99 protein-coding genes and 2 pseudogenes (1 of these 101 cut by a window edge) are annotated in these 113,911 nt (G+C 67.4%); 38 read left to right on the top strand and 63 right to left on the bottom strand.

The window, feature by feature from the left end:
* On the bottom strand, positions 1-986 hold the 5' portion of the coding sequence (locus F0U60_RS19460; protein WP_395822147.1) for a tetratricopeptide repeat protein. 43 nt of this gene lie to the left of the window's left edge; 986 of the gene's 1,029 nt are visible here — the first part of the coding sequence; its start codon is at positions 984-986; its stop codon lies off the left edge, out of view.
* A gap of 145 nt (positions 987-1,131) precedes the next feature.
* On the opposite strand from F0U60_RS19460, the gene F0U60_RS19455 reads away from it, so the two are divergent.
* Positions 1,132-1,986: a hypothetical protein gene (locus F0U60_RS19455; protein ID WP_395822146.1), complete on the top strand. Its 855-nt coding sequence runs from the start codon at positions 1,132-1,134 to the stop codon at positions 1,984-1,986.
* On the opposite strand, the gene F0U60_RS19450 is transcribed toward F0U60_RS19455, so the two are convergent.
* Positions 1,959-2,648, bottom strand: coding sequence for a GNAT family N-acetyltransferase (locus tag F0U60_RS19450; RefSeq protein WP_395822144.1), 690 nt, complete (start codon positions 2,646-2,648; stop codon positions 1,959-1,961). The two genes, F0U60_RS19455 and F0U60_RS19450, sit on opposite strands and share 28 nt — an antisense overlap.
* A gap of 197 nt (positions 2,649-2,845) precedes the next feature.
* Here F0U60_RS19450 and F0U60_RS19445 point away from each other — a divergent pair, with 197 nt between their 5' ends.
* The 4 genes from F0U60_RS19445 to F0U60_RS19430 are packed head-to-tail and all read left to right on the top strand — an operon-like array spanning position 2,846 to position 7,111.
* Positions 2,846-3,703 carry a DUF350 domain-containing protein gene (locus tag F0U60_RS19445; RefSeq protein WP_395822142.1) on the top strand — a complete coding sequence of 286 codons (858 nt, stop codon included), beginning with the start codon at positions 2,846-2,848 and terminating at the stop codon, positions 3,701-3,703.
* Positions 3,700-4,959 (top strand): glutathionylspermidine synthase family protein, encoded by a 1,260-nt coding sequence (locus F0U60_RS19440; protein ID WP_395822140.1) that lies wholly within the window; start codon positions 3,700-3,702, stop codon positions 4,957-4,959. Before F0U60_RS19445 ends, F0U60_RS19440 begins: the two co-directional genes overlap by 4 nt.
* Before the next feature lie 19 nt (positions 4,960-4,978).
* Positions 4,979-6,535 (top strand): hypothetical protein, encoded by a 1,557-nt coding sequence (locus F0U60_RS19435; protein ID WP_395822138.1) that lies wholly within the window; start codon positions 4,979-4,981, stop codon positions 6,533-6,535.
* 12 nt (positions 6,536-6,547) lie between these two features.
* Positions 6,548-7,111, top strand: a complete 564-nt coding sequence (locus F0U60_RS19430; RefSeq protein WP_395822136.1) for a hypothetical protein — start codon at positions 6,548-6,550, stop codon at positions 7,109-7,111.
* 208 nt (positions 7,112-7,319) lie between these two features.
* Here F0U60_RS19430 and F0U60_RS19425 read toward each other — a convergent pair whose 3' ends face one another.
* The gene (locus F0U60_RS19425; protein ID WP_395822134.1) at positions 7,320-8,084 is read right to left on the bottom strand and encodes a hypothetical protein; all 765 of its coding nucleotides are present in this window, start codon (positions 8,082-8,084) and stop codon (positions 7,320-7,322) included.
* A 108-nt stretch (positions 8,085-8,192) separates the two neighbouring features.
* Between F0U60_RS19425 and F0U60_RS19420 the strand changes: the two genes are divergently transcribed.
* Together F0U60_RS19420 and F0U60_RS19415 are read left to right on the top strand one after the other, a co-directional pair.
* Positions 8,193-9,809, top strand: coding sequence for a hypothetical protein (locus F0U60_RS19420; protein ID WP_395822132.1), 1,617 nt, complete (start codon positions 8,193-8,195; stop codon positions 9,807-9,809).
* Between the two features lie 63 nt (positions 9,810-9,872).
* Entirely contained in the window at positions 9,873-10,646 is a 774-nt protein-coding gene (locus F0U60_RS19415; RefSeq protein ID WP_395822130.1) for an alpha/beta hydrolase, read from the top strand.
* A gap of 15 nt (positions 10,647-10,661) precedes the next feature.
* Here the strand turns inward: F0U60_RS19415 and F0U60_RS19410 are convergent, their stop codons facing one another.
* Positions 10,662-11,819 carry an acetyl-CoA carboxylase biotin carboxylase subunit family protein gene (locus F0U60_RS19410; RefSeq protein ID WP_395825311.1) on the bottom strand — a complete coding sequence of 386 codons (1,158 nt, stop codon included), beginning with the start codon at positions 11,817-11,819 and terminating at the stop codon, positions 10,662-10,664.
* 216 nt (positions 11,820-12,035) lie between these two features.
* Between F0U60_RS19410 and F0U60_RS19405 the strand changes: the two genes are divergently transcribed.
* From F0U60_RS19405 to F0U60_RS19395, 3 genes are all read left to right on the top strand, one after another.
* Positions 12,036-12,764 carry an SDR family NAD(P)-dependent oxidoreductase gene (locus F0U60_RS19405; RefSeq protein ID WP_395822128.1) on the top strand — a complete coding sequence of 243 codons (729 nt, stop codon included), beginning with the start codon at positions 12,036-12,038 and terminating at the stop codon, positions 12,762-12,764.
* 81 nt (positions 12,765-12,845) lie between these two features.
* On the top strand, positions 12,846-13,568 hold the full coding sequence (locus F0U60_RS19400) for a YcnI family protein (RefSeq protein ID WP_395822126.1): 723 nt from the start codon (positions 12,846-12,848) through the stop codon (positions 13,566-13,568).
* Positions 13,569-13,582: 14 nt separating this feature from the next.
* Positions 13,583-13,792, top strand: coding sequence for a hypothetical protein (locus tag F0U60_RS19395; protein ID WP_395822124.1), 210 nt, complete (start codon positions 13,583-13,585; stop codon positions 13,790-13,792).
* A gap of 37 nt (positions 13,793-13,829) precedes the next feature.
* On the opposite strand, the gene F0U60_RS19390 is transcribed toward F0U60_RS19395, so the two are convergent.
* Both F0U60_RS19390 and F0U60_RS19385 read right to left on the bottom strand, forming a co-directional pair.
* Positions 13,830-14,159, bottom strand: coding sequence for a DMT family transporter (locus tag F0U60_RS19390; RefSeq protein ID WP_395822122.1), 330 nt, complete (start codon positions 14,157-14,159; stop codon positions 13,830-13,832).
* The gene (locus tag F0U60_RS19385; RefSeq protein ID WP_395822120.1) at positions 14,156-15,205 is read right to left on the bottom strand and encodes a methyltransferase; all 1,050 of its coding nucleotides are present in this window, start codon (positions 15,203-15,205) and stop codon (positions 14,156-14,158) included. Before F0U60_RS19385 ends, F0U60_RS19390 begins: the two co-directional genes overlap by 4 nt.
* A 159-nt stretch (positions 15,206-15,364) precedes the next feature.
* Between F0U60_RS19385 and F0U60_RS19380 the strand changes: the two genes are divergently transcribed.
* Entirely contained in the window at positions 15,365-16,729 is a 1,365-nt protein-coding gene (locus F0U60_RS19380; RefSeq protein WP_395822118.1) for a M1 family metallopeptidase, read from the top strand.
* 14 nt (positions 16,730-16,743) lie between these two features.
* Here F0U60_RS19380 and F0U60_RS19375 read toward each other — a convergent pair whose 3' ends face one another.
* The 4 genes from F0U60_RS19375 to F0U60_RS19360 all read right to left on the bottom strand — a co-directional run bounded on the left by F0U60_RS19375 (position 16,744) and on the right by F0U60_RS19360 (position 20,927).
* Entirely contained in the window at positions 16,744-17,130 is a 387-nt protein-coding gene (locus F0U60_RS19375) for a hypothetical protein (protein ID WP_395822116.1), read from the bottom strand.
* A 375-nt stretch (positions 17,131-17,505) separates the two neighbouring features.
* Positions 17,506-19,803, bottom strand: coding sequence for a molybdopterin cofactor-binding domain-containing protein (locus F0U60_RS19370; RefSeq protein ID WP_395822114.1), 2,298 nt, complete (start codon positions 19,801-19,803; stop codon positions 17,506-17,508).
* A gap of 9 nt (positions 19,804-19,812) precedes the next feature.
* On the bottom strand, positions 19,813-20,274 hold the full coding sequence (locus tag F0U60_RS19365) for a (2Fe-2S)-binding protein (protein WP_395822112.1): 462 nt from the start codon (positions 20,272-20,274) through the stop codon (positions 19,813-19,815).
* Complete coding sequence (locus F0U60_RS19360) at positions 20,271-20,927, bottom strand: Isoquinoline 1-oxidoreductase subunit (protein ID WP_395822110.1); 657 nt, start codon at positions 20,925-20,927, stop codon at positions 20,271-20,273. The genes F0U60_RS19365 and F0U60_RS19360 overlap by 4 nt, the downstream gene beginning before the upstream one ends.
* Before the next feature lie 383 nt (positions 20,928-21,310).
* On the opposite strand from F0U60_RS19360, the gene F0U60_RS19355 reads away from it, so the two are divergent.
* Positions 21,311-21,877, top strand: coding sequence for a hypothetical protein (locus F0U60_RS19355; RefSeq protein ID WP_395822107.1), 567 nt, complete (start codon positions 21,311-21,313; stop codon positions 21,875-21,877).
* Positions 21,878-21,928: 51 nt separating this feature from the next.
* Positions 21,929-22,348 (top strand): GIY-YIG nuclease family protein, encoded by a 420-nt coding sequence (locus tag F0U60_RS19350; RefSeq protein WP_395822105.1) that lies wholly within the window; start codon positions 21,929-21,931, stop codon positions 22,346-22,348.
* Positions 22,349-22,496: 148 nt separating this feature from the next.
* On the opposite strand, the gene F0U60_RS19345 is transcribed toward F0U60_RS19350, so the two are convergent.
* From F0U60_RS19345 to F0U60_RS19330, 4 genes are all read right to left on the bottom strand, one after another.
* The gene (locus F0U60_RS19345; protein ID WP_395822103.1) at positions 22,497-23,045 is read right to left on the bottom strand and encodes a thiol-disulfide oxidoreductase DCC family protein; all 549 of its coding nucleotides are present in this window, start codon (positions 23,043-23,045) and stop codon (positions 22,497-22,499) included.
* Positions 23,046-23,053: 8 nt separating this feature from the next.
* Complete coding sequence (locus F0U60_RS19340; protein WP_395822101.1) at positions 23,054-23,497, bottom strand: hypothetical protein; 444 nt, start codon at positions 23,495-23,497, stop codon at positions 23,054-23,056.
* Positions 23,498-23,617: 120 nt separating this feature from the next.
* Positions 23,618-25,063, bottom strand: a complete 1,446-nt coding sequence (locus tag F0U60_RS19335; protein WP_395822099.1) for a serine/threonine-protein kinase — start codon at positions 25,061-25,063, stop codon at positions 23,618-23,620.
* Positions 25,060-25,782 (bottom strand): RNA polymerase sigma factor, encoded by a 723-nt coding sequence (locus tag F0U60_RS19330; protein ID WP_395822097.1) that lies wholly within the window; start codon positions 25,780-25,782, stop codon positions 25,060-25,062. Before F0U60_RS19330 ends, F0U60_RS19335 begins: the two co-directional genes overlap by 4 nt.
* Positions 25,783-26,011: 229 nt before the next feature.
* Between F0U60_RS19330 and F0U60_RS19325 the strand changes: the two genes are divergently transcribed.
* The gene (locus tag F0U60_RS19325; RefSeq protein ID WP_395822095.1) at positions 26,012-26,488 is read left to right on the top strand and encodes a hypothetical protein; all 477 of its coding nucleotides are present in this window, start codon (positions 26,012-26,014) and stop codon (positions 26,486-26,488) included.
* A gap of 93 nt (positions 26,489-26,581) precedes the next feature.
* Here F0U60_RS19325 and F0U60_RS19320 read toward each other — a convergent pair whose 3' ends face one another.
* Both F0U60_RS19320 and F0U60_RS19315 read right to left on the bottom strand, forming a co-directional pair.
* Positions 26,582-27,262 carry a helix-turn-helix domain-containing protein gene (locus F0U60_RS19320; protein ID WP_395822093.1) on the bottom strand — a complete coding sequence of 227 codons (681 nt, stop codon included), beginning with the start codon at positions 27,260-27,262 and terminating at the stop codon, positions 26,582-26,584.
* A gap of 326 nt (positions 27,263-27,588) precedes the next feature.
* A complete protein-coding gene (locus F0U60_RS19315) occupies positions 27,589-30,747 on the bottom strand; it encodes a tetratricopeptide repeat protein (RefSeq protein WP_395822091.1) in 3,159 nt (1,052 codons plus the stop codon).
* A gap of 158 nt (positions 30,748-30,905) precedes the next feature.
* On the opposite strand from F0U60_RS19315, the gene F0U60_RS19310 reads away from it, so the two are divergent.
* From F0U60_RS19310 to F0U60_RS19300, 3 genes are read left to right on the top strand one after another with little or no spacing between them, the layout of a single operon-like run.
* Complete coding sequence (locus F0U60_RS19310) at positions 30,906-31,118, top strand: hypothetical protein (RefSeq protein WP_395822089.1); 213 nt, start codon at positions 30,906-30,908, stop codon at positions 31,116-31,118.
* Between the two features lie 25 nt (positions 31,119-31,143).
* Positions 31,144-31,953, top strand: coding sequence for a GNAT family N-acetyltransferase (locus F0U60_RS19305; protein ID WP_395822087.1), 810 nt, complete (start codon positions 31,144-31,146; stop codon positions 31,951-31,953).
* A gap of 13 nt (positions 31,954-31,966) precedes the next feature.
* Positions 31,967-32,338 (top strand): translation initiation factor, encoded by a 372-nt coding sequence (locus tag F0U60_RS19300; RefSeq protein ID WP_395822085.1) that lies wholly within the window; start codon positions 31,967-31,969, stop codon positions 32,336-32,338.
* Between the two features lie 3 nt (positions 32,339-32,341).
* Here the strand turns inward: F0U60_RS19300 and F0U60_RS19295 are convergent, their stop codons facing one another.
* Genes F0U60_RS19295 through F0U60_RS19285 form a run of 3 tightly spaced genes read right to left on the bottom strand, consistent with a single transcriptional unit; the run spans position 32,342 to position 35,088 of the window.
* A complete protein-coding gene (locus F0U60_RS19295) occupies positions 32,342-33,055 on the bottom strand; it encodes a hypothetical protein (protein ID WP_395822083.1) in 714 nt (237 codons plus the stop codon).
* A gap of 49 nt (positions 33,056-33,104) precedes the next feature.
* Positions 33,105-33,899: a tRNA pseudouridine(38-40) synthase TruA gene (gene truA / locus F0U60_RS19290; RefSeq protein ID WP_395822081.1), complete on the bottom strand. Its 795-nt coding sequence runs from the start codon at positions 33,897-33,899 to the stop codon at positions 33,105-33,107.
* A gap of 1 nt (position 33,900) precedes the next feature.
* Positions 33,901-35,088 carry a serine/threonine protein kinase gene (locus tag F0U60_RS19285; protein ID WP_395825308.1) on the bottom strand — a complete coding sequence of 396 codons (1,188 nt, stop codon included), beginning with the start codon at positions 35,086-35,088 and terminating at the stop codon, positions 33,901-33,903.
* Between the two features lie 194 nt (positions 35,089-35,282).
* On the opposite strand from F0U60_RS19285, the gene F0U60_RS19280 reads away from it, so the two are divergent.
* Positions 35,283-35,651: a response regulator gene (locus F0U60_RS19280; protein WP_395822079.1), complete on the top strand. Its 369-nt coding sequence runs from the start codon at positions 35,283-35,285 to the stop codon at positions 35,649-35,651.
* A gap of 6 nt (positions 35,652-35,657) precedes the next feature.
* Here the strand turns inward: F0U60_RS19280 and F0U60_RS19275 are convergent, their stop codons facing one another.
* Together F0U60_RS19275 and F0U60_RS19270 are read right to left on the bottom strand one after the other, a co-directional pair.
* Entirely contained in the window at positions 35,658-36,644 is a 987-nt protein-coding gene (locus F0U60_RS19275; protein ID WP_395822077.1) for a class I SAM-dependent rRNA methyltransferase, read from the bottom strand.
* Entirely contained in the window at positions 36,641-38,005 is a 1,365-nt protein-coding gene (locus F0U60_RS19270; RefSeq protein WP_395822075.1) for an amidohydrolase family protein, read from the bottom strand. The genes F0U60_RS19275 and F0U60_RS19270 overlap by 4 nt, the downstream gene beginning before the upstream one ends.
* 92 nt (positions 38,006-38,097) lie before the next feature.
* On the opposite strand from F0U60_RS19270, the gene F0U60_RS19265 reads away from it, so the two are divergent.
* Positions 38,098-39,498: an MBOAT family O-acyltransferase gene (locus F0U60_RS19265; protein WP_395822073.1), complete on the top strand. Its 1,401-nt coding sequence runs from the start codon at positions 38,098-38,100 to the stop codon at positions 39,496-39,498.
* A gap of 4 nt (positions 39,499-39,502) precedes the next feature.
* Here F0U60_RS19265 and F0U60_RS19260 read toward each other — a convergent pair whose 3' ends face one another.
* From F0U60_RS19260 to F0U60_RS19210, 11 genes are all read right to left on the bottom strand, one after another.
* Positions 39,503-39,922: an MGMT family protein gene (locus tag F0U60_RS19260; protein ID WP_395822071.1), complete on the bottom strand. Its 420-nt coding sequence runs from the start codon at positions 39,920-39,922 to the stop codon at positions 39,503-39,505.
* 139 nt (positions 39,923-40,061) lie between these two features.
* Entirely contained in the window at positions 40,062-41,045 is a 984-nt protein-coding gene (locus F0U60_RS19255; protein ID WP_395822069.1) for a TIGR02996 domain-containing protein, read from the bottom strand.
* Positions 41,042-42,466 (bottom strand): reverse transcriptase family protein, encoded by a 1,425-nt coding sequence (locus tag F0U60_RS19250; RefSeq protein WP_395822067.1) that lies wholly within the window; start codon positions 42,464-42,466, stop codon positions 41,042-41,044. The genes F0U60_RS19255 and F0U60_RS19250 overlap by 4 nt, the downstream gene beginning before the upstream one ends.
* Positions 42,467-42,727: 261 nt before the next feature.
* A complete protein-coding gene (locus F0U60_RS19245) occupies positions 42,728-43,375 on the bottom strand; it encodes a TetR/AcrR family transcriptional regulator (RefSeq protein ID WP_395822065.1) in 648 nt (215 codons plus the stop codon).
* 106 nt (positions 43,376-43,481) lie between these two features.
* Positions 43,482-44,297, bottom strand: coding sequence for an alpha/beta hydrolase (locus F0U60_RS19240; protein ID WP_395822063.1), 816 nt, complete (start codon positions 44,295-44,297; stop codon positions 43,482-43,484).
* A gap of 223 nt (positions 44,298-44,520) precedes the next feature.
* A complete protein-coding gene (locus F0U60_RS19235; RefSeq protein ID WP_395822061.1) occupies positions 44,521-46,104 on the bottom strand; it encodes an amino acid adenylation domain-containing protein in 1,584 nt (527 codons plus the stop codon).
* 22 nt (positions 46,105-46,126) lie between these two features.
* Positions 46,127-47,257 (bottom strand): acyl-CoA dehydrogenase family protein, encoded by a 1,131-nt coding sequence (locus tag F0U60_RS19230; protein WP_395822059.1) that lies wholly within the window; start codon positions 47,255-47,257, stop codon positions 46,127-46,129.
* A gap of 16 nt (positions 47,258-47,273) precedes the next feature.
* Positions 47,274-48,668 carry a TrpB-like pyridoxal phosphate-dependent enzyme gene (locus F0U60_RS19225; RefSeq protein WP_395822057.1) on the bottom strand — a complete coding sequence of 465 codons (1,395 nt, stop codon included), beginning with the start codon at positions 48,666-48,668 and terminating at the stop codon, positions 47,274-47,276.
* Between the two features lie 5 nt (positions 48,669-48,673).
* The gene (locus F0U60_RS19220) at positions 48,674-50,449 is read right to left on the bottom strand and encodes a phosphopantetheine-binding protein (protein WP_395822055.1); all 1,776 of its coding nucleotides are present in this window, start codon (positions 50,447-50,449) and stop codon (positions 48,674-48,676) included.
* Positions 50,450-50,553: 104 nt separating this feature from the next.
* Positions 50,554-51,006 (bottom strand): hypothetical protein, encoded by a 453-nt coding sequence (locus F0U60_RS19215; protein WP_395822053.1) that lies wholly within the window; start codon positions 51,004-51,006, stop codon positions 50,554-50,556.
* A gap of 558 nt (positions 51,007-51,564) precedes the next feature.
* Positions 51,565-52,899 (bottom strand): hypothetical protein, encoded by a 1,335-nt coding sequence (locus F0U60_RS19210; protein WP_395822051.1) that lies wholly within the window; start codon positions 52,897-52,899, stop codon positions 51,565-51,567.
* A 332-nt stretch (positions 52,900-53,231) separates the two neighbouring features.
* On the opposite strand from F0U60_RS19210, the gene F0U60_RS19205 reads away from it, so the two are divergent.
* Genes F0U60_RS19205 through F0U60_RS19190 form a run of 4 tightly spaced genes read left to right on the top strand, consistent with a single transcriptional unit; the run spans position 53,232 to position 58,680 of the window.
* Positions 53,232-54,830 (top strand): NAD(P)-binding domain-containing protein, encoded by a 1,599-nt coding sequence (locus F0U60_RS19205; RefSeq protein WP_395822049.1) that lies wholly within the window; start codon positions 53,232-53,234, stop codon positions 54,828-54,830.
* A complete protein-coding gene (locus F0U60_RS19200) occupies positions 54,827-55,912 on the top strand; it encodes an alpha-hydroxy acid oxidase (RefSeq protein WP_395822047.1) in 1,086 nt (361 codons plus the stop codon). Before F0U60_RS19205 ends, F0U60_RS19200 begins: the two co-directional genes overlap by 4 nt.
* On the top strand, positions 55,897-57,297 hold the full coding sequence (locus F0U60_RS19195) for a cytochrome P450 (RefSeq protein WP_395822045.1): 1,401 nt from the start codon (positions 55,897-55,899) through the stop codon (positions 57,295-57,297). The genes F0U60_RS19200 and F0U60_RS19195 overlap by 16 nt, the downstream gene beginning before the upstream one ends.
* 27 nt (positions 57,298-57,324) lie before the next feature.
* The gene (locus F0U60_RS19190) at positions 57,325-58,680 is read left to right on the top strand and encodes a cation:proton antiporter (protein ID WP_395822043.1); all 1,356 of its coding nucleotides are present in this window, start codon (positions 57,325-57,327) and stop codon (positions 58,678-58,680) included.
* On the opposite strand, the gene F0U60_RS19185 is transcribed toward F0U60_RS19190, so the two are convergent.
* Positions 58,675-59,865 (bottom strand): cytochrome P450, encoded by a 1,191-nt coding sequence (locus F0U60_RS19185; protein WP_395822041.1) that lies wholly within the window; start codon positions 59,863-59,865, stop codon positions 58,675-58,677. The genes F0U60_RS19190 and F0U60_RS19185 overlap by 6 nt on opposite strands.
* A gap of 61 nt (positions 59,866-59,926) precedes the next feature.
* Here F0U60_RS19185 and F0U60_RS19180 point away from each other — a divergent pair, with 61 nt between their 5' ends.
* On the top strand, positions 59,927-60,676 hold the full coding sequence (locus F0U60_RS19180; protein ID WP_395822039.1) for a helix-turn-helix domain-containing protein: 750 nt from the start codon (positions 59,927-59,929) through the stop codon (positions 60,674-60,676).
* Between the two features lie 255 nt (positions 60,677-60,931).
* Here the strand turns inward: F0U60_RS19180 and F0U60_RS19175 are convergent, their stop codons facing one another.
* The gene (locus F0U60_RS19175; protein ID WP_395822037.1) at positions 60,932-61,399 is read right to left on the bottom strand and encodes an SRPBCC family protein; all 468 of its coding nucleotides are present in this window, start codon (positions 61,397-61,399) and stop codon (positions 60,932-60,934) included.
* The gene (locus F0U60_RS19170) at positions 61,396-61,782 is read right to left on the bottom strand and encodes an ArsR/SmtB family transcription factor (RefSeq protein ID WP_395822035.1); all 387 of its coding nucleotides are present in this window, start codon (positions 61,780-61,782) and stop codon (positions 61,396-61,398) included. Before F0U60_RS19170 ends, F0U60_RS19175 begins: the two co-directional genes overlap by 4 nt.
* 86 nt (positions 61,783-61,868) lie before the next feature.
* Between F0U60_RS19170 and F0U60_RS19165 the strand changes: the two genes are divergently transcribed.
* Positions 61,869-62,084 carry a bacteriophage T4 gp5 trimerisation domain-containing protein gene (locus F0U60_RS19165; protein WP_395822033.1) on the top strand — a complete coding sequence of 72 codons (216 nt, stop codon included), beginning with the start codon at positions 61,869-61,871 and terminating at the stop codon, positions 62,082-62,084.
* A 70-nt stretch (positions 62,085-62,154) separates the two neighbouring features.
* Here the strand turns inward: F0U60_RS19165 and F0U60_RS19160 are convergent, their stop codons facing one another.
* Both F0U60_RS19160 and F0U60_RS19155 read right to left on the bottom strand, forming a co-directional pair.
* Positions 62,155-62,418: a hypothetical protein gene (locus F0U60_RS19160; protein WP_395822030.1), complete on the bottom strand. Its 264-nt coding sequence runs from the start codon at positions 62,416-62,418 to the stop codon at positions 62,155-62,157.
* 209 nt (positions 62,419-62,627) lie between these two features.
* Positions 62,628-63,386 carry a DUF5953 family protein gene (locus F0U60_RS19155; protein WP_395822026.1) on the bottom strand — a complete coding sequence of 253 codons (759 nt, stop codon included), beginning with the start codon at positions 63,384-63,386 and terminating at the stop codon, positions 62,628-62,630.
* A 343-nt stretch (positions 63,387-63,729) separates the two neighbouring features.
* On the opposite strand from F0U60_RS19155, the gene F0U60_RS19150 reads away from it, so the two are divergent.
* The gene (locus F0U60_RS19150; RefSeq protein WP_395822023.1) at positions 63,730-64,074 is read left to right on the top strand and encodes a hypothetical protein; all 345 of its coding nucleotides are present in this window, start codon (positions 63,730-63,732) and stop codon (positions 64,072-64,074) included.
* Here F0U60_RS19150 and F0U60_RS19145 read toward each other — a convergent pair.
* From F0U60_RS19145 to F0U60_RS19130, 4 genes are all read right to left on the bottom strand, one after another.
* A complete protein-coding gene (locus F0U60_RS19145; protein WP_395822020.1) occupies positions 64,047-64,541 on the bottom strand; it encodes a GNAT family N-acetyltransferase in 495 nt (164 codons plus the stop codon). The two genes, F0U60_RS19150 and F0U60_RS19145, sit on opposite strands and share 28 nt — an antisense overlap.
* A 28-nt stretch (positions 64,542-64,569) precedes the next feature.
* A complete protein-coding gene (locus tag F0U60_RS19140) occupies positions 64,570-66,045 on the bottom strand; it encodes an endo alpha-1,4 polygalactosaminidase (RefSeq protein ID WP_395822017.1) in 1,476 nt (491 codons plus the stop codon).
* Between the two features lie 299 nt (positions 66,046-66,344).
* On the bottom strand, positions 66,345-67,598 hold the full coding sequence (locus F0U60_RS19135; protein ID WP_395822013.1) for an MFS transporter: 1,254 nt from the start codon (positions 67,596-67,598) through the stop codon (positions 66,345-66,347).
* A gap of 45 nt (positions 67,599-67,643) precedes the next feature.
* On the bottom strand, positions 67,644-68,744 hold the full coding sequence (locus F0U60_RS19130) for an NADH:flavin oxidoreductase (RefSeq protein ID WP_395822010.1): 1,101 nt from the start codon (positions 68,742-68,744) through the stop codon (positions 67,644-67,646).
* An 81-nt stretch (positions 68,745-68,825) separates the two neighbouring features.
* Between F0U60_RS19130 and F0U60_RS19125 the strand changes: the two genes are divergently transcribed.
* Positions 68,826-68,987 carry a hypothetical protein gene (locus F0U60_RS19125; protein ID WP_395822007.1) on the top strand — a complete coding sequence of 54 codons (162 nt, stop codon included), beginning with the start codon at positions 68,826-68,828 and terminating at the stop codon, positions 68,985-68,987.
* On the opposite strand, the gene F0U60_RS19120 is transcribed toward F0U60_RS19125, so the two are convergent.
* Entirely contained in the window at positions 68,984-70,408 is a 1,425-nt protein-coding gene (locus F0U60_RS19120; RefSeq protein WP_395822004.1) for an MATE family efflux transporter, read from the bottom strand. The two genes, F0U60_RS19125 and F0U60_RS19120, sit on opposite strands and share 4 nt — an antisense overlap.
* 91 nt (positions 70,409-70,499) lie before the next feature.
* Between F0U60_RS19120 and pheA the strand changes: the two genes are divergently transcribed.
* Positions 70,500-71,723 carry a chorismate mutase gene (pheA, locus tag F0U60_RS19115; protein ID WP_395822001.1) on the top strand — a complete coding sequence of 408 codons (1,224 nt, stop codon included), beginning with the start codon at positions 70,500-70,502 and terminating at the stop codon, positions 71,721-71,723.
* Here pheA and F0U60_RS19110 read toward each other — a convergent pair.
* Positions 71,696-74,611, bottom strand: a complete 2,916-nt coding sequence (locus tag F0U60_RS19110) for an aldo/keto reductase (RefSeq protein WP_395821999.1) — start codon at positions 74,609-74,611, stop codon at positions 71,696-71,698. The genes pheA and F0U60_RS19110 overlap by 28 nt on opposite strands.
* A 37-nt stretch (positions 74,612-74,648) precedes the next feature.
* Here F0U60_RS19110 and F0U60_RS19105 point away from each other — a divergent pair, with 37 nt between their 5' ends.
* Positions 74,649-75,296 (top strand): hypothetical protein, encoded by a 648-nt coding sequence (locus F0U60_RS19105; RefSeq protein WP_395821996.1) that lies wholly within the window; start codon positions 74,649-74,651, stop codon positions 75,294-75,296.
* A gap of 7 nt (positions 75,297-75,303) precedes the next feature.
* On the opposite strand, the gene F0U60_RS19100 is transcribed toward F0U60_RS19105, so the two are convergent.
* Both F0U60_RS19100 and F0U60_RS19095 read right to left on the bottom strand, forming a co-directional pair.
* Complete coding sequence (locus tag F0U60_RS19100) at positions 75,304-76,149, bottom strand: SDR family NAD(P)-dependent oxidoreductase (protein WP_395821993.1); 846 nt, start codon at positions 76,147-76,149, stop codon at positions 75,304-75,306.
* A gap of 26 nt (positions 76,150-76,175) precedes the next feature.
* The gene (locus F0U60_RS19095; RefSeq protein WP_395821991.1) at positions 76,176-76,862 is read right to left on the bottom strand and encodes an acetoacetate decarboxylase family protein; all 687 of its coding nucleotides are present in this window, start codon (positions 76,860-76,862) and stop codon (positions 76,176-76,178) included.
* Positions 76,863-77,416: 554 nt separating this feature from the next.
* Here F0U60_RS19095 and F0U60_RS19090 point away from each other — a divergent pair.
* From F0U60_RS19090 to F0U60_RS19075, 4 genes are read left to right on the top strand one after another with little or no spacing between them, the layout of a single operon-like run.
* Complete coding sequence (locus F0U60_RS19090) at positions 77,417-79,339, top strand: ATP-binding protein (protein WP_395821988.1); 1,923 nt, start codon at positions 77,417-77,419, stop codon at positions 79,337-79,339.
* 33 nt (positions 79,340-79,372) lie between these two features.
* Complete coding sequence (locus F0U60_RS19085; protein ID WP_395821985.1) at positions 79,373-80,572, top strand: hypothetical protein; 1,200 nt, start codon at positions 79,373-79,375, stop codon at positions 80,570-80,572.
* 48 nt (positions 80,573-80,620) lie between these two features.
* Positions 80,621-81,787 carry a hypothetical protein gene (locus F0U60_RS19080; RefSeq protein ID WP_395821982.1) on the top strand — a complete coding sequence of 389 codons (1,167 nt, stop codon included), beginning with the start codon at positions 80,621-80,623 and terminating at the stop codon, positions 81,785-81,787.
* The gene (locus tag F0U60_RS19075) at positions 81,787-84,051 is read left to right on the top strand and encodes a hypothetical protein (RefSeq protein WP_395821978.1); all 2,265 of its coding nucleotides are present in this window, start codon (positions 81,787-81,789) and stop codon (positions 84,049-84,051) included. Before F0U60_RS19080 ends, F0U60_RS19075 begins: the two co-directional genes overlap by 1 nt.
* 18 nt (positions 84,052-84,069) lie before the next feature.
* Here the strand turns inward: F0U60_RS19075 and F0U60_RS19070 are convergent, their stop codons facing one another.
* Positions 84,070-84,327 carry a hypothetical protein gene (locus tag F0U60_RS19070; RefSeq protein WP_395821975.1) on the bottom strand — a complete coding sequence of 86 codons (258 nt, stop codon included), beginning with the start codon at positions 84,325-84,327 and terminating at the stop codon, positions 84,070-84,072.
* Positions 84,328-84,724: 397 nt separating this feature from the next.
* Here F0U60_RS19070 and F0U60_RS19065 point away from each other — a divergent pair, with 397 nt between their 5' ends.
* From F0U60_RS19065 to F0U60_RS19050, 4 genes are all read left to right on the top strand, one after another.
* Entirely contained in the window at positions 84,725-85,615 is an 891-nt protein-coding gene (locus F0U60_RS19065) for a sensor histidine kinase (RefSeq protein ID WP_395821972.1), read from the top strand.
* A 5-nt stretch (positions 85,616-85,620) separates the two neighbouring features.
* Positions 85,621-87,072, top strand: coding sequence for a sigma-54-dependent transcriptional regulator (locus F0U60_RS19060; RefSeq protein ID WP_395821969.1), 1,452 nt, complete (start codon positions 85,621-85,623; stop codon positions 87,070-87,072).
* A gap of 274 nt (positions 87,073-87,346) precedes the next feature.
* Positions 87,347-88,093, top strand: coding sequence for a Crp/Fnr family transcriptional regulator MrpC (gene mrpC, locus F0U60_RS19055; protein WP_203403370.1), 747 nt, complete (start codon positions 87,347-87,349; stop codon positions 88,091-88,093).
* 186 nt (positions 88,094-88,279) lie between these two features.
* Positions 88,280-90,154, top strand: a complete 1,875-nt coding sequence (locus tag F0U60_RS19050) for a DNA mismatch repair protein MutS (RefSeq protein ID WP_395821966.1) — start codon at positions 88,280-88,282, stop codon at positions 90,152-90,154.
* A gap of 2 nt (positions 90,155-90,156) precedes the next feature.
* On the opposite strand, the gene F0U60_RS19045 is transcribed toward F0U60_RS19050, so the two are convergent.
* From F0U60_RS19045 to F0U60_RS19015, 7 genes are all read right to left on the bottom strand, one after another.
* Complete coding sequence (locus F0U60_RS19045; RefSeq protein ID WP_395821963.1) at positions 90,157-90,690, bottom strand: hypothetical protein; 534 nt, start codon at positions 90,688-90,690, stop codon at positions 90,157-90,159.
* 11 nt (positions 90,691-90,701) lie between these two features.
* Positions 90,702-91,925, bottom strand: coding sequence for a hypothetical protein (locus tag F0U60_RS19040; protein WP_395821960.1), 1,224 nt, complete (start codon positions 91,923-91,925; stop codon positions 90,702-90,704).
* 184 nt (positions 91,926-92,109) lie between these two features.
* Positions 92,110-94,467, bottom strand: a complete 2,358-nt coding sequence (locus F0U60_RS19035) for an ATP-binding protein (protein ID WP_395821957.1) — start codon at positions 94,465-94,467, stop codon at positions 92,110-92,112.
* Between the two features lie 91 nt (positions 94,468-94,558).
* Positions 94,559-96,244, bottom strand: coding sequence for an amidase (locus F0U60_RS19030; RefSeq protein ID WP_395821956.1), 1,686 nt, complete (start codon positions 96,242-96,244; stop codon positions 94,559-94,561).
* 74 nt (positions 96,245-96,318) lie between these two features.
* Positions 96,319-97,575, bottom strand: coding sequence for a P1 family peptidase (locus F0U60_RS19025; protein WP_395821953.1), 1,257 nt, complete (start codon positions 97,573-97,575; stop codon positions 96,319-96,321).
* 126 nt (positions 97,576-97,701) lie between these two features.
* The gene (locus tag F0U60_RS19020) at positions 97,702-98,874 is read right to left on the bottom strand and encodes a thiolase family protein (protein ID WP_395821950.1); all 1,173 of its coding nucleotides are present in this window, start codon (positions 98,872-98,874) and stop codon (positions 97,702-97,704) included.
* Positions 98,875-98,963: 89 nt separating this feature from the next.
* A complete protein-coding gene (locus F0U60_RS19015) occupies positions 98,964-101,354 on the bottom strand; it encodes a 3-hydroxyacyl-CoA dehydrogenase/enoyl-CoA hydratase family protein (RefSeq protein ID WP_395821947.1) in 2,391 nt (796 codons plus the stop codon).
* Positions 101,355-101,472: 118 nt separating this feature from the next.
* On the opposite strand from F0U60_RS19015, the gene F0U60_RS19010 reads away from it, so the two are divergent.
* Positions 101,473-103,227, top strand: a complete 1,755-nt coding sequence (locus F0U60_RS19010) for a M1 family metallopeptidase (protein WP_395821945.1) — start codon at positions 101,473-101,475, stop codon at positions 103,225-103,227.
* A gap of 173 nt (positions 103,228-103,400) precedes the next feature.
* On the opposite strand, the pseudogene istB reads toward F0U60_RS19010, so the two are convergent.
* From istB to F0U60_RS18960, 10 genes and pseudogenes are all read right to left on the bottom strand, one after another.
* A pseudogene (gene istB / locus F0U60_RS19005) lies at positions 103,401-104,123 on the bottom strand (IS21-like element helper ATPase IstB); the annotation flags it as partial.
* Between the two features lie 181 nt (positions 104,124-104,304).
* A pseudogene (istA, locus tag F0U60_RS19000) lies at positions 104,305-105,824 on the bottom strand (IS21 family transposase).
* A 245-nt stretch (positions 105,825-106,069) separates the two neighbouring features.
* Positions 106,070-106,525 carry an immunity 26/phosphotriesterase HocA family protein gene (locus F0U60_RS18995; RefSeq protein WP_395821943.1) on the bottom strand — a complete coding sequence of 152 codons (456 nt, stop codon included), beginning with the start codon at positions 106,523-106,525 and terminating at the stop codon, positions 106,070-106,072.
* A gap of 2 nt (positions 106,526-106,527) precedes the next feature.
* A complete protein-coding gene (locus F0U60_RS18990; protein WP_395821940.1) occupies positions 106,528-107,382 on the bottom strand; it encodes a hypothetical protein in 855 nt (284 codons plus the stop codon).
* A 331-nt stretch (positions 107,383-107,713) separates the two neighbouring features.
* Positions 107,714-108,436, bottom strand: coding sequence for a double-CXXCG motif protein (locus F0U60_RS18985; RefSeq protein WP_395821937.1), 723 nt, complete (start codon positions 108,434-108,436; stop codon positions 107,714-107,716).
* A 1-nt stretch (position 108,437) separates the two neighbouring features.
* Positions 108,438-109,589: an IS4 family transposase gene (locus tag F0U60_RS18980; RefSeq protein WP_395825148.1), complete on the bottom strand. Its 1,152-nt coding sequence runs from the start codon at positions 109,587-109,589 to the stop codon at positions 108,438-108,440.
* Between the two features lie 427 nt (positions 109,590-110,016).
* Entirely contained in the window at positions 110,017-110,409 is a 393-nt protein-coding gene (locus F0U60_RS18975) for a GFA family protein (RefSeq protein WP_395821934.1), read from the bottom strand.
* A 167-nt stretch (positions 110,410-110,576) separates the two neighbouring features.
* On the bottom strand, positions 110,577-111,728 hold the full coding sequence (locus F0U60_RS18970) for a PPC domain-containing protein (RefSeq protein ID WP_395821931.1): 1,152 nt from the start codon (positions 111,726-111,728) through the stop codon (positions 110,577-110,579).
* A gap of 438 nt (positions 111,729-112,166) precedes the next feature.
* On the bottom strand, positions 112,167-112,706 hold the full coding sequence (locus tag F0U60_RS18965; RefSeq protein WP_395821929.1) for a DUF2087 domain-containing protein: 540 nt from the start codon (positions 112,704-112,706) through the stop codon (positions 112,167-112,169).
* A 722-nt stretch (positions 112,707-113,428) separates the two neighbouring features.
* The gene (locus tag F0U60_RS18960; protein ID WP_395821926.1) at positions 113,429-113,896 is read right to left on the bottom strand and encodes an OsmC family protein; all 468 of its coding nucleotides are present in this window, start codon (positions 113,894-113,896) and stop codon (positions 113,429-113,431) included.
* Positions 113,897-113,911 lie beyond the last annotated feature (15 nt).

Below are 113,911 nucleotides of genomic sequence, written 5' to 3'. Positions count from 1 at the left end.
CGCAATACCGCCTCCCGGGCCGCGGCACTCTGCGGATCGCGCTCGAGCACGAGCCGCCAAACCTCCCGAGCCCGGGCCTCCTGGCCGAGCTTCTCCAGACACTCTCCCCACGCGAGCAGCGCGCCGCCGCCCTGCCCCTTGTACGGGTGTGCCGCCCCGGCCTCGAAGTGACGCGAGGCCTCCTCCAGCCGCCCCTGTGCCAGAGCGATCCGCCCGAGCATAAACAGCCCATTGCGCGTGCTCGCGACGCGGCGCGCGAGTGCCAGCCCCTCGCGTGCTTCCTTCTCCGCCTCCTCGTACCGCTGGAGCACCAGCAGCACCGCGGCGCGGGCGAAGGCCACCTCACTCCAGTACACGCGGGGCAGATCCTCACGATCCAACGCGTCGAGCGTCGCGAGTGCTTCAGCACCGTGCCCGGTATGCGCCAGAATCCACCCGCGTTGCAGGAGGAGCGCATGCCGCAGGAGGGGCTCGTCCGCCTCTGCCTCCTCGACAGCCCGGAGACGCGCGCTGGCGCCCTCCCAGTCGCCGAGGTTGTAGAGCGCCTCGGAGAGATTGAGCTGAACCAAGTCTCTCTGCTCGTCAGGCCCCAGCTCCTCCGAGGCACGTGAGTCCGGGCTCCCCCAGCCGCGCTCAACCTCCAGGGCCTCCTGATAGAGCCCCGCGTTGATGAAGGTGTTGACGGCCGTGTTGGCGAGCCCCCAATCACCCGCGGCTCGGGCCTCGTTCACGAGGCGTCGCGCGCCCTCGACGGCTCGCGCGGTGTCTCCGAGCGCCTCATGGGCATGCACCCGGAGCTGATGCAGCGATCGTCTCATCAGCCTGTCGGGACCCAGCAGCTCGATGACGCGGGTGATGCGGAGCGTGCCGCGGTAGGCACCCCAGTGAAAGCTGCACTCCTCCGCCAGCGCGAAGAGCGCGGAGATGGCCGGCTGCCGAAGCAGCACGAGGACCACAGGCAGGAGGACGAGCGCGAGCCAGGACATGAGGAGAGGTGCCTCAGCGTACCTCGCATGTGCTCGGGAGGAAGAAAGGGGGCCTGCCGCGGACGTTCACGGAGCACCCCCGACCACGTATCCTCCACCCCGGAACGGGGCCGCCCTTCGAGGCCCGGAGTCGAACGGACACACAATGGAAGGCGCACGCAACGGCCTCGTCGGCATCTGGGGCCGCCCCTTCATCAACCTCGAGCCCTACCTGGACCTGGGGCAGCTCGCCTCGTTGGATGACGAGATCTGCTACGCGCTCGCCCAGGTGGGCACCAGCTATACAGGCGGCAGCCACAAGGCCATGGGCATTGTCCCCCCGTCGCTCGCGAATGATCCGTACATCGACTACGGCCAGGTCATCCGCGGCTTCAGCGAGCAGGAGTTCGCCACCTTTGTCTCACTCGGCCATGAGCCCGGCGCCTTCGACCCGAAGCGCCGCCACGCATACGAGTTCGGAGAGGAGCGCGACCACCCGCTCACCCGCGAGCAGCTGCGCTTCCTCGAGTTCAAGTACGGCGTCTTCTTCCCCTGGAAGGTCTTCTACGAGCTCGTCCCCGGTGGCTACTGGAGCGAGAAGAGCACCAGCGCCGGCAAGGACTTCACCCGCGAGGCCCGCCTCTACTTCCCGCGCACCGTGGCCTTCGTGCGCGCCCTTCCCTTCCGGGAGATCGGCCGCTGCACACTGCTCGGCCTCAACGCGAACGATCACGGCACCGTCCACCGCGATGGCGAGCCCGAGGAGCAGACGGCCCCGGACCAGTTCATCACCGTCTGCCCGCGCGGCAACAAGCGCCTCTTCCTCTGGGACGAGGAGCGCCAGCAGAAGACGCACGTGGACGGCCGCGCCTACTGGTTCAACGACTTCGACTACCACGGTGTCGAGGCCGCGCCCTTCTTCCGCTACTCGCTGCGCGTGGATGGCGTCTTCCAGCCCGAGTTCCTCGAGCGGCTCCGCCAGGATCATGCCCCTCAGGGGGAACGGGCTTCCGCCTCGTAGCCCGCGGGCGGCGACGCGCGGGGCAGCCTCCGCCACCAGCACGTGGGCCCGATGAGCGTGAGAGCCCCCTGGGCCGCGAGCGCCAACAGCGAGCGCAACACCTCGTAGCCGCCCCGAGCGGGCGTGGGCAGCGGCACGCTGAAGCAGAGCGCGTCATCGTCCCGCACGGGCTCGCAGGGCGCGAGCGTCTGCACGAGCTTGTACATGGGCAGGTTGCCCGCCAGCACGCGGAACTCGAAGCGCTCCACACCCCGCTCGTGCGCGGCCTCCACCAGCCTGTCCATCAGGATCCGACCGAGCCCCTTGCCCTGGGCGTCATCCACCACGGTGATGGCCACCTCGGCGACCTCGGGGGACTCCGCCAGGCGGAAGAACCGGGCGACGCCCAGCCCCACCTCCTTGCCAGTCGGGCTCCACGTCACCGCGCCGATGGCCACATGCTGCTCCCCGTCCACGTTCGTGAGGTAGCGCAGCTCCTCCGCGGACAGCCGGGGCTTGGCGAACAGAAAACGCTGGAAGCGCGAGCGAGGAGAGAGCCGCTCAAAGCCCTCCCGTAGCAGCGCGGCGTCCTCGGGCCGTACCATCCGCAGCTCCGCCCACGTCCCATCCGCGAGCACCAATCGCTCACGGTAATGCGGATGGAAACGACGGTAGGGCTGCATCACGAACCTCCAGGTTGTCCGGGAAGGTTGGTTCGTTGCCGCAGTGCGGCAAGCCGTCTCGGACTCCGGGTCAGGTCGATGAGGGATGGCGGACAGCGCAGGCTTCGGCCGGAAGTTGGGAGGCTTGCCCCAGCACCAGGAGTGTCGTGATTCCGGGCATTTGCCCGAGGGGAATCCGATGTAGCATTTGGGTCCCCATGGAGCTCCGTCCCCTCTACCTGCCCGCCTTCGGTGCGATCACCACGGTCGCGCTCCTCCTGCTCCTGCGTGCCGGACAGCGGCTCTGGTCGCCCACGCACACCGTGCGCGCGGATCTCGAGCAGGGCCACATGGCCCATGCGCTGCTTCAGGTGGGACAGGTGCTCGGCGTCTTCCTCATCTCGGGCTCGGTGGTGGCAGGGAGCGTGGAGGGAGAGAGCCTGGCGAGGGATGCGCTCTGGGTCGCGGCCCATGGCCTCGCGGCGCTGGCCCTGCTCGTGCTCTTTGGCCACCTGGGTGTGCGGGTGCTGCTGCGCGCGCGGCTGGCCGCCGAGGTCGAGCGCGGCAACATCGCCGCCGGGTTGGCCGCCGGCTCGCACTACCTCGCCACCGGCATCCTCCTGTCGCGCTCGCTGTCTGGGACGGACCTGAGCGCGCTCGGCGTGGCGCTCGTCTTCTTCGTGCTCGCCCAGCTCACCCTGCACCTGTTCGTGATGCTCTTCCGCACCCTCACCGCCTATGACGACGCGGAGGAGATCCTCGGGGAGAACCTGGCCGCGGCGCTCAGCTACGCGGGCGTCACCGTGGCGCTCTCGCTCATCATCGGCCATGCGGTGGAGGGGAGCTTCGTGGACTGGGGCACTTCGCTGCGCGGCTACGCACTGGCGCTCCTGTTCGCCCTCGCCCTCTACCCGGTGCGCCAGCTCTTCGTGCAGACGCTGCTGCTGGGCGCGCGCTTCTCCCTGCGGGGTGGCCGGTTGGATCAGGGCATCGCCGCCGAGCGCAACCTGGGCATGGGCGTCCTGGAGGCTGTCTCCTATCTCGCCGCCGCCTTCCTGGTGACTCGCCTCGGATGAGCACCCCGCCCCTGACCTACGAGGCGCTCGCCGAGAGCCTGCTGCGGACCGGACTCATCACGGATCCCTGGCTGGAAGGCGCGCCCCGCTTCCGCGCCGAGCCTCTGCTCGTTCCGCGCGAGCGCCAGGCCGCGCTCTTCCGGGCCGCCGAGGACGTGGCGGCGGCCTACCACGAGGTGGTGCTGGCCTGTACCGCCTCGCCCGAGCTGCTGGACGACTTCTTCGGACTCACGCCCTGCCAGAAGCTCATGTGGCAGACGTCCCAGCCCTTCTGGCACGGGCTGGCCCGGGCGGACGTCTTCCTCACGAAGGACGGGCAGCTGGCGGTGTGCGAGCTCAACAGCGACACGCCCACGGGCGAGGTCGAGGCCGTGCTCCTCAACCCGCTGGTGCAGCCCGCGTGGCCGGGCACGGTGGACCCGAACACGGGGCTCGGCGAGCGGCTGTGCGCGATGGTGGAATCGCTGGCCTCGAGGCTGCTGCAGCCCGCGCCGGAGCAGCTCTCGGTGGGCATCCTCTACCCCACGGAGATGCCGGAGGACCTGGGCCTGGTGCGGCTCTACCGTCAGTGGTTCGAGGCGCGGGGGTGGAAGGTGAACCTGGGCTCGCCCTTCAACCTCACCGCGGGCCCGGATGGACGGGTGCACCTCTTTGGCGAGCCGTGCGACGTGCTGCTGCGCCACTACAAGACGGACTGGTGGGGCGAGCGCATGCCTGTCTGGGACGACGAGGAGCCCTTCGAGGACATGGTGCCGCTGGCGGGGCCGCTGTCGGCGGTGCTGCAGTCCTGCCTGGAGGGCCGGTGCGTGGTGGTGAATCCGTTCGGCGCGGTGCTCACGCAGAACAAGCGGTCCATGGCCTTCATGTGGGAGCACCACGAGCGCTTCTCCCCACGCGCACGGGCCACCATCCGCGCGCACATTCCGTACACAGTGCGGATGGAGACGCTGCCCATCGAGGAGTTGGCGAGGGACCGGGAGGCGTGGGTGCTCAAGTCGGACTACGGCGCGGAGGGGGACGAGGTGCTGGTGGGCCGCCTCACGCCCCAGCAGGAGTGGAACGCGGCGCTGGTGCATGCAGTACCTGGCCGCTGGGTAGCCCAGAGGTACTTCGCCGCCGAGGAGAGCGCGGGCGGAGAGACCATCAACCACGGCGTCTATGTCATCGCGGGAGAGGCGGCCGGCCTCTACATCCGCGTGCAGCGAGGCGCCACCGACACGAGCGCGTTGAGCGTCCCGGTGCTGGTCACTCCGTGAGAAGGAAGACGAGGCGACGATGAGCGAGGAGACCGACCAGAACCCCTTCCAGCGGAAGGTGATGACCCGGGAGCCGGGCATCGTCGGTGCGCAGTGGTGGAACGAGGGCCTCACGGCGATGAGCGACCCGGTCACCCGGCGCAAGGCGCTCCAGGCCCTGGCGGTGCTCGGGGGCACGGTGGCCGTGGGAGGCCTCGTGCTCTCCGCCGCGGGCGATGATGAGGACGACGAGGAGGACGAGTACCTGGAGCTCCAGGACTCGCTGAAGGTGCAGCGCGAGCGCGGGTGGAACTTCGGCGCCACGGGCAACGCCCTGGCCTTCGCGGGACAGACCCAGGACTCCCTCAAGCCGGAGGACCTCGCCGCGCTCTCCACGGAGCTGGCCCCGAAGCAGGACACGCTCAAGCCCTACTACCAGGCGACGCTCTTCCAATCGGTCTCGGGCAATCTGATGGGGGAGGCCCGGAACGCCTCCGCGACGCTGCGCAAGGCGCTGCGCCCCATCTTCACGCCTGACATGGACACGGCGTTCAAGCAGGGCTCGGCGCTGGCGAGCCTCTTCTCGAAGCAGCAGGAAGCGGCACTCGCCACGGCCGTGCTGGTGGACCTGCCGGGCCCCGAGTCAGTCGCCTTCGCCATCGCCCTGGCCGAACGCTTCGAGCCCGTCTTCACCTACGACAACTGGCCTCACCCACGCGGCGTGGTGCCCGCGCACCTCACGCTCGCCGCTGTGGCGTTCTATCAGCCCACCCTCAGGAAGCTGGCCCAGCAACGCCCTGTCCCCGCGCCTCCGATGTTCGTGCTCGATCGCCATCGGCTGGCGCCCTACTCCGACGAGCGCGTCCAGTTCGACAACCGCTACGTGGCGCGAATGCCGACCGCCGAGCAACTCCGCAAGCTGGGCGTCCAGCACGTGCTCTACGTCGTCCCCAACGGGAAGACCCAGGTGCAGGAGCTGGATGACCTCAACGAGGACTTCGTGGCCTGGCGCGCCGCTGGCCTGGACGTGAAGCTGGTGGCGGCGAACGACTTCCGGCCTGACCCCACGGAGCCTGTTACTTCGGTCGTATCCTCGACGCAGCCTGTTGCCACGGATGGGGGAACTCCGGTGGCGACCCCGAACGCGGGCACCGCCCGGGATGCAGGCATCTCCACGGACGCGGGCACCTTGGACGCGGGCACCCCGAGCACACGCTCGACACATGTTTCGCGCGCCTACTACTTCGGGGGCTCGCCAGCGGTACACCACACCTTCTGGTCGGTCTACCCGTGGAGTCGCTCCAGCGCGAGCACCACTGGAAGAATGCTCGGCCTGTCGTCTGCCGGAATCCTCTCGACGAGGGACCTGGCGCAGGTGCCTTCCGATCTCTCGCGCGGATACGCCTACGAGCCGATGCGGCGCTCGACGATGTTCTCCTCGGTACCACGCGGGGCCAGCGGTGCCCCCCGGCCGGTGCCCTCCGGCTTCGGCAAGGTGGCCATGCGAGTGTCGAGTAAGAGCCGCGCCATCCTCGGGCCGGCGTTCTCCTCTCGCAGCTCGTGGAACCGCTCTTCGAGCTCCTACTCGGGTGGGTAACAGGAGCGGCGCATGAAATACTCCATCTTCTCCATGCAGGTGGTGATGCCGCTGCGGGGCGCGGACGATCCGACGTACCGGGAGCTGCACAAGCTCATCCGCACCGCTCCGGAGCGCACCAACTATGCGCGGATGCACGACTACTACGGCCGCATCTGCAACGTGCTGCGGCGGGAGGCCAACCGCTTCGAGCTGGGTGTCTGGGACTACTGGGACGATCCGTCACGCGCGCCCAATGACTTCCAGGACTGGGTGGACGGGTTGGAAGGCAACGAGGCCCGGAGCCAACCGGCACAGGATGACGGCCGCCCACGCCACCTCGTGTGCACCCTGGCGATGCTCCTGCAGAACGGCAGCACGAGTGACCAGAGGATGAGCGCGCACTGCGACATCGCCGAGGAGCATCTGTGGAGCCGCAACACCTTCCGGCATCTGCTCAAGGGGCCGGCCCTGCTCAACTACCTGCACGTGAAGTCCGACCTCGTGTACCTGCTGCCGGGCGATGATGCTGAGTGCGCGCTCACGACGGAGGACCTCTCCGGAGAGGACTGGCACTACCTGCGCCCGCTCACGTGAGTTACGCATGCTCCCTCTCCCTCTGGGAGAGGGCGGGGGGTGAGGGTATGAGTTACCCGCGTGTCACCGCTCGGACCGGTACACATCGGAGCACGCAATTGGGGACAGCCCTTTCGAGGAGCGCCCCAGGTTCCCATTCCCACTGAGGCACAGCGAGTGGCAATACCCTCACCCTAGCCCTCTCCCAAAGGGAGAGGGGACATACACATTAGAACCAGACCTCCCACGTCGAGCCTGCTTCATCGAGCGCGGCGTGCGCCGTGGCCGAGATACGGTCTCGCGTGCCGGTGAAGGGCTGGATCTGATGCAGTCGGTAGCTGTCCAGCAAGAGCAGCTCCCCCACGCCGTAGTCCACATCGACGCGCGCGACCTGGAGAGCGCTGTCGGGAACCGCGTCACTGCCCGCATAGGTGACATCCCACAGGCGCAGCGCGCCCCCTGACTCCGGGGGCTGGAGCATCAGGACGAGCGTGAGGGCGCGCGAGCGGCGGGCGCAGTGTTCGTCGGAGAGGCCCTCGGTGTCGAAGTGGATGTCTCCCCCGTTCTGGGACAGCCACTCGCCGGCCGGGAAGATGTGGACGCCGGGGCCACACCAGCCCTCGCGCTTGACGGCGGGAGCCCCCACCAGCGCCGAGAGGGCCTCACACAAGCGCGCCTGGAGACCGGGGAGCATCCGCTCCACGACGGCGTCCGAGGTACGGGCATTGGCGAAGTACTCCTCCTCGCGATCCTGCTCCAGGTGGGTGTACCAGGCACGGCCGAGGGAGAACTGCACGCCGTCGAAATCGGAAATCCAGAAGGGGCGGCCCGCGTAGACGCGATGCGCGAGCACGGCACACTCGGAGGGTGCGAGGAAGCCGGGCACGCGCACGCCCAGGTGCGCATCGAGCAGCGAGAGCACGTCCGAGGAACTCGAGCGCAGCACATCCCACGAGCACTCGGCTACCGTGGCGCGAGGTGACACGGCCATCATGAGGAGCGACGATGCGGTGTCCTCCGCACGAGCGTCAAGCCGTTGAATAAGCAGCCCCCTCGCTCGTCCAGGGTCCTGCCGCCCTTCCTCTCCTATTCTCTACCCGTCATGCGCTCTCATCCCCTGGCCTCGCGCTTCTCCCCACTTCTCGCGCTCTTCGTGTTGAGCGGCTGCAACACCGCCTACCGGGAGGCCATGTCCCAGGCCAAGGAGGCCGCGGTTCGCGGTGACTTCATGACGGCGGCCCGCGCCTACCGGTCGGCCTGTGCCGCCGCGCCCGATGACGAGATGGCCTGCACCCGGGTCCCCATTTTCGCGCAGAAGGCCACGGCCCAGGCCCTCGAGTCCGCGCGCACGCCGTGCGAGGCGGGGGAGCTCGACCGGTGCATCCCTCCCCTGCTCGACTCCCTGGATCTCATCCCCAACCACCCCGAGGTCACCGCGATGCTCGAGAAGGCCAGCCAGCTCCACACGGAGCGCTGTGCCAGCAAGTGGAGCGCGGACGGCTCGCTGGACACGCAGGTGGCCGGACTCGCCTGCCTCCAGGCTCGTGGTCACCAGTTCCCCCTCCCGGGCTACCAGACTCTTCTTTCCGAACAGGCGAGCCGGATCGCCTCGCGCTTCGCGGAGCTCGCCGTCACCGCGGAGAAGCAGGGCACGGCGGGTGCCGCCACCGCGTTGTGGTCCGCGGCGCAGTGCCTCACGCCTGGCGCAGACACGGCCTCCCGGACCGAGCAGGCCCGCCAGGCGTTCCGTGGCCAGAGCGCCATCCCCGTGGTCACCCGGCTCGAGGGCGCGATGTCACCGCAGATCGCCCGGGAGCTGTCCGATCTCTGCCATCGCCTGTCGTCGGGACTGCCTTTCTGGGCGCGGTGCGCGGAGCTGGGAACGGTGCCTGGCCAGCCGGCGCCACTCGAGCTCCAGGTGGACGCGCTCATCCAGCGCGTCGTGGAGAACGTCAGCGAGGACGTGCGCACCGTGGACTACGTCAGCGGCACGCGGTGGGTCTCCAATCCGGATTACTCCGCTGCTGAGAAGCGCCTCGAGCGAGCCGAGCGTGAGTACCGGAGGGCCGAGAAGCATCGGGATGACATGGACGACGCGTGCGAGACCGAGAAGAACACGCACGAGGCGAGCTGTGTGGGGTGTCCTGAGCCCTCCAGCAAGAAGACGGCCTGCGACGAGGCCAAGGCGCTCCACGCCGCCTACGACTCCGCCTCCCAGGAGCTCAGCTCGGCCCGCTCGAACCTGTCCAACACGCCTGAGTCGGTGAAGGAGGACGTGTACGACACCTTCACCTACTCGGCGTGGATCCACCGCTGGTCGTCGGACTTCCGCTTCACGCTCCAGGCGAACACCCCGGGCGCCACCGCTCCCGCGCGTCAGCAGGGCGTCCTGCGCTTCCAGGACGAGGAGCACGTGGGCTTCAGGCCCGCCGGACTCTCCGCGAACGCCCTGGAGACCCCCTCTCCCCGGGACTTCTCGAACGCGTTCTTCAACCAACTCGCGCCCCACCTGCTCGAGGCGGTGCAGCGAGACGCCCAGGTCCGTGCCGCCCAGCGGCGGGCCCAGTGCAACGAGCTCCCGGCGAACTGGAGCGTCCCCTGGGTGCAGTGCTGGGCGGAGTCCACGCTCTGGGAGAAAGGCCAGGAGCCTCAGCCCACCGAGCTCCTGCAGCTCATCGCCACCCGGGTCGGCGCCGCTGAACAACCGCTGTGCCGCTGAGGATGACGCGGCGCTTCCAGCGGCCTATGGTGAAGGGGCGCCGTCACCCCCCGGATCCGCCCCATGGGACACGTCCACATCATCCGAGACTTCGCCTCTCCGCAGGAGGGGTTCAACCGAACGGTCCGCATCTACACCCCGGATGCGTACGACCGTGAGCCCCACCGGCGCTTCCCCGTGCTGTACATGCACGACGGGCAGAACGTCTTCGCCCACCCCGAGTCGGCCATCTACGACACCTGGTGTGCCAACAACACCCTTGAGCGGCTGGTGGCCGAGGGCGGCGTGGAGCCGTGGCTCATCGTCGCGGTGGACTCGACGTCCAACAGGCTCTCCGAGTACTCGCCCTGGGACGAGCCGCGCAGCCATGTCCAAGCGCGAGGCGGGCCCTACGTCCGCTTTCTCGTTGAGACGCTCAAGCCCTACATCGAGTCCACCTACCGCACCCGCCAGGGCGCCGAGTCGACGGCGGTGATGGGCTCGTCGCTGGGTGGCCTCATGTCGCTGTACATGGGGTGGAAGCACCCGGAGCTGTTCGGCCGCATCGGCGGCCTGTCGCCCTCGGTGATGTGGGGCTGGAACCAGCTCTTCGCGGAGTGGTCGGCCCACACCCGGCGCTGGTCGCGCATCTACCTGGATGCCGGCCTGCACGAGACCATCGATCCGGTGGGCTTCACCATGTCCTACGGTGACGCCACGCGCGACTTCTTCCACCACCTCCAGCGCCTGGGCTACGCCGGCCACGAGCTGTTCCTCGTGTTGGAGCCCGGAGGGCACCACCATGAGAAGGACTGGCAGCGCCGGCTGCCCCTCGCCATGCGCTGGCTGCTGAGCTGAGGCGCCCGCGCGCAGCTACCGGGCCTGGATGAAGCGCACGGCTTCCTGCATGGCCGACAGCTCCTGGTGCCGGATGAGGTACATCTCATCGCCCAGGGCGCTCCTGAAGACGGGGGGCAGCTCGCGGTGCTGCAGCAGTGCCCCACCGAGCCGCGCCACCACCTCCGCGTGGCGGTGGCGGTACGAGCGGCCCGTGCGCCGGCCGGCGTGACACACGTGGTACTTGGGGGTGTAGCGAAAGTCGCGCAGCGCCTCGCCCGTCAACAGGCGTGCCCACAGGCGGTACACGTCCATGTCGCACGCGTAGTTCATCATGTCCGTCAGGAAGGCTCCGGGTGGGCGCAGGTTGGCCTCGAGCACCACGTAGCTCCCATCCGCCAGCCGGAAGAACTCCAGGTGGAACCAGCGCTCGCGCAGACCGAGCGCCGCCACCGCCTTGTGGCCCATGGCATCCAGCGCGGGGGGAATCTCCTTGTGGCTCCAGATGGCGAGATCCTTCTGCTCGAGCACCGACTCCATGATGCCGTCGCTGTACTCGTGGCTGAGGCGGAAGATGATGTGGCCATCGCGGTCCACGAGCCCGTCATAGGTGACGATGGTGCCGCGCACGAAGGCCTGGGCGAGGTAGCCGGGCAGCGGCTCGGAGAAGGCCGCGTCCACCTCCGCATCACTGGACACCTTGAAGGTGCGGGCGGCGCCAACGCCCACGTCGGGCTTGAGGACGAGCGGATAGCCGACGCTCCGGGCAAAGGCCTTCACCCCGGCGGCATCCTTCAAGGGGATGGCATCCGGGTGCGGGATTCCAGCTTGCTTGAAGACATCGTGCATGCCGAGCTTGGAGCGCAGGCGGGCGATGTCCGCGGGCAGCAGGCCGGGGACGTGAAAGTCCTCACGCAGACGGGCCTCCACCTCGAGCCACGTCTCGTTGAGCGAGTCGATGCGATCCACGCGGCCGTGGCGCCAGGTGAAGTAGCCGGTGGCACGCAGGAGAGCGTCGTAGTCGTTGAGGTTGGGGGTGAAGAAGTACTCCGACAACGAATCGCGCAGCTCACGGCGGAGGGAGTCGTAGGGGGCGTCGCCGAGACCCAGGACGTTGACCCCGCGCTCGCGCAGGGCGGTGACGAAGTGAAAGAACTGGGGCGGAAAGTGGGGCGAGATGAAGACGACGTTCACGACTGCGCCTCCGACGGCAAGTGACATCTGTCTGACGCTCCACGATACCGGACTCCCCAGGTTCAGCGACAGGGGAGATGACGCAAAGCGCCATGAGTTCGTGGAATCCGTGACCCTCCCCCACCCGCGAGGGAGGTGCGACCCACCTGTTTCCTGGATCCACGCATCAACCAGGACAACCATCTGCTCTGCATCCAACATTTCAGGGAGGAGCACATGGGAGCACTGGACGGGAGAACGGCCATCATCACGGGGGGAGGTTCGGGAATCGGCTTCGCCATCGCCGAGCGCTTCGCGCGCGAGGGAGCGGAGGTCGTGATCGCCGGGCGGAGCCGGCAGCGGCTGGACGAGGCCGTGGCGAAGATAGGGCGCGGGGCCCGCGGCGTGCCCACGGATGTCGGCGACGAGGAGCAGGTCCAGCGGCTCATCAACTCGGTTGCGAGCGTGGACCTGCTGGTGACCTGCGCAGGCGGCGCGGTGTTCGGCCCAGTGGAAGAAGTACGCACGAAGGCGTGGCGCGAGCTGTTCAACGACCGCTTCTTCGGACAGCTCTCCGCCTGCCATTACGCCGTTCCGAGGATGAAGCCAGGCAGCTCCATCATTCTCTGCTCGGGCATCGCCGGCCACGCGGCCCTGGTGAACTACGCGGGCGGCGCGGGCTTGTGTGGCGCGGTCAATGCCATGGGGCGCTCACTCGCGGTCGAACTGGCCCCGAAAGGTATTCGAGTGAACGTTCTGTCGCCGGGGCTGACGCGCAATACAGCGATTGATTGGGGTGTCCCGCCCGAGCAGGTGGAAGCGTTCCTGGCCGGGCTCGCCAACAATGTTCCGATGAAGCGCGCGGGAACGACCCGCGACATGGCGGACGCGGCCTACTTCCTGGCGACGTGTGAGTACGCCACGGGGATGGTGCTCGACATCGACGGAGGCTGGACGGCCGTCTGAGCCCCTTACGGGGTTGCGACAACATGTCACATTCCTCGGGCTGTGCCTCCAACCTAGAAGACCTGCCAGGGAGGAGCACGAATGAAGGCTCGATCGCACCTGTTGTCCGCCGCCGTGGTGTCGCTGCTGTGCACTGCCGCCGAGGCCCACATCTCCGTGGGCGCCCCTGGCCCCGCTATCGCGGGGACGACCCAGGAGCTCACGTTCAACGTGGGCCACGGCTGTGATGGCGCAGATACCTACAGCATCGAGGTTCGCATTCCGGACGGGGTGACCGCGGTACGGCCGCTGAACTCCGAGTTCGGCAAGGCGGTCGTGAAGAGGGACGAGAGCACGAACAAGGTGACGTCGGTGACCTGGACCAAGCCCTCCAGTGCCGACGTGCTGCCGGGCGACACCCATTTCTACAAGCTCACCCTGCGCGCCATGCTGCCGAACCAGCCCTTCACCACGGTGTTCTTCCCGACGATCCAGCACTGCCGGGCCGCCGACGGCACCGAGTCGATCGTGGAATGGGTCGGCACCAGCGGGGGACACGACCATCTCCAGCGCGCTGACACGACGCCCGCGGCGAATCCCGCTCCGGCGCTCACGGTCCTTCCCGCTCGCACGCCCGGCTGGAACAAGTACACAGTGGACCAGCACGTGCACGACATGGCTGTCTTCAAGGATGCGCAGATCGTCTGGGCGGGAAACGCGGCCTACAGCCCCAGTGCTCACACCCTGAGCCTGATTGAGAAGGAGCCGAACACCCAGGTGCTCCAGGCCATCCATCCCGGAACCGACATCTGGGTCAAGTACTGAGCAAGGAACTCGCCATGCGTCCCCTGCTCCTCTTGGCCACCCTGGCGCTGTTCTGCGCCTGCCCCTCGGATCCCGCCCCGCCCTCGAACGATGCGGGAACGCCGCCCGGGCAGACGCCCGCCAGCCACCTGCCTCCAGAGCTGAAGCCTCCCAGCAACCTGGAGCTGGAGCGCCCACCCGATGGGTCCGGGCTGCCAAACAACCTGAAGGCCACACAACAGTGAGACGGCCCTCAGCGGGGACCTGCGCGGCACAGGAAGCTCAGTGCCGCGCACCTCCGCTGAGGTTCAGGACCACGACGCCCGCGATGATGAGGGAGATGCCGCCGAGCGCTCCCCAGTTGAACGCGTCTCGGAAGTACAGCCACCCGATCATCGCGGTCAGAGCCGTACCCACGCCGCTCCACACGGCGTAGGTGAAACCGAGCGACAGCGACTTCAGCGCCTGGCTCATGAGGTAGAAGGCCGTGCCGTAACAGACGATCACGAGGACACTCGGGAGGAGCCGGGTGAAACCATTGCTGGCGCGCAGCGCACTGGTTCCCAGGACCTCCGAGAGAATCGAGATGCTCAGCAGCAGGTACGGGTTCATGCCTTGCTCCCCACCACCTGCACCATTCCCGGAGACGTGCGGAGCTTGATGGACCTGCGCAGGGAGAAGCCCCCCTGACGGAGCCAACCCCGCATCTCCTCGAGGGACCAGGTCCCGGACTGGCTGGTGAGGGCGAAGTAGAGGTCCGTCAGCGCGCCCACCTGATTCTTCGGAGACGGCCGCTTCCCTCGCTCGAAGTCCTGGAGGACGAACACCCCACCCGGAGCAAGCGCGCGGAAGACCTTACGGGCCACCGCGAGGTTCTGCTCGTGCGAGAAGTGGTGCGCCACCATGGACATGAACACGAAGTCGTAGGTGCCCTCTCCCAGGTCGTCGCCAAGGACATCCCCCGCCACGAGGGAGAGGCGCTCGCCGAGCTGGTGCGCCTCCACGAAGGGGCGCGCGTGAGCCACCGCCGCCTCAAGGTCCAGGATCGTCGAGCGCAGCCCGGGATACTTGCGCAGGAAGGCCGCGGAGTAGGTTCCTCCCGAACCACCGATGTCGAGCATCCGGCGGGCCCCCTTCGGGATGGGCGTTCGGAGCACCACTTCATCCAAGCTGAGCCGACCGACATCCGCCATGCCGGCCTGATACGCGTGCCACTCCTCCGCGTTGGTCGAGCTGTGCATCGCGAGGGGCTTGCCGCTGCGGACAAATGACTCGAGCTGCGCGAGATACTCCCACTCGAGTATCTGGAAGTGCATCTTGTTGGCGAGGGAGTGGGGACTGTCGCGCAGGAGCCACTTGCGGCTCACCGGTCGCAGCGAATACCGGCGCGTCGAGTCCTCATAGGCCAGGTAGTCACACCCCACCAGACAGTTGAGGAGCGCCTCGGTGGCTCGCGGGTGCGTGCTGCGTTCCCGAGCGAGCTCCTCCACCGTCTTGGCCTGGCTCTTGAGCGCGTCGAAGAATCCCAGCTCAACGCCCGCCATCACCGCTCGCGCGAACGTGAAGGCGAGTTGGGTCTCGGCGACAGGCCTGGGGACGAGCCCCGCAGCGAGCACGAGCCGCTCCAAGGGATTCTCTGGAATGACGCCCAGACGCATGGTTTTTCCCTCCGCGAAGCTTCGACAGGAAGCGCATCGCGCGCCCGGTCGTAACCGACAGGCCTGTGCGTCGTCCATGCCAATAAGCGCCGGTTTCCTGTGATAGAGGAAACCCTCATGAAAATGAGTCATCCACGGACAGCAGTCTTTCTGCTTCTGATGAGCATTTGGGGATGTCGCTCCTCGACGCCCGAGCCCGAGGTGCCCAAGGTCTCCGAGGAATCACTCCCGTGTCCGGGGCCTGGGGAAGGCACGGAGCTGCCCGCGTGCCCGCGCCTGTGCAGCGCGCTGGAGCTGGCCCCAACGCCTCCGCCTCCGTCCGCGCTGGATCTGTCGCGCGACATCCGCTTCACGGCGCTGGACGTGAAGCTCGACTCGCTGAACGCCACGGCCCTCATCCAGATGGGGGACGCCACGAGCCGCGCCCTGTCCTTGAAGGTCGGCAACCTGCAAATCACTGGAGTGCGCAGCCGCTGCGGCAAGCTGAACTACACCGTGAAGGAGGGGCAGCTGGACATCGGGGTTCCCGAATGGGCGAGCTTCATCCTCGTCGACTACACGCTCACCCCGTCCGCGAACTTCGACGGCTACCTGCCCAGCGGCACCACCTTCAGCTGGCCGTCGTTCTGCGCCAACCTCTTCCCCTGCCACCCGGCCCTGGCGGACAGCACGAAGTTCTCGCTCAAGCTCAGCAACGTGCCCGCGGGAAAGACGGCGGTCTACCCCACCCACATCCCGGGCGAGGCCCCGCCCTATATGCTGGCCTGGGCGGTGGGCGAGTACACGGAGAAGGCGTTGGGGACGACCGCGGCGGGGACGCAAGTGTCCGTCTGGTACCTGCCCGGTGAGGAGGCGGCGGCCCTCGAGGGCACCCCGCGCCTCAAGGACGCGGTGGACTTCTTCGAGAAGCGCTACGGCGCCTACACCTTCGGCAACAAGGTGGGCTCGGTCTCCGCCAACTGGGGAGAGGGAGCCTACGGCGGAATGGAGCACCACCCCTACTGGCACGTGGCCGCCGATGCCATGAAAGACAAACTGGTCCACCACCACGAGGCGGCACATGGCTGGTTCGGCAATGGCGTGCGCATCCAGTGCTGGGAGGATTTCGTCCTCTCCGAGGGCACCGCCGAGTACCTGACGGCCCGCTCGGTGCGCGAGACCGAGGGCGTGGAAGTCGAAGAGCAGGTGTGGGCCGACTGGAAGGGAGTGCTGGAGCGGGCCGTGGCTCGAGGCGACACGCAGGCCCTGCCGGATGCCACCTGCAACCAGATTGACATCCTCACCCACCCGCTCTGGTCCAACATCCCCTACAAGAAGGGCGCCTTCTTCTACCGTGCGCTGGAGAAGAAGATTGGCACCGAGGCGATGGACCGCGTGCTGGCCCGTTTCTACCAGAGCCACGTGGGCGGCACGGCGCGCATGCAGCAGATGCTGGAGCTCGTGAAGGCCGAGACGGGCTATGACCCCAAGCCGCTCGCCGATACCTGGCTGCGCGGCTTGGGTGTGCCTGCCGACGTCCCGTAGCCGACAGGCGTTCGCTACTTCTTTCGCCCCGGCACTTCGGCGGACAGATCCGGAAACAGCTTGCGCCATGCCGGAATCTCTTCCTCTTCTTCCGCCGGCTTCGCGGGTGCGTTGCTCGGCGGAGGAGGAGGCGGCGGCGCCGTCCTGGTGGCGGGCGGAGGGGTCCGGCTCTTCGCCTCCTTCACCGCGGGAGCAGCCTGAGCGGCCGGAGCGGTGGGCGCAGCGGCGGCAGCGGCACTGGCGCGGCGCCTCTCCAGCTCCACCCCGAACAGGCGCTGGAGTGAGCCCGCACTCCGGCCCAGCTGCTCCAGGGATTCCCGCACATCCCGCAGATGATCAATGCGTTGCTTCAGCCGGCGATCCAGCTCAAAGGGCAACGAGACCCCTTCAGCGTTCTTCATGAGATGGTCTTCCTCTTGAGAATGCTGCCCACCACGCCCTCTGATCGCGGGTCCGTCTTCGACAATGGCTTCGCATTCACGTTCAACGTGATGAACATCAACGAGTCTGCAAAGCCATACGGGAGCAACATGTCCCTGCATCGAATCAGTGCCCGATGAAAGGGGCGGGGGGGCAATTCGTGAGACCATCATGCCACGACCGGGGGCCCCCCGCTCGAAATTCATGAGCCATGCGGCAGCCGAGGAGGCGCCAGAGGGCGCGCTCCTGGACGGGTTGCGTCAGCCCGGACGCCAGGTGGGCTGACCGGGCTCCGCAGGCCCTCCGGGCGGCCGGCCTGGGGCCTGGACCGCTTCGGAGGTGCCTGGACGCTGGCTTCAGACCTGGAGCGCTCGTGAGAGCGGGAGCTCGCGCACACGCGTCCCCGTGAGCGCGAAGAGGGCATTGGCGATGGCGGGGGCGACAGGCGGGACACCCGGCTCGCCGATGCCTCCCGGAGGCCCGTCGCTGGAGATGATCTCCACGTGAATCTTGCGAGGCGCCTCGCCGATGCGCACCAGCCGGAGGTCGCGGAAGTTCGACTGCTCGACCGCTCCTCCCTTCATCGTCACGCCACCGTACATGGCCAGGCTCATCCCGAAGATGACCGAGCCCTCCATCTGGGCTCGAGCGCGATCCGGGTTGATGACCGTGCCCGCATCAACCACGACCCAGGCTTCATCGACGGAGAGCTTGCCGCTTGGGTTGCGCACGACGGACGCGACCACCGCCACATAGGAGAGGAAGCTCCGGTGTGCGGCGAGGCCCAGGGCCCTGTTCTCCTTCTTCCGGTCACCCCACGGTGCGAGCTGCGTCACACGCTCGATGACGCGCCGCAGGCGGCCGACGTCCACAGGGTGCACGTCCATCGACATGCCGTAGTTCTCGAGCTTCTCGACACCGAGCTCCGCCAGGCTCATGGTCCGAGGCGGCCCGAGCATCTCCAAGTACACGTCGCGAGGATCCTCACCCCGGGCATGGGCGATCTCGTCGATGAAGGAGTTGACCGAGAAGGCGTGGAAGATGTTGTAGACGGACCGGAGCCAGCCAATGCGCACGTGGGCATTCGCCTGGCACGCCTCCGCGCGGAGGTTGGGAACCCCGAGCCCGAGGTCCAACACGCCTTGCTGGAGATCCCTCAGCGAGGCCAGGTTGGTGGGCGCGAAGGTGGACCCGATCGGCGGGAACGCGGTGCGGTGTCTCCAGGCGACGACCTTGCCGCGCTCGTCGAGGCCCGCGCTGAGGCGCTGCGTGCTGACGGTGTTGTAGTAGTCGTGGTGGACGTCGTCCTCGCGCGTCCACTGCACGCGCACGGGAACACCCACCTGCTTCGCGAGCCAGGCGGCCTCGGAGACGAAGTCCGCCTTCGACTTCCGGCCGAAGCCACCGCCCAGGAACGTCACGTGGACCGTGACCTTCTCCACGGGCATCCCGAGCACACGCGCGGCCTCCGCTCGCGCGGCCTGCGGGTGCTGGCTAGGAGCCCACACCTCGCAGGTGTCCCCCTCGACGCGGGCAACCGCAACCGGCGGCTCCATCGAGACATGGGGGAGGTGGGGGACGTGGTACTCGGCCTCGAGCACACGCGCGGCCTTGGCGAGGGCGCCTTCGGCATCTCCCACGTTGCGGTAGACCTTGCCAGGTGCCCGCACGGAAGCGGTCAGCTCCTCGCGGAACTTCTCCGAGTCATACGTCGCGTTCGCGCCCAGCTCCCAGGAGATCTCCAGCGCCTCGCGGCCCCGAATGGCCGCCCAGGTGTTGTCCGCCAGAACGGCGACACCACCCCAGGGCTGGAACATGTACGGCGCCTGGGGCACCGGCATCTCGATGACGCGCTTCACCCCGGGAATGGCGAGCGCGCGGGTGGCGTCGAACCGCGCCACGCGTCCACCCACCACCGGAGGCCGGGCGATCACCGCCGTGAGCATGCCAGGGAGCTGGACGTCGGCCCCGAAGACCGCGCTTCCGTTGACGTAGGCGGGCCCGTCGATGAGCGGCAGTGGCCGGCCCACGCGGCGAAGCTCGTTCTTCGGGCGGAGCCGAACATCCGCCGGCTTGGGCACGGGAAGCTTGCCTGCCTCGAGCGCCAGCTCACCGAAGCCGAGCTTGCGCCCGCTCGGACGGTGCAGCACGACGTGGTCGCTCGCCTCGCAGGTGTCCGGTGCCACCTTCCACCGCTTCGCCGCGGCGGCGATCAGCATCGTGCGTGCCGTGGCGCCCACGCGGCGCATGTCCTCGTAGATGCCGCGGACGCTGTTGGAGCCGTCGGTGTTCTGGTCACCGTAGGCCGGGTCACCATCGGCCTGGGTGATCTTCACCCGGGCCATGTCCGCGCCGAGTTCGTCCGCGATCAGCACGGGAAGGGAGCTTCGGATGCCCTGCCCCATCTCGGAGCGGTGGCAGACGATCGTCACCTGCCCATCCGGGGCCACGTGCACGAAGACGTTCGGGTTCAGGCCGGGGACCGCCGACTCCTGCGCCTGGGAGCTCGTCTTCGGCCGAGGCCCGGAGCGCCGCCCCGACGGCTCTTCCGCGAGGCTGTCAGTGGTCAAGAAGCCAACGGCGAGGCCTCCCACGGCGAGGTTCAGCCCCGCGAGGAAGGAGCGCCGGGCAATCAACATGGGTCGCTTGCTCATCGCGTCCTCCTATTCCTCGGACAACCCGGCGGCCTTCTTCACGGCCGCGCGAATGCGCGTGTACGTGCCGCAGCGGCACAGATTGCCCGCGAGCGACTGGTCGATCTCCTCGTCGGTGGGCTTCGGCTTCTTCGCGAGCAGGGCCGCCGCGGTCATGATCTGCCCCGCCTGGCAGAACCCGCACTGCGGAACGCCCATGTCCACCCAAGCGCGTTGCAAGGGGTGGCTCCCGTCCGGCGAGAGCCCCTCGATGGTCGTCACCGAGCCCCCCGCCGCACGGCGGACCGGCGTCACGCACGCGCGGACCACCTGACCATTGACGTGGACGGTGCACGCGCCGCACAGCGCCTGACCGCAGCCATACTTCGTGCCGGTGAGGCCGAGCACATCGCGCAGAGCCCAGAGCAGCGGCATTTCAGGGTCGACGTCGAGCTCCTTGTCGACACCGTTGATGCGAACTCGAATGCTCATGGCCGTGCCTCCTCGCTCGGGCACTCCGCGCCCGTTTCTACCCATGCCGCCACAATCGCCCCAAAGCTCTTCTGCGTGCCCGGCGCCGGCTCCCGGCCCGAGCCAGGTGCCCAGCCCCAACCCACAAGCTCATCGTGCGCGTTGTGCTCGACGATCTGCTCCAACGACTTCCCGCCATTTCGGGACGGATCCTTCAGCTGCTCACAGATAGCCCGCGGGCTCTTGCCCACCCAGGCCATCGAGCGCGGAGCGAGATGCCAGTTCGGAGCGCCGGGGACCCGGGCGAGCTCGACGTTCCGGTCCTGATGACAGCTCGTACACTCCATTCCGACCACGCCGCGATCCTCGGGACCGCGAACCACGGGCGGATAGTGCGGCTGCAGCCCGGTGTTCTGATACGGCGAGTCTCCGTCCGGGTGGCAGTTGGCGCACCGCGGGTGGAGCAGCACCCGGCTGGCCTCCAGGAAGAGCGCACGTGAACGATCGGCCCGGTCCGCGATGACGCCGAATGCCTCAGGCGAGCGGAGCTCATTGGGGCCGACCTGAGGCAGGAGCTCGGACAGGCGCGCGGTTGGCTCGGGCTGACGTTTACTGCAACCCGCGGCCGACATCAGGACGAGAACGGACGCCCAGAGGGTTAGAGACGGTGGCATTCGAGAACGAGAGAAGAACAACGTCGTGGAGCATCTCGCATGTTTCACTGCGACACCTCTTGGCTTCCAACAGACCCCTGTGAGAGCGGGTCCCGTTCGGTTCAGGCAGCCTTCGACACCGGCGCTGAAGATAGCGACGATGTTCAACCGGTCATGCAGAATCGCCATCACCGGCTGACGGTTTTAACGCGACACCAGCGTCTGTCCGATGTGGAACGATTGTGACTTCGTCCAGCCGAGGTGGTATTCATGGTGCAGGTGCCGAGGGGCGCCTGTACCCGAAAAAGACGACGTCACCCTCGCTTCTCTCGTAGGTCGACAGTTCTCGATGAGTTCCTTCTACGGCCCATTATCGGGTGAGGGCCGCCGCTGAGGGACTTTTCATGGGAACCGACTCCCGCGCCACCACTCCCCTTCCCCTGCGCGAATGCAAGGTCCGAGCGTCGCTCTTGCTCAAGGACCTGTGCTCCTCCGACACCCTCCGCGTCGCTCGTGCCACGGAACGGCTGCGCAAGCTCCCTGCCTTCGCCCGCTTCACTCCGAGTGAGCTGGTCGCTCGCAAGGACTCCGTCCGCCACAAGCACGCGCTGGCTGTCATCGCTCTCGAGCAGGGGTTCTCCTCCTGGGCGGAGCTGAAGAACGAGCGCGGCGAGGACACCTCGCCCGAGGTCGACTTCGACGCCTTCTTAGCCAGGGACGCGGGCGTCTTCCTCAACCGCTGGTTCTCTTCCTACGCTGAGGCGCTCGCCTCGCTCCGGGAACACGGCGGCTATCTCTTCCCCTACCGCACGCAGTTCTTCATCTGCGAGGCCGACTGCCTCGAGGCTCGCGGCGTGGATACTTCCGATCCCGACTGGGAACGGATGGGACGCAACTGGGTGGAGCCGCTCGATCTGGCCGCCCGTACGCGCCTCGGACAGAAGCTCATCGCGCTCGGCTACGCGAGCTGACGCGCCCTCTTCGTCTCTTCTTCGTCTCTTCATCACCCCAAGGAAGCTCCTATGAACTCCCCTGATGACCGCTCCGGGCGCGGCGGCCCGAAGTCTCGCGCCGAGTTGAAACGGACCTACAAGGAAAAGCCACCGCCGATGGGCGTGTACGCGGTCCGCAACCGCGTCAATGGCAAGGTGCTGGTGGGCTCGGCCCTCAACGCCCCGGGCATGCTCAATCGCATCCGCTTCGAGTTGGATCTCGGCAAACACCCCCAACGCGATCTGCAGGAGGACTGGCGGCGCTACGGCGCGGACAATTTCTCCTTCGAGGTGCTCGACGTCCTCCCGCCCTCGGAGGAGCCGGGCAGCACGGATCCGAAGGAGGAGCTGAAGGTCCTGGAGGCGCTCTGGCTCGATCGGCTCCGGCCGTATGGCGAGGCCGGCTACAACGAGCCCCCGGCCCAAGACGAGTCCTCTTCACGGCAGTGACTGCTCCCTCTCCCTCTGGGAGAGGGCGGGGGTGAGGGTAATCAAGCCCGTTCTTCAACCCGTGGCCCGCGGTGTGGACAGGGGGTTCAACCCGAGTGCATTCATACCCTCACCCCGTCCCTCTCCCAGAGGGAGAGGGGAAAGGCGCTCAGCCGGGCTCCATTCCTCCCACGACCTCCGCCAGGCAGTGCGGGCAGGCGGAGCGTCCCTGCGCCAGGAGCCTGCCACACCCCTCGCACCGCACCCGGCTCGGCAGGCGGCACGCCGCGTCCCCCGGAGCACACTTCGGGGTCTCGGGAGGACCGGCCTGTTCCAGTTCCTTCCGCAGGGTTTCGTCCTCCAAGTGCAGCCAGGAGGACAGCCTTCGCCGATTGCTCGAGAGCAGCTCGAAGGCGTTGCGCGCGAGCGGCATCAACGCGGGCCGGGACAGTCGTTGTGCCCAGTCCCGGTAGTCCTCCAAGGCCCACAGCACCATCAGCCACGCATGGGTGTCCCGGTAGACGCCTCCCTCGTCGTCCACCACCACCAGCTCCTCCGAGGCCCCCGAGCGACGCAGCTCGGGAAAGCGTCTCGCCGCCTCCTCGCCTCCGGCCGGGAGGCATTCGAGCCCCACCAGCACGCACTGCTCCCCCAGCCACCGCGCACAGCTCACACAGAAGCCACACGTCTCGTCATACAGCACGCAGAGGGCACGCATGGCTCACCTCAAGCCCGCTCGGCCACAGGGCTCGGCGGCGACACCCGGGTGTACTCCCGCGGCAGCACCGGCGGCGGCTGCTGGCGCACCTGGCCCGAGCGACGGATGCGGTTGAAGACATACAGGTTGAAGAAGTGCATCGCCCCCAGCACCACCATCACCTTGCCCACCTTGCCGCAGACCAGCTCGATGACCTCCTGCACCGTCCAGATGGTCTGGTGCTCCTTCAGCGACAGGGCCACGTACCCGATGTTCATCAGGTAGAAGCCCACCACCAGCAGGTGGTTCACCGACTCCGCCAGCCGCTCCTTGCCCAGGAAGGCGTCGTGCAGGAAGTGCGCCCCATTGCGCTGCAGCGTCTTCGCCACCCAGACCGTCAGCAGGATGCTCACGAACAGGTAGAGCAGGTAGGCCGCCACCATGAAGTGGCTCGACACCGTGTTCGGCTCCATGACACGTCTCCTCGGGGAGCGCGGTCGCCCGGGGCTCGAGTGCCCCTTCCTGGGTTGGCGCCGCCCTCCCCTTCCGTCAGGGAGTACCGGAAGGAATTTTCGCGGTTGCGGGGCGGCTGCTCAGGGCTGCCAGCGCCACAGGTAGAGACCGAACTCAACCACCGGCGGAGCCAGCATCAGGACGAGCCCGGCCCACATCACCGGCTCGCGAGAGAGCGGCCGTTGGCGTCGCCAGGCCTCCAGGATGGAGACGCACAGGAGGTAGAGCGCCGACAGCTCCAGCAGCCCTCCCACCAGCGGCATGAAGGGAGGCATCGAGATACTCGCCCCCCACTCCAGCACGCCGCGCAGGACGAACAGGCCTGAGCAGGCGCTCGCCAGCATCAGGAAGGTCCGCCCCTCGTGCAGCGGGACCTCCGGCGCGGGCGCATCCAGACCCTCGTGGCGCCAGTGTCTGCGCAGCAGGCCGTACGCCGCGAGCGCCACCGCGAGCCCCGCCACCGCGCCCAGGATGGGGCCTATCTCGAAGCGCGCCCGCGTCACCCACCGGCCATCCGCGAGCCGCGCCGCGGGCTGCATGGTGAGCGGATCCAACTCGTGTGGGCTCACCACCCGAGGCGTCACCGACACGAGGAGCGCCCACAGCACCAGCGCGCATGCCACCGCCTGCAGCACCGCCACCGCTCGCAGCCAAAGGGCCTCATCCGGAGGAAGCGCCGCCTCCGCCGCTCCATCCGCGAGCCGCCGCAGGTCCAGCCCCATGGCCTGCGCGCTCGCGTAGCGCCGCGAGGGCTCGAGCGCCACGGCCCTCCGCACCACCGTCCCGAGTGCCCCCATCAAGGAGGACGCCCCCGCCACCGGTGGCCGTCCCGTTACCAGCTCGTGCAGCAGCACGCCCACCGCGTACACGTCCATGCGTGGCTCGGGCGGTGCTCCGGCGAAGGCCTCGGGTGCCATGTACTCGGGAGTCCCCACCACGGCATGCGCGGCGGTGAGCGTGTTCCGCGGCCCCTCCTGGCGCACGATGCGGGCAATCCCAAAGTCCGTTACCTTCACCCGGCCCTCGCCGTCCACGAGGATGTTGGCGGGCTTGATGTCCCGGTGCACCACACCGCGCGCGTGCGCATAGGCCAGCGCATCACAGACCTGGATCGCCACGCGCACGGCCTCCGCTGGAGCCAGCGGCAGCAGCTCCGCCAGGGAGCGGCCCTCCACCAGCTCCATCACCAGGAAGCGCTCACCTTCCTCGTCTCCGAAGTCGTGCACCCGGACGATGTTCGGGTGATCCAACAGCGCCAGCGCCCGCGCCTCTCGGGCGAACCGGGCCTGCGCCTCGGGGCTGGAGGCGGCCTCTCCCGCGAGGAACTTCACCGCCACCGGACGATCCAACCTCACGTGGCGCGCGCGGAACACGCGGCCCATGCCTCCGCGGCCGATCTCCTCTTCCAACTCCAGCGCGCCGATCCGGCCCGGGTCCTCCATGTCCTCGCCCAGGAGACATCCGGGACACACCGCCAGGCGCTTGTCATCCACAGGCATCGCGCAGCGCGGGCAGCGGGCACTCATCGCTTCAGCACCCGGAGCAGCTCGGCGAGCTCCGCCTCCGCCTCCTCGGGTCCTCCGACCGTGTCCACCACTTCCTCGCGCACCAGCTCGCGGTAGCGCACCCGCGCCCGGTGGAGGAATGTCTTGAGCTGCGGCAGCGACATGCCGTGTGCCTCCGCCGCCTCCCGGTAGCTCGGCGGCTCGCCTGGACGGAAGAACTGGAGCACCAGCGCGAAGGGACCCTTGCGCGCTCCACTGTCGAATTCGGCCTTCAGCCGCTCCAGGGCCCGCTCCATGACGCTCGAGGCCCACTCCCGCTCGAAGGCCTCGTCCGGAGCCTGCGCGTCCTCGGAGGCGATCCGCTCCGCCAGCTCGAAGTCCAGAGGCAGCGCGGCCACTCCCCCGCCCCTCCGGGCGGCATTCGAGCGCTCATGACGGTGGACGAGGTGGTTGCGCGCAGCCGTCAGCAGGTAGCCCCGCAGGCGGCCCTTCTCGGGGCTCAGGCGCTCGAGGAAGTCGTGCTCCAGCAGCCGCAGAAGCAGGTCCTGCACGGCGTCTCGCGCGGCTTCCGCCTCCAGCCCCTGACGGCGCATGAAGACGTAGAGCGGACGCCAGTAGGTGCGCAGCAGCGACTCGAGCGCCGCGCGCCGCGCCTCCGGTGAGCTCCGAGCCGAGCGGATGAGAGTCCAGCGCGTGGGTGGGAAGGCGCTCGGCCCCTCCTCTGGCGGATCTGCGCTCATGGGGAGGTTCTAGCTCAACTCGGGGGTGGCCTTCTCGATGGAAGACCTGCACGCCAGGGCAGGGGCGTACCGGGCTTTGAGCGCTGCCGGACACGTTCCCTCCGCCCAAAAAGCGGTGTCTCCGTTTCACTGGAGGAAAAAGCACCGGGGCATTGTCCGGGGGGATACCGCTCTCTACCGTCCCTTGACCGAAGCCATACCCACAGTCGCAGTCACTCGAGGACGAACCATGACCCCTGCTTCCCAGATGCCTATGACGATGCAGCCCGGAATGAACCCGATGATGGGCGGCATGCCCATGCCGATGATGGGCGGCATGAACCCGATGATGATGGGCGGCATGCCCATGCCGATGATGGGCGGTATGAACCCGATGATGATGGGCGGCATGATGCCCATGCCCATGCCGATGATGGGCGGCATGAACCCGATGATGATGGGCGGTCAGATGCCGATGATGGGCATGAACCCGATGATGGGCGGCATGCCGATGATGATGCCCATGATGATGCGGATGCCGATGATGGCCCGGATGACCTGTGAGATGGGCAAGGACGGCATGATGTGTCGGATGATGCCCATGGACGCGGGCCAGATGGAGATGATGAAGGACTGCTGTGACGCGATGAACTCCATGATGGCCATGGGAATGCCGGTGATGATGATGTGCAACGGCATGCCCATGATGATGTGCACCGCGAAGTAACACCGGGCCCGTGAGGGCCTGAAAGCACGAGAGCCGGCGAGAAGCCCCGAGGGCCCGCCGGCTCTTCGTGTTTCCGGAGGGGGCTCCGAGCTCCTAGCCCACCGTCTCCGCGTACGTCATCACCAGGTACATCACCGCGTCCACGTTGCCCGTGTTGCGGTAGACGTGCGCCACGTCCGCTTCAAACAGGATGGCGTCTCCCGCGGCCAGCACGTGGTGCTCGTCACCCCGGTCGATCTCCACCGTCCCCACCGTCACCACCAGGTTCTCCATCGTCCCCGGCGGGTGCGCGTCCGCGTGCTCCTCAGCGTGTGCGGCCAGCCGCAGCTCGTAGAACTCCACGCGCCTCGGCTCGTCGAACGGGAAGAGCGCGCGCGAGCTGAAGCTCCCATCATGGGAGGCCAGCCGCTTCGACTGACTGGCGCGCATCAGCCGGGTGCCGCTCTGCGCCGTGGTGCTGATCAGCGCCGAGAACGGGATGCCCAACGCCCGGGCGATCTTCCAGATGACGTTGATGGTGGGCGCGCTCTGGCCCAGCTCGATCTGCCCCAGCATGGCCCGGCTCACCCCGGACGCCTTGGCCAACCGCTCCAGGGACAGGCCCCGCTGGGTGCGCAGCCGGCGCAGGTTACGGCCCACGATGGGAGCCAGATCCGTCGATGAGTCCGCGTGCGCCACCTCATAGGCCCACTCCTCCTCGGAGGAAGGTGCCTCGGGTGGGGGAGCTTCCGCCTTCTTGGCGTCCTGCTCCTTCTTGCGCCCCTTTCCCTTCACGGGCGAGGGAGTGCTCTCAGCGTCCTCCGCCGAGGGAGGCGTATTTTCACGAACCGATTTCACGTGGGCCAGACCATGACCCACACCCACACTGGCGTCCAGAGACTCATGGGGGCGAGCGACCGAGTCGACGAAGGTCTGGACTCACGCCGCTTCCGGAACTCATCGAGGTTGATCACTTCGGCAGCCTGATTCATGGCGGATGATTTCTCCGATAGCGGAACCATGTCCGCCGTAGCGGACGGACGCAATATCCGTTTTAGCGGACGCGCTGTCAATCCGCACCGCCGGGACGAGGACCAGCCAGGGAGGGTCAGGCACCTCCCCTACTGTCCGCCATGCGCCTCCAGCCACGCCGCGACCCGGGAGGCCTTCGGTTCCTTGTGCTCCGCGAGAAGCTCCTTGTAGGCCTGGGAGGCGAGCGTCCGAGCGCGTGCCCGTACGTCCTCCGCGCCGCCCTCCCAGAGAGCACGGCCCAGGAGGAACCGCAGGTCCGCCACCCGCTCCGCCGGAAGGCGTGGAGCACCCACCAACGTCAGGGCCCGCTCCAAAGGCGCGATCGCCTGGGCCGGAGCGCTCAGCGCCAGCTGACACTCGCCGATCCCCACGAGGGGTCCGAACACATCCGGATGATGGGCTGGAAACCGCTTCTCGTATACCGCGAGGGCCCGCTTGTAGTGCTCCAGCGCCTGCCGGTGTTGACCGCCTTCGCGGTACCAGTCGGCCAGCCCCTCCAGCACGATGGCGCTCTCTATGGAGTCCTTGCCCACCTCCTTCTCCGCCAGGCCGAGCGCACGCTGATAGTCGGCCAGGGACTCGGCGCGCCGGCCCAGGTCTCTGAGCACGCCAGCGCTGCCGAACAGGGGGTAGACGAGGTCGACCGCGTTGTGCTCCGGCGCCGCCTCGGCGATCCGCAGCGCCTGCCGGAATTGCTCCAGCGCCTCGCTCTTCCTGCCCAGCCCACTGAGGGCATTGCCCACGCCCACCATGCTGGTCGCGACATCCGTGTGCCCGGGTCCAAAGGCCTTCTTCCGGATGGCCACGCTCTGCTCGTAGGAGATGAGGCTCTGCGCGTACTGGTGCAGGTTCCCCTGGATGCCGCCGAGGGAGTCCAGCGTCGAGCCCACCTCCGGATGCTCCGCACCCAGCCCCGTATCCCGCGCCGCCAGGGCCCGTTGGAAGTAGCCCAGGGCCGCCACATCATCTCCGGCCTTCAACGCCAGCTGTCCCAGGTTGTGCAGCGCGTTGCCCGTCTCCGGGTGGTTGGGGCCCAGCGCCTTCTCGTAGATGGCCTGTGCCCGGGCCAGCACCTGACGCGCCTCGTCCACCCGCCCTGATTTGACGAGCGAGGCCCCCAGGTTGTTGAGGGCCGCCGCCACCTCCGGATGCTCGGGGGGATAGACCTTCTGCCGCAGCGCCACCACCTGACGGAAGAGCGCCAGGGACTCCTCGGTCTTGTCCTCGCGCAGGTGGATGGCTCCCAGCGCGTTGATAACGAAGGCCTCGATGCGATCATCCCCGCCCATCCGCTCCAGCACCGCGCGCGCGTGGTCCGCCCACTCACGGCCCTTGTCGTAGTGCGCCTGGAGCATCCCCGAGCGCACCAGCCGGGCCGAAGCCGAGGCAATCACCTCATCGTGGCGGCCGGCCTCCGCGGCCCACACCGCTTGCCGGAGCGAAGCCTCGGACGCCGAGAAGTTCCCCGCCTTCTCCTCCAGGGCTCCTCGCAACTCGAGCACCTCGGCCTGCAACGGGCGGTAGCGCAGGGCCTCCGCCTCCTCCGCGAGCTTGCCGATGCGGTCCAGGGCGGGCTTGAACTGGCCGCTGTCGAAGAGAGCCCGAGCCTCGGCGAACCGGAGCCGCAGCTGCTCCACCTTCTCGAGGCTGGCCGCGTCCTCCGGCGGGCGGAGGGTGGCCCGCAGCGCCTCCACGTTGGAGCAGCCCGCGAGGGAAGGCAGCGCGTGGGCGGCCTTCGCCGCCTGGTCCACCAGCGCGGCATCCGCGTGGGCATAGACGTCGGTGAGGGCCTGGAGCGACTGCCTCCGCCGCTCCAGACAGGCCATGCGCAGCGAGAGCACCTCGTCGGACTGCTCGCCCCGGACCCGCGTGGCCTCACAGGCCTCGGTGTGCATGGACACCCAGTCCTGGGCATAGCTGTCCAGCACCTGCGCCGTGCGCGTCCAGGACTCGTCCGCGTTGGGCCTGCCGGTGGCACGGAAGGCCTGGCCGAGCACCTCCTTGCGAGGCGCATCCCACAGCCCTTCCAGGCGGCGAGCACCGCCCCGGCAGGGCTGTTCAGCGGGAGCCCGGAGTTGGAGGGGCAGCCCGATGCCCAGGGAGAGCAGCAGGATGCTCGCGGCCACCATCCAGTGGCGCTGGTGCTTCGGCAGCGTCTGACCGAGCGCCTCGAGCAAGGCCTCCATGGAGGAGAAGCGCTGCTCGGGCTTCGGGTCGATCCCACGCAGCACGATGCGCCGCACGCTGGCGGGCACACGGCCATCGCGAGGCGGCTCCGGAGTGCGCCACGTGGAGGGCGGGCCCGGAGTCCTGCCGTAGGGCCGCTCGCCATAGAGCGCCTCGTAGAGGGCCACGCAGTAGCTGAACTGGTCCGCCCGCGCGTCGAAGACGCCTCCGCCGTACGACTCTGGCGCCATGTAGGCCGGCGTGCCAATGACCAGGCCCGCGCGGGTGAGAGGCGTATCCAGCGGCGAGCTGCCCCGCTCGGGAAGGGACACCTCGGGCTCCTTGGGCGGAGGGAGTGGCTCCTCGGACGCCGACGCCTGCCGGGCGAGGCCGAAGTCCAGCACGCGCACCCGGCCGTCCTTCCCCAGCAGCACGTTGTCCGGCTTGAAGTCGCGGTGCACCAGGCCCGCCGCATGCGCCGCCGCGAGCCCCCGTCCAGCGGCGAGGAACACCTCCACCACCTCGCGCCAGGTGCGCGACCCCTGCTTGAGCCAGTCGCGCAGCGAGGGCCCCTCCACCAGCTCCATCGCGATGAAGACGCGCTCATGCCACGTCCCCACGTCGTAGATGGAGATGACATGGGGATGGGACAGGCGCGCCATCGCCTGCGCCTCGCGCAGCAGGCGGACCTGTCCGCCGCTCTTCTCCACCTGGTCGGACCTCGGGTGGAGCAGCTTGAGGGCGAGCTTGCGATCCAACTCGGGATCATACGCGGCGTACACCACGCCCATGCCGCCAGAGCCCAGCTTCGCCAGCACCATGAAGCGGCCCACCGTCGCGCCGCGAGGGAGCTCCTCCTCGGGAAGGCTCTCGGGCAGGGGCGCGGGCGCCATCACCACGTTGGTGGGCACGTCCTCTGACAACGAGGAGACGCCGCTGCGCACCAGCATCCGGCTACACGCAGGGCACTTCTCCGCATGGTCGAGCAGCCGCGCGACCTCCGCCTCCGGGAAACGTCCCGAAGCGGCCTCCCGCACGAAGTTCTCTTCGGGGCAGATGCTGTCGATGGGACTCTCCGCCATTCTCGTCTCCCCTGTGCGCACGGCATTTTGGCTCGACGGATGGATCTTGGCCATCCTGGAAAGACGGAAAGACATGCCAGTCCCGTGCTTTAAAGAACAGACGGGCGAGCAGCCGGACGTGACATAGGCTGCCCGCGCTGGAGGCTTCGCGAGTGCCCATGGATCCACGCGATTACATCCCCGATGTGCGTGACGGCCTCACCCGCGTCGAGCGCATCATCCTCCACACGCTGCACCGGCTCGAGCACGAGCGCGGGGGCCGCTCCGTTCCGACGGCCATGCTCTACGGCTATGTCGTCGAGCAGCTCGACATCGGCCCCGAGGAGTTCCAGGACATCGTCACCCGCCTCGTCGGGCGCCGGGTGCCATGAGAACGCAACGCCACGAGATGAGCCCATGAACACGAGCGACACGACGCATCCCGGAGACCCTTGGGCTGGCACGGAGCTCCCGCGCCACATCGTGCGCGATGCGGCCGGAGCTCCCGTGCTCACCCATGCGCTCTCCACACGCGAGGGGCGGCCCTGGGCAGACCTCGCGTGGCGCATCCCCCACGTGGACGCCACACACTGCGCCGACGTGCTGCTCGCGGCCCTGCGCGGCTGGGCGCTCTCCACGGACGACGAGGCGCTCGCTGGGGCGCTCATCGCTCGGGGTGCCCGCGTGGTGAGGCATGCGCACAGCTACTCCCGCGACCTACGAGCCGCTCCTGCCCCCGTCGCATGGAGCACTCCCGAGACACCAGGTGGCTACCAGCTCACGGCGGTCAATCGCAGCGCCGAGGCACTCGCGCCACTGCTGCTGAAGGCGTACCCGCCAGGCCACCCGGATCACTCCGGCTGGACGCCCGAGGAGGCCCGGAACGAAGTCGCGCGGATCCTCGCGGGTGAGCTGCTCGGCCCGCTCCTGCCGTGCAGTGGGCTCGCCCTCGAGGGGGACACGGTTGTCGGAGCCTGCCTCGTCACCCTCCGAGAAGGGAGCCCTCCCCATGGGGGCCCCTGGGTCATCGAGGTGTACCGGAACCCCGCTCCCCGCTATGCCGGTCTGGGTGCCGCGCTGCTACGCCGGGCCCTGTGGCTCTCGACCCAGGCGGAGCTCCCCGCCCTCAGTCTCGTCGTGAGCGACGGCAACCCGGCACGGCGAGTCTACGAGCGCCTGGGCTTCCAGCACGTGGGCTCCTCCCGGACCCTCGAGCTGCCCACCTGACAGGAGCCACCCCATGGCGAACCCAAAGGACACGAAGACGAAGGGCTTCAACAACCCGTTCGCCCGGCTTGAGAGCCTGCGCGACGCGCTGCCCTCCACGAAGCCGCAGGTGAGCCGAGAGGACTTCCCTGACGAGCCCCCGCCCAACGGTCCCGAGCGCGCAGTGGTACGGGTAGAGACGGGCCGAGGAGGCACGGAGGTGACGGTGGTTGAAGGACTGGGCCTCCCCGCGGCCGAGCTCCAGACGTGGCTGCAGGCCCTGCAACGGGGCCTCGCCTGTACCGGCTCGGTAGAGGGCGAGCGGCTGGTGCTGCGGGGCGACCACCGCTTCAAGGTGCCCGACCTGCTGCTACGCCGGGGCGTCAAACGCGTGGTGCACGGATGAAGCTCAGACAGCAGGAGCCTTCGGTACGTCCTCGGACCGGGCCTCAGGCTGCTCCTCGGACCGAGCCTCGGGCTGAGTCTCGGACTGCGCCTCGGACCGCTGCTCGGGCGATTCCACTCCGGGGGCTGGTTGAGGCACGGCCTGCTCCCCGCTCTTCGAGGCCTCACGCTGGGCGCTCTTCTCTCCCGCGCGCTCGGCCTCTCGAAGGAACTCGGCGTACTCGTCCTTGCGCGCGTCGGCCTGCTGCTGCGCCTGCTGAGCCTGCTTCCCCGCGGCGGCCCGACCCCGAACAACAGCCCGCTGGCTGAGCACCACCCCACCGACGAACGCACCCCAATGAAGCGCCGTGAACAACCACCCGCGCTCCAGCCACCCATCAACGCCGTCCTGCACGAACTCGAGCGCGAGGATGAAGAACTGACCGGTGAACGCAGCCCCGAGCGCGGTGGACCACGGACGCAGCTCAATGACACGGGCGGCGCCGTAGCACAGCAAGGGCAGCACGACGAGCAGCCACAGATTCTGCAGCACCAGGGCGACGCCAAAGCGGAGGGCCACGAGGGGCAGCGCCTCAATCCGACCGACGAGCCTCACGGTGAGCGCCGCGCTCAGAATGGAGCCGAGCACCAACGAGAGGAAGCCGAGCCCCGCGGTGAACTGGAGGCGTCGGACGCGGACACGCAGGGGTTCGAGGACGACCTTCTTCGGGGTGCTCACGGGAACCGGAGCCTAGCGCAAGCACGGCCCGGGGGCGTACGGACAGTCCTCACTCTTCGTCTTCGCCGTCCGCTGTGCTGCCTGGGGTACGAGGAGGCGGGCCGTCTCCATAGAAGACCTCCTCCAACACAAGCCCATGGGCTGGGGCGGTGGGGCCGGCGCGCTTGCGGTCGCGTGCGGCGAGGACCTCGGCCACCCAGGAGTCAGGACGGCGCCCCTTGCCCACCTCCACCAAGGTGCCCACGAGGTTGCGCACCATGTGCTTGAGGAAGGCAGTGCCCTCCACGGTGACGGAGAGCTCATCCCCGGAGGTGCCCTGGACGACCACCCGGCGCACCTCACGTACCGGGTGAGCGGCCTGACAGTCCGAGGCGCGGAAGGAGGAGAAGTCGTGCCGGCCTACCAGGTGCGCGGCACCGCGGCGCAGGGCCTCCACGTCCAGGGGGGCGAACACCTCCCAGTGGGAGAAGCGGCGCAGGGGCGAGCGCGAGGGCTTGTTGCTCACCCGATACCGGTAGCGCTTGCCGTGGGACCAGCGGCGCGGGTCGAAGTCCGGGGGCACCTCCTCGGCGCGGACCACGGCGATGTCCTCCGGCAGGAAGCGGTTGAGCCCCATCCAGTACGCCTTGAGGGGCAGCGTGCGCTCGGTGTCGAAGCACACCACCTGCCCGGTGGCATGCACGCCCGCATCCGTCCGGCCGGCCGACTCCACCGACACACGCTCGCCAAGCAGCTGCTCCAACGCCTGTCCCAGCCGAGCCTGGATGGAGACACCATTGGGCTGGACCTGCCATCCCACGTACTGGGTGCCGTCGTATTCGAGTGTCAGCTTCAACCGGGGCATGTCAGCGGTACTTGAGCCAGGACGTGAGGATGTCCCCGACCATCTTCCCCACGGCGACGTTGTGCTTGCGAGCGAGCGACTCCAGCGCCTCCAGCTGCGCGGCACTGACGGGCACCGGGACAATGCGCTCGCCGCCGGAGCCAGCGGCGGGCTCCTCCACGGTCGCCACCGACTCCATCTCCGTCTCCGTGGTGGACGCGGGCGTGGGCGAGGTGGACTGAGGGCGCAGCCGCTGCTGCTCCTCCTCCAGCTCGTCCAAGAAGAGCTGCTTGAGGAAGTTGGAGAGGTGGAGATGGGTGGGGGTGAACTCGTACGCGTTGAGGAAGCGGTCCAGGTCCTGCTGGAAATGCCAGGCCGTGGGGTAGCGCTTGTCACGGTCCCGCTCCAACGCCTTCATGAGAATGGCTTCCACCTGCTCGGGGATGTCCGCGCGGAAGTACGAGGGCGCGTACACCTTGCCCTCGACGATGCTGCGCATGACGGCCACATCCGACTCACCGGTGAAGAGCTTGAAGCCGGTGAGCCACTCGTAGAGCACGGCGCCCAGGGAGAAGAGGTCGCTGCGATGGTCCAGCGGCTTGCCCAGGCACTGCTCGGGGCTGAGGTAGCTGAGCTTGCCGCGCAGCTCGCCGGCGCGCGTGTGCTCCACTCGGTTGGCCGCCTTGGCGATGCCGAAGTCCAGCACCTTCACCGAGCCGTCGAAGCACACGAAGATGTTCTCCGGCGTCACGTCCCGGTGGACGATGTTCAGCGGCGCCCCGTACAGGTCCACCTTCTGGTGCGCGTAGTAGAGGCCCTCGCACACGGACGAGGCGATCTTCAGCGCGTACACCATGGGGAAGGGAATCCCCAGCGACTCGGCCTTGGGGACGACCCGCCGCATGTCCCGGCCGAAGAGGTACTCCATGCCGATGTAGTAGCTGTCGCCCACCTTCCCCAGGTCGTGGATCTGCACGATGTTGGGGTGGTTGAGCTGGGCGGCCAGCCGGGCCTCGTTGAGGAACATGCGCACGAAGGCCGGCTGCCGCGACAGGTGGGGCCGGATGCGCTTGATGACCACGGGCTTGTCGAAGCCGTCCGGGCCGGAGTGGTGGGCGAGGAACACCTCCGCCATGCCGCCTACGGCGAGGCGGTCGACGAGCTGGTACTGGCCGAAAGGCACGGGGGTTCGCGGGGCGACGGGCGACATCGGAAGAACCACGATACCGCTCCCGACGCCTCGTCGGCCAATGTTCCGAGGTTCCGAGGAGGGCGCCTGGCGTATCGGCGGCGTCGTCCGGTTGTTTCCTGGGAGGGAGAACGGCCTGCGTCAATTGCACCCCCTCCTTGGGGTCACTACAACCGGACTGCATCCTTCTCTCAAAGAACAGGAATGCTCGAGACGTGCCCACACGCGTTCTGATCGTCGACGACAACAAGGACGCCGCCGACATCCTTGCCGAGTCGATGGAGCTCCTGGGCTGTGAGGCCCGCGTCGCCTATGACGGTCCGAGAGCCCTCCAAATCGCGGAGGCATTCCAGCCCGAGCTGGCCTTGCTGGACATCAGCCTGCCCTTCATGGACGGCTACGAGCTGGCCCGCTTGCTGCGCCAACAACAGCCGACTCCACGCCTCCGGCTCGTCGCCGTGACGGGGTTTGGCCAGGAATCAGACCGAGAGCAATCAGGCGAGGCGGGCTTCGATGCCCACCTCGTGAAGCCACTCGACTTCGACGAGCTGGAGGTGCTGCTCAAGCGCCTGATGGCCTCCTGAGCGGGCTCAAGGCAGCTCGAGCACCCGCACCTTCAGGGCAGCCGGATGCGCGGGTGAGTCCGGGAAGTCCACCGGAGAAGGCCCCAGGTCGAGCACTCCCCTCCCCCTGCGTCCAGCCCGGGACACCCCCTCGGTCACCATGGCCTCGAAGCGGCGGGACGCCAGCGTGGCGAGGTTGCAGCACGCCACCAACCGTCCCCCCGGGGCCACCACCCTGGCAGCGGCCTCGGCCAGGGAGGCGTAGTCCCGAGCGGCAGAGAAGCGGCTGGAGCGCGTCGTGGCGAAGGAGGGCGGATCCGTCACCACGACGTCGAACGTCTCCCCCTTGCGCGCCAGCCGGCCGAGCCAGTCGAAGACATCCCCCGCCACGTAGTCGTAGCGATCCACCGACTGGCCATTGAGGCGAGCGTTCTCCTCCCCCCACTCCAGCACGCGACGACTGGCGTCGATGTTGAGCACCCGCTTCGCCCCGCCCGAGGTGGCCGCCACGCCGAAGCCGCAGGTGTACGAGAAGAGGTTGAGCACGGTGAGGCCACGCACCTCCCCGGCCAGCCACGCCCGCGTGTCGCGCATGTCCAGGTAGAGGCCTACCGAGAGGCCCTGCCCCGGACGGATGAGGAAGCGCAGCCCGTTCTCCAGCGCCACCAGCGACTCCAACGACTCACCGCGTGCGGCCTGCTCGGGGGCGAGCTGCTCCTTCGCCACGTTGGCCAGGTGGCGCGCCTCCTTGGGCCGCCGCTTGAGATACACGCTGCGCGGCGCCCACGCGGACTCGATGGCGCCCAGCAGCGCCTGCTCCTCCGCCGGGGAGAAGTCGCGGTAGAGGCTCACCACGTGGAGGTACTCGAAGACGTCCACCGTCACGTCGGGGACACCATCGGGCTCGCCGTTAACGAGCCGGAAGGCGGTGGTTCGTGGATCCTCCCGCAACGGGGCACGTCGCTCGCGGGCCTGGCGGAGGACGTCCACCAGGTCGGAGGTGGGAGGGCTCATCGCCGGCGCACCACCGGGCTGACAGGGACCGCGGCCTCCGGCACACGGGCCCGCGCCCACACATCGGAAAGCACGCGGGCGGCCTCGTTCGCCAGCTCCACCTCATCCACGCCGAGCACCTGCCCCTCGCGCACGGTGACGCGACCCCCGACGATGTTCCACGCCACCCGGGAGCGGCTGACCTGACCGAGCAGGTGCGGAGCCTGCCCACTGTCCTTGTCCAGCGCGGGCACGCAGTCGAACACCACCAGGTCCGCGAGGCGCCCTTCCTCCACCGCACCGGAGGGCAGGCCAAAGAGCCGTGAGCACAGCTCGGCGGGGCCCTCTGTGAAGAGCTGCACCAGCACGCCATCCGGATCCACCAGGCGCGAGCCTCGCGCGGCCCCCAACGCCGTGACGAGGGCGGCGGACAGCGCGTCCCAGAGGTTGCCGTGGCCAGCGCTGCCCAGACCGATCAGGTTCTGACGCCCGTGCAGCGTCTCAAGGGCCCGGCTGCTGGGCTCGAGGAGCAGGGCCGCCCCGGGACCGAGCGCCACGCAGGTACCGGACGCAGCCAGGCGCGTGGACTCGGCGTCGTCCACGGAGCGCGCGTACGCGGCCACCGTGAGCGGCCCGAGCAACCCGAAGGACTCCAGCCGGGGCACCACGCGCTGGAAGTGCTGCGACCAGGTGGTGGCCAGGTCGTGGTCTCCCTCGGAGAGGTGGAAGACGACGGGCGTGCCGGATGCATCCCGCAGGCGACCGAGCAGTTTCAGCAAGGGGTTCGCGCTCGTCCACGAGGCATGGAAGCCGAACGCACCGCGCACCAGCGGATGGGCGCCCCGGCGCCGGACGAAGTCGGCGTTGGCCTCTGCCTGGGCCTCGGCCTGGGAGGTACCACCCAGGCTGTGCGTGGAATGGCTCGCCACCAACCGCAGGCCGAGCTGCTCCGCCACGCGTGCCTGGGCATCGAGGGCGCCAACCACGTCACCCGGGCAGGACAGGTGATCCACCACCAAGGTGACACCCGAGCGCAGCGCCCGGGCCATGGCATGGCGGGAGAGGACCTCCACGTCCGAGGCGGTGAGGTGCGCGGCCAGGCGGAGCTCGTGCTCCAGCCGGTACTGGGGCGGGTGCAGGAGGAGCTCGCCCACAGTGGGGACGAGCTGATCCCCCACGAGGTGGGCATGACAGTCCACGAGGCCGGGCATCACCAGCCGCCCGCGGCAGGAGACCTCCCAGTCCCCGGGGAGCACGGGCACCTCGGCGTCGGGGGCGACGCGGCGGATGAGCCCCTCCTCGATGACGATGGCCATGCCGGTACGACCCCGGCCGTCCGCACGGAAGATGGAGCAATTCTTGAGGACCAGGCGTCCTTCCATAAGGGGCGTGAGTATATGCGCGGACCGGGGAGATCGATCTCGGGGTGTGCCAGATCCTTACCAACCGGTAGAATGGCCGTCGTTGGCCTGACATGCTCTTCAACACCGCGCTGTTTGGCGTCTTTTTCCTGGTCTTCTTCGTGGCGTTCCACTTCGTCGCCCGCTCGCGCGGGGCGAAGCTATGGCTCGTCACGGGTGGGAGCCTCGTCTTCTACGGGGCCTGGGATGTGCGCTTCGTGCCGCTGTTGCTGGGCACCGCGCTGCTGGACTTCTGGTTGGCGCGGGAGATCGGCCGCTCGCAGGACGAGCGGCGGCGACGCCTGCTACTGGTAGTGAGCCTGACCGCGAACCTGGGGGTATTGGCGCTCTTCAAGTACGCGCGATTTTTCGCGGATTCGGCCCACGGGCTGCTGACGCTGCTCGGAGTCGCGGTACCGGAGCCCACGTTCTCGCTGGTGCTCCCGGCGGGCATCTCCTTCTACACGTTCCAGAGCATGAGCTACACCGTGGACGTCTACCGGGGAGAGCTGAAGGCGAGGGAGCGGCCAGAGGAGTTCGTCGCGGCGGTGTCCTTCTTCCCCCACCTGGTGGCGGGGCCCATCATCCGAGCGTCAGTGCTGCTGCCCCAATTCGAGCGGATGGAGCCGCCCCGGTGGGAACAGGTCCAGCGCGGCTACCTGCTCATCGCGGTAGGGCTCTTCAAAAAGACGGTGGCGGACCTGCTGGCTCCGGTGGCGGATGGGCTCTTCGGGAGCGTGGGGCCGGTGGGGGCGCTGGAGAGCTGGACAGGGGCCCTGGCCTTCACGGGGCAGATCTACGCGGACTTCTCGGGGTACACGGACATCGCCATAGGCGTGGCGCTGCTGCTGAGCTTCGAGCTGCCGCCGAACTTCAACCTGCCGTACCTGGCCACCTCGCCCGTGGACTTCTGGAGGCGCTGGCACCTGTCCCTGTCCACGTGGCTCCGGGACTACCTCTACATTCCCCTGGGTGGAAACCGGAACGGGCGCTACCGCAACCTGCTGCTCACCATGCTGCTGGGCGGGCTGTGGCACGGGGCCAACTGGACGTTCGTCTTCTGGGGCGCGTACCACGGGCTGCTGCTGGTGGCCTCGCACCTGCTCGCGGCGCGCTTCCCCGGACTCTCTGGAGCGGCCACGCCCGCGGGCCTGCGCTGGGTGAAGCAGGCGGGGACGTTCTACCTGGTGGTGCTCGGGTGGGTGCTGTTCCGAGCGGAGACCCTGACCTCGGCGCTACAGGTGCTGCGCGGCATGCACGTGCCCGCCGTGACGTCGGACGTCACCTATGCCTCGGTGCTGACGCTGGTGCTGGTGGGCGCGGGGCTCGTGGTGTGCCACGGGGTGTCCGCGCTCGCCGAGCACACCGGACTGCGACAACGTCCTGTGTTGCTCTGGCCCGCGGTGGCCACTTGCATAGCTGTGGCCATGGTCATCGGCACACCGGGGCAGAGCTTCATCTACTTCCAGTTCTGAAGGCTCAGAACAGGCGCATCTGGGACTTGTCCTCCTCCTTGCCCGAGCCACGCGCGGGCAGCGGAGTGAAGCCGTGCTTCGCCGCCCATTCCTGACTGGGCCCGGGCCAGCGGAAGCGGTCCATGTGGACCTTGCCCTTCTCGTCGAACTCAACGCCCTCGGCCACCAGCAGCTCGCGCTGGTTGTAGCCCTGCGTGCTGATGCCTCCCGAGCGGTTGATGATGCGCTGCCAGGGCACCTTGGCGGCGCGCGGCCCGAGGTCGCCCATGGCGAGCCCCACGATGCGGGCATCGCACCCGCCTCCCACGATGAGCGCGATGTCTCCGTAGGTGGACACCTGCCCTGGGGGTACCTGCTCGACGACTTGGTAGATGCGTTCGAAAAACCTTCGCTCTTGCGCTGTGATGGTGATGGTCGTGGACATGTCTTCTCCAGTCAGATAGCGCGTACTACCTCAGAGGACCTGTCCAGGGAAGTTGGCATTACGTCTGCCGTCGTGTACCCGACCCGACACGTGGAGTAGACAACCAATCTTGGGGCGGCCGGGCCGGGACGCTGAAGTCCTAGATCTTCACGCCCATGCCGAGCCGCTTCAGCAGGAGCTCGAGTGCTCGGGCACTAAGGCCGATGCCTTGGATGTCCAGGTGGCGCAGCTTCGGCAACGCCCGCGGGGAGCTGAAGGCCAGAGCGCCCTCCTCGTCGACTTGGGTGTCCTTCAGCTCAAGCCGCTGCAGATTCGCCAGCGCCTTGCTGGCCGCGAGCGCCTGGGCACCCTCATCGGAGATCTCGTTGCGGTTGAGGGCGAGCAGCTCCAGAGACCGAAGCGGCTTCGCACGGGCCAGCACAGAGACCCCCTCGTCGGAGAGGCCCGTGGCCGACAGGTACAAGCGCACCAGCGACAGCCGGGACTCCGCGAGGGCCTCGGCGCACTCGTCTCCAAACCCGTCATTGCCCGTGAGGCTGAGCGAGCGCAGCCCCGTCAGCACCACGCTCTCCACCAGTGCGGCCACGCCGTCGGGGTCCACCTGGGGGAGCACCAGCCCCTCCAGGCGCCCGGCATGCGCGGCGGAGGCGAGCGCCCGAACCGCCGAGTCCGCCCCTTCCTCCCCCGTCAGCTTCAACCAGCGGACCTGCTCGAACCACGGCTGCGCCGCGGCCCGCGCCAACCCCTCTCCGTCGCGGACCTCGAGCCGCAACCGGTGCACGGGTTCGAGCGCAAAAAGGGCCTCCCCGTGCTCCGCGAGCGCCCGCTCGGTGAGACCCACCTCCTCGACAAAGCCCCGGCTGAACTGGAAGTCGAACGCGCCCAGGGCCGTCAACCGACCCCTCCACACCGCCTCATTCCCCCGCAGCAGCACCTCCACCCGATGGCGCAGCGAGCGCCGCTGCGCTGGATCCAACCCCCGGGCGGAGAGCGCCACCTGCGACCGAATGAGCTCGGCGCGCGGAGCATCGTCGTCGCGAAGGAGCTCCGCGCACGCCAGGCGAGCCTCCTCGTCGTTCGGCTGGGAGGCCACGCGGGCCAACAACTCGCGCAGGGAGCTCATCGGCTGAGCAGCTCCTTCACCTCGCCCTGCCAACGCGCGCCCAGCTCCGGGTGCACCATGCGAACATAGGCCGCGTAGCCCTCCAACCAGCGCTCGAAGTCCGGCCGGCCCCTGGCCTGCGAGGCCACCCCGTGCTTGCGGCAGTTGGCCAGAATGGCCTTGAACCGGCGCCGCTCCTCCCGAGGAACAGAGACCTTCTGGTTCACCGTCAGGCCCGTTACCCGCTGGCGAGTACCCTGCCGCATCACCCGCCGCTTCCCACTGTTCTCCGCGAAGCCCTCCTGCTGGAGGATGGCGTTGAGCCACCAGAAGAAGCGGCCCAGACGCTCGGGAGGCTCGCGGAAGGAGAAGGACAGGTCATCCGCGTAGCGGGTGTAGGTAGCGCCGAACTTCCGGGCCAGTGCCGTCAGGCGAGCATCCATTCGCCGGCAGATGAGATTGGCGATGGCGGGCGACGTGGGAGCACCCTGCGGCAACACCCCCGGCCACACCACCGTCCCATCCGGCAACTTCGCGCGGTGCGTGGTGAGCCCGGCGAGCACTCCGGACACCTCTTCTCCGTAGCCGTGCGCCAGGAACAGGCCCTTCACCCGGCGGTAGTGCACCGTGGGGAAGAAGTCCTCGATGTCTACCCGCACCACCGCCGTGGCGCCCACATGGGGCTCGGCGTTGCTCACCGTGGAGCGGCCCTCGATGAAGCCGTGCGCGGCTGGGTGCGGCGTCATGCGCGCGAGCACCTTGTCGAGGAGAACCCGCTGCACCTCCTTCAGCTTCTGGCGCGGCGCCGCTATGCGACGCACTCCGCCCGAGCGCTTGGGCACCTCGAACTCCACGTACCCCGAGCCGGACTCCGAGCCAGGACGCATCAGCGCGTCCAGCTCCGGCTCCGCCACCCCCACCAACTCCGCCACCTCGGCCCGGGTGCGCAGCACGGGCAGCTCGCCCGAGGTCGGCGGCGGACGCGTCACCCGCCGGGCCCTGTGACCGAGCAGCTCCGTCCCGAAGAGGCCGAAGTTCCAGCCGGTGGGGTTCCACCCGCCCACGCCCCTGCTCGGACGACGAGGGTCTCCTCGGAGATCCGGTGGCGCCACGTCCGAGAGCCCCAGCCGGCGCACCGCGGCCCGTGCGGCCTGGGCGACGCGCGAGTCCGGGTCCTTCACCCGCTGGCGGAGGAACCGAGCCGCCGTGGTGCTGGAGAAGAGCAGTGGAAGCTGCCGCACGCCCTTCAACCGCTCGCGCGCGTCCACGCTGCGCAACCTGCGCTCGGCAGGCGCCTGCCAGACACGGCTCACGTAGAATCGGGCCACCTCGTACTCGGCCAGCCCCTGGTGGCGCTCGAGCAGCTCGGTGATGCGGTCGAAGTTCGCCTCGGGGTCTGCCAGCAGCGCTTTCAATTCGAGCAGGAGACTGGCGAGGTTCATGCTGGGCATCCGGGGTCCGAAGATAAAACCGGTGCGCCTGGAACCGCCGCCACCTGCACGGCAGAGGCAGACGAGGTCAGGGAAGCCCGCGAGGCGGACCTCGTACTGCATCGTTCTTCAATGGGTAACGTCAGCAGCCGCGACGTGACATCGCGGACGGAAGGCTGGCTGCACGCGGCCCAGGCGCACCGGAGAGAAGCTCACCACAACCCGGCCGAAGTGGGAAGGCCATGGGACGTCAGGCCCAGCCTACCCATGCGCTCAACCGGGACGCGGCGCGGCCCCCTCCAGGAAGCAGCGCAGCAGCAGGGAGATGAGCGTATCGATGGGCTCGGGCTGCTTCTCGGTGAGTTGTCGGAAGAGCAGCTCCCGCACCATGCCCAGCAACAGCGTGGGGTAGTGGCGGGCATCCTCGGGCCGCAAGGCTCCCTCCTCGACCCCCTGACGCCCAAGGTCCTCGACGCGACGGGAGATCTCTCGCCAGTGCGCCTGATGGTCATTCAGGTCCTGCCCCTTGGCCACGCCGTGCTGCATCACGTCCTCCAGCATGAGGGAGAACAGCCGGAAGTGGAGCTGGGCATGCTCCAGGATGCACCGGATGAGCCCGTGCAACCGCGCGTGATAGGGCTGTCCCTGGCTCCGCTCCAGCTCCGTGTCGAGCATGGCCAGCAGCTCGCGCCCGCGCACGTCTCGCAGCGCCTCCAGGAGCTGCTGCCGGTCCTGGAAGTAGTTGTAGAGCGTTCCGACGGAGACTCCGACGCGCGCGGCGATGTCGTCCATGCGCGCGGCGTGAAGGCCCTGCTCGGCCAACACCTGCTCCGCCGCGTCGAGGATGGTGGCCCGAGCCTCCTCCTTCAGCCGGGCTCGGAGGGTCTGGGGTTTGCTTCCTGATGTAGAGCGGGGGCTCATAGGGTCGAGCCAGAATACTTTTCCCTGGCCTCAGGTGGGGAACCCCTTGATGACCCGAGGTGCAGCCTGAGACCAGAACCCCCCTCTCCGCTCGCCTCCAGGCCCCCTAAACGGAGGGGCTCCCGAGGAGGCTGGCGAGCAGTCGCCGGGCCGAGGAGGCCGCGAAGCCCCAGCCATGGTCTCCCGGGTGCTCGGCATAGGCGTGCGAGACACCAAGCTCATCCAGCGTCCGATGCACCCGGCGGTTCTGCTCCACCACCCGCGGATAATCATCGGTGCCCACCTCCAGCGCGAGCTCTGGCAGGGTCCCGGAGGCAGCGGCGTTGCGAAGCAGCGCTCCCGTGTCGTAGCTCCGCCGGATGTCACTCCCAACGGGACCCCACACGCGGTTGTGCTCCGCCTCGGTGGGCATCATGCACCCGCTCGCGCGCTGGGAGGCATACGGATCGCCCTGCCGCTCCGAGGCATAGAAGGCCCCGGAGATGGCGAATGCGCGAGAAAACACCCCCGGGTTACGCAGCGCGAGGTGGACGGCACCCGCGCCTCCCATGGAGAAGCCGCCAATGATTCTCGAACGCGCGGCCCGCTCCACGGGGAATGAGGCTTCGATGGCAGGGATGAGCTCCTCCATCAAATAGTCCTCGTATCGCTTCCCGGACGCATCATTCATGAACCAGCGCCGACCGCTCTCGGGAAAGACAAACAGCACACGCTCCCTGTGCTCGGCCAAGAACTCCCTCCCATGACGAGCCCAGGAGAACCGGTCCCCACCAAACGCGTGCAACATGTAACAAACAGGGAAGCCCTTTGCGGGCGGGGCTCCAGAGGGAGCGACCACGTAAGCCACCTTCGACCGGCCCAGAGATGGCGCATCATGCACGAAGTCAAAGCCAGGCAGACCTTCATCGATAGGAAGCAACATCGCGAACCTCCAAGAGTCGTGTTGCGCATGCTCCCTCTCCCTCTGGGAGAGGGCGGGGGGTGAGGGTATGTCACCCCGTGTCGCTCCTGGACCTGGTGCGCATCGGAGCAAGCAACTCCAGGTCCTCGTTCCCATTCAGGAACACAGGAAGGGAATACCCTCACCCTAGCCCTCTCCCAGAGGGAGAGGGGACATCCACAGGTCCACGAACGTCGTGGACACACTACGAGCCGAGTGACACCAACCTGGAAACCTCCTGCACATCCACCTTTCCGCGGCTGTTGCGAGGGAGCGCCTCGAGCCGCAGGAGCCTCGATGGCACCATGTAGGGAGGGAGACGCTCCGCGCAATGGCGCCGGACCTCTCCAACGAGCGCCTCGGACGGCTCTCGCAGCGCGATGGCCGCGCCGAGCTGCTCCCTCCCCTCCTCCTGAAACGTCACCACCGCGGCCTCCGTCACCGCGGGATGCTCACGCAAGGCCTGCTCAAGCTCCTCGAGCTGGATGCGATAGCCACGAATCTTGACCAGACGATCACGCCGGCCCAGGAAGCTGAGGCGGCCGGATTCCACCCGGACAATGTCTCCCGTCCGATAGAACTTCCGCCCATCAGGCTCGTGCACGAAACGCTGCGCCGTGAGCTCATCAAGCCCCCGATACCCTTCCATGACCGTGGGAGAGCAGACGAGCAGCTCGCCCTCCTCGGTGGACGGGCCGTCAGGCCCTTCCAGACGAATCTCCGCATAGGGACACGGAACGCCAATCGGCACCGGGCCGTCCGAGGCCAGGTCCTCTGGCCCGATATCGTGGAACGTGCACACGTTGGTCTCGGTGGGCCCAAACCAATTCGAAATAGAGCACCCCTCGGGCAAATGAGCCGCGAGCTCCTTGAGGCCTGGCTTGGGAATCACTTCCCCCGCGAGGATCACATGACGAAGCGCGGAGCCCTCCAATTGCCGCAGGGGCGCGCCCTCGTCGGGCCGCAGCAGCACGGAGGGAACCGAATACCACACCGTGATTCCATTCTTGACAATGAATCGGCAGGTCTTCGCCACCTGACCAAACAACCACTCCGGCACCGGGACGAGCGTCGCGCCAGCGAGCGCCGACGCAAAGAAGTCGAAGATGGTCAGATCAAACGAGGGCGAGGCATGCTGGGAAAGGACATCCTCCGGCCGCAACCCCAGGTGCCGAGCTGTCCACTCCACGAAAGCCACGGCGCTGCGGTGGCTCTGCATCACCCCCTTGGGACGACCCGTCGAGCCCGAGGTGTACAGAACATAGGCAATCGACAGTGCCTCCACGGGGACCGCGGCCGACAGCGGCGCGGACGACAGCGCCTCACCCCAGGAGATGCCAGCGCCCTCCTTCGAGGAAGGCGCGGCCCGGAGCGCCACCACGACCTCCTGCTTTGCCGAGCCTCCCGCCGTGGGCTCCACCAGCCCGCGAGCCTCGCCCTGGAAGAGCGCGGCGGCAATCTGCCGGGTGGTGATGAGGTGGCTGGGCTCGGCATCCCTCAGGATGAGCACCCCGCGAGCTGCCGGCATCGTGTAGTCAATGGGCACGTAGCTGCCACCCGCCAAGAGCACACCAAAGATAGACACGGACAGCTCGGCGCCCTTCGGGAGGCAGATCACCACCCGATCTCCCGGACGCAGGCCCGTCTCCACCAGGTACGCGGAGAGGCGGAGGGCTCGGTCGAACAGCTCGCCGTAGGTGAGCTGTCCCGCCGAAGTGACGAGCGCGGTCCGTGAGGTGAAGCGTGACGCCGCGCCCATGAGAATCGTCGATAACGTCTGCTCGCTCATCTTGAACCTCCCTCAATCTCTGTCAGGAGCCCAACCCCAGCTCCGAGGCGATGATGACCTTCTGGATCTCCGAGGTGCCCGAGTACACGATCCCACCCAGGGCATCTCGGAGCTCGCGCCCCACCTCCGAGCCCTCCATGAGACCCATGCCTCCATGAATCCGGAACGCATCCGTCCCGGAGGCGAGCGCAGCCTCGCTGACGTACAACTTGGTGAGGCTGGCCTCGCCCGGCGTCAACGTTCCCAGGGACAGCTGCGTCAGGGTATTCCGGACAAGGAGGTAGGATGTCCTGTAGCGGCTCAGCATGTCGACGATGCGTCCGGCGACATACTGGTTGGCCCCAATGGGGCGTCCGAACTGACGACGCTCCTTCGCGTATTCGAGCGCCGCCAGGAACTGCCTGCGCATGACACCCAGGTGGAAGCCCGCCAACATGCTCCGCTCCCACGTCAGGGCATGCTGGAAGACAGAGGCGCCCTGTCCCACGGAGCCCACCATCGCGCTCCGAGACACCCGCACGTCATCGAGCCACACGGAGCTGACAGAGCAGCCATGCATCCCCATTCGCGGCTCGTCGATTCCAACCTCCAGGCCCCGAGTGGCCCGAGGCACCAGAAAGGCGCTCAGGCCTCGGAAGTGCAGCCGGGGGTCCTTCGTCGCGAGGACCAGGAAATAGTCGGCTTCCCGGGCGTTCGTGATGAAGCACTTCGCCCCTTGCAGGACGTAGTCATCGCCGTCACGGCGGAAGCGGGTCTTGAGCGACATGACGTCCGAGCCCGCCTCCGTCTCCGTGGCCGCAAGCGCCCCCATGACACTGCCGTCCCGCAGCGACGGCACCAGCTCCTTCTGCTCCTCGCTTCCAAAGCCGAGGAGCGGTGCGCTGAACCCGAAGCAGTGGGCACCGAGGGCCAGGGGAAAGCCCTCCCCTGTGCACCCCATACCAACCCCCTCGAGGACAGACATCACCACCTCGACGTCCAGCGCCTCCTCGGGGATGAGCACCTCGAAGACGCCGAGCTCGGCGGCCTTCTTCCAGGCCTCGCGAATCCAAACACTGCTGTCGCTCCCAGACGGAGGTGCGCCCAGGGACTGTCCGAACGTCTTCGCCGCCTGCAGCTCTGGCGTTTCCTCGGGAAGAGCACTGTGAGTCATGACATCGCTCCTGGCGTTAGGACTCGCGCGACGAGGACTGCTCAATTCGCGCGTTGAACTCGTGGACGTGACGGAGGCTCTCGGTCAGCATCGCGTCATCGGGGATATCCGACTCCAGCGTGTTGGTCCGGGCGCGCTCGTAGGCACTCAGATCGAAGAACCCGTGACCGCTGATGTTCATGAGGATGACACGCGGCGGAGCATCCGCCGGGTTCTCCCTGGCCAGGCGAATGGCGCCCGCCACGGCGTGAGCCGACTCCGGAGCCGGCAGAATGCCCTCGCTCTCGGCGAACAGGAGCCCCGCACCGAGTGCATCCGGCTGGGGCACGGCCAGAGCGTCAAAGCCCTTGTCGGCATACATCGCGCTCAGGAAGGACGAGGTGCCGTGATAGCGCAGTCCTCCTGCGAAGATGGGCGGCGCGATGTAGTGGCTCCCCAGCGTGTACATCCGATGGATGGGCGTCGTGCCGGAGAAGTCATTGATGTCATACGCATAGACGCCGCGGGTGAGCTTGGGGCATGCCGCCGGCTCCACCGCCACCAGCCGAAGCTGGCGCTGCCGCTCTCGGGCAGCCCGGAGGAAGGGCAAGCCCACTCCACCGAAGTTGCTGCCAGCCCCCATGCAGGCAACGACATACTCCGGGAACTCGCCCAGCGCTCCCAGTTGCTCAATGGCCTCGCTGCCAATCAGCGTCTGGTGCAACAGCACGCAGTTCTCCCCGCTGCCCACGGCGAAGCGGATCCGCTTTCCCCCGTGAGCAATCTCCAGCGCCTCGCCCGTGGCGGTCGCCAGGCTGCCAATACGGCCCGGATCCCGCTGCAAGGCCTTTCTGCCCACGTCCGTGACGTCACTCGGGCTCTCATGGACGGTGGCGCCGAACAGCTCCATCATCGCCCGGCGCTGCGGCTTCTGGCGCAGGCTCGCGCCCACCATGAACACCGTGCAGCGCAGGCCGAACAGCTTGCAGGCGTACGCCAGCGCGGTCCCCCACTGCCCGGCGCCCGTCCCCGTGACCAACTCCTCGACGCCAGCCTTCGCGTAGTAATAGGCCTGGGCAATCGCCGAGTTGAGCTTGTGGCTCCCCGAAACGTTGAGCCCCTCGTATTTGTAATAGAGCCGCGCGTTGACACCGAGGCGCTGCTCGAGCTGCCGCGCCCGGCGCAGGGGCGTGGGGCGGTATTGGGCATACAGCTCCAGCAACCGCTCCGGAATCTCGTGGTAGGGCTCCCGGGTGCTGTTGGATTGCGTCACCAGGGAGAGCGGCTGCTGGGGCACGATGCTCACCTTGCGCGCACCGTTGCTGGGCAGCGAGACCTCCTTGGGAACGTCGTGGACCGCGTACTGCGGATAATCGAAGAGGAAGTTGCACCACTGCTTTGGAATCGAAATGCCCTGCGAGTGTCTGGACATGGTTGTCATCCCTCGTGAGTGGTCTTGCCAAGGCGCAGCACGAACTCCACCAGGTCGCCCACGGTGATGAGCTCCGCATCCAGGAGATCCTCATCGTCGATCTCCCGCGCGAGCTCCTTCTCCAGGGCAGCCAGGAGCTGGACGAACTGGAGCGAGCTGATGGACAGGTCGGCGTACAGCTCCAACGACTCATCCAGGGTGCCGGTGTCCTTGAACAGGGGCAGCACCTTCGCGAGCGCGGCGCCGACGAGCGAACGGGCCACCTGCTTCTCATCCACCTTCAGCAGGGGCAGCACGCCCAGCGACTCCGCGATCTTACGCTGCATCCCGGGCGCCACCTTGGCGAGGTTGACGACGGGACGCAGCTTGCCGGAGCGCTCGCGTTGGATGGCGTCCGTCTTCTGAGTGAGCAGCTCGATGCCCTCCCCCAGCATCTCCTTCAGCACTGCCGTGGTCTTCTCGAGGTTGGCGGGATCAAAGCCCACACCGGGCACGTACTGCACGACGTACCGCTCCGCCGACAGACCCACGAACCGGTACTGTGCGTTGGGGAGCGTGTCCTTGATGGCACCCAGGATCTGGAAGGTGGTCACCGAGCGGCCATCGGGCGGCTGGATTTGATCGGCCTCCTTGCCCTCCAGACCATCCAGGGTCGCGCACACGAGCGAGTCCGTCACGCGGAACGGCCCGCGCGGGCGCGCCAGGTCGCCAATGTCGTAGCGGATCAACGGCATGGTGTCGTTCAAGAGGTCGGTGATCACGACTCGGGACAGCTCGCCCATTCCCGCCAGCGTCTGCTCCCCGGGGCGCATGAACTCCACGTGGAGACGATCGGACTCAATGCGCAACGGTGCGTCCTTCTCCGCCTGCCACGCGATGAAGCCAAACTCGTTGCTCGCGTAGATCTTCAAGGGCTCGCACCCGAAGACCTGCCGGATGGCGTCCGCGCCCTCGGGCGAGAGCACCTCCGAGGTGGTCCACACCTGCTTGATGGTGGGCAGCCGCAGTTGCTCCTTCCGCATCCAGCGGGCGAGCCCGGCGATGACGCTCGCGAAGCCCACCAGGCTCGCGGGCTCGAGCTCGATCACGGACTCGTAGAGCTCCTTCGGAGGAAGCAGGGAATTGACTGTGAAGGCCTTGTTGGCCGCCTGTGTCTGAGCCTCCTCGGGTGGCGAGTCCGTGCCATGCCGCTTCGCCTTCTTGGGCAGGGCCGTGAAGCGCTGTTGATGATCCTTCACCTGGCGCTCCAGGGGCTCGGGCTCTCGCACCGTGGTCCTCTTGGATGACTCGCCCTGGGAGTTGGCGGAGGCCATCTGCCGCGCCTCCTGGGGCGTCCGGACCACGAAGTCCCATGGAAAGACGTAGGTGAGCTGATTCGAGGCGCTCGAGACGAGCTGGAGGTGGGGCTTCTGGAAGCGCCACTTGCGGAAGATGAAGACGCGGCTGTCGAGCATCAGGGTGAAGGGAACGCCCGTGCTGCCGCTGGTAGGCTTACGGATCAGCTCAGAGGGGCTGTAGCGAGGGTTGAGCAGCCGGGCCTCTCCCGCGGCCTGGAGCTGGGACTTGTTCACAACGGGCAGCCGCTGGAACCATTCGAGGAAGCCCTCCAGAGGCGGAACGGCTCCAAACGGTCCATACAGCTCACGGTAGAAAGGAACGTTCTCGATGGCTGAAATGACCCGCTCCCGAAGCAATTCCAGAGGGGAGCTCGAGAGATAGCCGGTAGAGCCACTCTCCACTTCCTGCATCGCCGCGGTCAGTGCAAGGTTGGTGTGGTGCATTGATTTCTCTGCCTGGTGAGAGGAGGGCCACCCGCGGTGCCCTGCGAGTGGCCCTCCCGTGGGAAGCGGACTACTTCAAGGACTCTCGGCTAAGGCGAAACGGACTACTTCGCCTCGGCCTTGAGCGAGAGCTGCTTCTTGGCGCCGAACTGCCGGACCTGGGCGTTCCGAGCGAGCGTCGTCTTCGCGACGTCGTCGACCAGCCCCGCGCCGCCGATGCGGATGGCGGCCTGGATCGTCTTCCGCGCGCTGATCTGGCGGAACTGCATGGGCCGGGCGAGGGCCACCTTGGTGTCGCGGGGTGGCACTGCCACGGCCTTCGGCAGACGAGCCGCGAGCTGCTTCACGGCCTTGAGTTGACGCACCCGCCCCTGCTTGGGCGCCTTGGCGTTGTCCGCCAGGCCCGCGACGCTCGCGGCGCTGCGAAGCGTCATCGTGCTCTTCTCACGGAGCCTGCGGATCTGCTTGATCCGACCCGTGCGGGGCTGCATCGCCCGGGTGTTGGTGGAGCTGCCAGTGTCGTTTCCGGACTGCGTGTCTGCGTTCTTCTTGCTCATGCTTCCTCCTTACTGCGGGTGATACACCTGCGATGACGCAATAGACCGCCTGCACGGGGCGCCTTCCCGCGCACGCCCTCCCTGCATAAGGAATCTGAAATGGAATGCCTTACATGCTCCTCCCTAGTCAGAGAGAGGGAGGGAGCAAGTGCCGGATGTGACGGCCGCTGGCGTTTGAGGCCTTACAGGCCGTCAGACTCCTGTCCATGCGACTTCGGAGACAAAAAGCCCGTTCTGCGTGCATCCATGAAGGAATCCCCCTGATGCATCGTGATGCGAAAGACTAACGAGGGGGTCTGACATGGACATCCCGTAAAACCGGAACACCGCCCAAGATCACAGACCAATCGGAGTCTTCCGGCGTCGCTGGACGAGGAGCCAAACGACGGAATATTCCATTGGCTTCAATCCCTATCAATCAGGTCGAGTGACCTCTGGATGCAAAAGGTCACGTTCATGGCTTGATGGGAATGCTTCCCTGCTCGGAGACCTTCCAGGCCTTCAACGAGCGAAGCCCGCGACCCGAGGAGCGTCCGGGTCGCGGGTTTGCATCTTCAACTACGGCTGGCCGGAGACGACGATCGAGAAGGGATACCGGTCGTTGGTTCTCAGGTCGGGGTCGTAGTCACCCGTCGGGAGGGCGGTCACGATGAGCGTCCGCTTCTGATCCGCGGCGAACTTCAGCTCCTTCGGACCCGAGGAGAGCTCCAGGAACTCTCCATCAGAGTCCGGCGTCAGCCCGGGCACAGCCTGGACGACGAAGCGGCGCCCCGCGTCAGCTGGGGCCTCCAGGGTCACGTAGACGGTCCCAGGAGTGCCCGCGCCGGCCGACAGCTCGATGTAGCTCGTGCCGAGCATCATGGGCGCCTTCTCGCTGCCGATGTCGATCCTGCCCGGCACGGCCTCCTGCTGGGCCGCCAGCGCGAGCCTGGCCGCCTGGAGGTTCTCCAGTCCGTCCTTGAAGTGATGGAAGTGGCGGTCGTCGATGTGGTCGCCGGTGTACCAGCGCCAGCGCGAGAACTCCGGGACGGTGTCGACGTAGCTCGAGCTCTTGTCCTTCAGCAGCTGATCAAGCGCATCGGCGAAGTCAGGCTCGTTGAGCGTCTGATCATTCTCCGCGCCAGGCGGGTTGCGGGAATCCAGCCACATCCGCGAGAGGAACCGTGCGTCGCCCCCGAAGAAACGATCCTTCAGGTAGAGCAGGTACATGGACGAGCCATACATGTACCAGGTCTCGTAGTCGTCGTAGTAGTCGAGCGCCCACTCCGGGTGAGCCTGGAAGTCATCGAAATAGGTCTTGATGTAGCGGTCCGCGTACACCTGATCCGCGAAGACAGCGGACATCTCGAAGGTGATGGGAGCCTCGTACCAGTCATCCGCGGCCTGCGAGGCGTGCGCCATCTCGTGGACGACGGTCTCCTCGAGCTCGGGTCCGCCGTAGGGGCCCCAGGCATCAACGACCATGTAGCCACGCCGATCATCCCACTCGGTGGAGGTGTCGCCTGAGAGCACGTTGACCAGGCAGCTCCGGTGCCCTTTCCACACGAACACGTCGAACGCGTTGTCGGGTCCGCACTCCCCGTTGTCCGTGAGCGCCGGGCGCATGCCGAGCCGGTTGACGTGATAGTCCCAGCCCTTCTCGACGAACGCGAGCACCTGCCGGGCCGTCTCCAGCTCGACCTCCTTGTAATAGTGGACGACCACCGGGAGCGTCTCGGAGCGGATTGAGTAGGGGAACAGCTCGTTGAAGTCGGGCCGGCCGCAGATGGGCGTCCCTTCCGCCAACGGGTGCGTGTAATTGAACGGGTCTTCGACAACGTCGTCGGTGGGATGACAGCCAACGGGGGAGAGGCCCAGACCGAGGCAGATCAACCAGGGACGGAGCCTGGACACACCAGGACCGGAGCCACCCTTCCACTTCCATTTTCTCATATTTTCCCCAAGCTCATCTTCCAAGGAAGCAATACAAACACTTGTTTATCTATTTGAGAGGCTCTCGCACACCGGCGCACGACAGGCAAACAGCAGCGGCGCCCCCTTTTCCCTCGGAGCCGAGCCTCCCAGCGTAATGCACTCCCCGCGCCTTCCGCCCCCGTCATCTCAAGATGAGGAGCGCCACTATCGCTTTGAGAACACCCGTCAGGAACCCTGGCCCGGCATTCACTGATTTTCGGGCGTTTAGCACTTTTCGTTTCTTGGCCTGGGTTTTGCTCTCAAGGGCAGGTATGGACTACCTCATCATTGGCGCGGGCCCCGCGGGGCTCCAGCTGGGCTATCTGCTCTCCAAGACGGGCCGGAACTTCCTGATCCTCGAGGCTGGCTCCTCCGCTGGAACCTTCTTCAAGACGTTCCCCCGCCACCGGACGCTCATCTCCAGCAACAAGGTGTACAACGGCACGAACGACGCCGAGCTCAACCTCCGGATGGACTGGAACTCCCTCCTGTCCGACGACCCGGAACTCCTGTTCACCCGGTACTCGGACCGCTACTTCCCCCCCGCCGACGTCCTCGTGAAGTACCTGGGCGACTTCGCGCAGAAGAACCGCCTCCCCATCCAGTACGACTCACGTGTGACCCGCGTCACGCGCACCGCTGACGGCGGCTTCCGCGTCGAGGACCAGCAGGGGCGCGTCTTCGAGGCGAAGCGACTGATCTCCGCGACGGGCGTCTCCAAGCCCTACATCCCCAACATCCCCGGCATCGAGCACGCGGAGCAGTACACCACCGTGTCCGTGGACCCCAAGGACTTCATCAACCAGCGCGTCCTCATCCTCGGAAAGGGCAACTCCGCCTTCGAGACCGCTGACAACCTGATCCCCACGGCCGCCGTCATCCACGTCGCGGGCCCCTCCTCCATCCGCATGGCCTGGCGCACCCACTACGTGGGTCACCTCCGCGCGGTGAACAACAACTTCCTCGACACCTACCAGCTCAAGTCGCAGAACGCCCTGCTCGACGGGAACGTGGAGCGCATCGAGAAGCGGGACGGCTCCTTCGTCGTCACGGTGAGCTTCTCGCGGGCCAACGAGGTCAAGAAGGACCTGCGCTACGACCGGGTCATCATCTGCACGGGCTTCCGCTTCGACGCGTCCATCTTCGATGACAGCTGCCGGCCCGAGCTCGTCATCAAGGACCGCTTCCCGGCCCAGACCTCCGAGTGGGAGTCGACGAACGTCCCCGGCCTCTACTTCGCCGGCACGATCGGGCAGGTGCGTGACTTCAAGAAGTCCACGGGTGGCTTCATCCACGGCTTCCGTTACAGCGTGCGGGCCCTGCACCGAATCCTCGAGCGGAAGTACCACGGCGCCGAGTGGCCCCACGAGGAGCTCCCGGCGAAGCCCAAGGCGCTGATGGAGGCGGTCCTCGCCCGAGTCAATCGGAGCTCGGCCCTCTGGCAGCAGTTCTCGTTCCTGGGCGATCTCATCGTCGTCGGGCGCGATGGCACGGCGAAGTACTGCGAGGAGGTGCCGGTCACCTACGCCCACGACAGCGCCTACGGCGACTCCGAGAGCTACTTCACCATCACCCTCGAGTACGGCCCCGGTCACGATCGCGTCGACCCCTTCGATGTGGAGGTCGGCCGCATTGCCCAGGACGACGCCATGCGCTCCGGTGAAGGCCGGTACCTGCACCCCGTCGTGCGCCACTACCGCAAGCGGGAGCTCGTGGCGACCCACCACGTGACCGAGAACCTCGAGAACGATTGGACGTCCGAGGTGGTCCATCGCGAGCCGCTGAAGGCCTTCTTCACGCGGGAGCTCGGCATGTCCAACACGGGCGAGCGCACCCACTCCGCACCGGTCGAGAGCCAGCTCCAGCCATGAAGGCACTCTCTCTTCGGGAGCTCGAGGCCGAGGCCCAGAGGCGTCTCGAGCCTGGGGCCTACGATCTCTTCGCGGGGGGAGCCGACGACGAAGTGACACTGCGGGCGAACGAAAACGCGTTCGCCCGGCTCGGCCTCGTGCCGCGCGTCCTGCGCGGGCGGGGCAGGCCCCAGCTCGAGACCACCCTGCTGGGGTGCCGCACCTCCATGCCCATCGTCATCGCGCCTACGGCCTTCCACCGGCTCGCCCACCCGGACGGTGAGCGAGCAACGGCACGGGCCGCGGCGGCAGCGGGCGCCATCATGACCGTGAGCATGGCCTCGACCACCGCCATCGAGGAGATCGCGGAAGCGAGCGCCGGTGGCACGCTCTGGTTCCAGCTCTATCTCCAGCCGGACCTCGGCTTCACGGAGGCGCTCATCCGGCGCGTGGAAGCGGCGGGATGCAAGGCGCTGGTCGTCACTGTCGACTCGCCCGTGTTTGGCCGTCGCGAGCGAGACCTTCGCAACGGCTTCACCGATCTCCCGTCCGGCCTGTGTTGCGAGAACATGCGCCCCGCCGGTCCTGGCGGGACGCGGGGCCCCGCGCGCCCCATCGCCTTCTCCGAGGCGCTCTCCTGGGAGCACATCGACTGGCTGAGGAAGAGCACGTCCCTGCCCCTCGTGCTCAAGGGCCTCGTGCACCCGGCGGACGCGAAGATGGCCCTGGAGCGGGGTGTCGACGCGGTCCTCGTCTCCAACCATGGGGGCCGCCAGCTCGACACGATCCCCGCCACCCTGGAGCTGCTCCCGCCCATCGCGGAGGCGATCGGTGGCCGCCTCCCGATTTTGCTCGATGGTGGCATCCGGCGCGGGACGGACATCGTCAAGGCGCTCGCCCTGGGGGCCAATGCCGTCGCCATCGGCCGCCCCGTGCTCTGGGGGCTCGCGGCGGAGGGCGAGGCCGGGGTCGCCCATGTGCTCGAAACCCTGCGCTCGGAGCTCGAGCGCGCCATGGCTTTGTGCGGATGCGGCTCGGCGAGCGATGTCGGCCCCGAGCTCTTGCACGTTTCACGTTGGGAGAAGCAATGCCGGACATCCTGAATCTTCGCCCGGTCGCGAATGCCCTGGCGTCGCGCCTGCCCGTCGCGATCATCGGGCTTCGCAACCGCATCTTCACGCGCATCAACGGCGAGGAGGGAATCCCCATCCCCGGCGAGCGCGTCGACGTGTCGCACTTCAAGGAGCTCTATTCGAACCCCGCCGCCGACGGGAGGAGCGACGGCGCGGCCCTGTCGGACCTCTTCTGGTACTGGCTCTCCCCCGGCGCGGAGATACACCAGGAGCACCTCGAGCCCGGCGAGCGTTACGAGGAGGTCGCCCAGACGACGCGGCGCATCCTCTCGCTCCCGAAAAAGACGGCGGAAGAGCTCGCGGCGCGGTGCACGGTGCGCGTCCTCGAGGAGCGTGCCATCCACCGGGCGACGCTCGTCCGCCTGCGCGACCTGATGATGCCCATCTGGGCCGAGTTCTATTACGAGCTCGTCTTCAATGAGCAGTGCCCCCGAGAGGCCCGCGACCTCATTGTGGGCAACGCGAACGACGTCGTGACGGCGCTCAAGGGGCTGAGCCTGCGCCACATGGACAGACGCCTGCGCCTGACGCGCTACTTGAAAGCCAGGCTTCAGGCGGGCGCCGTCGCGCACGAGCTCCCGTCCTGTCTGTCCCTGGAGCAGAAGGCCTTCTATCTGCAAGGGGTCTACTTCAACACGGCGGTGGTGCAGATGTCGGAGGCCATGGCCCACCTCGTGATGTTCCTCGCGCAGAACCAGGAGATCCAGGCACGGCTCGCGGACAACCTGGAAGACGACCGCTACCTGGACCGGATCATCACGGAGTCCCTCCGGCTGTATCCCCTCTTCGGGATCGCCCACCGCATCACGTCCAGCGACATCCGCGTCGACGACAAGACCACGCTCCCCAAGGGCTCAGTCCTCTGTTTCAACTACCAGGCCTACCACCACGAGGGCTTCGAGGACCCACTGCGCTTCGACCCGGACAGGTGGTTGAAGCACTCGACCAAGGAGTCCAACTACATGCCCTTTGGGGCCGCGGCAAACCGCCCGTGCCCCGCTCAGGCCATCGCCCTCGTCACGATGCGCGCCGTCGCGCGGGAGACGATCCGGCGATTCAGTGTCTTCTCGACGGCCTCCCACACACGCCCGCTTCCAAACCGAGGCCCATGCGTGCTGGAGCCTCGGAAGGGAAACCCGGAGCCACGCCTCCGTGAGGAGCTCCTCGCGTCCATGAGCGCTCGCGAGCCCTGGGAGGAGGTCGGACGCAGCGTCCTGCAGCTCGTCCTGGGGACGTACATGGTCCTGGACGCGAAGCGCCTGCGGCTCTGCCAACGCTACTTCGAGGCCGAGCGTCAGGCCTCCGCCTCCACGGCCGGAGCGAAAGCCTCACGCTGCCCCTTCAGCCCTACTTGAACAGGTTGCCCTATGAACCCCAATCCGATGGTTATGTCCCTCCTCCAAGCCGCCACTCAAGGCGCCGAATCGGCGGTGGGTGCCAAGGCGGAGGAGATCGTCCTCCACCTGCTCGCGCAGTTCATCGCAATCCTCGCGGCGACGCGCATCGTCGTGTACATGGCCAAAAAGGTCGGCCAGACCGACGTCGCGGGAGAGATCCTCGCGGGGCTCGTCCTGGGCCCGAGCCTCCTGGGTGCACTCGCGCCGGATGCGATGCACACCCTCTTTGATGGGTCCACCTCGCAGACGTTCATCGGACTCTCGCAGGTCGGCCTCATCCTCCTCATGTTCCAGATTGGCCTCGAGTTCGAGTTCAAGGCCAACCTGAGCACCTCGAAGAAGTCCATCTCCGTGGTGAGCATCGCGGGGATGGTCGTTCCGTTCGTCATGGGGTACCTGAGCGCGCCCTGGTTCCACGAACGGCTTCCCGAGCCCCGGCCCGACCTGCTCGGGTTCCAACTCTTCTTCGGAATCTCCATGTCCATCACGGCGATTCCGATCCTGGGACGCATCTTCATGGAGCTCCGGCTCGCCCACACGCGTGTCGCGGCCCTGACGATCGGGGCGGCGGCCATCGACGATATCGTCGGGTGGTTGATCCTCGGGGTGGTGACGCTCATCGTACAGAACCAGTTCGCGCCGTCGAAGATTGTCTGGCGGTTGGTGGCCCTCGCCATCTACGTCGCCTTCGTGTTCCTCGTGGCGCGACCGCTCCTCAAGCGCTTCGTGGACAACAACCTCCGGCGCCATGGCGGGCTCCAGATGAGCACCGTGGCCATGCTGCTCCTCGTGATCTTCGCGTCTGCGTTCGTCACGTCCAGCATTGGTGTGTTCGCCATCATTGGCGGCTTCGTGATGGGCGTGTCGCTGCACGACAACCGGTCCTTCGTGGAGGAGTGGAAGACGCGTATCTCCCCGCTGGTGAATACGTTCTTCCTCCCGCTCTTCTTCGCGTACACCGGTCTGCGCACGAGCATCGGCACGCTCTCCAACGCGAGCGAGGCGTTCGCGTGCCTCATGGTGGTGGCGGTGGCGTTCATCTCGAAGTTCGGCGGTGCCTACGTGGGCGCGCGCTTCGTGGGCGAGGACCACCGCTCCGCGACAGTCATCGGCGTCTGCATGAACACGCGAGCCCTGATGGAGTTGATCGTGCTCAACATCGGTTATGACCTCGGCGTGCTCCCCAGGAGCATGTTCACGATGCTCGTGATCATGGCGATCCTCTCCACGTTCATGGCGACCCCGCTCATCCGCTGGTTGATGCGCGGGGAGGAACGCGAGCCCCTGAGCAGCGCGGAGCTGGGAGGTAATTCGGAGATGGGCCGCACGGCTCACTCATGAGGAGCGTTCCCGCCTGCCCGGCTCGAAGCGGATGGGCAGGCGGGCCGGGCCGTGCACGTGGATCGCCGCGCGCGGCTCCCACGGTGCGTCGCTCGCAAGCGTGAAGCCCCTCACCCTCTCCAGGAAGGTGGAGAGGGAGATCCGGGCCTCCAGGCGAGCGAGCGGCGCGCCGATGCAGAAATGGATGCCATGTCCGAAGGCGATGTGTGGGTTGGGATCACGCGTGATGTCGAACCGGTCCGCGTCGCGGAACCTCTGTGGATCCCGGTTCGCGGAGCCGATGATCGGCATCACCATCTTCCCGGCAGGAATCACCTGGTCGTGCACGGAGACGTCACGCCTCGTCATGCGCCACATCGCCTGGACGGGCGAGCGGTAGCGCAGGACCTCTTCGATCGCCGAGGGGAGGAGGTCGGGAGTGGACCTGAGGCGGGCGAGCTGGTCCGGGTGCTCGATGAAGCACAGGATGGCATTGCTGATCAGGTTGGTGGTCGTCTCGTGGCCGGCCACGAGGAGGAGCTGGAAGAAGCCCAGGATTTCCTCCTCCGTCAGCCGCTCACCGTCCACTTCCGCCTCGACGAGCCGGGTCAAGAGATCATCCCTCGGCACCGCCCGCCGCTGCTCGATCAGCTCCTCCAGGTAGACTCGCATCTCGTCGGTCACGACGCGAAACGCCTCCTGCACCCGGGCCGCCTCCTCTCCGCCCGCAACGGTGTGGCCGAGCGCCATGATCACATCGCTCCAGCGCCTGAATCGCGGCTGGTCCGCGACGGGGGCCCCGAGCAGCTCCGCGATCACCCTCAGGGGAAGAGGGACCGAGAAGTCGGTGACCAGGTCCATCTCTCCGCGCTCGATGGTCTGGTCCAGGAGCTCGCGAGACAGCTCCCGGATGCGGGGCTCGAGGCTCGCCACGGCCTTGGGGGTGAAGGCCCGCATGATGAGGGCACGCAGCTTCGTGTGGCGCGGCGGGTCGGAGAAGACGATCCACTGGGAAGTCCGGGCGGTCGGAGGTGACACGACGGAGCTGAACGCCTCCGCATCGTTGAGAGCACGCTTCACGCCCTCGTAATCGAGGAGCAGCCACAAATCCGAGCGTGGCTCATGAAGCACGGGAGCAAAGCTCCGGAGCTGGTCGTAGGAGGGAAAGGGATTGCGGCGCGTCTCTTCGGAGAGGAAGTCCAGCATCAATCACAACCTCCGTGACTTGGAATCGGGGGACACGAGAGCACAGTACAGTTCACGAGGTATGGAGCGCTTGAACGAATCCCGGATCGGTGCGGTGCACACGGACGCTTTCGCGGTGCGCGCCTCGACGTCGACGGTTTCAACGTTTCACGCTCAACACGGCGCGGCGATCCTCGTTGGATTGGACCATGACGTGACAGTGACCGTGGCGGACCGCGAGCACGTGCGTGGACGCGTCGTCGTGGTGCCGCCCCATCTGCCCCATGCCGTCGTCAGTCCCGGGCCCACGCTCGGGCTGCTCTACGACCCGGAGCGGGCGCCGCACGTCGCGGGCTACTCGCGCAGTCGAGGAGGCGCGTTCCCGCTCGAAGGTCGCCTCGCGGCGCGCTTCGGAGCGGCCATGGCTGCGCACCGCGCCTCCCTGCCCCGCCCTGACGTTCTCGACGGCCTTGCCCGCGAGTACGCGACCTGGCTCTCGAAGGAGCCGTCACGCCACGCGCTAGACAGACGTGTTGCCCAGGTGCTCGAGGCCTTGCGAGATCCAACCGCCGACCGGCGTCTCGTCGTGGCGAACACCGGGCTCTCCCAAGCGCACCTGCAGGCGCTGTTCGTCCGCGACGTGGGGTTGCCCATCCGCACCTTCCAACTGTGGCGCCGGCTCCTCGTCGCGGTGGCGGCACTGGCGCGCCTCGACGCGACGAGCGCCGCCCACGCCGCGGGGTTCGCGGACCTCGCGCACTTCTCACGAACCTCTCGCCGCATGCTCGGCTATTCGCCTACCGGGCTGCGCGACAACCTCCTTCAGGCCTGAGCCTCCGGCCACGGGTGCCAGCCGCGAGCAGAAGGTGTGCCGCAGGATGTGCAGCGCCCCGGTGACCGGCAGCCCGGCCCGTGTCTGTGCCTTCTTCATCCAGCGGGAGACGGTCGCCCTGGCCACGGGCTCGCCGTCGTCGCGGTAGAGCACCCGAGCCCCTCGCAGGTGACAGTTGGCCGCCAACAACGCCACCAGCCGCTTCGTGACGTGGCCTCGCCACTCGGCCTGCCGGATGTGGACGAAGCCGCCCCCTCAACGCTGAGATGCGAGGTGCGCTTCGAGCCGCGCGAGGGTCTGGGTTCCGCCCTCGATTGCGTACTTCGCCGCCTGCTCGCGAGCTTCGACGGTCGGCAAGGTGTGCTGGAGCGTGACACGCGTTCTGCCGCCTTCGTCCTTGAAGGTGACGACGGCTTTGAACATCACCTCCCCTTCCTTCGAGCCGTGGTCCCACTCGAGCCGCTCGTCGGGGACCACCTTCGTGTAGAGGATGTGGTTCGGGAAGTCGGTGCCGTCGGGACCGTGCATCGTGAAGCGCCACGCGCCGCCGGGCCGCACGTCCTTGCTGTAGGTCGTCGTCCGAAACCCGTTCGGCCCCCACCAGTTCGAGATCATCTTCGCGTCCGTGAACGCCTGAAAGACCAGCGCGCGTGGCGCGTTGATCAGCCGGGTCACTTCGAGCTGCCGCTTCGCGAGCTCATTCAGATCGAGCGTTGCATTCATGTCTTCTCTCCTGTTCGGGCCTTCTTCGGGGGTGCCACCTTACGGGTGCGTTTCGGACGCGGCTGCCCCTGCAGGTCAGCGAGGTAGTCCTCGAGCCTGTCGAAGCTGCCCTCCCAGAATTGTCGGTAGTGCTCGAGCCAGTCGTTGGCGGTCTTCAGCGGCGCTGGCTCCAGACGACACGGTCTCCACTGAGCTGCGCGGCTCCGCGTGATCAGCCCGGCGCGCTCGAGCACCTTGAGGTGCTTCGTCACTGCCGGGAGGCTCATCTCGAACGGCTGTGCGAGCTCGGTGACGGAGGTCTCGCCCTTTGCCAGCCGAGCGAGGATCGCCCGCCGAGTGGGGTCTGCAAGGGCTGCGAAGGTGGCGCTAAGGGGATCGATCATTCTCGAGCATTTAACCTATTGGCTAACTAACCATTTGGTTAAATTCTGTCAAGCACTCGGTCAATTGCGAATGCGTACGGTCGTCAGTGCGGCGACGACAGGCCAAGTCCAACTCGTCCCTGGGGGGCGACGGCTACAACGAGCTGCGCTTCGAGGACGAGACCCACAAGGAACAGCTCTTCATGCACGCCGAGCGCAACATGGACGTGCACGTGAAGAACGACTCGTTCGAGAACATCCTGAACGACCGGCACGCCATCGAGAATCCTGGCACCGTCACGCTCCCGTCCAGCTCCGACTGACGTCTCTGCGCCTTGCGCCGAGTCCCGGCAGGCGCATCCCCGCCCCGTCCAGACGGGGCTCGGCGAGCTGTTACGAAGAGTCGGGCGTGACCTCCCCGGCGCGAGGTTGACTCAGGCGAGAGAGAGTCATCTTCGTGGGCGCTCCCTCCACGGGGCGCTTCCCACCTGAGGTGGTGGAGGCCTTCCAGTCCATCGCCTCGGTGCCCGCCGCCGGCAGCACCGTCGTCTTCCGTGTGCGGGCCAGGGACGCGCAGGGCAGCGCTCTCTCCTTCACCTGGTCCACCAGCACCGGCACGCTGGGCACCGCCACCAGCACCGTGACGTGTAGCAGCACGGCACGGGCCAGAGCTCCGCGAGACAGTGGAGAAAGTGAAGCGGAGCAGCCGAGAAATCATCCGAGTGGCGAAGACAGTCAAGGAGTGGAAGCAGAGGCCACCGGACGTGGAGGCGGTGAGGCCGGGGAGGTGCCCGGGGTGAGGCGCGGCGAGCCGACCGGTGGGTGGGAGGGTGGTGCTGCACGGCCACTGCGAGCCGCGCCGAGCCTCAAGGGGGGGCTCGCCCGCCGAGCTCCGGGAAGCGCTCGTAGGCCCGTTTAAGCGCGTCCAGGTGGGCGGGGTTGTCCAGGTCGAGCGGCGCCTCGGTGAGCTGAACAATCCACCCGCCCGTCGCGGTACGCCGTGAGCGCGCGAGCAGTTCCACGTCGCGGGCGGGGTCCGGAAAGCCGATGGCCCGTGCGGCAGCATCCGACCAGTAGTTCAGCCAGCCGAGGTGATGCGGCATCTCGGGCGCGAGGATGTAGTCTGGAAACCTGAGCGCTGGCAGCCCTCGTGGCGGAACTCCTGGCTTACGCACCGGATCGGTCGTCTGCCGCGAAATCTCCACGGTCGCGTTGGAGGGCGTGGCGTGCCCCCAATACGCACGTGCGCCTTCCCCTACGGCCGCCAGCACATCCGCTGCCACCGCAAGGCTGGCTGCATGCGCTGGCAGCGACGCATGCACTTCAAAATGCGGCGGGCCATCTGCGGAAAGACCGTTCGGGTTTTCGAGCCCAAAAATCGTCACAGGGTGGGCGTCGTCATCGTTGCAAAGGAACGGAAACCCTCCGTCTGTCCTGTCGGACGCGACCCACGCATCGCGGTGAGGTACTGCGATGAGGTCGTCCTTCTCCGAGGTTGTCCACCACAAGCGCAATCCAGGAAACGCACGCTCCATTCCATGAACGATAGCAAGCGGGCGCCCATCATCGCCCACGAGCGCGGGCGCGTACACACTGACGGTAATGTCATTTAGAGCAAACTCCATATCAACACCACTCCATCACGACAATGGCGAGGGTTTTATCCAATTTCTCAAGAGCTTCTTTGTGTGCCCCTCCAGCGGGGTTAGCGTGGCCAGTTGCAGCGCGTCGAAGTTCTTCCCATTCACGAACCCGAGCCGACGAGCGTGGGAGATCCGAACCAGACCTCGAGCTACCGCAGCGCGATGCCAAGCACCCCGCCTGCCATGCCAGAGTGGGCCAGCACCGACTTCTTCAGCCCCTACACACCTCGGGAGCGTTGACCGGCGAGGCAGCCACAAGAGTCATGGCATGAGCCCCAAGCCCCGGACATAGTCCGGGGGATTCGGAGAGAAAGGAGCCTTTGCCGTGAACGGACCACTCATGCTCTCGGCCATCGTACGAGGGGATCGCAACGAAGCCATCTCCCGCATCGAGGCCGCCATCTCCGCGTGTGGGTGGTTGGTGGAGGCACGCGCCTTTTCCGGGCTCTACATGAGCTTCCAACTGGAGCTCGAGCGCCCGCGGATGAGCGATTTCGCACGGCGCATGCGGGAGGCTGGCGCCGCACTGGATGACCCCTCCGAGGCAGCACTCGCGGCCGCGGCCACCGACACCTCGACACGTGAGGGAGCCGTGGCCGCGGCACTGGGGGTCACCTTCCCGGACGGAAATCCCGACCAACGTCAGGTCATCCCCCGCGTGCCGGGATAGGTCGCCTCGTAGAGCCCCGGCGAGAGCCGACGAAAGCCAAGCTGCTCGGCGAGCCGCACGGCCCGGTCATTCGCTGGCGACGTTTGCGCCCAGATGCGCTGAAGCCGCAGGGTTTCAAAACCGAAGGTGATGATCGCCTGAGACGCCTCGCGGGCGTAGCCGTGGCCCCAGTACGCCGGAGCCAACTCACAGCCCCACTCCGCATCCAGTCGGTCCGGAGCATCCTTGCGCACCCCACACGTCCCAATGACGGCTCCGCCCAAGGTGATAGCGAGTTGGTACTTCGTCCGAGGAACCTCCTGGGCCCAGCCATGGAGCATCTCCACGAACAAGCGAACGTCGTCGCTCGACGGTGGCAGCTGGCCGTAGTGCTCGAGATAGGCCGGAAGAGATTGATAGGCGAACACGGCAGGCCAATCCCCCGGCAGGAAGTCGCGCAAGACAAGACGTTCGGTCAGAAGCTCCATGGCTGGTTCAGAAAGGCTACCTCGAGCACTACTGCGGGTCCCAGCCAGCGTTCACGGTCACTCGGTCGAGCGCGCGCACGGTGACATAGGGAACAAAGCCTGCGGCACGGGAGCGGGTGTAGGCATCGGCGACGTGCGCAGCCTGCACCGCATAATCGACGGAGAGGACGAGCTTGCCCGCGGCGCGCACGCGCGAGGCGTTGCGGCGGTTCTCCTCACACCAATCCTGGCTGCACGCCACGTCGTCCGACCAGTACATGTCCTCCATGGCCAGGCCATCGATGGCCTGGAGGTAGCCCGCGTAATCGACGAGCTCCGGGGAGTTCTGCGGCATGACCCGGAAGGACGGGTTCTTGGATTTCGCGTACTGGCTGATGCGCGAGATGAGCGCCACCATCTTGCGCGCCAGGTCGTCACGGTTGGTGCCCGCGGAGTTCGCAGGAATCTCCTCATAGGTCACCACCATGTCGAGGTAGCAACCATCGAAGCCAGCGGCGAGGGCCCGGTCGATGCGGCCCTGGACGATGGGCCACCAGCGCTCGTCCCAGTACTTCACGTACTGCTCGTCCGGCCAACCGTCCACCGCGCCAAGCTTCAGGTCGTCGGGGACCTGGTCCCACTCGGGACGGTACTCCTCGATGGCGCCAATCTCGAAATAGGAGAGCACCTGCTTTCCGGTGGCCTTCACCGCCGCGATCTCGTCGCTCCGGAAGTAGTCGCTCGAGCCATCACGAGACAGCTCGATGACGGCCAGGTCGAACTTGGAGCCGGCGATCTGATCCAACCGACCATTGGCGTACTCGGTGAGCTGGTACGTGAAGCTGCTGACGCCCGTCCAGGGCACGGGGGTCGGGTTGGTTCCAGCATCCGTGGCTCCGGCATCCGGGGTTCCGGCATCGGTCGTGGGGCTGCCCGCGTCCGTACCTGCCAGCTGAACACGCACGACCAGCAGATCGAGCAGGGAGGCATCCGCCGAGGACTCGGTCCTGTAGCGCAGCTTGAAGGGGCCACCCCTCACGAAGCGGCTCACCGGTGAGGGGAGCTGGAGTGACGCAGACGTCCACGCCCAGGAGCGGGCGAAGGTGTTGTCACCCACCACCACCCAGGAACCCGCATCGTAATCCCAGGCCTCAAAGAGCCAGCGCATCTCCGAACGCAGGGGACCGCGGTAGTTGATGCCTACCTCGGCCTCCTGAACGGACGAAGCGCTCACGCCCTGTGGCAAGCCGTAGGAGCACGTCACCGAGCTGTTGGGAGCGAACTCCACGTACTCCGCCCAGCGGTCCTCCGTGCCGGAGAGTGTCTGGGTCGAGAGAGCCTGGACGCCCTGCCCCGACCCAATAGAGCCACGCAGCACCTGAAGCGTGGAGCACGTCAGCGTTTGAGCGCTGACGAGCGCGGTCGCGGATGGCTCGTCGAGCCCCTCCTCCACCTCGGGAAGCTCATGACAGGCGGTGAGTACCGCGAACAGGGCCAGCGACCACCGGGCGAGTAGATGTCTCACGATTGACCTCATTCGAAATGAAGCACAGCGCACCGTACGAAGACCCTCCGCCCAAAATCCATGAATACAATGGAATAGCAGAATTTCCAGATAATGACGTGAGACTCTTCGTCGGCAATCTAGAAGACACCTCTCATCGACAAGTGGCTCAACTAGAGCGCCACGGCAGGTCCGAAGTACAAGGCCCCTGCCTTATTCATCTGTTGCTTGAATTCCTCGTTTCATGATGGAACAGGAATTCAACACCCCCCGGGCGATGGCCGGATGGAAGTCTTCCACCATCTTTTGAGGGGCGGCTCCTACCGTGCCGGAGCGGTGGTCCCCCGATCGGACACCGCGACGAGCACCTCGTGAAGCACGGTGAACAGCACCGCGCAGATGGCGATCATCGGGGCGACGACCTCGAGGCCAAACCGCTCACTGAGTAGACCGGCGAGACTGGGCAGGGTCGCGACGCCCAGGGTCGCCGCGCTCACCTGGAAGCCAACCGCGTGTGCGGCGGCCTCTACGCCGATCCGCCGGGGCGTCTCGGACATGAGGCCCGGGAAGATGGGTGCGAGCGAGAAACCGATGATCGCCAGCCCAATGGCGGCGGGTAGCACCGGGATGGCGAAGAGGATTGCGCCCAGGACGGCCGTCCCAGAGCACAGCCGCAGCAACCGGACGGAGCCCACCCGCTCGACGATGAAGCCGAGCAACACACGCCCCGCCAGGAGACTCCCCCAGTACAGGCTCACCCACGTCCCGGCCACCGTGGTGTCGATCCCCCTCGACTCGGTGAGGAAGGTGTAGCTCCACTGGCCGGTCGTGACCTCGACGCCGCTGTAGAAGAAGAAGAGGAAGATCTGCAGCCAGACCCGTGGGCGGAGGAGCGTGGCCCCCGTGGAGATCGCGGGCGTCACACCGTCCCCGGCCGCAGGACCCGAGGCATCGGAAGCCTCGCCCGTTCCCGAACGCGCCTGCTCGCCACCCCACTGCCGGCGCATCACGGCGAAGCTCACCGCGAGGAGACCGAGCACCGCGCCAATCGTGACGTAGCCGGCCCGCCACCCCCCTCCGCGCGCGAGGATCGCGGTCAGGAGCACCGGCCCGAGCGCGGCCCCGGTGCTATAGGCGGCATGCAGCCACGTCATGTGGCGCGCGCCGAAGTGACGGGCCGCGTAGGTGTTGAGTCCGGCGTCGATCCCACCCGAACCCACGCCGATGAAGCAGGCCGAGAGCAGAAACCAGGGGAAGGCTGGGGCCAGCGAGAAGCCGGCGATGCCCAGGGTGACGAGCCCGGTGCTCACGGTGAGGAGGGTGCCAATGCCCAAGGAGCGGATGAGCTGCCCTGCGCGCAGGCCCGAGAGGAAGTACGCAGCGGCGGACGTGGCCAGCACGGCGCCCAGTGCTGCCTGCGGCAGGGCGAAGGCGCCACGGATGGAGGGCCAGGCGATACCGAGCACGGCGTCCGGCAATCCCAGACTCACGAACGCCAGGTACGCGAGTGCGAGAAGTGCCGGACGCGGACGGGGCGCCGCCAGGACGGGCGCGGGGGAAAGCGAGTCACTCATGGCGGCGCAATCTACGAAGAAGCGGAGCTCGCTCCAGTTGGAAAACTAGGCGAGTGAGGCGAGTGCCTCCTTTTTGAAGTCGTACAGCTCGTGGTTGCGGCCCTCGCGCACCTTCCTGGCCCACTGCGCATCCGCGAGGAGCGCTCGGCCCACCGCCACGAGGTCGAACTCGTCCCGCTCGAGCCGGTGCAACAGGTTGTCGAGCGACGCGGGCTTGGAGCTCTCACCCCCGAAGGACGCGATGAACTCGCCCGACAGTCCTACCGAGCCGACCGTGATGGTGGGCTTGCCGGTGAGCTTCTTCGCCCAGCCTGCGAAGTTGAGGTCCGAGCCCTCGAACTCGGGCTCCCAGAACCGGCGCTGCGAGCAGTGTAGGATGTCCGTCCCGGCCTCGACGAGCGGCGTGAGCCAGGCCTCCATCTCCTTGGGCGTCTCCGCAAGCCGGACCTTGAAGTCCTGCTGCTTCCACTGGGACAGCCGCAGGATGACGACCATCTCGGGGCCCACGGCGGCGCGAACCGACTTCACCACCTCGGCGGCGAAGCGGGAGCGCTCGGCCAGGGTGGCGCCTCCAAAGGCATCGGTCCGCTGATTCGTCCCCTCCCAGAAAAACTGGTCGATGAGATAACCGTGGGCACCGTGCAGCTCGACCGCGTCGAAGCCGAGCCGTCGAGCGTCCGCCGCCGCCCGGCCAAAGGCCGCAATGGTGTCCGCGATGGCCTCTTCCGTCATCGGCTCGGTGAACTTCTTGCCGGGCGAGGAGAAACCAGAGGGGCTGTCGACCGGAGGCGGCGCGACCCAGGTGGTCATGGGATTGCGCGCGGAGCCCACGTGCCAGAGCTGGGGCGCCATCACCCCGCCCGCGGCGTGCACCTCGTCGATGACGCGCTTCCAACCGGCCAGCGCCTGCTCGCCATGGAAGTCGGGCACATTGGGATCATTCTTGGCCGACGGGCGCGCGACCACCGTTCCTTCCGAGAGGATGAGACCCACCTCGGCCTCGGCACGACGGCGGTAGTAGGCGGCGACTTCAGGCGTCGGCACGCCTCCGGGAGAGAAGGAGCGCGTCATGGGGGCCATGACGATGCGGTTCTTCAGTTTCAATGACTTGTGAGTAAAGGGACGGAACAGGGCGTCTGCTGCCAAGGGGGGAGCTCCCGACTCGATTGGGGGTTCGAGGACGTTTAATTAACCGGCTCGCCGTCGCTCGCCAGCCAGAAACGCGGGATGTCCCCTCTCCCTCTGGGAGAGAGCAAGGCGGGGGTCCCCGTCGAGTACCGGTGCTTCGCCGGTCAGGTCCATCCGTTTGTCCTGCTGACCGGACTTATCGACGCCGCGCACGACGCCAGGCGCATGATCGGCAAGCGACTGCGCGAGGCGTTCGCCTAGGCTTCTCCCGTTTCGTGGCCGAACATCTCGCCTGGGTTCGGCGTCGTCGGTCCCGTTGGAGGCCTCCTCTTGATCGAGCGCTTCCAGTGGCCCGAGAAGTAGTAGCCCATGCTGACGACGAGAGACACGGCGAAGCTCAGGGCAATCGCGTACCAGACCCCTGTCACACTGCCCATCCGCTTCGAGAGCCAATAGGCCACCGGGACACGCACCACCCAGAGGCTGATTAGCGAGAACACCGTCGTCATCAACGTATTGCCCGCGCCATTGATGATTCCGTTGCTGACGAAGATGAGCGCGAAGAGGACGTAGCAAGTCCCGACGATGTGCAGGTAGGAGACCCCTGGTGCGATGACCGTGGGATCCGAGACGAAGATCCGCAGGAGCGCCTCGGGAAACACCACGGCCACAGCCGAGATGATCACCGTGATGCCTCCGCTGAACAAGCAGCCCCACTTGAAGATCTCGCGAACACGATCGTGGTGACCCGCCCCGAGGTTCTGTCCGGCCAGCGTCGAGATCGACATGCCGAAGGTCATGGCCGGCAGGAAGGCGATCTGATCAATGCGTGAGGCCGCGCCGAAGGCAGCCGTCGCGACCTCGCCAAATCCATTGACGATGCCGGTCACCATGACCATTCCGATCGACACGAGCGACTGCTGAAAGGCCGAGGGAATCCCAATCCGCAAGGTCGCCCAGGTAACCGGCCCCAGATGATTGAAGCGCGGCCAGGAGGGCGCGACGGGGACCTTCTTCATGCGCAGATAGGAGATCAAGGCAACGAGCGCCACGATCTGGGAGATCAGCGTGGCCCAGGCGGTCCCGTTCAAGCCGAGCTTCGGAAGCCCCATCCATCCGAAGATCAGAATGGGATCCAACGCCGTGGTGAAGAGGACCGAGCCGAACTGGAAGTAGAGCGGCGTCTTCGAGTCGCCCACGCCCTGGAGCATGCTGCGCATCAAGAAGATGCCGAAGCTGAAGGGCAGCGAGAGCAGGAAGATCCGCAGGTAGCTGGTGGACTCGGCGAGCACCTCTGGAGGCGTGTCCATGGCGCGGAGGATGTCCGGCGCGAAGAGCTCCCCCAGGATGGTGAGCACAATTCCCAGGGCGTAGGTCAGCACGGTCGAGCTGTCGACGACCTTCCGCAACTCGTCCATCCGCCTGGCGCCGAAGTTCTGCGACACGAGGATGTTCGTCGCCAGGGTGAGTCCCATTCCGATCGCGAACAGGACGAAGACGACGGGAAAGCTCACCGTCACGGCCGCGAGCGCCGAGGTGCCCAGGAACTGTCCCACCCAGATGGCGTTGACAAAGCTGTAGGCCGTCTGAAGAAAGCTCCCGATCAGCATCGGGATGGAGAAGGCGACCATGTGCTTGGGGATGCTGCCGGTGGTGAGGTCGCGTCCGAAGGTGGGTTTCATGGGCCAGGTGCTTCTACTCGCAGCGCCCCCTACCCTCCAGAAGGAACTCCGGCGTGGAGAGGCGAGAGGCCCCCTTGTATGGTGGAGAGCGATGGCAACCAGGAAGACCGGAAAGAAGAGCAGCCCTTCCGCCCGTAAACACCGCGCCACGGAGCCCGTGCCTCCAGCGGACGCGCCACGACAGCCCGCCCGCCCCGGAGAGCCCTCGGCCCGGCTCCAGGAGCTCCGCCGGAAGATCGATGCCGTCGATCAGCGGCTGGTCCGGCTCCTCAACGAGCGGGCGAGCCTCGTCGTCGAGGTCGGCAAGGCCAAGCGCTCGGATGGAACCCCCATCTACGCGCCACACCGCGAGGCAGAGGTACTCCGCAAGGTCCTGGCCTCCAACCAGGGGCCGCTGAGTGAACGCAGCCTGGAGGGCATCTACCGCGAGCTGATGAGCGGCTCTTTCGCGCTCGAGCAGCCGCTGCGCATCGGCTTCGTCGGCCCTCCCGGCTCCCAGTCGAACGATGCCGCGGTCAAGCAGTTCGGCTCCTCCGTGGATTATGAGGACCTGCACGAAATCGTCGGCGTCTTCACCGAGGTGCGCCGAGGGCACGTCAACTACGGGCTCGTCCCCATCGAGAACTCACTCGGCGGCGGCATCATGGAGACGCTCGATGCCTTCAAGGCCAACGCCCACCAGGTCTCCATCTATGGCGAGGTGCAGATCGCCATCCACCACGCCCTGCTCGCCAACTGCCAGCCCCGTCAGGTGCGGCGCATCCACTCCAAGCCGGAGATCTTCCAGCAGTGCCGCAACTGGCTGAGCACTCAGTATCCCGGCGTCGAGCTCATGCCCTCGGCCAGCAGCGCACGCGCCGCGCAGATCGCCGCTGACGAGTGCCGCAAGGCGCTGGAGATTGGTGCCGAGCCCGGCTCAGCCGCCATCGGCACGGCGCTCGCCGGGCGCATCTACGGGCTCAACGTCCTCTTCCCCCGCATCGAGGACGACCCGAACATCATCACCCGCTTCGTCATCATCGCCCGGCAGCAAGCTCGGCCCACCGGCGATGACAAGACGTCCATCATGTTCACCACCGAGGACAAGCCCGGCGCGCTGGCCACGGTGCTCGGCATCTTCCAGGAGGCGGGCATCAACCTCTCGCACATCGACAAGCGGCCCCAGGGACGCGAGCGGTGGACCTATACGTTCTTCGTCGACGCGCTCGGCCACCGGGAGGACCCGGCCATGGCCGCCGCCATCGAGAAGGTGAAGACCCACTGCCGCGAGCTCTTCATCCTCGGCAGCTACCCGCGCTCGCGCCGCATCCTCTGAGTGGGCGCATCGCTCGGGGGCTCGTCCTCGTCGAGCAGCGCCAGGAGGGTGTCGCGCGTGCCTCCCGGCGCCTGCCGCACGAGGGCGTTGAACCGCTGATTGCTCGCGCGGACCCGCTCGCCGTGCGTCCTCATCGCCGCCAGCACGTCCGGCATCATCCAAGGGCGCTCGAGCACCTCCAGGTTCTGCCTGAGCTCGCGGTGGTTGCGCGGCGCCGTGAGGCACGCCCCCACCCCGGGCTGTGACAAGGAGTAGCGATAACAATCCACGGCGCTGGGAAGCGGGAGGTCCGGAGGCTCGCCGGGCGCGGGCCGCAGCAGGCGCCCGTAGCACGTGGCGGTGAAGGTCAGCACGCCCGTTCCGCGAGCGAGCGCCTCGGGGAAGAAGGCCGCCTCCGCCCCCGGGTGTGCGGCGCTGTGGCGTGTCATCACCACCGGCCATGGGTGCTGGCGCAGGGCTTCCAGTGCAATGTCTCGGTGGTGGGTGGAGAAGCCGAAGGCGCGGACCTTGCCCTCGGCGCGCAGGGCCTCGAGCGCCTCGAAGTTCTCCGCGTCCAGCCGCTCGCGCGAGCGCACCCAGAACAGCAGGAAGACGTCCAGCCTGTCCGTGCGCAAGAGACGCAGCGCGGCCCGTACGTCGCGCCGAATCGCCTCGGCCCCCGAGTGGTACGTGCCAGCCACCACCACGAGCCCGTCCCGCCGGATCCGGCCGGAGCGAAGAAAGCGCGTGAGCTCCGCGTAGCGAGGCTCCCAGAAGAACGCGTTGACGCCTGCCTCATGGGCCTCGGCCAATGAGCGGGCCGGCAGTCCGTGCGCGCCTGAAAGGACGAGCGGTGAGAGGTTCAACCCCGTCTGGCCCAAGGGCCGCTGGGACGTATGTGGCGAAGGCTCCGGCACCACGCGGGCTGGGCTCGCCGTTCCCCGCTGGGGACGGGTAGGCCTCCGCCGGTGAAGGTCGGGTACCGCCTCGAAGGCCTCATCCGGAAAGACGAGCGTCAGGGCCTCCAGGTGCGAGGCCACTCGCGCAGGTTCGGTGGAATCGCGGAGCGCGGCACACAGCCGCTCGAAAGCAGCACCATCTGCCTGGCGCAGCAGCCACGTGTAGGCGGAGACACGAAGGTCCTCGGCTTGCTCGCGCTCGGGCCCGTGCAGCAAGCCGGCCAGGCGCTCGTCGAGCGTCTCGCAGACCTCCAACGCCGATGCCGCCGCGGCCCGGACCATCGGCGACGTGTCGAGCGACAGGCGCAGCAAGGCACTCAACTCCTCCCGCTCCCCCTCCGCCCGGAGCAACCCGGCCGCGCGTGCGCGAATCCATGGGTCCGGCAACCTCGAGCCCGCGAGCGCAACCGAGCGCACCTCATGGGGACGCAGCTCGTGACGGCGGGACATGAGGAGGCTCATCGCCGCGCGGCGCACGGACAGGTCCGGATCGTCGTCGCACGCCACTCGCGCGGACTCCACATTCAACACGGCGGCTCGAATCCAGGGATCCTCGTGCTCGGACGCCGCACGCACCTCCGCGTCGGACAACACCCCTCGTGCCGCGAGCGCGGCCAGCGCCACTGCGCGGACCGAGGGCTCCACGTCCTCCAGGGCCTGGGAGAGCACGGCCTCGTCTTCCAGCAACGCCGCCGCCTCCGCCACGGCCCGGCGCTCGCGAGGAGAACGGGCCCGAGGAGCAAAGGCCACCAGCGCACGGGCATACGTCTCGAGCGCGTCCTGCGCCACGGGCCGCCGCTCCCACGCGGAGAGGATCGTCCCACGCACTGCCTCGTCCGGGTCCTCGAGCGCGGCCAAGACCACCACTCGGCTCTCCGGGTCATGGACGAGCCCCGAGAGTGCCGCGCGCCTCACGGCGGGCTCGGGATGCTGAACCAAGGGACGGACGCGCTCCAGCAGTCCAGCATGCGCCCTCCGCGCGGCCAGCCATGCCGCATGACCCACTGCGCCCGGTCGCGGCGGCTCGTCGAGAATTCGGGAAGCGAGGGCCACGTCGTCCAGGTCCAGACGTTCGAGGAGGGCACGGACCTCATCCGCGGCATGGGGGACCCGCGGCTCGTCCAACCACCGCATCGCGAGTCGGAGGGCCTCCGCATCTCGCCGCTCGCGCAGGAGCCGCCGCGCCAGGGTCCGCAGTGGCTCGTGCGGGTCTCCGAGCCACTTCACCAGGGCGGACACGGGGACGTCTGAAGAGGGCATCCGCTCGAGCCGGGCCGTCACCACCGCCGGATCCTCGTTGTCGAGCGCCTCCATCCCTCGCGGAAACAGCTCGGGCCCAGGCTGAGACGAACTGCCCGGAGCGCCAGGAGACGAGGCCACTCCACTCCACACGCCCTCGAGGTACACAGCGGCCGCCCTCACCGCGCCCTTCCGAGAGCCCTCCGCCATCGCGCCCACACGCTGCCGCACGAGAGGCTCCGCGTCTCCGAGCCACCCCAGCGCCTGCACCGCCGCGTTGCGCACGCGCCAGAAGGGGTCCTCCAGCGCCTCGAGCAGGAGCTCCAACGCCCCGGACCCCGCCACGGAGGCCGCGGCCCGGATGGCTGCGCGGCGCACCCACCAGACGGGCTCCTCGCGAAGGGCACGCGAGGCCTGCGGCAGCAGCGACTGCGCGCCCATCCGCGCCAGTGCACGCCAGGCCCGGTCGCGGACACTCGGCAAGGGGTCGCCCAGAGCCTCGAGCAGGGCTGGAACGAAACGGTCATCCCGGGCCTCACCCAGCCGACGCGCGGCAGAAGCCCGGACCTCGGCGTCCTCGTCCGTCAGCAGGGCCTGACGCAGGGCATACCGACCCGGTGGCACCGAGGTGTCGAGGGCCTCCACCGCCTCGCGTCGCACCTCGGCATTCTCGTCGAGCAGCCGCACGGCGGCCGGATCCAAGGAGCCCATGCACGCGGACTCTACGCGCCCTGGTAGAGTCGAGGACATGCCCGACATGCTGGCCATCATCAGCAAGGCCGTGTTCGAGAAGGAAGCAGCCGGTCGTGCCCCTGGCGACGTGCTCCCCATTGCTCAGTACCGCAGCGCCAGCAAGGCCCTGGAGCCGCTGCGCGCCGGAGGCCGGCTCTTCCTCGTCACCGTGCGGCCTCCAGCGGAGGCGCTCTGGTTGGTGGCGGTGCTCGAGGGACTGAGGTTCGAGGACAATGTGTGGCAGGCCCAGCCCAACCAAGTGCCCATCACCGACATCACCGCCCTCATTCCCCGCATCCGCTTCGAGTCAGGCAAGGGCATCCACGCCGCGAAGGGAGCCCTGGGCATGTCCCTGCAGACGCCGCGAGCACTCGCGCCCGGGGACGTGGCTTTGATGCTGGAAGCGGTGGGAGGCGCGAGGGAGGAGCGCCTCATCAACCTGACGGCCCATGACACTCGGGGCCCGCTGCCATGCCTGTGCCGTCGCTGCCTGCCCACCAGCGGCGAGCACGCCGAAGCACAAGGCATGACGTTCACCCGCGCCCGGGTGGAGACGGAGGGGCGGGTGCTCCACTACTGGCTGCCCGACGAGCTGCTGCCCGACACCCAGCAGGTGGCGAAGTCGGTCCGGGGCGCGCTCCTCGCGCGCCTCCGCTCCGCCTGAGTACGGCTCAGGAAGCCCGCTGCTTCGGCGCCTTGCCGAAGTCGCTCTGGGCATGCCCGCCCATACGCGTGAGCCAGCGCATGACGCCCGGGGCGTGCTGGAACATGACGTAGATCATCCCGAGCGAGCGGGGCACGTCGATGATGGCCGAGCGGCGGGCGATGCCCTGCACGATGGCCTCGGCCACTTCCTCGGGAGAGACCGGAGGGACGAAGTCCGCCATGCGCGGCATGCGCGAGGACGGCACGTGCTTGCGGAAGAAGTCCGTGCCCGCCACCGTCCCGGGACGCACCAGCATGACGTGCACGGGCGTCTCGCGCAGCTCCAGTTGCAGCGTCTGCGTGTACCCGTCCACCGCGGCCTTCACCGCCGTGTACGCCGCGGACGAGCCGCCCACAAAGACGCGTCCGGCCGAGGAGCCCATGTTGACGATGTGGCCCCGCTTGTTGGCCTGCATGGAGGGCAGCACGGCCTTGGTGGCGTAGACGATGGCGTTGAAGCCCACCTGCATCGTCTTCTCCACCTCCTCCACGGGCATGTCGCTCACATCCGCCCACCGCACGAAGGCGGCGTTGTTGATGAGGACGTCGATGCGACCCGCCTCCTTCTGGATGCCCGCCAGCCACCCCTCCAGCTGCTCTCGTTTAGAGACGTCACAGCGAGCGAAGTGGAAACGATCCGGATAGGGAAGCTGCGCCGCCTGTGCACGTGCCGTCCCCAGGTTCTCCTCGGAGATGTCGCACACGTACACGGAACCACCCGCCTTGGCGAGCTCCCGAGCCGTGGCCCAGCCAATGCCCTGGGCCCCACCCGTCACCACGCACACATGATCCTTCAAGAATTCCTTCGCCATGAGTCTCACTCCTCCGGGGGCTTGTCTCAGCGCACCGGCTTCGCGGCCCCGAGCTCGGTCCGCAAGTCCTTCATCCAAATGCTCATGAGAGGACGCCTGTTGGCAACGCCCAACGCGGCCAGCGGGCTGTCCGCCGGAACGTTGCAAGTCGCCTTCACCAGGCGCAACTCGCAGTCCACACTCGCATCCGTGGTGGTCACCTGCCCCCGGAGCGGCTGCACGGTCGGGACAGACACCTTCATCCGCCTCGGGAGCCCCAGTCCGGAGCTGTAGCGGGCCTCCAGGAGCAGCGTCCCCTTCTCGTCCCACGCCTTGCCAGAGAAGCCCCCGCCCGGCGCCTGGTGGTTGAGCTCGAGGCGCGCCAGCTGCTTGGGAATCCCCCACAGCTCGCGCCCGCCTCTCAGAGAGCGGGGCTCGTCCACCCAGATCTGATCCACCTTCGAGCCGGAGAGGCCCGAGGTATGGCGGACCATCACGTTCGCGAAGAGCTCTCGGTAGGTCATCATGCTGCCCTGCTGGTAATCCACGAACCCCATCATGACGACCACGTGCCCCGCCACCTTGATGGGGCTCAGCTCGGGGTGCACCACCGCGAACGAGCAGCGGTCCGCGGGGACCAGCCAGATCGAGCTGTACATCTGGCCCACCAGGGGCCACGGCGTCGGCGGATAGGACTGCTCCTCGGCTGCGGTCTTCACGGCATCCGCGCTCATCAGTTCATCTCCTTGTTGGGTACGCCTTGGAGGTCTTGGCCTTGCGGCCGCTAGAACGGCCGTCAGGGGTGCAAGCATCCCAAGAAGTAATCGGATTTCCAAGACCTCCGGATTTCCTTTTACTCCATGTTTACTTCTTGATTTTTGCAAGAGCGCGGTAATCTCATTTTCATAGGATGGACAGATTCGTCGAACCCATGGGGTCGGGTTTGAGAAGGCCATCAGAGCGGGTTTACCCGTGAAGGCCCTGGTCTTCCGTCAACCAGGCGACGTTACGCTCCGGGTGTGGCTCCGCGCGGCCACAACGTCCGTGGGTGCCATCCTCCTGCTCGGCCTGGTCTGCCTGCGGGACCCTCGGTGTTGCATCCGGAGGTACGGGAGAACATCGAAGGGCGTTGGAGCGATGCGCCTGCCTCACGAAGGAAGCGAACGAGAGCAAGCTCGGGCGGCTCCAGGGCAGAGCGTTCGCTTTCATCCTGGTTGAGAAACGTCACAGGCGGCGGATCTTCCCGGCGGAGGCGCTCGGGATTGGTATCCTGCGTCCTGGCCTGCCCATGAACCCGCCGAGACGACAGAGCTGGCTCTGGCATACCGGATGGTACCGACTCCTGTCGCTGCGGGTGCTCGTCCCGTTGCTGCTGCTCGCGTATGCCTGTGCCTTCGGCATCTACACCCTGCGACGCGATGTGGCGGTTCGCGAGCAGCAGGTGGAGGAGCACGTGCGCGGGGACGTCACCCTGCGCATGACGCACCTGCAGGGCACGCTCGAGTACCTGCTGCGCACGGGGCAGTCCGAAGCAGTGCGCGAGGAGGTCGCGAGCCTGGGCTCCAGCCCCGACCTGCGGGTGGGACTGCTCCTCGATGAGCACGGGAACGTACTGGCCTCCACGCGGCTCGCCCAGTTTGGCAAACCGGCGAAGGAGGCCTGGCCGGAGCTCGCGCTTCCAGAGGCCCTCGCCCGTATGGAGGCCGCTCGGCAGCGGATGAGCGGGGACGTGCGGGTGAACGAGGACGGCACACAGGTGGTGGGGTACGCCCCCATCCAGCTCGGCCCGGGTCTCCCAGAGGAACGCGTGGGCTTCCTCTACCTCCAGCACGATCTGACCCAGCTCAAGGCGGCGCAGCGCCACCGGGCCGAACGCTCCGCGCTCCGCTCGAGCCTGCTGCTGGTGCTGATCGCCGGCATTCTGGGGCTCTTCTTCCACTTCGCGCTGGGGCGGCGTGTGCAGCGCCTGGAGTCTGCCGCCCGCCGGCTCGCCGGAGGGGAGCTGCACGTGCGCGCCGGGCTGCGCGGGGTGGACGAGCTGGGAACGCTGGGCCGCGCCTTCGACGAGATGGCCGAGCGGATCAGCAACGATCAGGAGGCCCTGCGGCGCTCGGAGGCCAGCTTCCGCACCCTCATCGAGCGCACCCCCGATGCCGTCTTGGTCCATCGCGATCAGACCCTGCTCTTCGCCAACCCGGCGGCCGTCGCCCTGCTGGGCCATGAGCGCGAGGAGCTGCGGGGCCGCAAGGTGGAAGAGCTGCTCATGCCCGGGGACCAGGAGCGGCTCACCGAGCCCAGCCAACCCGGCGTCGCCCGTGAGATTCACTTCCGGCACCGAGGAGGCCAGCAGGTGCTGGGCGAGGTGGTGACGTTCTCCATTCCGTTCGACGGTCAACCCGCGGTGGTGTCCATCGCGCGTGACATCACCGAGCGCAAGCAGGTGCAGGAGAAGCTGCGCGCCACGGACCGCATGGTGTCGCTCGGCACGCTCGCCGCGGGCGTGGCCCATGAGCTCAACAACCCCATCTCCTACGTGCTGAGCAACCTGCGCTTCGCCGTGGACGAGCTGAGCGAGGAGACGGAAGCGGGCAGGCCGCTCTCGCTCGATCAACTGAAGGAAGTCCATCAAGCCCTCCGCGAGGCGCTCGAGGGCGGTGAGCGCATGCGCAACATCGTGCGCGACCTGAGGAGCTTCTCGCGCAGGGAAGACGAGCGCTTCGGTCCGGTGGACATCCACGCGGTGCTCGACTCGTGCGCGAGCCTGGCCCGGAGCGAGATCCGCCACCGCGCGCAGCTGGTGAAGGAGTACGGAGAAATACCGCGCGTGCTCGGCAACGAGTCGCGGCTCGGACAGCTCTTCCTCAACCTGCTCGTCAACGCCGCCCAGGCCATTCCGGAAGGGGATGCGAAGACGAACCACGTCCGCCTCACCACCGCGAGCGTGGATGAGGCGTGGGTGGTGATCTCCGTGCAGGACACGGGGGTGGGGATTCCGCCGGAGAACCTCCAGCGACTGTTCAAGCCCTTCTTCACCACCAAGCCCGTGGGAGTCGGAACGGGGCTGGGCCTTTCCATCTGCCACGGAATCGTCACGGCGATGGGCGGGCGCATCGAGGTGTCGAGCGAGGTTGGCAAGGGCACCACCTTCCGCGTCTTCATGCCCGTGGCGGAGAAGAGCGTCCAGCCCGCTGCCGAGCCGAAGTCCGCCTGAGTCTCGCCACGAGTCCCTGGATCCGATGCGCCGATGAGCCCTCCCCTTCCCCCTGGAAACCGGATCGCCGCACGCGCCCTGGCTGTGGGCGTTGGCGTCCTGTTGGCGGCATGGGCCATGGCACGCGGCTTCATCGTCCTGCTCGAGCGATCCATGGACCGGGAGACCCAGGCCAACATCACCGAGGGGGCCGAGCGTATCCAGGACTTCCTCCAGGAGCTCCCGGCGCTCGCCGCACGTGAGGACGCGGCGCTCGTCTTCGGCTCGTCCCTCATCCAGCACGGCTTCTCTCCGGAGGTGTTCGAGGCGCACGTCAGAGGGCCGCGCGTCACCGCCTACAACTTGGGCTTTCCGGGGGTGGATCCGGAGGTGCAGCGCCTGTTGGCGCACCGGGTGGCGGAGGCCTTCCAGCGCAGCGGACATCGCGCGCGGTTGACGGTGGTGGAGTTCACCCCCTTCCAGGCCACCCTGGCCCGGGGAAGGTCCGCGAAGTTCAGCGAGATGGCCAACGTGAAGCGCGCGATGCTGGCCACGCCGGGCGACCTGGTGGAGACGGCGCTGCGCTCGCCGGAGGAGGCCTCGCACCTGGCGGCGCTCCAGGCCCTGGGTGGCAACTCGCCCCTGGCCATCACCTCGATGCTGGAGCACCAGCTCTTCGCTGACCCCGCCCCTGCGGACCCTGAGCGGCAGGAGCTGGTCGCTCGCATGCGTGCTGGAAGGGAGCGGGTTGAGCAACGGCGCGTGCGCGCGTGGGATCCCGTGCGCCGGGGCGAGGCACGCCTCTTCTTCGATGAGACGCGCGAGGACTACCTCGCCTGGGTCCGGCTTCGCACAACGCCGGAAATACTCGAGCAGAACCTGGAGTGGAGGGTGTGGACGAGCGACCTGCTGGAGCTGCACTTCGATGAGCGCAAGGTGGCCGCCTTCGCGGAGGCGGTGCGCACGCTGGCCGGGGTGTCGGAGCGCACCGTGCTGCTGCTCGCCCCGCGCAACCGTGCCTGGGTCCAGCTCACCCCCGAGGGCCGCTCGCGGCTCGCCGAGGTGGTCGCCCGCCTGTCGCGTGACACGGGGGTTCCGGTGGTGGACCTGTCGGAAGCGCTGGAGTTCACCCCCGAGGACTTCATCGACGTGACGCACCTCAATGAGTCGAGCGGGCGGCCCCGGCTGTCGCGTCGGCTCGCCGAGGAGCTCTCGCCTCCCGCCCCTCCCCTGGTCGGCCCGGGGACTCCCTGAAGAACCCGAAAGGGGACTCGGGACGACATCTGGTACACTCCCGGTGCGATGACGTCGTCAAGCCCCTCCGCCGTGCTGACCCCGCCGTCCGCCGCCCCCGCCGGGAGCCTCTCCTTCCGAGGGTTGTGGCTCTTCTCTCCTCGGAGGGATGCCCTCCTGTTGCTGGTGCCACTGGGTTTGACGGTGATCGCCTGGATGGTGAGCACCGCGCTGGCCCAGTCCGTGCGCGGTCCCGTCAACCGGATGGCCATCTGGACGGCCCAGTACCTGCTCGGCAACGGCACCCACGTGGTGCTCACCTTCCTGCTCTTCGCGGTGCACCGGGAAGTGCTCACCGCGGAGCCTCGGCAGCCGCGGCAGATACTGCTCGGGAGCCTCGGGATGCTCGGAGTGGCCGCGTTGATGTTCTCCTTCTATTTCGTGGACTCCACGGGCTACGTCTACGTGGTGGGTGTCCTCTTCAACGTCTTCGGGCTGCACCACATCCTCTCGCAGTGCAAGGGCTTCTGGGCGCTGCACACCCTGCGCGGTTCCCAGTCCGGGCTGCCAGCACCCGCCCTGCTCGAGCGGCGGCTCCAGCAGGCGTTCGTCCCGCTGATGCTGACGCTGGTTTTGGTGCGCCTCTTCTTCGTCGCCGAGTCCGCCCTCCCGGGTGACACGCCGTACCTGGACATTGGCCAGGGCACGCCGCTGCCCCATGGGGCGATGGCCGTGATGCTCCTGGTGTGGCTCGGCTACTTCGGGCTGCTGTTCCGCACGCTGCTGCGCTCCGGAGCGGCCAGTGGGCCCAAGGTGCTCTACCTCCTCACGGTGGCAGTAGCCACGGGGCTCACCCTGGTGGTCCCTGGCTGGGGCAACGTGATGCTGCCCGGTCTGCACGGCCTGGAGTACTACCTGCTCACCGCCCGGATGATGGAGCCGCGCGAAGGGGATGCACCCTCCCGCTTCAGCCGAGCCTGGATATGGCCGCTGATGGTGCTGTCCATGCTGCCGCTGTTGACGCTGGGCGTGGTGCACCTGGTCATCGCCGGGGTTTCCCCTGGCACGGTGAGCGCCGCGGCTACGGACCTGAAGTCCCACGTCGTGCTGCGGGGGATCACCGCGCTGAGCTTCGCCGTGGTGCTCTCCCACTACTTCGCGGACGCCCTCATCTACCGCTTCCGCCTCCCGAGCATCCGCCGGGTGATGCTGCGCCGGCTGGGCTTCTCGAGTTGATGGGCCCGAGGCTCCAGGGACGGCTCGGCCCCTGGCTGGGGCTGCTCGCGGGCATGGCGCTGGTGTACCGGTCCGTCCTCCAGGGCCGGATGCTGGCCGGACGGGACGCCTTCCGCATCTTCATCCCGGACTCCGCCTTCCTCCTCGAGGCGCTGCGGGCCGGGGAGCTGCCCCTGTGGAATCCCTATCTCCGGCTCGGGCAGCCGTTCGCCGCCACCCTGTACTCCCAGGTCTTCTACCCGCCGCGGCTCCTCACCGTGCTGCTCGCAGGACCGGAGCTCGGCCTCACCCTCCAGCACCTGCTGCACGTGGTCATCGCGGCGGTGGGCACCTTCCTTCTGCTGCGGCACCTGCGTGCCTCCCGCCCCGCCGCCCTGCTGGGCTCCGCCGCCTTCACGCTCTCGCAGCCCTTCACCGTGCTGTCCACCCAGCTGAACGTGGCCAGCGCCGCCGCGTGGACGGGCCTGCTCCTGCTCGCCTCGCGCCGCGCCGCGCTCCAGCCCACTCCCCGCCGCATCGCGCAGGTGGCCCTCGTCGCGGGACTCGCCTTCCTCGCGGGCTCTCCGGAGACGTTCCTGTGGCAGGCCCCGCTCTCCCTCGCCGTGGCCCTCGCCGCGCGACGCGAGGTGCGCACGCTGCTGGCCACCGGGGCGGGGCTCACCTGGGGATTCGTGCTCGCGGCCGTGGTGGCCGTGCCCGCGCTCGAGTTCGCCCGGAACTCCACTCGGGGCGCGGGGCGGATGGACCAGCTCGAGTGGTCCTTGTCCTGGTCTCAGCTCCTCTCGGTCGCATGGCCCTTCGCCGAGCAGCCGCGCTCGCACTACTGGTCGGGTGACGACCAGTTCTTCATCCTCGTCCTCTTCCTAGGCACCGTCGTCTGCGTTCTGGCGCTCGCCGGACTCGGGCGCTCACGTCGGACGCTGCCCTTCGGACTGGGTGCCCTCGTGCTCACCGCGCTGGCCCTCGGCACGCACTTCCCCCCGGCGACCTTCGTCCTCCAGTTCCCGCCCTTCCATCTCTTCCGCTATCCGGTGAAGTACTTCGTCGGCGCCATGTTCTGCCTGGGGGTGCTCGCCGCCTTCGGGTTGGACGTGCTCTCACGCAGGGCCGGACGGGGCCGACGCTCCCTCCTTCATGTGGCCGGGGTGGTGGCCGCGGTCTTCGCCGCGCTGCTGCTGGGCCCCCCCCTCACCCGGCTTCCCCTCTTCCGCCCCGGTGTGGAAGCCGGACTGCCCTGGGTGGTGCTGGCACTCGGCGCGGGAGCCCTGGCCTTCATCCTCCCCACCGCGGGTCCTGGCCGAGCCCTCCGGGTCCGTCGCGCGCTGGCCGTGGTGGCACTGATGGAGCTGGGCGCCTTCCATCTGCTGCAAGGAAACCCGGGCGGCATGCCGCTCGAGCTCCTCCGCCGCCCCTCCAGGCTCGCTGCCGCCATTCCTCCCGAGTACGCGGGCCGCGTCAGCGTGGACCTCTCCGCGGATTTGAGCGCCGAGGTCTCCGCTACGGTGGACGCCATGGCCGCTCCGCGTCCCGGAGAGGAGGGCTCCTACATCGCGCTCAGTCGGGACGCCCTGGTGCCCAACCGCTCCATGGAAGAGCGGCTGCGCGTCTTCGAAGGCTACGGCGCGCCGGAGCCACTGCGCATCGAGTCCCTCTACGAGTCGGGAGCACGCGCGGCCTTCGACCTGGCCGGGGTGGGCTATTACGTGCGCAGGGGCCCGCCGCCCTTCGAGGACCTGGTGCCCGTCCTCGCGTTGCCGGGGTTGCCCACCCTCTACCGCTCCAACACCGCCCTGCCGAGAGCCTTCGTGGTGCACGCCGCGCGCGTCGCCGACGACAAGGAGGCCCAGGCCGCCTTCGTGGACCCTGCCCAACCCCTGCGCCACACCACCCTGCTCGCCGAGGGCGAGCCCCTGGATGGCCCCGGCTGTGAGGGCTCAACGGCACGGGTAACGGGCTCGGGCCTGTCCTGGGTAGAGGTGACGCTGGAGGCGTGTGGCCCGGGCTACCTGGTGCTGAGCGACTCCCACTACCCCGGCTGGGAAGCCACGCTGGACGGAGCTCTCGTGCCGATGCGAAGGGCCAACGCCGTCATGCGCGCGGTGCAAGTCCCCGCGGGCGCGCACTCCGTCCGCTTCGACTACCGCCCGCTCAGCGTCCGTCTGGGGGGCGTGCTCTCCGCGCTGGCCCTGGGCGCGCTGCTCCTGGCGCTCCTTCCCCGCAAACGAAAAGAGCGGCCTCCTTCCGGAGAGCCGCTCCTCACATGACGCTTCGCGACGAGGAAATTACGGGGCCTCGTTCTCGCCGAAGGTCGCCAGCGACTTCTTCTCCAGCTGACGGGTCGCGGACGAACCGTTGCTGGTCACGTTCTCGTTACCCGCGAGGGCCGCGGCGGAGGCGCCGAACAGCTTGCGGATGTTGTTGCCGAACAGGGTGATGACGCCGATGGCCGCGATGGCGATCAGGGCCACGATGATGATGTACTCCGTCATACCCTGACCACGGCGCTTGTTGAGCTTCTTCAGGTTCTTGTTGGCGGACATGTGAAGTCTCCTTGGGTGGGCGGATGGCGGGGGTGACCACCACCGTGGGATGTGCGACGATGTGTAAGGTACCTGGATCCTCGGTCGCCCTCTATCCGTCATCGGGAGGATGATCGTACTTCCCTGGAATTTCGCGGACATGGCCCCTGACGGGCCTCGGCGGGGCCTCAAACGTCAGCTGGCGAACACTCGGGCGCATGCCAGGGCCGTCCCACAAGTGGCCAGGGCGCCAAGTATCGGATTCTAAAGGGGAACCACATCGCCATGTGGGGGGACAGCAGGGATGGCGACTCGTTATGTTTCGCACCTACCCATGAACCTCCACCTGCTGCAAGCCGTACAGATTTCATGGTCTCCCAGCCTGGGTGTCACTCGCGCTGAGGGAGACTGTGAGACCGTGCTGCACCGCCCCACTTCCGAAGTGATGGAGCGGCCGCTCCACGTGGTGCTGGGAACCACCGCCGAGAAGGCCCGAGAGCTGGACGCCCTCGCCCGCCAGGACCGCCGGGCGGTGGAGTTCCTCTATGTCTCGCTCGGCGCGGGAGACCCGGTGCCGTTGCGGCTGACGCTCGGCATGGACGCGGGCGAGGCCACCGCCGCGGTAGTGGACCTGCGCGTCCTGCTCGCGGGGGCGCCTCCGGTGCAGCTCTCCGGGCTCGCCTCGCAGCTGAGCCATGAGCTGCGCAACCCGCTCAGCTCGGTGAAGATGGCGGTGCAGACGCTGGCCCGGAACACGGGGCTCTCCGAGAGGGATCAGCGCCGGCTGACCATCGCCAACCGGGAGATCCGCACCCTGGAGCGGATGCTGTGGCTGGTGTCCGAGTACGGCCGGGACAGCACGCCCAACATGGAGCAGCACGCGCCGCGCTCGCTGGTGCAGGAGGCCACGGCCATGGTGGCCCCGGAGCTGGCCGAGCGCCGCGTGGAGGTGCGCGTGGACGAGGCTCCGGACGTGCCCCGAGTGAAGGTGGACGCGGGCCGGCTGCGGCCAGTACTCGCCCAGGTGTTGCTCAACGTCGCCATGGGGCTCACGGAGGGCGGCAACGTGGAGGTGTCCATCGTCCCAGATGACCAGGGACGGGTGAGGATCCTGCTGAAGGATCCCGCCGGCGCGCTGCCCGAGGAAGAGCGCGACTCCCTCTTCGAGCCTTTCGAGTGCCGCCTGGCGCGGGGGGCGGGGCTGTCCTTGGCGGCCCTGCGCCGCGTGCTGGAGCACCAGGGGGGCGATGTGTCCGCCGAGACCGGCCCTGACACGGCCGCGGTGTTCACGCTCACCTTTGCCGCCTGAGGAACATGGAGACGCTTCTCATCGTCGACGACGATCTCTCGCTGCTGGAGTCCTTGAAGATGCACTTCGAGGACATCGAGCACGAAGGGGCTCCGCGCTATCAGGTGGTGACGGCGACGAGCGCCGCCGAGGCGCTGCGGGTCGCTCACGAGGTCATGCCCGGCGTCGTCATCCTCGACATGAAGCTCCCGGACCGCACGGGTCTGGACATCATCGAGGAAATGAAGAGCCTGTGCGGGGACGCGCGCATCATCCTCGTGACGGCCTTCCATGACATGGAGACCACCATCCGGGCCATGAAGGCCGGGGCTTTCGACTACATCCACAAGCCCTTCCCGGATTTGACGGCCCTGGACATCGTGGTGTCGCGCGCCCTGGAGTACCGGCAGCTGTCGCGCCGCGCGGCCACGGTGAACGTGGAGACGGCCGCGGCGCGCCTGGGCGACATTGTAGGCACCAGCCCGCTCATCCAGCAGCTCGTCAAGGAGATTGGAAAGGTCTCCGCCAGCCGCGCCACCGTCCTCATCAACGGCGAGAGCGGCACGGGCAAGGAGCTCATCGCCCGCGTCATCCACAACTACTCCTACGACGAGCCCAAGCCCTTCATCGGCATCAACTGCTCGGCCATCGTGGACACGCTGCTGGAGAGCGAGCTGTTCGGCCACGAGAAGGGCGCCTTCACCGGTGCCAACGCCGTCAAGCCGGGCAAGTTCGAGCTGGCCGAGGACGGCACCATCTTCCTGGATGAGATCGGCGACATGTCGCTGATGCTCCAGGCCAAGCTGCTGCGCGTGCTCCAGGAGCGCGAGTTCGAGCGCGTGGGTGGCGTCAAGCGGATCAAGCTCCGCGCCCGCGTCATCGCCGCCACCCACCGCCACCTCGCCGACGAGGTCGCCTCTGGGCGCTTCCGCGAGGACCTCTACCAGCGGCTCAAGGTCATCACCCTGCAGATTCCCCCGCTGCGCGAGCGGCGCGAGGACATCCCCCTGCTGGTGCAGCACCTGCTGGAGCGCATCAACGAGAAGGTGCACAAGCGCGTCACCCGGGTGCCCCCCGAGGTGTTGGCCCACCTCACGCGCCTGCCCTGGCGGGGCAACGTGCGCGAGTTGGAGAACGTGCTGACGCGGGCGGTGGTGCTCGCCCCGGGCGAGGTGCTGCTGTCGGAGAACCTCCCCGCCCTGGAGCCCGCCCAGCCCGAGCTCGGCCCCCACACCAACGGCCACGCCCACGGCCCCCAGGGCCCCGGCGGCTCCGCCCTGCCCAACTTCCTGGTCGCCCACATCGATGATCCCAGCCGCATCCCCACCCTGGAGGAGGCGGAGCGGATGCTCATCGAGCTGACCATGAACGTGACCAAGGGTCACAAGGGGAAGACGTGCCAGATTCTGGGCATCAGTCGCCCCACCCTGGAGCGCAAGCTCCAGAAGTACGGCGTCCGACAGGATCAGCAGCCGTAGGCACCGAAGGGTGCGTTTCGGACACTGTCACACGCCCGACAACACCCCGCACGAATTGAACAAAACGTTCAACTTGATCAGACTGTTTGAACGTTCTGTTTCAGGTTTCGGACACTCAAAAGGGTCGAAACGAGGGCTGTAGCGCCAAGTAGCCGTCATTGCAGGGTTTTTCCTGTCTTTGAAAAAGAGTTCGGGTTGGCACAAAGCTTGGAAAGGGACTGTTCCGTCCGCAGCACAGCAACCCAACTTTCAACCGCCTGCAGGAGTGCCCGCCATGCACGGTTTCAATCGCCCCCTCGGTCCCATCGGCTCCAACGTCGTTGCCCCCATCCAGACCACCAGCTCCGGAATGCTGGTCACGGCGAACAAGCTGATCCCCGGTCAGGAGGCCATCGACTTCAAGGGCTACTTCAAGGTCGAGTCCTTCCCGCACAACTCCGTCATCTACCGCCCCGGCGACACGACGGACCGCGTGTACCTGCTCAAGAGCGGCCGCGTGCGCCTGATGCGGCTGGGCAAGAACAGCTCGCGCTCGGTGGTGAGCATCCTCCGCCCGGGCGACCTGTTCGGTGAGCTCTTCCGCCCCGAGGGCACCCCGGTGGAGGAGATGGCCATCGCCTCCGGTGAGGCCGAGGTGTGGAGCATCGAGGGCCGCGACTTCCGCGCGCAGCTCGAGGCCCGTCCGGCCCTGGCGGTGGACGTGGTTCGCGCCTACGCCGAGCGCGTGCGTGCCCTGCGCAAGCGCGTGCTGGGCCTGACCTTCAAGGAAGTCCCCGCCCGTCTGGCGGACACCCTTCTGACGCTGGCCGAGGCCCACGGCGAGCGCTGCCCGCACGGTGGCGAGACCGACCTGCGCGGCATCACCCAGCAGGATCTGGCGGACCTGGTGGGCGCCTCCCGCTCGTTCGTGTCCACGCTCATCAACGAGATGAAGCGCGACGGCGTGCTGGGCAACGTGGGCCGCATCCTCTGCATCCGCGACCAGAAGGCGCTGCGCAAGCTCGCTTCCAAGGAGAAGTGACCCGCAGTGGATGATGGGTCCCCTCCCTGAGGAGATCCCTCGACGAGCAGCCTCCTCGTGTCCCGGTTGACGGGCACGACACGAGACCCCGGCCGCCCCCCCTCCTACGGGTTTGGCGCCGGGGTTCGTCATTTTCGGGCACCGCGAGCGTCTCCGGGCTTGCCCTGCCCGCCCGGGCGACCCAGCATGCGCGCGCCCGTGATTACTCCGCCTCCTGAGTCCTCCTCTCCGAACCGCACGTACACCGAGCGACGCACCGCCGCCCAGGCGGAGCTGAAGCGGCTGGATGCGGTCAGTGCCCGTTACGCCAACCTGCGCGCCCTGGTGTTCATCGCCGGCGCCGCGGTGACGGGGCTTGTCCTGTTCAGCCGGCTGCCAAGAACGTGGTGGTGGGCGGCCGGGGCGGCGCTGGTCGTGTACGCGGTCCTGGCGGTGCTGCACCACCAGGTGTTCCTGCGCGAGGAGCGGCAGCGGCTGTATGTGCAGCTCAACGAGCGCGGGCTGGCGCGGCTGACGCGGGGCTGGCACGACTTCACTGAGCGCGGAGAGCGCTTCCTCACAGGCTCCCACCTGTATGCGACGGACCTGGATGTCTTCGGGCAGGGCAGCGTCTTCCAGCTCATGAACGAAACGGCGACCCGGGCGGGAGAGGAGCGGCTCGCAGCGTGGCTGTCCTGGCCGGCCCAGGCGGAAGAGGTACGGGCCAGGCAGGGCGCGGCGCGCGAGCTGGTGCCGCGGTTGGACTTCCGCCAGGACGTGTGCGTGGAGGCGCGCACGGTGGCCAAGGAGAAGGCGGACCCCGGGCTCTTCATCCAGTGGGCGGAGAGCGGACCTTCGCTCACGACCATCCGGTGGGCGAGGCCGCTGGCAGTGGTGCTTCCGCTGGTGACGCTGACGCTCTTCGTGCTGGGACGCTTCGACGTGCTGCCCCGGGCGCTGTGGTACGGCGGTCTGCTGGCGCAGCTCGCGGTGGCGGTGTCGACGCGCAACCCGCTGCGGGCGATGGAGGAGCGGATGAGCGCGGGCGAGCGCGGTTTCGTGCGCTACGCGCCCGTCTTCGAGCGAGTGGAGCGGGAGCGCTTCGAGCATCCGGAGCTGCGGCGGGTGCAGTCGGGCCTGCAGCGCGAGGGGGAGTCCCCGGTATCGACTCACCTGAAGAACTTCAGTCGGCTCTACTCCTTCGTGGAGTTCAAGCGGCACCAGTTCCACCCCATCGTGCACCTCTTCACCCTGTGGGACATCCACGCGCTGTTCGCGTTGGAGCGGTGGAGGGAGCGGCACGGAGCACAGGTACGAGGCTGGTTCGACGCGCTGGCGGAGCTGGAGGCGCTCTCGTGCCTGGCGGGGCTCGCGTACGACCGGCCGGGCTTCACCTGGCCCACGCTGGAGGAGAATGGGCCGAAGGTGAAGGCCACGGGAATCGGTCACCCGCTGCTGGACGAGCCGGTGCTGAACGACGTGGAGCTGCCGGGGCCCGGGTGTGCCCTGCTGCTCACGGGCTCCAACATGTCGGGCAAGACGACGCTGCTGCGAGCGCTGGGGCTGAACTCAGTTCTGGCGCTGGCGGGAGCCCCGGTGTGCGCGCAGGCCTTCTCGCTGACACCGCTGCAGGTGCTGACGAGCATGCGAGTGAAAGACTCGCTGGAGCGGGGCGTGTCGTACTTCTACGCGGAGGTGCAGCGCATCAAGGCCGTGCTGGACGCGGCGGTGGCGGCGAAGGGCCATGCCCTGTTCCTGCTGGATGAGATCCTCCTCGGGACGAACACACGAGAGCGACAGATCGCCTCACGCGAGGTGCTGCGCCTGCTGCTGAAGACAGGGGCGTGCGGCGGGGTGACGACGCACGACCTGTCGCTGGCGAGCCTCGCGGAGGAGCACAGCGGGAAGGTGGTGAACATGCACTTCCGCGACCACCTGGAGAACGGGAAGATGGTGTTCGACTACAAGCTGCGCGCTGGAGTCGTAGACACCACGAACGCGCTGCGCGTGCTGAAGATGGCCGGAGTCCCCGTGGAGGATCCGGAGCAGTCACCCTCGTCCTCCGAGAGTGGGTTGGACTAGCCCTACCCTGCCTCGCCCTCTAACGCACTGCGGAGGAGGAACTCGGCAACCCAGAAGCCGGCCGCTTCCCCGTAGGCACCTCGCGCGTGGAGCTGCGACCTCAGGGCAAGCGCGTACACGTAGCTTCCCGTGTCGAGCGTACGGGGCAAGGGACGTGCGAAGTGGGTATCACCTGGCGGAGGACAGCGTGACTCCACCGTCTCCGCCTTCGTGCCCGGTGCGCCCAGACACGCCTCTGGAAGGAAGGCCCTAGCCGCGTCAATGAGACGCCGAGAGCGTTTGACTCCCTTCAGCGACGCGGCCTCCGCCGCTCCCACGCGAAGCTCGGAGGGAAGCACCCCAACACAGGCCGTGGAGAGCCCGGAGAGCAACGCCCGGCTCCGTTGGGGAGCCCTCTTGAAGCGCCCCGACTCGCGGACGACGCGATCCAAGTCCGCGTGACAGCGCGCGACAGCCGTCTCGACGGCGGGCACACCTGCATCCACGGCCGGAGGTGGGGCCATCCACACCAGCAGTCCCACGGCAGACCCACGCAAGGAGAGCGCCCTCATAGCCAGTTGTCCGGGATGTGTGAGCGCTGGAGGTCGCGCAGCCCCTCGGTCAGCAGAGGCAGCAGCCGCTGGGCTTCCACGGGGCGTGGATGGCGGCGAGCGAGCTCGGCTTCGAACGATTGAATGAGCACCAAAGACTCCCCGCGGCTAACGCGCGAGAAATCAGGAGCACGCAAGCCCAGCGCCGCGAAGCCTCGCTGGATACCGGCTCGGTGCGTCTCCTGGAAGTGATGAGCGACATTCTCGTAGAAGAGAACCCGGAGGGTCTGGTCGCGCGCCTGCTCGAGCCGGATCCGCTCTGAGGCGGGGACCTCGGGTCGTCCCAGCAAGGCCTGCAGCGTGTTGTAGTGTTCCCGCAGCGGGCCGCGCTGGGTATCGCGCACCTGCGCGTCTCCCTGGAAGTAGCGCTCGAAGGCCGCGTGACCGGCGACGTAACGGGCACGCAGGTCAGCGGTGCTCCCACTCACTGAGGCCGTCTGGTAGCCATCCCGGCGAGACCAGACCGCCAGGTTCTCTCCCTTGCGCAGTCCCCGGGCCGCGTCTGGCCGGAGCGCATCCACCTCGCCGCGCGTCGCCTTCTCCCACCGGGCGAGGTGGACCGTTGCCCCGGAGAAGGTGCCGGGAGCGCTCCCGTCGTAGGCCCACATCGTCTCGACGTTGGGAAAGATCGCGCGCCATCCATCCAGGGTCGTCTCACCACCGTTGTAGCAGGCAGCGATGCACAGGTCCTCAACCCGGGCCGCCGCCTTCGGCATGGCCGCCGCGAGAAGAGCGAGGCTCTGCCGAGAAAGCACCCCGTTCTTGAACCCCCCCTCTTCGCCCCACAGGCTCATCCCTCCGCTGTGCCCGGAGAGCACGAGGCGCGAAGGAATGACGCCTCCCTTCTCCGCTCGGGCCCACACCTGCGCCAGTTGCGCCAGCTCGTCGCGCGCATCCGCCCCAGCGCTGGCAATGGCCACTGACACCTGTCGCCCTTGCGTGAGCGGCAGCCCCAGGGTCGCCACGAAGGTTTGGATGCCGGCATCCGTCCGCAGGTCATGCACCCGCATCGCCCCATCCGAGCCGAGGGCTCTCACCTGATCATCCCGAGGCGTGTCCTGGAGGGTGGTCACCCGGGCCTTGGGGTTGGACTTCTGCAGTGCCTCGGCCTCGGCCTGGGTGTGCGGGTTCATCCCAAGCACGAGGATGTCGTCGTTCCGGCTCCTGCCTACGCTGGTCATGTTCGTCTCTCCTTGCCGCTGTGGCTGCGAGCACGGGGCAAGCCACGGGCCAGGGAGGCGCTCCGTCATTTCAAACGTTTATGGGCACGGAAGGTCTCTCGCGAGGCGCACGGCATCCGCGACACGAGACAGCCCCATCCCAGAGCACCGGACGCCAGAGTCAGCGCGGCCGAGACCCAGAGGCTCAGGCCGTCCGCGCTGGTTGGACGACGGCGGGCAGGGAGATGCGGAAGGTGGAGCCCCGCCCCAACTCGCTCTCCACGGAGATCTCACCGCCCAGGCTCGTCACGATGCCATGGCAGATGGAGAGGCCCAGTCCCGTCCCCATCCCCACCGGCTTGGTGGTGAAGAAGGGATCGAAGATCCGATCGCGCACCTCGGGGGCAATGCCACACCCGGTGTCTCGCACTTCGATGATGACCTGCCCGGCGAGGGCGCGCGCCCGCACGCGCACCTCGTTCTGATTGGGCTGCCCAGAGGGGAGCGAATGGAGCGCGTTGATGAGCAGGTTGAGCAGGACCTGCCCCAACCGGCCTTCGCTCGCCCGCACTCTCGGCACCGGCTCGAGGTCCTTCACCACACGGGCCCGGTGGCGCAGCTCGTTGCGCACCAGGCCCAGGCTCGACTCGATGACGCCGCACACGTCCACATCGGAGAGATGATCACCCTCGTCACGGGAGAGGGTCCGCAGATCGCGCACGATGTGCCGTACCCGCTCGGCGCCCTGGCGGGTCTCGCGCAGCACATCCTCCATCTCGCGCAACCGCTCCCTCGGAACATCCTTGGCGAGCAGCTGACACTCCTCCTCGAGGAAGCTGAGGTTGGAGAGGACGAAGGCCAGCGGGTTGTTGATCTCATGCGCCACGCCGGCGGCCAGCGTGCCCACGCTCGACAGCCGGTCGGCGAGCAGCAAGCGCGCCTGCATCTGCTTGCGCTCGGTGATGTCCCGCGCGCTCACCACCGTGGCCGATTCCCCGCCGAAGAGCAGCTGCATCGCGCTGAGCTCCGCAGTCCTCACCTGGCCACACGCGCGCAGGAAGCGAACCTCGCGCATGCTGGTCCGGGCGCCCGCGGCCGGGCTCTCGAGCACGCTGGCGGCAGCGCGGTGGTCCTCCGGATGGATGAGCTCGAGCAACGACATGCCGGCGAGCCCCTCCGTCGAACGATGATCAAGGAAGGCAAGCCCCGCCGGATTGACGTACAGCAGGCGGTCCTCTCGGTGCACGAAGATGGCCTCGGGCAGCCCCTCGATGAGGGCGCGGAAGCTCTCCTCGGAGCGGCGCAAGGCCTCCTCGGCGACGATGCGCGCGGTGATGTCGATCGCCATCGCACCGAGCAACGGGCGACCCGCCGCGTCGCTCAGGACGAACTTGTGGCTGAGCCAGTAATGGCTCGTTCCATCCGGCGAGGGAATCATCTGCACGCAATTCCGGGGCTTTCCGGAGGCCAGCGTGGCCAGATCCTCCTGCCGCATGCGCTCGGCCGCTGCGGGAGGCAGCAGATCCGCGTCCGTGAGGCCCAACATGGACTCCACGTTCCGATGGAAGAAGCGGGCGTAGGGCTCGTTTATCCAGACCCGCCGCCCCTCGGCGTCCTTCACGAGGGCCAGCACCGGGCACTGGCTCATGAACGAGTGGAACAGGTGCTGGTTCTTCTGGAGAGCTTCGAGCGCCGCTGCGAGCTCGGACACCACGGTCCGCTTGGATTCAAACTCGGCGGCGTTGTTCATCGCCGCGCCAAGCAGGCGGCCCATCAGCTCGAGCGTCCGCACATCCAGATCGTCGTAGGCGTTGGGCTGCTCGTAGGTGATGTTGATCGCCCCCACGGTGGTGCCAGCCCTCTGCACCGGGACGACGATCATCGAGCCGATGCCCGTGGTGCGCGTGGCCGACACATTCACCCGCGGATCATTCTCGGTGTCACGGGTGTGGAGCACCTCACCGCGCAGGATGCTCATCCCCGTGATGCTGTGGGCGAGCTTCAGCCGGAACCCGAGATGGCGGCTGTGTTGTCCGGTGGTCGCGCGGTAGACCAGCTCATCGCCATCGGCCAGCGCCACCGCCGAGCCGGCCGCGCCGCACAATTGCCGGGCCCGCTCCGCGATGAGCCACATCACCTTGTCGAGCTCGAGCCCCGCACTCACGATGTCGCTCTGCGTCTGGATGATGGCCGACAGCCGCTCGACCGCGCCCGCAGAGGCAGACCCCTCCAGGAGGGTCTGCATCCCGGCCCGCCTGCGCCGTGAAAGCCACTCGAGCCGCAACCGGAGTTGTACCGGCTCGACAGGCATCATCACGAAGTCATCCACTGCCGCGGCCAGCAGCGCATCCATGGGGACCTGCTCCGTCGACCCCGAGACGAGTGCCAGGAGGAAGGGCCGGGGCCGTATCTCCTGGGTACTCAGCGCGGCGACATCCGCGGCCATCTCGAGGCTGGCGACGACCACCAGCACCCCCTCCACCCCATGCAGCAGGCTCCCCACCTGCCCGACTTCCACGGCATGGCGCACCTCATGACCCCACTCCGTGAGGAGTCGGCTCACGGAGCACCCGGGCTGCGGACTGACGAGCAACAGTTTCATGGGCCTGGAGCCGTCGACGTGCCCTCACGGGCACTGAAACGGCCGTCGCTGATTACGTGTGGGCCTGACGAAGATCCGCCGTCGGAGCGAAGCCTGGAGGGCGACGAAGCTTGGACGCCTGCTCGTAGGCGAAGGCGAGACGAAGGAGCGTCGGCTCACTCCACGCGCGCCCGATGAAGGACAGCCCCACCGGCAGGCCAGCCACATACCCAGCCGGGACGGTGATGCTGGGGTAGCCCGCGACAGCCGCAGGCGTGGAGCTGCTCCCCAGCCAGTGATCTCCGTTCACCAGATCAATGAGCCCTGGAGGTGCCTGCGTTGGGGCGACGAGCGCGTCGAGCTTGTGCTTCGCCATCACGGCATCAATCCCCTGCTCCCGCGACAGCTTCCGGCAGGCCTCGAGTGCCTTGCGATACTTCTTGTCCGTGAGCGGCCCCTTCTCCACCGACTGGTGGAAGAGCTCCTGACCAAACCAGGGGAGCTCGGTGCTGCGGTTCTCCTCGTTGAAGCGGATGAGGTCCGCGAGCGTCTTCAGGCGCGTCCGCGTCCCGAGTCCGGCGAGGTAGGCCTCGATGTCCGCCTTGAATTCGTAGAGCAGCACCTCCATCTCCGGCTCGTCCAGCTTCGCGGCCATGGGGATGTTCGCCTCATCAACGATGATGGCCCCCTGCGCCTTCATGAGCTCAAGCGCCCGCTCGATGAGCGCATCCGTGGCCGGGTGGTAGCCGAAGAACCGCTCACGAGGCACACCGATGCGAGCACCCTTCAACCCGTTGGGATCGAGGAAGCGCGTGTAGTCCGGCTGGGCGTGACCCTTGCTGGTGGCGGTGATCGCATCACCCGAATCAACCCCCGCCAGAACACCAAGGAGCGCGGCGGCATCCGCCACCGTGCGCGTCATGGGACCGGCCGAGTCCTGGCTGTGCGAGAGGGGAATGATGCCCGAGCGGCTCACGAGCCCAACAGTGGGCTTGAGCCCAACAAGGGAGCACGCCGCGGAGGGCGAGACGATAGAGCCATCGGTCTCGGTGCCGACGGACACCGCGCAGAAGTTGGCAGCGGTGGCCGCACCGGAGCCCGAGCTCGAGCCAGACGGCGTCCGATCCAAAGCATAGGGATTGCGGCACTGACCGCCCCGCCCGCTCCAGCCACTGGAGGAGTGCGTCGAGCGGAAGTTGGCCCACTCGCTGAGGTTCGTCTTTCCGAGGATGACCGCGCCCGCGGCCCGCAGACGCTCCACCACGAAGGAATCGCGCGAGGGCACGGCGCCGACGAGAGCGAGTGACCCAGCGGTGGTCTGCATCTTGTCCGCGGTCGCGATGTTGTCCTTGATGAGAACAGGGATGCCGTGCAGCGGACCGCGAGGCCCCTTCGCCTTGCGCTCCTCATCGAGTGCCGCGGCAAGGGCGAGGGCGTCCGGGTTGAGCTCGATGACCGAGTGGAGCGCGGAGTCCCCGGTCTGATCCAGCTCCTGGATGCGCGCGAGGTAGCGCTCGGCGAGACCGTGGGCGGTGAACTTCCCCGACGTCATGGCGGCCTGGAGCTCGGAGACGGTGGCCTCCTCAAGCTCGAAGGGCTTGCCGCGCGGCGCGGAGGTGGGCGCGCGGCTCGCATGGCCGGGGGAGGATTCGGCATGGACCTTCAGGGAAACGAGCGTGCTGGCGGCTGCCGCGCCGCCGAGCAACGTGCGGCGACTCAGCCCCTGGGGGGTTCCGGGGGAGACAAGAGGCTTCTTCATGAGTGGCCCGGACTACAGCAGTGTTGAGCCGCCTACCGCAACCGGGCCGGAGCCAGGCGCCCCATGGCTCGCATTCACTGCCGGCCGTACTTGCGAAGGGCCCGGAGGAGCCGCTCGTGAGGCAGGGCGAAGACGCGGACGCCATCCGCGCCTGTCTGGGTATCGGCGGCAAGCATGGCGTTGAGGATGGCCTCCTGGGTGGCCTGCACCGTCGCCTCGAAAAGGGGGTTGAGGTGCCCGTTGTCCAGCGAGGAGACCCGAGCCACGGGGCTGTCCGCGGGCGGGCTGGCGGGCTGGGTGGAGAAGGCAAGGAAGATGTCACCCGAGGAGTCCTCGCCCAGGCCCCCCATCTTTCCGATGGCGAGTGGGACGCGGCGTGCGATGCGAGCCAGTTGGTGCGGGAGCAGCGGCGCATCGGTGGCTACCACCACGATGATGGAGCCCATGCCCTCGGGGATGGTGGACGTGGTGAGACTGGCGGACTGGGAACACGCGCGCATGCCCTGCATGAACGGCGACGAGGGAGCCTCACTCCCCGTGTAACAGGCTTGAAGATCACGGATCTCCTCACCCACTGGAACGCCCTCCACCGAGAAGAGCCTGCGGCTGCCGTAGTTACACTGTACCAATACGCCCAGGGTGTAGCCGCCCTGCGCCTCGGGCAGCGTGCGCGAGGCCGTACCGATGCCGCCCTTGAAGCCGTGGCAGATCATCCCCGTTCCGCCGCCCACATTGCCCTCGGGGACAGGACCGCCTCGCGCCTCATCGAGCGCGCGCCAGGCGTGCTCCTGCTTGACGTGGAAGCCGTTGATGTCGTTGAGGAGACCGTCGTAGGTCTCCGCCACCACAGGCAGGCTGAGCTCCCACGCGAGCTTCCGCTTCGCCCCCCACGCCACCACCGCGTCACGCACCACGCCCACACTGTTGGTGTTGGTCAGCATGACGGGCCCGGAGAGCAGGCCCGACTCGTTCAACCAGGTCGTGCCAGTCATCTCGCCATTGCCATTGAGGGCGTAGGTGGCCGCGAAGACGGGCTCGGCGACGCGCTCACGCCCGCGCGGCAGCACCGCGGTGACGCCCGTGCGCACAGGCCCCTTCCCCTCCGTGAGCTTGCCTTCTCCGGAGATGAGCGTCGTGTGACCCACCACCACGCCAGGCACATCCGTGATGGCGTTGAGCGGACCGGACTGGCCACCGAAGGTGATGCCCAGCGCACGAGCGCGCGGCTTCGTCGGGGCGGGCTTCGTCTGGGTGGACTGCGCACCGCTCACCCCCGGAAGGGACAAGAGGAGCAGCGCGGACAGGAGGCGGAAGGGAGCGGAGAGGTTCATGGCTCGGGCGGGCGGGTAGCGTACGTGCCTCGCGCAATTCTCGCGAGCGATCCGGAGCCAGAAACACGACGGCCCCTCCTGGAGTGCCAGGAAGGGCCGCGTGAGGACAACACCCCGAGGGGCTTACTACTTCGCCAGCTCGATGAGCGCCGCGGCGCCCATGCCACCGCCGATGCACATCGTCACCACGCCGTAACGGCCGTTGCGACGCTTCAGCTCGCGCAGGATGGTGGCCACCAGACGCGTACCGGACACGCCCAGCGGGTGACCCAGGGCGATGGCGCCGCCGTTCGGGTTCACCTTGTCCAGCGGGATGCCCAGCTGCCGGATGCAGTGCAGCGCCTGCGCGGCGAAGGCCTCGTTCAGCTCGAAGACGTCGATGTCCTCGACCTTGAGGTTGTTCTTCGCCAGCAGCTTCTTCACCGCCGGCACCGGGCCCACGCCCATGATGTCCGGAGGCACGCCGGCCACCTGGTAGTCCAGGAAGTAGCCGAGCGGCTTCACGCCGAGCTGCTGCGCCTTCTCCTCGCTCATCACCACCGCCGCCGCGGCGCCGTCCGTCAGCGGCGACGCGTTACCGGCCGTCACCACACCCTTCTGGTTGAAGGCCGGCCGGAGCTTGGCCAGACCCTCCAGCGTGGTGTCCGGACGCAGGATGGTGTCCACCGAGACCGTCACCTGCTGCGCCTTGCCGTCCTCGTCATAGACGGTGGTCGTCACCGGGAAGATCTCATCCTTGAACTTGCCCTGCTCGCGCGCGGTGGCCGCCCGGCGCTGGCTCTCATAGGCGAACTTGTCCGCGTCCTCGCGCGACACGCTGTAGCGCGAGGCGATGTTCTCCGCGGTGGCGCCCATGGAGGTGTAGACCTCCGGGAACTTCTCCATGATCTCCGGGTTGGCGCTCACCTTGTTGCCACCCATGGGGACCATGGTCATGGACTCGGTGCCACCCGCCACGATGACCTGGCTCATCCCCGACAGGATGGCCTGCGCCGCCTGGGCAATGGACTGCGTGCCCGACGAGCAGAAGCGGTTGATGGTCATCCCCGGCACGGTGTCCGGCAGCCCCGCGAGCAGGGCGGCGTTGCGAGCGACGTTCATCCCCTGCTCCGCCTCAGGCATGGCGCAGCCGAGAATCACATCCTCCACCTCCTCGGGCTTGAGGCCGGGGACGCGCGCGACGGCCTCCTTGATGGCGAGGGCCGCGAGCGTGTCGGGCCGGGTGTCCTTGAACTCTCCCTTGTGCGCGCGGGTGAACGGGGTGCGCACCGCGCTGGCAATCACGACTCGACCGGGCATCTGTCTGTCTCCTCGCCCGGGGAGCGACCCCCGGGCTTCAAAATCTCGAATCACTGGATGACTTTGGAACGAACCGTAACGGCGCCGCCTCAGTTGCGCAGCGGCTTGCCCTTCTCGAGCATGAACATCAGCCGGTCCTGCGTCTTCTCCTCGCCGCACAGGCTGAGGAACGCCTCCAGCTCCAGCTCCAGCAGCCGCTCCTCGGTGAGGAGCACGGACGGGCTGGTGTCGCCACCGGTGAGCACCCGCGCCAGCTTCTGGGCGATCTTCCGGTCATGCGCGGAGACCTGGCCGTTGAGCTCCATGTCGTAGAGCATCATGTCGATGGTGGCGTAGCCGCTGGGTCCGGGCAGGCGGAAGCGCGTGGGCCGAGGCGCGCGGAAGCCCGCGTTGGCCATGCCCAGCACCCGCTCCTTCGCGTCCGACAGCAGGAAGTCGCGGTTGGCGCTGATGCCGTCCGCCTGTGACAGGAAGCCCATCTCCCGCGCCTCCTCGGCGCTGGTGGCCACCTTCGCCGTGCCGATCGACAGGAACACCTTCTTGATGAAGGGGAACGCGTCGAAGTCCTTGTCCGCCGAGTACGAGCCGTACACGTTGCGCAGCAGCATCATGGTGCCGCCGCCGCCGGGGATGAGGCCCACGCCCACCTCGACGAGGCCCATGTACAGCTCGCTCGAGGCCTGGATGGCGTTGCCGCCCATCGTCACCTCGGCGCCGCCGCCGAGCGTCAGGTTGAAGGGCGCCGTCACCACCGGCACCGGGCTGTAGCGCATGCGCTGGTTGGCCGCCTGGAGCGCCCCCGCCATCTGGCGCAGGGTGTCGAACTCACCGTTCTTCGCCGCCCACAGCATGGCCATGATGTTGGCGCCCGCCGAGAAGTTCGCCCCATCGTTGCCGATGACCAGGCCGCGGAAGTTCTTCTCCGTCTCGTCCAGGGCCGTGTTCATCATCGAGATGATTCCATCGTCGATGGAGTTCATCTTCGTGTGGAACTCGAGCAGCGTCACCCCATCGCCCATGTCCCAGAGCGTGGCGCTGTCGTTGCCGGTGATCTTCTTGTTGCCGCGCTTGAGGTACTCCACGCGCGCGGTGCGGGCGTTCTCCGGCACCACCTTCACGGACTTCGTGGGGATGTCCCAGTAGGTGTCCTTGCCGTTCTCCACGCCGTAGAAGGACGTGCGGCCCGCGGCGAGCATCTGCTCCACCCAGGCGGCGGGCTTGAGGCCCAGTTCCTTCATCCGCTCCACGCCCTTCTTCACGCCGTAGGCGTCCCAGGTCTCGAAGGGCCCCAGGTCCCACGCGAAGCCCCAGCGCATGCCGCGGTCGATGTTGACCACGTCATCGGCGATCTCCGGAATCCGGCGGCTGGCGTAGGCGAGCACGTCGAGGGTAATCCGCTCGGCGAACTTCGCGGCCTTGTCCTGGCCGTTGAGCACCGTGGCCACGCGCTCGCGCACGTTCTCCACGTCCTTGGCGGCGCCCAGCGACTCGTAGCGCACCTTGGCCTGCGGCCGGTACTCCAGCGTCTTCAGGTCGAGCGCGAGGATGTCCTTGCCGCCGCTGCTCTTGTCCTTCTTGTAGAAGCCGCCGCCGCTCTTGTCGCCCAGCATCCCCTTGGCCACCATCTTCTGGAGGAACTCGGGGGCGGCGAAGACCTCACGCTCCTCGTCCTGGGTGAGCGTGTCGTAGCAGTTCTTCGCCACGTGGGAGAAGGTGTCCAGGCCCACGATGTCCGCGGTGCGGAACACGGCGGACTTGGGGCGACCCATCGCGGGGCCGAAGATCTTGTCCACCTCCTCGATGGTCAGCTCCGCCTTCTGCATCTCCGAGATGGTCCGCATCATCCCGTACGTGCCGACGCGGTTGGCGATGAAGTTGGTGGTGTCCTTGCCGTAGACGATGCCCTTGCCGAGCACCTCCTCGCCAAAGCGGTGGATGCTCTTCACCACCTCGGCGTCCGTCTCCGGGCCCGCCACCAGCTCCAGGAGCTTCATGTAGCGGACGGGGTTGAAGAAGTGCGTGACGAGGAAGCGCTTGCGGAACTCGGCGCCGCGGCCCTCCAGCATGCCCTTGATGGACAGGCCCGAGGTGTTGGAGCTGACGATCGCGTCCTTGCGCGCATGCTGCTCCACCCTGGCGAACAGGGCCTGCTTGACGGCCATGTCCTCCTTCACCACCTCGATGACCCAGTCACACTCGGCCAGCCGGCCCAGGTCATCCTCGAAGTTACCGACCTCGATGGCGGTGAACACCTGCTCGGACACAATGGGGCTGGGCTTCTGCTTGCGCATGTTGGCCAGCGCGCCGAGGGCAAACTTGTTCCGGAAGGACTTGGAGGCCGTGTCCTCACCGGGCCCTGCCTTGGGCGGCACGATGTCCAGGAGGAGCGCACGCACGCCCGAGTTGGCGAGGTGCGCGGCGATACCGCTGCCCATCACGCCCGCGCCCAGCACTGCCACTTTGCGGATCCGCGTCGTCATCGAAAGAGGCTCCCGTTCAGAAAAAGGATGGCAGGAGACATTGCGCCGGTTGATTCAAAAGTCAACCGGCTCTTGAAGCCCGCATGTCAACCCGTGAAGGGTAAGGTGCGTTCCCGCCATGGCCCGACTCGATCCGCACTCGTACAACGACGACACCCAACCCGAGACCGAGAATCTCACCTGGAAGGCCCGTGTGGACTTCCGCACGCGCCGACTGCATGCCGAGGCGACACTCTCGCTCAAGGAGACCTCCGCCGGTCCTCTGGATCTCGACACGAGGGATCTGGAGATCCGCTCGGTAGTAGACGCCGAGGGCAAGCCCCTGCCCTTCCTGGTGTCCCCGCCCGAGCCCATCCTCGGCAGCCGCCTGCGGGTGGAGCTGCGCCCGGGGACGAAGCAGCTCACCATCCGCTACCGGACATCGCCCCAGGCGAGCGCCCTGCAGTGGCTGACGCCGGCCCAGACGGCGGGCGGCCAGTTCCCGTACCTCTTCAGCCAGTGCCAGGCCATCCACGCACGCTCCGTGGTGCCGCTCCAGGACACGCCGCGAATCCGCATCCGGTACCGGGCCGAGCTCACCGTGCCCAAGGAGCTCAAGGCGGTGATGGCCGCGGGCTTCACGGGCCGCGAGGAGCAGGGCGTGGAGGCGGTGGAGCGCTACGAGATGCCCCAGCCGATTCCGCCCTACCTGCTCGCCTTCGCGGTGGGCCGGCTGGCGGCCAAGGAGCTGGGCCCTCGCTCGCGGGTGTGGGCCGAGCCGGAGGTGCTCGAGTCCGCCGCCGAGGAGTTCGAGGACGTGGACGCCATGCTGCGCGCGGCGGAGGCGCTCTTCGGCGCATACGACTGGGAGCGGTTCGATCTGCTAACGATGCCGCCGTCGTTCCCCTACGGGGGCATGGAAAACCCGCGGCTCACCTTCCTCACGCCCACGCTGCTGGCCGGGGACAAGAGCCTGGTGAGCGTGGTGGCGCACGAGCTGGCGCACTCGTGGACGGGCAACCTGGTGACGAACGCGTCGGCCGAGCACTTCTGGCTGAACGAGGGCTTCACCGTCTTCGCCGAGCGGCGCATCCTCGAGGTGCTCTACGGGTCGGACGTGGCCGCGCTGCACGCCGCGCTGGGCCGGCGCGCGCTGGAGGACGCGGTCCAGCACTTCAAGGATCATCCGAAGCTCACCGCACTGCGCACGCACCTGTCGGGGGTGGATCCGGACGAGGCCTTCTCCCAGGTTCCGTATGAGAAGGGCTTCCTCTTCCTGCGAGCCATCGAGGACGCAGTGGGCCGGCCCGCCTTCGATGACTTCCTGAAGCGCTACATCGAGTCGCACCGCTTCCAGGCGCTCACCACGGAGCAGTTCACTACCTTCGTGGAGAAGCACCTGCCGGGAGTGTTGGCGAAGGTGGACGCGGAGGCGTACCTGAACAAGCCAGGCATTCCCCAGGGCTCGCCCGTGCCGCGTTCGAATCGGCTGGAGCAGATCGGGCGGATGAAGGACAAGGTGCCCACGGCCGAGGACGTGAAGGATTGGACCCCGGCCGAGTGGCAGCTCTACATCGAGGGGCTGCGGAAGGGGACGCCGCGAGACGTATTCCGGCAGTTGGACGAGCGCTTCCACCTGACGAAGAGCCACAACTCGGAGGTGCTGGTGTCGTGGCTGGCGGCGGCGCTGCGAGCGGGCTGGGAGCCGGCGCTGGGCCGCACCGAGGCCTTCCTCGGCGAGGTGGGTCGCATGAAGTACCTCAAGCCGCTCTACGGAGCGCTGGCGGCCACCCTCGAGGGCAAGGCACTCGCGCGCAGCCTGTTCAATCGTTACGCCGAGCGCTACCACCCCATCGCGCAGGCCGCGGTCGAGTCCATCCTCAACCGCGCGTAGTACCAAAGACATACGAAGCGGCGGGTTCGATTCCCGCCGCTTCCACGCAGAACATTTGAGCCGCGTCCGCTCCTATGCGTATTCCGGCGAAGTGGAACACCCATTCCGGGCGAAGTGGAACACCCGTTCCGGCCATGTGGAACAGTCGGAGCGTCAGCGACGCTGGCCGGGGTTCACTTCGCCCCCTTCTTGGACCGGGTCAAATTCCTTTCCGGGTCGCGCACCGAGTCGCCGGTGAGCTTGAGGCGATGGGCGTTGTGCACCAGCCGGTCGAGGATGGCATCGGCCACGGTGGCGTCGCCAATCACCGCGTGCCAGTCCTTCGTATCAAGCTGGGAGGTCACCACGGTGGCACCGGAGCCATACCTGTCCTCCAACACTTCCAGCAGTTCCTTGCGCTCGCTGGCGCCCAGGGGCTCCAGGCCGAAGTCGTCGAGAATCAGCACCTGGGCCTTGGCGAGCCTGCGCAGCAGGTGCGGGTAGGTGCCGTCGGCACGAGCCTGCGCCAGCTCGTCGAAGAGACGCGAGGCGCGGCGGTACACCACGCCGTAACCGTCGCGGCACGCCCTCTGTCCCAGCGCGCACGCCAGGAAGCTCTTGCCCACGCCGGTGGGGCCCGTCACCAGCACGTTCTGCGCCTGCGCCACCCAGCGTGAGGTGGACAGCTCCAGCACCTGGGCCTTGGTCAGCCCCCGCGCCAGGCCGTAGTCGATGTCCTCCAGGCACGCCGTCTGGCGCAGCCGCGCGGTGCGCAGGCGCGAGGTGAGCTTCTTGTTCTCCCGGTGCACCCACTCGGCATCCACCAGCAGGCCCACCAGGTCCGTCGGGCCCACCTCCTTGTCGGCTGTCCGCTCCGTCCAGGTGCGTAGGTAGTGGGCCATGCCGTACAACTTCATCGCGTTGAGCTTCTCCAGCGTCTGTTCCACCAGCATCGTCTCTTCTCCTCGTTGGGGTTGTTGGGTGTTGCCGCGCCGGAGCGCGCCCGAAGGGCGCGCGCAGGCGTACTCCGAGGCACCGGGCCGCGAAGGCTGGCACCGCGGAGCTCTGTCCGCGCACCGTGGCCGGGCGCGGGAAGTGTCAGTGGTAGTAGTCGGCGCCGCGCACGTTCTCGTGCGCGGGCAGCGGGCCTTTGTCCTCGGGTGCCGACTCCATCTCCTCGAGGTGGTGCTGGAGGATGGCGGCCACGGACTTGTAACTGTAGGCGCGGTGGCGCACGGCCCTGGCGCACGCCTTCTCCACGCGTTGTGGCCCGTGGCGCTCAGCCAGACGGATGACGCCCAGGGCCGAGCGGAAGCCCTGCTCGGGGTGGGCCGGCGCTTCATCAGCTCCTCCACCAGCGCCGCCGTGCTGGGGCCCAGCGTGGAGGCCCACGAGAGAATCCGGCTCGGCGTCCACTCCGCATGTGCGCGGTGACTCTTGGGCATGTGTTCGGCCAGCGTGGTGAAGCCTCCGCGCTGCTGGCTGCGCACGTGGCTGGCCACGCGCCGGCCGCCCAGCAACACCTCCACGCACGAGGGCGTGTAGCGCACCTCCACCTGCTGCCCCACCAGCCCGTACGGCACGCTGTAGCAGTGCCCCTCCAGCTCCACGTGGTAGTCCACGTTGACGCGCGCCTTCTTCCAGTGCGCCAGCTCGTAGGGCTTGTCCGGCAGCGGTTTGAGGGCCGCCCTCTCCACCTCCTCGAAGAGTTGCCGGCGGCTCTTGCCCAGCTTACGCATGGGCCTCGTGTTCAACTTCTCCAGCAGCTCCGCCACCGCCTCGCGCACCTCACCCAGCGAGGCGAAGCGCCGGTTGCGCAGCGCCGCCAGAATCCACCTCTCGGCCAGCAGCACCCCGTTCTCCGCCTTCGCCTTGTCCCGCGGCTTGCGCGGCCTCGCCGGCACCACCGCGAAGCCGTAGTGCCGCGCCATGTCCGCGTAGCTGGGGTTGATGTCCGGCTCGTACCGGTTGGCTCGCGTCACTGCCGCCTTCAGGTTGTCGGGCACCGCCATCTCCGGCACCCCTCCGAAGTACGCGAACGCCCTCTGGTTGCACCCCACCCACGTGCCCACGTCCTCGCTGAAGACGGGCTCCACGTACGTGTAGTTGCTCGCCCCCAGCACCGCCACGTACAGCTTCGCCACCCGCACCTCGCCGCTCACCGCGTCGTGGACTTGCAGCCCATCGCCGCTGAAGTCCATGAAGCACTTTTCCCCGGCCCGGTGCTCCTGGCGCATGGTGACGCTCACGCTCTTGGCCCATCGCGCGTAGCGCTCGCAGAACTGGCTGTACTGGTAGCCCTCCGGGTGCTCCTCCCGGTACTCCTGCCACAACAGTAACTTGGTGACGCCCTTGCGCCTGAGTTCCGCGTGCACATGCGCCCAGTCCGGCTCGGGCCGGCTCGCCACCACCTTGCCCTCATCCGCGAACAGCAGCGCCGTGAGGGCGGTGTCGTTGTCCAGTTCCGGCGGCAGCGGCCAGCTCGTCAGCTTCGCCGCCTGCGCCCGGTACAGGTAGCGGTTGACCGTGCCCACGCCGATTCCCAGGCTCCGGGCAATCTCCCGCACCGACAGCTTCAGCTCCAACCTCTGCCTCAACAACTCTCTCAGCTTGCGCATGGACAGCCTCTCTGCCGCCATCAACACCTCCTTGAGGGGAGGTCAGAGGCGGCGGCTCGTCCAGCACCGTCAACGCTCCACTGGGTTTCCCATCCTGCCACCTACTTCCAGAGTGCGTTCCACTTGCCCCGGAATCGGTGTTCCACATGGCCGGAATGGGCGTTCCACATGCTCCGGAATCAGTGTTCCACTTGCCCCGGAATCGGTGTTCCACATGGTCCGGTGCACGCATCCTATGAGCGTGCCTATTTCAGGCGCACCTTCAAACGCTCCACTGCCGCATTAGGCCGCCCCATGAAGGAGTCGAGCAGGCGTTGCTCGACTCCCACCTCTTCCCAGACAACCGAGCGCTCAAGCCCGATACACTCCTGGGGCTCCGCGCTTCTCTCATTGCCAACGGTGTCGAAGATTGTGCAGTCGCGGAAGTTCCCAATGTCCTGCATGAACTGGACAATCGGTTGAGAAAACTGCTCCTCCAGCTCTCTCCACCCGATGAGCTCCCACGCCCGCTCCTCCATATGGCGGACCATGATCTTGAAAAGGATAGGCTTCGAGGCAATCCGATCCAGATCTGAATCTGGAGTATCGGTCCTGTAATCGTAATAGGCATCATGCGGCAGTTTGAGCACTCTGCCGTAACCGAAAGAACCGTCGGTAAGGGGGATTCTCAAGAACGAGCCCGGTTTGTAGATTCGCGGCATCCCTAGTATCCCGTGTAAGGGTGAAGTTGGCCCCACAACTCCGTCGCGGCGGCGTGGAACCCTCTGCCTTGTGGATTTTCTTTCGCCACACCACGTACGGCATTCTCGGTGCGATAAGGCTCTCCAGTGTCAGAGCGGGCTCCACCAAGGAAATCAATCAACTGCTGTTCTCTCCCGCGAATCCGCCAATAAGCGACATCGTCATATCTCTGGCTATAGTCAACGGCGTTGCCGACGTCGAATCGATCAGTCTGCGCCAAGTCGAACACGGCGCCCTTTGGTTCAGCATTCTCGTCCAAGTGGTGATTCCTATCTCGAAGGAGAACCGCCAATGCAGCTTGAACTCGGAGAGGCTCATCAAGGTCGACGACCATGCTGGTCCGCCCGGCGTAGTAGCGGTGGGTCATCTGGTTGAGCTTCATGTAGGTGACATAGATGCGCCCCAGCCTCTTGCCGGTGCTCTCGTCGGGTTTCGACCTGGGTGCTGCGCCAGGCGGAGGCGCCACGTCCCGGTATTGACCTTGAACCCACCCCTTCACGTCTCCGAAGTGTGTGCCGTAATACTCGTCCGCGATCTCGATGGGGGTCTTCTCCCCATCCACGGCCGCACGAGCCGTCAAGCAGACCAGCAACCCACTGCCCACGGCCGCGACGAACGCTCCCCCCACTACCACCGTCTCCCCTGCGGCACCACCAGCCCCTGCCTCCGCGCCCGCGCCTCCTTCAAGCACCAACCTGAGCACGCCCCGGGGAATGCCGTTCCCCAGCCCCTCACCCGATAGCCCTTTCAGGACAGGGGCCGGACTTGAGGCAGGGGGAGCCACGGGCGAAGCCCCCGCCGCCGCGACAAGCACCACGTGCACACCCGCGCGAGCGGAGGATACCTCCTCCTTCCAAGCTCCGGCCGTCTCGTCACGGGACGGGACATAGGAGCAGCGCCTCTGCGTATCCGGGGCATGACGGACGCTTGGAGCAGCGCCGCCACACCCCATCAGGGCCACGCAGAGCAGCACCAGTGAACAACGCATCACATAGCACCTCGGGATGTGGGCTCTTGCCTTGAAGCGTTCGAATCTACGGAATCCTATGAGTGGCGCATAGGGTGGCCAGGGAGGGAGCGGCGATGACCACGCCCACGCAACAAGACGCCGCGTCGATGTTCTACCTGCTCAGCGACAAAGTGATGGCTCAGCGGACCTCCAGCTCCTTGAAGACAACCCCGTCCAGTTCCAGGTGGCGCACCGCGTCCACCAGACGCTCGTTGGCGATGATGAGCGTCGAGGCATCGGCCAGCCGGAAGATGTCCACGTGCTGTGGCAGTGAGGCTGCGTCGAGGCAATACGGGTCCGGGACGCTGTAGCCCATGACGACACCACAGGTGGGGCACGAAGGATTCGGGGGCGGCAGGCAATCTGGGTGGAATCGCCCATGGCTTTCGAGCTGGATGTCCCTCAACTCGGGAGCGTGTTTGGTGCGGAACCTCACCTGGGTGGGGCAACCGGTCAGGCCACGCACGCCCGTGCTCTGCAAGCGCTCCAGGGCCTCGCGGCGCATGCAGAGAGACCAGGGGTTCTGCATGAAGAGCTGACCGAAGTAGCCCAGACCCGTTCCATGGAGAGGACCGAACGCGGCTCCCGATTCCAGTACGGCGTAGGGAGGCGCGAATGGGCGCACGAGTTCGCGCCGCCGGATGAACTCCTCGCGCGGAACAGGCCAGGAGTCCAGGAGCTTCTCCTGGTCCTCGGGCGGCAGACCCGACAGGTCCACGCACGGGTATTGAGCCGATGTCCCTCCCTCTGGCTGCAAATCACAGACAGGACAGGGGTCCACACCGGGCAGACTCCATTTGTGGGAAGCGTTCAGGTTGCCCGTGTAGCGTGGCGCAGGGTCTTTACTGAGCCATCCCCTCATTTTAGATGAGACCGAAAGCTTCGCGGAAAACGAGCTGCTCACGGACGAGTTGGGCGAAGCGCTCCATGAGCGGACGCAACTCGGCTTCTCGCATCATGGGCAGGGCCTTGTAGTACATACATCCCTGACGGAAGAGGGAGTAGGTGCGCTTCTTGGAGGTGTTGGCCTTGAGGTAGCGCTCCATGCCGAGACTCTCGCCCGCGGCCCCCAGCAGCGTCAGCAGCGCGCACGCCAGGGCACTGACCAGCAGCAGCCTGTCTCGCCTGTCCGTCTCGGCGATGCGCACCGAAGACAGGCCCATACCGAAGCGCAAGTCCTTCACATCCCTGAAACCCTCTTCGATGGTGAAACGGCGGCGGTAGAGCGCGACGACCTCGGCACCGGAGGCATCCACCAGGTTGGTGGCCAGACACCAAGCATCCTTCATGCCCTTCTTCTTCAGGCACACCACGGCAGCCACTTCTGTCTCGTCCGCCGTGACTCGCGCTCCTTTGAGCGTGCGCAGGTGGCCCGACTTCGGCACCCACTCCCCCGCGGGTTTGCGCTCCCCGTCTGTGTTCGTCACCGTGATGGATTTGCGGAAGCGCACCACGTACGAGAAGCCCAACTGCGCCAGCAGCGCATACAGTGCCTGGTCAGCGAAGCCCCGGTCGGCAAGTACCGTCACCTTCACCTCGCCCGGAATCAGTTCGCGCAGGCGTAGCAGGACGGTGTCCTCCACGTCGTTGCGCTGGCCCTTGAGGGTGGACTTGTGCACTGTCAGCCACACCAGGGGCGTAGGGCGGCCGTGCTTCGTCAGCAGCGAAGCCACCAGGGTGGTGTGGTCATCATCGTCGAAGTCCGTCCAGTCCAAGGCGATGACGGCCTCGGTGCGCTGGGCCAGCATGTACGGCACCCACAGACTGAACAGGTGCCACACGTTCAAGCCCGCATTGGACAGCAACCTGTCTACCTGCTTCACCCCGTGCTTGCCCTTGGTGCCTCGCGCCACCGCCACGGCCTGCCCGATGGCGTACACCGACAAACTCGCGGCGTGGATGACCCCCAGCGTCGCCAGCGACAGTGACAGCACCCGCTTGGCGTGGACGTCCTCGGCGAAGAGGCTGGAGAGGAATTCATGGACCTGCTGCTCGTTGATAGCTGAAGTACCCACTTCTCCGGTAACGTCCATGACCCTACTGCTCGAACTAAACAGCCTACCGACCCCCTCCTCGCCAGCTTGCTAAATGAGGGGATGCCTCAGGGGTCTTTATCCAACTCGTAGAATCTCATGCAGCCGGGTTTCGAACCCAAAGGTCAAGGAGCGAGAATCTGGGGTCCGGGTGCAGGCACCGGAGCCTAGGCTTGATCAGCGTGCCTTCGAGCTGCGGAAAGGCGGGGAGGAAGCCCTGGCGGTAGCGGAAGTGGAAGGTCATCCGGGGCCGAGCGTCCTCCCGAAGCCCCGCGCGCCTCCAGCTGCGCTGAGTGCTGGGGGCGCGAAAAAGAGGTCAAGTCCCCGCTCAATCGAGATGACATCGAGGTAGCGCTGCCGGCGTGTGGGGCGCTCGACTTCGGAGCGCCGGAGAGTGGCGGACCACGCTTCAGCGAGTGAACTCTTCTCGCCGCAGGAGGCCGTCTTCAGGCACTTCGTAATAGTCGCCTTTGCTCCCCAGGTAGATATGTGCCTTCGGCCTTAGCCCAGTCGGGGCATCGAAGGTACCCGCACAGATCGACATCTTCGGCGCGCCCTCTTCGTCCCAGAGCAAGCTCGAGCCGCACTCGCCGCAGAAGCCCCTCCGCACGGTCGGCGACGCCGCGTACCACCTGAGCCCGCGCTCCTCGGTGAGTTGAAAACCGGGGCGGTCGACGGCGGTATAAGCCCCCACGTGTCCATGCCAGCGACGGCACTTCGAGCAGTGGCAGAACGTGACAGGGGTCAGCTCGAGGGTGACCACGTATCTCACGGCACCACATGCGCATCCGCCTGTTTTCATCGCTCCACTATACCCACAGGTCCGGTGCCACGGCCAGCCGGACCGCCGAGACGTGTATAAGAAGGATGGAAGGCGTGTTGAGGGAGTGTGCTGGTGCAGAGAGGCCGAGGAGGGCCGCTGACGGGGGCCGCGCTCGGGCCGCCAGGGCGCCTCCGCCAAGGGTTCGGTCAGTTGTAATAGTCCGTGTAGTTCACAGAGACCGTCAGGTCCGGTACCGGGCGGTCCCTGGCGACAAGCGTGAGGTAGTATCGCCCCGTCTTGCCCCAGCCCATCGTGCAATAACTCGCGGGACCGAGATTATAGCCCTTGCAGTCATAACTCTGGGGCCCCGCCACGGATTCGAACTTCACGTAGTAATCGACACTGCCAATGCCGGTATTGGGTCCGCTCGCGACACCGAACTTGAGGTCGCTCTTTCCCCAAGGCAGGTCGATTTCGTATCGCCGCTGCTCGCCCGCGGCCAGGGAGACGCCGACGTAGGGCTGACCGCGAACGAGGACGGGCGCGGTGTAGGGGCGGTCCATGGTGGCGATGAGCTGGGCGCCGCTGCTTTCGGACGTGCCGTAGAGCTTGATGTAATACGTGCCAGGGGTTGGGTAATTCAGCGTGCAGGTCTCGTTGTTGCTGTAACCCGCCGACTTGCAGTCATACGTGTCCAGGCGCGGCCAATCCAGCTTCCGGACGTAGAGGTCCCCATTACCGGTGCCTCCGGAGGTGGTGAAGGTGACGCTGTTGACTCCGGTGGGAACCGTGAACATGAATCCGCACGAGAACATCCCCTGCGGCGCGTTCACGTTCAGATACGAGCGCGACACATCCATGATGGTGGAGCTACTGCAGACGGTGGCGTAGGTCGCCGTGAGGCTCGCGCCGCTGTACGCGCCGTACCCGTAGAGTCGGACGTAGTAGGTCCCGGCTTGCGGCGACGGAATCGAACACTGGTCAGCGTTGCTGCCACTCATCGAGCGACAATCGTACAACGTTCCGTCCGGCACGAGGTTGTATCGGACATACAAATCCGCGTCGCCGGTACCTCCCGACGTGGTGAATTTGAGCGCCCCCGCGCCACTCGGAACGGTCAACTTGTAGATGCAGGACCAGCTGCCCTGCACGCCCGAGAGATTCGATTGCGCCACGTCCTTGGTGAGCGAATACGTGGACGAGCAATCCGCGAGCGCCTGGAGTTGAGACGCGGCGATGTCGAATTTGGGCGCAAGCTCCGGATCCTCGATGCCCGGAAGCGGGTTCGGGCCACAGGCCGTCAGGGCCGCGAGACACGCGGTGTACATCGCTTTCAAACCATTGGAATTCACTGCCATACCCCCAGGGGTTCTCGCCGAACTGACCATCAGTTCGGCTTGGAACACACCATAAGTGAAGGGGCTGACACTTCCGGTTCATCGCCATCAACGATGTGATGCCATGCCTTTTCCGGGCCCGCTGCTCCCATTGCCGACTTGAAGCCACTAAACGCTCCCCACGCCCTGTGTCCGTTCCGCGTATTAGAAGGATGGAAGGACTGTTGAGAGAGTGTGCTGTTGCAAAGGCCGAGGAGGGCCGCTGACGGGGGCAGCCCGAGCAGTGCGCCAGGCTGGTGGAGAAACCACTCAGCCCCTTGGGGTACACGCCGGCCCTGGCCGCACTCCCATGAGGTGTGCGGCCGGGGCCTGACTCTCTTTAGCCCTGGCGGATTGAGCCTCAACACCACAATGGCGCGTACCCCACCGGGTGCCGTCTCGTACGCCCCGGGACCGCCCTCAGGCGGCGCCGGCCGTCACACGGGTCAGCAGCGCGCTGAGCTCAACCGGCGGCTTCTGCTCGATGCGCCGGTATTTGCGGCCATCCTGTGTCCGGTCGACGAGGCCAGCCTCGAACATCGCCCGGCGCAGCAGGGCGTGATCACCGAACACATGCCAGCGGTTCAACACGTCGTTGATCTCGCGTTCGGTAAGGACGCGGCTGCTCGGAATGCGCGCCCAGAGCACCCACAGGCAGAGCTTCAGATGAGGGGTCCTGGACGGCCAGCGCAGCAGGCGGCCCTCCCCGTCGAAATGTCGCGCGACCTTTTCGACGAGCTGATGATCGGGGAGGGGCTTCACTTCCGGCGCCGCCAGGCGTTGCCTGGCCTCTGAATCGGCGCGGAAATGCTGGTAGTTCCGGAAGCCGGCCGCGCGGCACAGCAGGTTGAGCATCTCCAGATGGCTGGGCTTGTGCTCGAGCTTCTCGAGCTGATCGCGCAGCGAGCGGGCGAACGCCGAAAGGTCGGCGACCTCGAATGGGAGGGCGAGTCGGGACATGGCTTATCCTCGTATGCGCCGTTCCAGAAAGGATGTCGGTGGTCGCCGTCTTACGACTCGGCACGGGGATAAGTGCGTGTCACGTCTAGGTGCAGGTTTAGCTCCCCTTTCGGGGCGGCGACGCCTCGGTGAACTGCAGACCGTAGGCCCCTTATAGCACGCGCGGCGCAGCCAGACGCGCGGTTTCTGCAGTCCCCTGCTGCGGATCCCGCACGGCCCGCGGAGCTCCTAGGGAAGGACTTCCATGAGGCCGCGCCGTGTCAAGTCCCAGCACTGCCGCCAAGCCGAGTACCTCTCGAGTGCGTCTCCGGAAACGGTCGCACCTGGTTCGCACGCCAGGGAAGTCTTCGCTCAGGGGGGCGAGCCGTTCGACGCCCTGTTCCCAGCGGTGGCGCAGTCGACCCTGCTGAATATCCTGCCGACGCTCGATCAGGTCGCGCAGACGGCGGTCTACCTGGCCTCGGACGCGGCGGGGGCGAGCACGGGCGCGATCACCAACCTGAGGAGGGAAGACTGCTCCTCGAGGAATACAACCGCGAGCCGGGAGAGTTCGAGCTCGCGGCGGCCCATGCCGGTTTCGCCTGGGCGTTGTCCACCGCCCCGACCAACTTCCGCACCCGCGTCTACGAGCCCTAAGCGGAGGTCGCTACGCCGGACAGCTTCGACCTGCTTCTCATCCGCCTCCGAATCCTCTGACACCTTCGCCGCGACGGGCAGGTGCCCTACTCCCCCGCCGCCACCTCCTCGATGCGCGGCTCCATGCGCACGGCGGAGGTGAGGGACAGACCGATGAAGCAGTACTTGTGGGCCTTCTCGAACATCTCGCGCACCTTGGCCGCGTCCGTTCCGGGGGCCACGCGGATGGTGGGTGCGAGGCGGATTTCGGTGACGCGCGTCACCCGGTCCTCGGTGCCGAGCACCACCTGCACGTCGTCCACGTAGCCGCGCACGTCCAGGCGCACCTTCCTGGCGAGCGACAGGAAGGTGAGCATGTGGCAGGTGGCGAGCGAGGCGCCGAGCAGGTCCTCCGGGTTCCACCGCGTGTCGTCCCCGCCGTAGGGCCCCGCGGCGCTCACCGCGAGGTCCGGCTTGCCCGGTGCGGAGGCCACCGCGGCGCGGCTGTGCTCGCCCGTGGCGTAGTCGGTGGTGGTGCCTTCCCAGCGCAGCGAGAGGGGGTAGACGTTGGACATGGCCCCCCATCTACC

It is taken from the genome of Archangium minus (genome assembly GCF_044360475.1).
Classification (GTDB): domain Bacteria; phylum Myxococcota; class Myxococcia; order Myxococcales; family Myxococcaceae; genus Archangium; species Archangium minus.
The sequence above is the reverse complement of the archived record's forward strand: the minus strand, read 5'-3'. Positions and strand labels throughout refer to the sequence as shown.

Coding starts and splice junctions, on each gene's coding strand:
- F0U60_RS19455 (WP_395822146.1), top strand. CDS start 1,132: ATGGAAGGCGCACGCAACGGCCTCGTCGGCATCTGGGGCCGCCCCTTC.
- F0U60_RS19450 (WP_395822144.1), bottom strand. CDS start 2,648: ATGCAGCCCTACCGTCGTTTCCATCCGCATTACCGTGAGCGATTGGTG.
- F0U60_RS19445 (WP_395822142.1), top strand. CDS start 2,846: ATGGAGCTCCGTCCCCTCTACCTGCCCGCCTTCGGTGCGATCACCACG.
- F0U60_RS19440 (WP_395822140.1), top strand. CDS start 3,700: ATGAGCACCCCGCCCCTGACCTACGAGGCGCTCGCCGAGAGCCTGCTG.
- F0U60_RS19435 (WP_395822138.1), top strand. CDS start 4,979: ATGAGCGAGGAGACCGACCAGAACCCCTTCCAGCGGAAGGTGATGACC.
- F0U60_RS19430 (WP_395822136.1), top strand. CDS start 6,548: ATGAAATACTCCATCTTCTCCATGCAGGTGGTGATGCCGCTGCGGGGC.
- F0U60_RS19425 (WP_395822134.1), bottom strand. CDS start 8,084: ATGATGGCCGTGTCACCTCGCGCCACGGTAGCCGAGTGCTCGTGGGAT.
- F0U60_RS19420 (WP_395822132.1), top strand. CDS start 8,193: ATGCGCTCTCATCCCCTGGCCTCGCGCTTCTCCCCACTTCTCGCGCTC.
- F0U60_RS19415 (WP_395822130.1), top strand. CDS start 9,873: ATGGGACACGTCCACATCATCCGAGACTTCGCCTCTCCGCAGGAGGGG.
- F0U60_RS19405 (WP_395822128.1), top strand. CDS start 12,036: ATGGGAGCACTGGACGGGAGAACGGCCATCATCACGGGGGGAGGTTCG.
- F0U60_RS19400 (WP_395822126.1), top strand. CDS start 12,846: ATGAAGGCTCGATCGCACCTGTTGTCCGCCGCCGTGGTGTCGCTGCTG.
- F0U60_RS19395 (WP_395822124.1), top strand. CDS start 13,583: ATGCGTCCCCTGCTCCTCTTGGCCACCCTGGCGCTGTTCTGCGCCTGC.
- F0U60_RS19390 (WP_395822122.1), bottom strand. CDS start 14,159: ATGAACCCGTACCTGCTGCTGAGCATCTCGATTCTCTCGGAGGTCCTG.
- F0U60_RS19385 (WP_395822120.1), bottom strand. CDS start 15,205: ATGCGTCTGGGCGTCATTCCAGAGAATCCCTTGGAGCGGCTCGTGCTC.
- F0U60_RS19380 (WP_395822118.1), top strand. CDS start 15,365: ATGAGCATTTGGGGATGTCGCTCCTCGACGCCCGAGCCCGAGGTGCCC.
- F0U60_RS19375 (WP_395822116.1), bottom strand. CDS start 17,130: ATGAAGAACGCTGAAGGGGTCTCGTTGCCCTTTGAGCTGGATCGCCGG.
- F0U60_RS19370 (WP_395822114.1), bottom strand. CDS start 19,803: ATGAGCAAGCGACCCATGTTGATTGCCCGGCGCTCCTTCCTCGCGGGG.
- F0U60_RS19365 (WP_395822112.1), bottom strand. CDS start 20,274: ATGAGCATTCGAGTTCGCATCAACGGTGTCGACAAGGAGCTCGACGTC.
- F0U60_RS19360 (WP_395822110.1), bottom strand. CDS start 20,927: ATGCCACCGTCTCTAACCCTCTGGGCGTCCGTTCTCGTCCTGATGTCG.
- F0U60_RS19355 (WP_395822107.1), top strand. CDS start 21,311: ATGGGAACCGACTCCCGCGCCACCACTCCCCTTCCCCTGCGCGAATGC.
- F0U60_RS19350 (WP_395822105.1), top strand. CDS start 21,929: ATGAACTCCCCTGATGACCGCTCCGGGCGCGGCGGCCCGAAGTCTCGC.
- F0U60_RS19345 (WP_395822103.1), bottom strand. CDS start 23,045: ATGCGTGCCCTCTGCGTGCTGTATGACGAGACGTGTGGCTTCTGTGTG.
- F0U60_RS19340 (WP_395822101.1), bottom strand. CDS start 23,497: ATGGAGCCGAACACGGTGTCGAGCCACTTCATGGTGGCGGCCTACCTG.
- F0U60_RS19335 (WP_395822099.1), bottom strand. CDS start 25,063: ATGAGTGCCCGCTGCCCGCGCTGCGCGATGCCTGTGGATGACAAGCGC.
- F0U60_RS19330 (WP_395822097.1), bottom strand. CDS start 25,782: ATGAGCGCAGATCCGCCAGAGGAGGGGCCGAGCGCCTTCCCACCCACG.
- F0U60_RS19325 (WP_395822095.1), top strand. CDS start 26,012: ATGACCCCTGCTTCCCAGATGCCTATGACGATGCAGCCCGGAATGAAC.
- F0U60_RS19315 (WP_395822091.1), bottom strand. CDS start 30,747: ATGGCGGAGAGTCCCATCGACAGCATCTGCCCCGAAGAGAACTTCGTG.
- F0U60_RS19310 (WP_395822089.1), top strand. CDS start 30,906: ATGGATCCACGCGATTACATCCCCGATGTGCGTGACGGCCTCACCCGC.
- F0U60_RS19305 (WP_395822087.1), top strand. CDS start 31,144: ATGAACACGAGCGACACGACGCATCCCGGAGACCCTTGGGCTGGCACG.
- F0U60_RS19300 (WP_395822085.1), top strand. CDS start 31,967: ATGGCGAACCCAAAGGACACGAAGACGAAGGGCTTCAACAACCCGTTC.
- truA (WP_395822081.1), bottom strand. CDS start 33,899: ATGCCCCGGTTGAAGCTGACACTCGAATACGACGGCACCCAGTACGTG.
- F0U60_RS19285 (WP_395825308.1), bottom strand. CDS start 35,088: ATGTCGCCCGTCGCCCCGCGAACCCCCGTGCCTTTCGGCCAGTACCAG.
- F0U60_RS19275 (WP_395822077.1), bottom strand. CDS start 36,644: ATGAGCCCTCCCACCTCCGACCTGGTGGACGTCCTCCGCCAGGCCCGC.
- F0U60_RS19270 (WP_395822075.1), bottom strand. CDS start 38,005: ATGGAAGGACGCCTGGTCCTCAAGAATTGCTCCATCTTCCGTGCGGAC.
- F0U60_RS19265 (WP_395822073.1), top strand. CDS start 38,098: ATGCTCTTCAACACCGCGCTGTTTGGCGTCTTTTTCCTGGTCTTCTTC.
- F0U60_RS19260 (WP_395822071.1), bottom strand. CDS start 39,922: ATGTCCACGACCATCACCATCACAGCGCAAGAGCGAAGGTTTTTCGAA.
- F0U60_RS19255 (WP_395822069.1), bottom strand. CDS start 41,045: ATGAGCTCCCTGCGCGAGTTGTTGGCCCGCGTGGCCTCCCAGCCGAAC.
- F0U60_RS19250 (WP_395822067.1), bottom strand. CDS start 42,466: ATGAACCTCGCCAGTCTCCTGCTCGAATTGAAAGCGCTGCTGGCAGAC.
- F0U60_RS19245 (WP_395822065.1), bottom strand. CDS start 43,375: ATGAGCCCCCGCTCTACATCAGGAAGCAAACCCCAGACCCTCCGAGCC.
- F0U60_RS19240 (WP_395822063.1), bottom strand. CDS start 44,297: ATGTTGCTTCCTATCGATGAAGGTCTGCCTGGCTTTGACTTCGTGCAT.
- F0U60_RS19235 (WP_395822061.1), bottom strand. CDS start 46,104: ATGAGCGAGCAGACGTTATCGACGATTCTCATGGGCGCGGCGTCACGC.
- F0U60_RS19230 (WP_395822059.1), bottom strand. CDS start 47,257: ATGACTCACAGTGCTCTTCCCGAGGAAACGCCAGAGCTGCAGGCGGCG.
- F0U60_RS19225 (WP_395822057.1), bottom strand. CDS start 48,668: ATGTCCAGACACTCGCAGGGCATTTCGATTCCAAAGCAGTGGTGCAAC.
- F0U60_RS19220 (WP_395822055.1), bottom strand. CDS start 50,449: ATGCACCACACCAACCTTGCACTGACCGCGGCGATGCAGGAAGTGGAG.
- F0U60_RS19215 (WP_395822053.1), bottom strand. CDS start 51,006: ATGAGCAAGAAGAACGCAGACACGCAGTCCGGAAACGACACTGGCAGC.
- F0U60_RS19205 (WP_395822049.1), top strand. CDS start 53,232: ATGGACTACCTCATCATTGGCGCGGGCCCCGCGGGGCTCCAGCTGGGC.
- F0U60_RS19200 (WP_395822047.1), top strand. CDS start 54,827: ATGAAGGCACTCTCTCTTCGGGAGCTCGAGGCCGAGGCCCAGAGGCGT.
- F0U60_RS19195 (WP_395822045.1), top strand. CDS start 55,897: ATGCCGGACATCCTGAATCTTCGCCCGGTCGCGAATGCCCTGGCGTCG.
- F0U60_RS19190 (WP_395822043.1), top strand. CDS start 57,325: ATGGTTATGTCCCTCCTCCAAGCCGCCACTCAAGGCGCCGAATCGGCG.
- F0U60_RS19185 (WP_395822041.1), bottom strand. CDS start 59,865: ATGCTGGACTTCCTCTCCGAAGAGACGCGCCGCAATCCCTTTCCCTCC.
- F0U60_RS19180 (WP_395822039.1), top strand. CDS start 59,927: ATGGAGCGCTTGAACGAATCCCGGATCGGTGCGGTGCACACGGACGCT.
- F0U60_RS19175 (WP_395822037.1), bottom strand. CDS start 61,399: ATGAATGCAACGCTCGATCTGAATGAGCTCGCGAAGCGGCAGCTCGAA.
- F0U60_RS19170 (WP_395822035.1), bottom strand. CDS start 61,782: ATGATCGATCCCCTTAGCGCCACCTTCGCAGCCCTTGCAGACCCCACT.
- F0U60_RS19155 (WP_395822026.1), bottom strand. CDS start 63,386: ATGGAGTTTGCTCTAAATGACATTACCGTCAGTGTGTACGCGCCCGCG.
- F0U60_RS19145 (WP_395822020.1), bottom strand. CDS start 64,541: ATGGAGCTTCTGACCGAACGTCTTGTCTTGCGCGACTTCCTGCCGGGG.
- F0U60_RS19135 (WP_395822013.1), bottom strand. CDS start 67,598: ATGAGTGACTCGCTTTCCCCCGCGCCCGTCCTGGCGGCGCCCCGTCCG.
- F0U60_RS19125 (WP_395822007.1), top strand. CDS start 68,826: ATGTCCCCTCTCCCTCTGGGAGAGAGCAAGGCGGGGGTCCCCGTCGAG.
- F0U60_RS19120 (WP_395822004.1), bottom strand. CDS start 70,408: ATGAAACCCACCTTCGGACGCGACCTCACCACCGGCAGCATCCCCAAG.
- pheA (WP_395822001.1), top strand. CDS start 70,500: ATGGCAACCAGGAAGACCGGAAAGAAGAGCAGCCCTTCCGCCCGTAAA.
- F0U60_RS19110 (WP_395821999.1), bottom strand. CDS start 74,611: ATGGGCTCCTTGGATCCGGCCGCCGTGCGGCTGCTCGACGAGAATGCC.
- F0U60_RS19105 (WP_395821996.1), top strand. CDS start 74,649: ATGCCCGACATGCTGGCCATCATCAGCAAGGCCGTGTTCGAGAAGGAA.
- F0U60_RS19100 (WP_395821993.1), bottom strand. CDS start 76,149: ATGGCGAAGGAATTCTTGAAGGATCATGTGTGCGTGGTGACGGGTGGG.
- F0U60_RS19095 (WP_395821991.1), bottom strand. CDS start 76,862: ATGAGCGCGGATGCCGTGAAGACCGCAGCCGAGGAGCAGTCCTATCCG.
- F0U60_RS19090 (WP_395821988.1), top strand. CDS start 77,417: ATGAACCCGCCGAGACGACAGAGCTGGCTCTGGCATACCGGATGGTAC.
- F0U60_RS19085 (WP_395821985.1), top strand. CDS start 79,373: ATGAGCCCTCCCCTTCCCCCTGGAAACCGGATCGCCGCACGCGCCCTG.
- F0U60_RS19080 (WP_395821982.1), top strand. CDS start 80,621: ATGACGTCGTCAAGCCCCTCCGCCGTGCTGACCCCGCCGTCCGCCGCC.
- F0U60_RS19075 (WP_395821978.1), top strand. CDS start 81,787: ATGGGCCCGAGGCTCCAGGGACGGCTCGGCCCCTGGCTGGGGCTGCTC.
- F0U60_RS19070 (WP_395821975.1), bottom strand. CDS start 84,327: ATGTCCGCCAACAAGAACCTGAAGAAGCTCAACAAGCGCCGTGGTCAG.
- F0U60_RS19060 (WP_395821969.1), top strand. CDS start 85,621: ATGGAGACGCTTCTCATCGTCGACGACGATCTCTCGCTGCTGGAGTCC.
- mrpC (WP_203403370.1), top strand. CDS start 87,347: ATGCACGGTTTCAATCGCCCCCTCGGTCCCATCGGCTCCAACGTCGTT.
- F0U60_RS19050 (WP_395821966.1), top strand. CDS start 88,280: ATGCGCGCGCCCGTGATTACTCCGCCTCCTGAGTCCTCCTCTCCGAAC.
- F0U60_RS19040 (WP_395821960.1), bottom strand. CDS start 91,925: ATGACCAGCGTAGGCAGGAGCCGGAACGACGACATCCTCGTGCTTGGG.
- F0U60_RS19030 (WP_395821956.1), bottom strand. CDS start 96,244: ATGAAGAAGCCTCTTGTCTCCCCCGGAACCCCCCAGGGGCTGAGTCGC.
- F0U60_RS19025 (WP_395821953.1), bottom strand. CDS start 97,575: ATGAACCTCTCCGCTCCCTTCCGCCTCCTGTCCGCGCTGCTCCTCTTG.
- F0U60_RS19020 (WP_395821950.1), bottom strand. CDS start 98,874: ATGCCCGGTCGAGTCGTGATTGCCAGCGCGGTGCGCACCCCGTTCACC.
- F0U60_RS19015 (WP_395821947.1), bottom strand. CDS start 101,354: ATGACGACGCGGATCCGCAAAGTGGCAGTGCTGGGCGCGGGCGTGATG.
- F0U60_RS19010 (WP_395821945.1), top strand. CDS start 101,473: ATGGCCCGACTCGATCCGCACTCGTACAACGACGACACCCAACCCGAG.
- F0U60_RS18995 (WP_395821943.1), bottom strand. CDS start 106,525: ATGCCGCGAATCTACAAACCGGGCTCGTTCTTGAGAATCCCCCTTACC.
- F0U60_RS18985 (WP_395821937.1), bottom strand. CDS start 108,436: ATGAGGGGATGGCTCAGTAAAGACCCTGCGCCACGCTACACGGGCAAC.
- F0U60_RS18975 (WP_395821934.1), bottom strand. CDS start 110,409: ATGAAAACAGGCGGATGCGCATGTGGTGCCGTGAGATACGTGGTCACC.
- F0U60_RS18970 (WP_395821931.1), bottom strand. CDS start 111,728: ATGGCAGTGAATTCCAATGGTTTGAAAGCGATGTACACCGCGTGTCTC.
- F0U60_RS18965 (WP_395821929.1), bottom strand. CDS start 112,706: ATGTCCCGACTCGCCCTCCCATTCGAGGTCGCCGACCTTTCGGCGTTC.
- F0U60_RS18960 (WP_395821926.1), bottom strand. CDS start 113,896: ATGTCCAACGTCTACCCCCTCTCGCTGCGCTGGGAAGGCACCACCACC.